Raw genomic sequence first — 112,099 nt, 5'->3', positions numbered from 1 at the left:
TCTGCGGATGCGCCTGGAGGAGACCCCGGCGTTCGCGGCCGAGGTCGAGAAGGCCGAGACGAACCGGCCCAAGGTGCCGCTGCGCGAGATGGTCACCGGCCAGTGGCGCGCGCTGCTGCTCTGCGTCGGCCTGGTACTGGTCTTCAACGTCACCGACTACATGCTGCTGTCGTACATGCCGAGCTACCTGACCAGCGAGCTCCACTACGACGAGACGCACGGTCTGCTCGTCATCCTCGGCGTGATGGCGCTGATGATGATCGCCCAGCCGTTCATGGGCGCGCTGACCGACCGCGTCGGCCGCCGCCCGGTGATCGCCGCCGGCTGTGCGGGCTTCCTGCTGCTGTCCGTCCCGGCCCTGCTGCTGATCCGCGAGGGCAGCCTGCTCGCGGTCGGGCTCGGCTTGGGCGCGCTGGGCATGCTGCTGGTGTGCTTCACGGCGGCGATGCCCTCGGCGCTGCCGGCGCTGTTCCCGACCCGGGTCCGCTACGGCTCGCTCTCCATCGGCTTCAACGTCTCCGTGTCGCTGTTCGGCGGCACGACCCCGCTGGTGGTGACGGCCCTGATCGGCGCGACCGGGAACATGATGATGCCCGCGTACTACATGATGGCCGCGGCCGTGATCGGCGGTTTCGCGGTGTGGCGCATGACGGAGTCGGCGGGACGCCCGCTGCCGGGCTCGGCACCGTCCGTCACCAAATGAGACACGCCGGGTGAAATCCCCCTGGCAGCGGACCGCCGCACCAACTATCTTCGACAGCGCCAGTAGTTAGGGAATCTAACTATGCGTACGAAAGGTAGAGGTGCATGAGCGAGTCGCACGTCTGGGACGAGGTCGACGCCTACTTCACCGCCCACCTCGCACCGGACGACGAAGACCTGGCGGCGGCGCTGCGCGACAGCGACGCCGCCGGGCTTCCGCACATCAACGTCGCGGGGAACCAGGGCAAGCTCCTCCAGCTTCTCGCCCAGATCCAGGGCGCCCGCCACATCCTGGAGATCGGCACGCTGGGCGGCTACAGCACCATCTGGCTGGGCCGCGCCCTGCCCGCCGACGGACGGCTGGTCTCCCTGGAGTACGACCCCGTGCACGCCGAGGTCGCCGTCCGCAACATCGCCCGCGCCGGTCTGGACAAGCTGGTCGAGGTGCGGGTCGGCCCGGCCCTGGAGTCGCTGCCCAAGCTGGCCGACGAGAACCCGCCCCCGTTCGACCTGGTCTTCATCGACGCCGACAAGGCCAACAACCCGCACTACGTCGAGTGGGCCGTGAAGCTCACCAGCACGGGCAGCCTGATCGTCCTCGACAACGTCGTACGCGGCGGCCGCGTGACCGACGCCGGCAGCACGGCCTCGGACGTGGTGGGCACCCGCGCCGCGATCGAACTGATCGGCAGCCATCCGAGGCTGAGCGGGACGGCGATCCAGACGGTCGGCACGAAGGGCTACGACGGGTTCGCGGTGGCGCGGGTGCTGGCCTGAGCCGGCCTGAGACCGGCGGCTGTGGTCAGACCTCGTGGTAGAAGCCCACGTTGACGCTGCGCGGGGCGGTGCGGTCCTGGATGATGACCTCGCCGCTGCCGCCCCGGGGGAGCGGGACGGTGCCGCCGTAGGCGAGGGGCTGGGCGTACTCCCCGACCGTCAGCCGGACTTCGGAGGACGGGTCGGGCTGGGAGCCGCGCAGCCAGGTGAGCTGCCAGGTCCCCTCGGGCCCGCACAGGAACTCCAGGTGGACGCGGGAGACGAACAGCCAGTCGTCCGGTGTCGAGAGCCGGCACACCGACTTGTCGCGGCCCACCCGCAGCACGGCACCCGGCTCGCTGGGCGCGTCGGCCATGAGCATGCCGGCCGTGGCACCCTCCTCCGCCGGGGACACGGCGGCCATGGTGAGTTCGAGCACGTGCGCTCCTCCTGAGACGTCCTGGTGGGTCTGTCAGGCCTGTGTGTCAGACAGGTCCTGAGCCCGCCGCATGATAGAACGCCCGACTGCACGCTGTCCGGCACAATGGCCTCATGACCGAGCGAAAGCCACCCGGCGTCGACTTCGAGTCCTGGGTCGACAAGCAGATCCGTGAGGCTGAGGCCCGCGGCGAGTTCGAACGGTTGCCGGGGGCGGGCAAGCCGCTGCCGGCCGACGTGGACACCGCCTACGACGAACTGTGGTGGATCAAGCGGAAGATGGCCCGCGAGGGCTTCTCCGTCCTGCCGCCCGCACTGGCGCTGCGCAAGGAGGCCGAGGACGCGCTGCCCGCGGCCCTCGCGGCGCCCTCGGAACGGATCGCGCGGAAGATCATCACGGAGATCAACGACAAGATCCGCGAGATGATGTTCAAGCCGCCGCCCGGCCCCCCGCTGGGCAGGAAGCCGTACGACGTCGAGGACGTCGTACGGCAGTGGCGGGAGCGCCGGGCGGATCGGTGAACGCCTCTCACACGTGCAGGAGCCGCTCCGCCAGCTCGCGGTAGTCCTTCAGGGCCAGCCGGAGCTGCTCGGTGTCGGAACTCGACACCGGCTTGCCCTCGCCGCTCTCGACGGACTGCCAGGAATGACGCAGAGTGCGGCGCCGCTGTGCCACGGCCTCGGTGAACCGGGCCGCGATCTCCTCCAGCACATGGTCGGCCTCCTCGACGGAGGCCCGGGGCCCGTCGACGAACCCGGCGACGGCGTGCTGCAACTGCAGGCCGAGCTTGTCGGACTCGTCGTGGGGGAAGAGGTGGGCGTGCGTGCCTTCCCGGGGGGTGCCGGGGGTGCTGGTGCCCTTGGGGGCGGTGATTTTGCCTGTGGCGCTTGTGCCGGTCGCACGCTCGGTGGCGGTGCCGGTCGCACGCTCGGTGGCGGTGCCGGGCGCGTCACCGCGGTCTGTTTCGATGCGGTCCGTTTCGATGCGGTCCGTTTCGATGCGGTCCGTTTCGATGCGGTCCGTGCGCGGGGTCGTGCCGTGGCCGGTGCCCAGGGCGCTCTCGCCTCGGGCGTCGGGGGCGGCGGGGGTGTTCTCGCCGGGCGGTCGGGTCACGTCGGACATATCCTCAACTCTCCTTGGCCTGGCGTCGATTGACGGCCCACGGCATGTGCCCGCCGCGGGTGGTCGCGGCCTTGCGGCCGCCGTTCAGTCCGGCACGACGGTGTCCGTCCTCGTGACGTCCGTGGCGTCCGTCCTCGTGCCGTCCGGCGCCGCCGTCGTGGCGGGCCGGCCGTACCAGTTCCTCGAACAGGGCGCGGGCCGCCACCATGGCCTCCCGCATGTCTTCCGTACCGGTGCCGCCGTCGCGGGCGTCCTCCGCGCGCAGATGTGCCGCACGGTGCACGCGCCGGTAGCCGTCCACGTGATGGGCGTGGTGCACGGACAGCGCGGCGAGCTGTTCCTCGTACTGGCCGCCGTCCGGGAACCCCCGGGCGCCGGCGAGTTCGGCGAGCAGCCGGTCCGCCTCGGCGACCGCCTCCCTCGGTGAGTCGACGAACCGCTCCTGGGCGGCCGTCCAGCGCGCCTCGTACCGCTCGCGCTGCGCCGGCTCCAACGACCGCTCGCGCAGGTCGCCGTGGCGGTGCACCCGCTCGGTGAGTTCGCGCTCGGCGGCCTTGGCGTCGCCGTCGTGGCGGGCGACGGCCCGGTCGTACTCGGGTCCGAAGCGCCGCTTCAGGCTCGGGCCGCGACGAGGCCCGCGGGCGCGCAGGGTCATGGCTGCCGCGATGATGACGACGACCGCCGCGATCACGATCAGAGCAATGATCAGGCCAGTGGACATGGATGCCTTCCGGGTTCTCGGCCCAACCGGCCCTCTTCGCGGGCCGGTTCGCCGACCGGGTAGCCCGGAAATCCGCCCCCAAACGGCACACGGTGGTCACACATATCCGGTTGCGGGCACGGTGCGGCACCGGCCGAGAATGCGCTCATGAACTGGACCGTGGCCCCGGAACCGTACGACTCCCCCGTCGCCGCCGCTCTGTGGCGGGCGTACTACACCGAGGTCAGCGACCGCTGGTACCTGCTGCACGAGGGCCGCCGGACCGACCCGGAGGAGCTGGAGCGGGAGATCGCCGCCCAGCCGGGTGCCGACCTCGCGCCACCGCGCGGGCAGTTGCTGGTCGCCCGGTACGGCGGTGAGCCGGCCGGCACCGCGGGCGTACGGCTGTACGACGGCACGACCGCCGAGCTCAAGCGGGTGTTCCTGCACCGGTCGACGCGCGGCAGAGGCGGTGCCCCGCTCCTGGTCCGGGCCGCCGAGGACGCCGCCCGCGCGCTCGGCGCCGCACGGCTGATCCTCGACACCCGCGGCGACCTCGTCGAGGCCCGCGCCCTGTACGCCCGGCTCGGCTACACGGAGACCGAGCCGCACAACGACGACAAGTACGCCGAGCACTGGTTCACCAAGTCCCTCATCTGAACCACCGCGCACGTACGCCCCCCGTTCAGGCCATCCGCTCCGCCCGCCGCTCCTCGTAGGGCCGGTCGTCGTACGGCCGCTCGCGCCGCGACCCGCACAGTTCGCCGTTCAACTCCCGCACGAGTCGGACCAGATCGGTCGGCCGGTCGGGACCCCACCAGTCACCGAGCAGTTCGGCCAGGGAGTCCTCGCGGGCCCGGGCCAGCCGCTCGGCGACCTCGCGCCCTCGGTCGGTCAGGACCAGGCCGAGGCCCTCGCGCACGGCGAGCCGCCGCTCCTCGACCTGGCGGGCGGCCTCGATGATCACGGTCAGCGGCACGGGCATGCTGTCAGCCAGCACGGCCGGCTCCACCTCGCCGTATCTCCGGATCCGCAGCAGCAGCCAGCTCGCCGCGGGCAGCAGGTCGTAGCCCGCCCGGTCGGTGATCTTCCGGTAGATCTCGCGCCGCCCCGCGCGGCTGCCGAGCACCGACAGCGCGCGGCACACCTCGTCGTACGAGGTCCGCTCGACGGGGTTGCTGGCCAGGGTCTCGGTGACGTCGGGCGCGGTGACCGAGCCGCGCAGCCGGTCCTCCTTGAGGAACCAGGCCAGCACGAAGCCGAGGAACGCGACCGGGGCGGCGTAGAGGAAGACGTCCGTGATGGAGACGGCGTAGGCGTGCAGGGCCGGTGGGCGCAGGCCGGGCGGCAGGGCGGCGATGCCGCGCGGGTCGGCCTCCAGCGCGTCGACAGAGACGCCGGGCGGCAGCCGCGCGCCCCGGAAGGCGTCGGTGAGCTGGTCGCCGAGCCGGCTCGCGAAGATCGTGCCGAAGACGGCGACGCCGAACGAGGCGCCGATCGAGCGGAAGAAGGTCGCGCCGGAGGTGGCGACGCCCAGGTCCTCGTACGGGACGGCGTTCTGCACGATGAGCACGAGGACCTGCATCACCAGGCCGAGACCCAGCCCGAAGACGAGGAAGAAGCCGCTCAGCTCGACGGTGGAGCTGTCCTCGTCGAGCTGGTGGAGCAGGAGCAGCCCGAGCGTGGTGACGCCGGTGCCGGCGATCGGGAACACCTTCCAGCGGCCGGTACGGCTGACGATCTGCCCGGAGGCCGTCGAGGCCAGCAGCAGGCCCGCCACCATGGGCAGCATGTGCACGCCGGACATGGTCGGGCTGACGCCCTGCACGACCTGGAGGAAGGTCGGCAGGTAGGTCATCGCGCCGAACATGGCGAAGCCCACGACGAAACTGATCACGGCGGCGAGGGTGAAGGTGCGGACGCGGAACAGTTTCAGCGGCAGCACGGGCTCGGCGGCGCGCCGTTCGACGACGACGACGGCGACGGCGAGGACCACACCCAGCACGGCGAGCCCGATGATCTGCGCGGACCCCCATCCCCAGGTCGTGCCGCCGAGGGAGGCGACCAGTACCAGGCAGGTGGCGACGGCCGCGATGAGGAAGGTGCCGAGGTAGTCGATGACGTGCCGTCGCGACCGGCGCGGGATGTGCAGGACGGTCGCGATCACGGCGAGCGCGACGACGCCGACGGGCAGGTTGACGTAGAACACCCAACGCCAGCTCAGATGCTGCGTGAACAGCCCGCCGAGCAGCGGCCCGAGCACACTGGTCGCGCCGAAGACGGCCCCGAACAGTCCCTGATATCGCCCGCGTTCCCTCGGCGGCACGAGATCCCCGACGATCGCCATCGACAGCACTATCAGCCCGCCTCCGCCGAGCCCCTGCAAGGCCCGGAAGGCGATGAGCTGGGTCATGTCCTGCGCGGTGCCGCACAGCGCGGAGCCGATGAGGAAGATCACGATCGCCGTCTGGAACAGCCTCTTGCGGCCGTACTGGTCGCCGAGCTTGCCCCACAGGGGGGTCGCGGCGGTGGCGGCCAGCAGGTAGGCGGTGACGACCCAGGACAGATGGTCCATGCCGCCGAGGTCGCTGACGATGGTGGGCAGCGCGGTCGACACGATGGTCTGGTCCAGTGCGGCGAGCAGCATGCCGAGGAGCAGGGCGCCGATGGAGACCAGCACATTCCCCGGCACCTGTTCCGGGGCGAGGGTTTCCGCAGGTGACGGTGCGGGTGACGGTGTCGTGTCGTGCACATCCCCGGCCATGAGACCTCCCGAGGGTCCTGTGACATTTTCCATCGTGACCGGTGTGACGGGGTATGGCCTGCCGAGTCCTTTTGGAAGCGTTCATTCCGGGGGCTCCTCGACCGCACTGTGGAGAAGATCTGGATAATCTCTGGAGTTCGCGAGGGGAGGGAGGAACGCGTGGAACCGCCTAATGGCCACCCGTGCCCGGAGTGCGGCGCGCCCAGACAGCAGGACAAGTCCCCTTCCTGCACCTGCACCCACCGAGCCGCCGAGGCCCTGCGCGACATTCGCACGGCCCAGGCAGCGGCAGCGGAGGACTTCGACCCGTTACGGATCCGCCCGTACGTCGAACTCGACGGCGGGGCGGGTAGGTCGGGGCCGGAGGGCCCAGCCGCGCAGGACACGCCGACGACTACTCCCCGGCCAGGGGGCACCCCGCGAGGGGCTCTGACGGATGCTGCGGGAGTTCCGGGCGTGGGGGCTTCACGGACGGGGGTTCCGGGCACGGAGGTTGCGGGCTCGGAGGCTTCGCACACGGGAGTCCCGGGCACGGAGGCTGCCGGCTCGGAGGCTTCGCACACGCGAGTCCTTGGCACGGAGGTTCCGGGCACGCAGGTTGCCGGCTCGGAGGCTTCGCGCACGGGAGTCCCGGGCACGAAGGTTCCGGGCACGCAGGTTGTCGGCTCGGAGGCTTCGCGCACCGCGGGAGCGGCGCAACCGCCCTTGCCGGACACCTCGCCCACGCAGGCCCCGCACGCCGGAAACCCCGCGCAGGCGCCCGACGGAGCCAAGCGGCACGCCCGGACGGACCCGGCGAAGGCCCCACACACCGCGGGAGCCGCGCAACCACCCCCGGCGATCACCCCGACCGTCCGCCCGCTCGCCCAGGCCTCGCACCCGGGAGGCCCGGCGCAGGCGCCCCACGACGGCACGCGACGGCCACACACGGACCCTGCGGGAGACGGGCAACCGCACACGGCGAACACCCCGACCACACACCCACACACCCAGCCCCAGCACCCCGAAGGCCCCACGCAGGCGCCCGACGCCCCGCGACGGCAGCTCACGGACCCTGCGGGAGCTACGCAACCGCCCTCCCCTGACATCCCGACCGCGACACCGCACGCCATCGGCAACCCCGCTCAGGCGAGCGGCAGGACCCCGCGCCGGCCCCGGACGCACCCGGCGGAGGCCTCGCGCACGGCAGGCGCCGCGCAGCCGCCCTCGCCCGACACCCCGACCGCGCCCCCGCACGCCGGAGCCTCCACCCAGGCACCCGACGGCACCCCGCGACAGCAGCTCATGGACCCCGCGGGAGCCTCGCAGCCGCCCGCGCCCAACACCCCGACCGCGCACTCGCACGCCCAGGCCGCGCGCCCCGGAAGCCCCGCGCAGGCGCCCGACAGGAGCCCGCGCCGACCCCGATCGGAGTCGGCGGAGGCCTCGCGCGCCAAGGGTCCTGCGCAGCCGCCCTCGGCGAACACCCCGACCACGCCCCCGCACGCCGGAGCCTCCACCCAGGCACCCGGCGGGACCCCGCGACAGCAGCTCACGGACCATGCGCGAGCCACCTCGCGACCGCCCGCGCCCAACACCCCGAGCGCCCGCACACACGCCCAGGCCCCGCGCCCCGGGAGCGTCGCGCCGCCGCCCTCCCCCGCCGACACGACCATGCCCCTGCGCCCGGTGGACCCGGACGCGACCACCGTGCTGCCGGTCACCCCGGCCTCGGACGCGACCACCGTGCTGCCCGCCGTCCCAGCCACCCACGCCCCGGATGCCACCTCCGTGCTCCCGACACCTCTGACCCCCGACGGGGCCGAGCCGAGTGTCACCGATCTGCGGTTGTTCGACAGTGCCGGGACGGCGGCGGCGCCGGGCAGGCCGGAGCCGGCCGAGTTCGATTCCGGGTCCGGCGGAAGGACCCGGCGGCGTCGTATCGCCCTGCTCGCCGCGGCCGGGGCATGTGTCGCCGTGGTGACGGCGGCGGGGTACGCGAGCGGGCTGTTCTTCTACGAGGGGCCCTCCCGGAACACCGCGCTGCCGGACGACATCAGGGCGAGCGTGCCGGACGCCCCGTCGAGCAGCGCGGCGTCCTCGTCGCCGGGCAAGAGCGCACCGGCCACGCCGTCGACCCCCGCGGCACCACCACCGGCCCCGTCCCCCACCAGCAGTCCGTCGGCCTCCCCTTCACCGTCCGGGACGAGTGCCTCACCGAGCCCGTCCCAGACGGCCTCCCCGTCGGCGCCCGAGACGTCCGCGACGGCGTCCAGCTCCGAGAAGAAGCCGCCGGACAGCTCCCGCCAGAACGGCAACCCCACCGTCCTGCGCCTCGGCGACCGCGGCCCGGAGGTCACGGAACTCCAGTCGCGCCTGCGCCAGTTGTTCCTCTACGACGACGACACCGACGGCACCTTCGACAACCGGCTCCAAGACGCGGTCCGCAACTACCAGTACTCACGCGGCATCCAGGCCGACGACCTCGGCGTCTACGACCGGGACACCCGGACGAAGCTGGAGTCGGAAACGCAGGAGCCGTAGCCCACCCCCGCACCGTACGGTGACGCCGTGACTACTCAGGTGATCGTTCTCAACGGCGGCTCCAGCTCCGGCAAGTCCGGACTCGTGCGGTGCCTGCAAGAGGTGCTGCCCGATCCATGGCCGGCCTTCGGCGTCGACTCGTTCGTCGAGGCGCTGCCCGCGAGGATGAAGGGCTCGGACGGCGGCATCACCTTCGCCCCCGACGGCGGCGTGAACGTGGGCGCGGATTTCCGGGCCCTGGACGCCGCCTGGACCGAGGGCATCGCCGCCATGGCCCGCGCCGGCGCCAAGGTCATCGTCGACGACGTCTTCCTCGGCGGACCGGCGTCCCAGCAGCGATGGCAGAAGGCCCTGGCCGGACTCGACGTGCTGTGGGTCGGCGTCCGGTGTGACGGCGCGGTCGCCGCGGCCCGCGAGATCGCCCGGGGAGACCGGGTCAAGGGCATGGCCGCGGCACAGGCCCAGCTCGTCCACGAGGGCGTGAGCTACGACCTGGAGGTGGACACGACCCACACCGAGTCCCTGGAGTGCGCGCGCGCCATCGCCGCCCACGTCGTCTGACCCACCGACCGGACGGTCAGAACCAGTGCAGGCAGTGCGGGGAGCGCTCGGCGCGGAAGAGGGCGTCGGCGAGGGCGGCCGCGCCCGGGCGGTGGGCCCGGATGTGTCCGGCACGCACGAGCGTGCTCGGGGCGGTGCCGCCGAGGTAGACCGAGCCCAGGTCGCGCACGTCCAGGGACAGGTCGGGCTCCCGGTCCGTCGGGACGCAGTCGGCCTTGCCGTCCCGGACGGTCAGCAGATAGCGGCCGTGCTCGCCGAGGAACGGGTCCTCGACGTCGAGGACCAGCTCACCGTCCATGAACCAGCCGCGCGCGGTCAGCGCACCGGGGACGTCCAGCAGCCGCACCCAGAGCCAGTCCATGTCGCCGCCCACCTCGCCGGCGCGGAAGTCCGCGAGCTGCCAGCGCAGCGGGTGCCCGGGCGGGACGTGCTTGAACACGACCTTGGAGACCAGGTCGTGTCCGAGTACGAACCGGGCCAGGGCCGTGAAGACGGCGTCGTCGGTGGCGATGGTCTCGTCGACCGTCAGGGTGCCGGACTCGATCGAGTAGCTGGCGTACCCGTCCGGGACGCCGTCGGTGTCACGGTGCACGGCGACGTAGCGCGGCGCCGGCGAGATCGGGGGCTGCCCCGCGCGCAAGGCCCACCAGCGGTGCGGCCTGGACAGCGCGCCGGGCTGGGCGCGGCGATACCGGTCGTAGGCCTCTTCCAGGATCTCGCCGCACTCGGCACGCCTCAGCACCTCGACCGAGCCGGTCGCCGGGGCGTCGGCCGTTCCGCGCGCCCGGGGGACTGCGAGGGCGGCCCGGTGGCGCTCCACCGTCAGCTGCGCCGTGCGTGTCGCCGGTCCGTAGCCGAATCTGCCGTAGATCGTGGCCTCGGAGGCCAGCAGCACGGAGAGGACATTCCCGCCCGCCCGCAACTCGGTGAGCTGGTGCCGCATCATCGCGCTGAGCACGCCCTGGCGCCGGTGCGAGGGCAGGACGCCGACGGCGGTCACCCCGGGGGCCGGGACGAGGGTCTCACCGGGCAGGGTCAGCTCGAACGAGTGCGTGCCGGCGGTGCCGACGGGCCGCCCGTCCGCCGTCAGGGCGAGCAGGCAGCGGTCCATTTCGAGCGCCGACCACCAGAGCCCGCCGCCCTCGACCGGGGTTTCCGGGAAAAGCCCGAAGGCGGCATGGAGGGTGTCGACGAAGACGTCGAGATCCTTGTCGGTCAGGGGACGGATCTCCATCGCTGCCGCTGCCTCCTCGGGAACCGGCACCACGACGCGTGGTGTCCGGCCCCAGTGCAGCGTCGACCCGTGACAAGGGCAAGCGAATTACGGCCGCGGCCCTGTGGGGTCAGGGCGCACCTACCCGACGTACAGGCGGACCGTCCCGTCCCCGACCGCCTCCACACGCACCCGCGTGAGGTCCTCCACCACGACATCCGGCTCATGGACCGCGGCCCGGGGTCCCACCCCCACCACGGTCATCCCGGCCGCGCGTCCCGCCGCGATCCCGGCCCCGGAGTCCTCGAACACCACACAGTCCGCGGGCGCCACGCCCAGCTCGGCGGCGCCCTTCAGGAAGCCCTCGGGGTCGGGCTTGCTCGCCCCGACGGACTCCGCCGTCACCCGCACCTCGGGCTGCTCAAGCCCGGCCGCGGCCATCCGCGCCGTCGAGAGCGGCACATCGGCCGAGGTCACGAGCGCGTGCGGCAGCCCGCTCAGCGAGGCGAGGAACTCGGGCGCCCCGGGGATCGCGACCACGCCGTCGGTGTCCGCCGTCTCGTCGGCGAGCATCCGCGCGTTGTCGGCGTAGTTCTGCTCCATCGGCCGGGCGGGCAGCAGCAGCGCCATCGACGCGTAGCCCTGCCGCCCGTGGACGACCTTCATGACCTCGTCCCCGTCGAGCCCGTGCCGCTCGGCCCAGCGCCGCCAGACGCGTTCGACCGAGGCGTCGGAGTTGACGAGGGTGCCGTCCATGTCCAGCAGGAGGGCGCGGGCGGTGAGCACGGCGGTGGCCGTCATCGGCTGCTCCAAGGCTCGGGGCGCGGTTCCAGCGCGGGAGGGGGCGGACGGCGGGTTCGCCTCACGCCCCGGAGGGACAAGGCGGCCCCGCCCGCCGGTCAGGGAAAACGGGCGAGGGCCACTTTGTTCCCCCACGGTACAAAACAAACCCCGCTTCGCGCCAGACCCCCCTGCGGACGTTCACCCGCCGTTCAGCTCACGCCGGCCCACCGAGCCCCGGCCCACCGAGCCCCGGCTCACGGAACCCACCGAGCCCCGGCCCATCGAGCCCCGGCTCACGGAACCCACCGAGCCCCGGCCCATCGAGCCCCGGCTCACGGAACCCACCGAGCCCCGGCCCACCGAGCCCCCGCTCACCCCGTCACGGCCTCCCACAGGCTCCACACCCCGAGCGCCAGCATCACCAGCGCCGCGATCTGCGTGATCAGCCGCAGCGGCACCTTCTTCATCAGCGCCTTTCCGCCGACGATGCCGATCCCGGCCACCGCCCACAGCGCGAGCACCGCGCCCAGGCCGACGGAGAGCGGGTCGTCGTAGCGGGCGGCCAGGTTCGCCGTCATGATCTGGGTGAGATCGCCGAACTCGGCGACCAGGATGAGCATGAAGCCCGCGCCCGAGACCTTCCAGAAGGACTGGTTCTCCGGCTTGCGGACCTCTTCCTCGTCCTCCCCCTTCCTCAGGAGCAGCACGGCGGCCCCGCCCAGGAAGAGCACGCCCGTCAGCGCCTGCACGATCTGCTGCGGCAGCAGCGTCAGCACACTGCCCGCCGCGACGGCGAGCACGACGTGCAGCGCGAAGGCGGCGGCGACACCGGCGAAGACGTAGGAGGCGCGGTAGCGGGTGCCGAGGACGAGGCCGGCGAGGGCCGTCTTGTCCGGCAGTTCGGCGAGGAAGACGACGCCGAAGACGACGGCCGTCACGGTCAGGCTGATCAAGGGTTCCTCAATCGGTCGGGACTGCCCCACCGAGAGTGCTGAACCTTCACACGACACACCTCGGCACGGCAGCACACACGGCACCCGTGCCGGAAGGCACGGGCGTGCACTGCTTGCCGAAGGTCTCGCTGGCGGGTCCGTGAAAGGACCGCCTCCGGGCGCCGGCTCAGGCGAGCTGAGCAGTATGTCGACGGTCCGGCGAAGAGCTACTCCCCTTCTGCGCCGCCCATCGTACGCGACGTCCCCGAACCGACAGTTCCGCCTCGAACACTTGTCATGTCATGGACTCGTCACTACCTTCTCACCTCACGCACATCTCCCCGCAACACGGCGCGGCGAGCATTCTCCCGCTCGCCGCCCAACACCCCCACCCCACAAGGGAGTTCGTATGCCGAAGTTCTACGCGCGTCGACGGCTCAGCGTACTCGCGGGCCTCACCGGCCTCATAGCCTCGGCCGGACTGATCAACGGTCCGGCCGCGTCCGCCGCCCTCCCCACGCCCGTCAGCGCGGCCACCGCCCGCACCTACCTGGCCTCGCTCACCGTGGCCACCGAGGACCGCACCGGCTACGACCGCGACCTCTTCCCGCACTGGATCACGCAGTCCGGCGCCTGCAACACCCGTGAGGTCGTCCTCAAGCGCGACGGCTCGAACGTCCAGCAGGACTCCTCCTGCGCCGCCACCAGCGGCAGCTGGTACTCCGTCTACGACGGCGCCACCTGGTCCGCCGCCTCCGACGTCGACATCGACCACCTGGTCCCGCTGGCCGAGGCCTGGGACTCCGGCGCCGACTCCTGGACGACGTCCCGCCGCCAGTCCTTCGCCAACGACCTGACCCGCCCGCAGCTCATCGCGGTCACCGACAACGTCAACCAGGCCAAGGGCGACCAGGACCCGGCCACCTGGATGCCCTCCCGGACGGCGTACCGCTGCACCTACGTCCGCGCCTGGGTCCAGGTGAAGTACTACTACGGCCTCTCGGTCGACTCCGCCGAGAAGTCCGCGCTGACGAACTATCTCGCGAGCTGCTGACACCCAGGTATTTCCGGCCGGGATCTCCCCGCTGACCTCAGTCGTTCCGTACCGTACGGGGCGACGGAGAGGGGACCACCATGGCCGGACTGCGCCTCGGACCACTGCTGAGGTACACCGACGGCTCGTCCGCGACCGTATGGGTCGAGACGAGCCGTCCGTGCTCCACCGAGGTGCGCTGCGCCGACGGTGCCGGAGGCTCGGCCCCCACCTTCCAGATCGCGGGCCACCACTACGCGCTGATCCCGGTGACCGGCCTCACCGCCGGTACGACCACGACGTACGAGGTCCTTCTCGACGGCACCCGCGTGTGGCCGCTGCCCGGCTCCCCCTTCCCGCCCTCGGCGATCCACGCGCCGGCCCCGGAGGACGGCCTGCGCGTCGCCTTCGGCTCCTGCCGCTGGGCCGCGCCGCCCGCGGGCGGGCACGACCCCGTCGGCCCGGACGCCCTGGACGCGCTCGCCACCCGCCTCGCGGCCGACCCGGAGCATGAGCGGCCCGACGTATTGCTGCTGCTCGGCGACCAGGTGTACGCCGACGAGACCTCCGACGGCACCCAGCGCTGGCTGGCGGCCCGCCGCGACCTGAGCGACCCGCCGGGCGACGGGGTCGCGGACTACGAGGAATACACGCACCTCTACTACGAGTCGTGGCTCGACCCGCGCATCCGCTGGCTGCTGTCCACCGTGCCCAGTTTCATGATCTTCGACGATCACGACGTGATCGACGATTGGAACACCTCCGCCGCCTGGCTCACCGACATGCGGGCCACCGACTGGTGGCAGGAGCGGCTGCTGAGCGGCCTGATGTCGTACTGGGTCCACCAGCACCTGGGCAACCTCTCCCTGGAGGAACTGGCGGCCGACCCGGTGTACGAGGGCGTACGCGACGTCCCCGACGGCACCGACGTGCTGCGCGCCTTCGCCGCCCGGGCCGACGAGGACGCGGCCACGGCCCGCTGGAGCTACCGGCGCGACTTCGGGCGCGTACGCCTGCTGATGGTGGACAGCCGGGCGGCCCGCGTCCTCGCCGAGGACAGCCGCGCGATGCTCGACCCGGGCGAGGAGGCCTGGCTGCGCGAGCAGGTACGGGACACACCCGAGGCCTACGACCACCTCCTCATCGGCACCTCGCTGCCCTGGCTGCTGCCGCATCTGGTGCACGACGCCGAGGGGTGGAACGCGGCGCTGTGCCGGGGTGAACGGGGCGAGCGCTGGGCGCGGTTCGGGGAGAAGGTGCGGCGGGCCGCCGACCTGGAGCACTGGTCGGCGTTCCCCGAGTCCTTCGCCGGGCTGGCGGAGCTGATCGCCGAGGCCGGCTCGGGGCGGGACGCGCCCGCGACGGTGTGCGTGCTGTCCGGGGACGTGCACCACGCCTACATCGCCGAGCCCTCGTGGCCCGGCCCGGGGCCCGACGCCCGGGTGGTGCAGCTCGTCTGCTCCCCCGTCCACAACTCCGTCCCGCTGTCGATCCGGATGGGCTTCCGCATCGGCTGGACGGCGGTGGCGCGCACCCTCGGACGCTGCCTGGCCCGGCACGGCCGGCTCCCCCGTCCGCCGGTCACCTGGCGCAAGACGGGCGGCCCCTGGTTCGGCAACCAGCTCATGACCCTGACCCTGCGTGGCCGTTCGGCCCGGCTGCGCCTGGAGCAGGCCAAGGCACGGCAGGGGGCGGGCCCCCGTCTGACGACGCTCCAGGACTCCGAACTTGCCCCGTAACACACCCGTTCCACCCCTTTGCGACCGGCGTGTCCCGTGATGCTTGTGACGCATCCCACAGCGGGCGCCAATCCTTCCCCACGAACATCGGTTCCCGCTCCCGGCGACGGCATGATGAGGCGGACCGTCCGCTTCCCGACCGGCGGACCGCCGACACGCGCCCCACACGCCCGGGAGTACCACCCTTGTCTGCGTCGACCGAGGAACCCGTACCGGCCGAGACACCCCCACCGGTCTCCGTCGCCCTGGTCGGCGCCGGGCCACGGGGCACCAGCGTCCTGGAACGCCTCTGCGCCTCCGCCCCGGAACTCCTCCCTGCCGGTGCCCGGCTGACGGTCCACGTGATCGACCCGGACCCGCCAGGACCCGGACGCGTCTGGCGCACCACCCAGTCGCCCGAGCTGCTGATGAACACCGTGGCCTGCCAGGTGACCCTGTTCACCGACGACAGCGTGGACTGCTCGGGCCCCATCCGCCCGGGGCCCAGCCTGTACGAGTGGGCGCACGGCACGCTGGACCCGGACGAGTACCCGAGCCGGGCCGACTACGGCCGCTATCTGGAGTGGGTGTTCGCCAGGGCCGTACGGGACGCGCCGCCGAACGTGCGTGTCGAGACGCACCGGGCCCGCGCGGTCCGGCTCGACGACACCCCGGGCGGCCATCAGGCCCTCACCCTCGACGACGGCCGCACCCTGACCGGCCTCTCCGCGGTGGTCCTGGCGCAGGGCCACCTCCCGGCGACCGCGGACCCGGCCGGGCGGCGCCTCGCGTCCCACGCCGCCCGGCACGGCCTGCGCCACATCCCGCCCGCCAACCCGGCCGACGTCGACCTGTCCTCCGTCCCCGCCGGCGAGCCCGTCCTGCTGCGCGGCCTCGGCCTCAACTTCTTCGATCACACGGCCCTGCTGACGACCGGCCGCGGCGGCCGTTTCGCCCGGGACACCAAAGGCGGGCTGCGCTATCTCCCCTCCGGCCGGGAACCGCGGCTGTACGCCGGTTCGCGGCGCGGCATCCCGTACCAGGCGCGCGGCGACAACGCGAAGGGGCCGTACGGCCGGCACGTCCCGCTCGTCCTCACGCCGGAGACGATCGCGGGCTTCCGCAAGCGCGCGGACTCCGGGGAGGCGCCCGACTTCCTCGCGGAGATATGGCCGTTGGTGGCGAAGGAGGTCGAGACGGTCTACTACTCCGCGCTGCTCCAGCGGTCCGGTGCCGCCGCGCGTCAGTGCCAGGAGTTCACCGATCGCTTCCTGGCCGTACCGCACGGCGACTCCCGAGAGGCCGTACTGCTGGACGAGTTCGGCGTGCCCGGCGCCGACCGCTGGAGCTGGGAGCGGGTGTCCCGCCCGCACGCGGGACGGGACTTCGCGCACCTCGGCGCGTGGCGCGACTGGCTGCTGTCGTATCTGCGCGAGGACGCCGCGCAGGCCGCCCTGGGCAACGTCCGGGGCCCGCTGAAGGCGGCCCTCGACGTGCTGCGCGACCTGCGCAACGAACTCCGGCTGATCGTCGACCACGGGGGCCTCGCCGGCGCCTCCCGCCGGGACCACCTGGACCGCTGGTACACCCCGCTCAACGCCTTTCTGTCCATCGGCCCGCCCCGGCGCCGTATCGAGGAGCTCGCGGCCCTGATGGAGGCGGGTGTGGTGCAGGTGCTCGGGCCGCGTCTGGAGGTGGCGGAGGAGGACGGGGCCTGGGCGGCGCGCTCACCCGATGTGCCGGGCTCGGCAGTCCGTGTGACAACCCTCATAGAGGCCCGCCTGCCGGAAGCCGACGTGCGGAGTACGGCCGACGGGCTCCTCGCCGGGCTGCTGCGGACGGGCCAGTGCCGCCCGCACACCGCCGATGGTTACGAGACAGGTGGGTTGGACGTCACGGAACGCCCTTACCATCTGATCGACCGTCAAGGAGTTGCACACACAAGGCGGTTCGCGTTCGGAGTGCCGACAGAAGGCGTGCACTGGGTGACCGCGGCCGGGGCCCGGCCAGGTGTGGATTCGGTCACGCTTTCGGACGCGGATGCGGTGGCGAGAGCCGCTCTACGTGCGGTTGTGACCGAAAGCGACACCCAAACGGAGGTAAACCAGTGGCCAAATGTTGAACTTGCAAGCATCAATTAGGCGCACCTAACGTGGGTTACTCATCGGTTCTGTCCCCCGACCGGCCTTCCCCTGGCCGGCCGCCCGAAGGAGTCCCCCACATGACCGCACGCCTCAACGGCGCTCAGCCGTACGCTCTCGGACTGTTCCGGATCGTCATAGGCCTGCTGTTCGCCTGCCACGGCGCCGTCGCGCTCTTCGGTGTCCTCGGAGGCGTGGACGGCAAGGGCGGCACCGCGGCGACCGGCGCCTGGCCGAACTGGTACGCGGCCGTCATCGAACTCGTCGGCGGCGTCCTGGTGCTGCTGGGCCTGGGCACCCGCGCCGCGGCCTTCATATCCTCCGGCGCGATGGCCTACGCGTACTTCAAGGTCCACCAGCCCGAGGGCCTGTGGCCGATCGAGAACAACGGCGAGGGCGCGGCCATGTACTGCTGGGCCATGTTCCTGCTGATCTTCACGGGCTCCGGCGCGTTCGGCGTGGACCGGCTGCTGGCGCGGCGCACCTCCACGCAGGGCCGGCGGTCCACGGAGCAGACGCCGGTCGCTGCCTGAGCCGCCCGGACACCACCAAGGAGAACGGCGCCTTCCCCGCTTCGGGAAGGCGCCGTTCCGCTGCCCGGCGCATGGCGCGCGCCTACTCGTCCCTGTCCACCGGCTCGAACGGCACCGTGAAACAGGCCGCCCGCGTCCCCGCCCCGCCCGGCGCGTCGTGGATCACGACCGAGGACGCCTCGCCCGGCCGGAAGCCCCAGTCGTGCCGGGCACTCGCCTCGCCCGCGCCGCGCCGGTCGGCCGTGAAGTCCAGCCAGACCTCGTTGTCCGGGCCGACATGGTGCGGATCGCTCGACGGCCGGTGCTGGTAGTGCCCGCCGGCGGCCTCCGGGTCGGCACCGCAGGGCTTCTGGTGCACATGGACGCCGTAGGCGTGGCCCGGCTTCATGCCGGCCACCTTCAGCCGTACGGTCGTCGGGCCGCCGGGCGCGGTGTGCTGACGAACCTCGATCCACGAGGCCACCGGAACGAGATTCCTGTCGTACGTCAGCGCCGCCGACCGGTCCGCCGCCCCGGGCAGGTCGAACCGGGCCTCCGCCCGCACCGAGTAGCTCTCGACAGCCTCGACACCGCCCGGACCACCGGCGAACAAAGCGGTCGCGACGGCGCTCGCGCACATTCCTGCCAGCATGGTGTGTACCGTTCCTCACCTTGTGTCTGATACAGCCCCTTCTGTTGCTACGGGACACCCGCGCCCGGCGCCCTCCGGGACACGGCAGCCGGGTGACGACTCGGGACGAGCTGAGACACGACGTGAACAGTCGGTACCGAACATACGAGCCCCCCGTGAACCGCCCGTCACACCCCAGGCGTACGCTGTATGGCTGTCATGGCCACTCCTGCCGCTCCCCGCGCGCCATCGCGGCACGGTCTGGCCCACGGGGGATTCACGGGGAGTCGCGGTGCTGGAGCAGGTGGGGTCGCTGATCGGCAGCCCATGGATCTACGCGGTGGTGGCCCTGTCCATCCTGCTCGACGTGTTTCTGCCGGTGCTGCCCAGCGGCGTCCTGGTGATCACGGTGGCCACGGCGGCGGCCGCGGGCACGGCGACCGATGTGCCCGACATCCTGGCACTGACCCTCTGCGCGGCCACCGCCTCCGTCCTGGGTGACCTGGTCGCCTACCGTCTCGCCTGGCGCGGCGGCGCCCGTCTGGACCGGGCGATCTCCCGCTCCCGGCGCCTGACCGCCGCGCAGGAACGTCTCGGCGCGGCGCTGGCCCGGGGCGGCGGTGCGCTCGTCGTCCTCGCCCGCTTCGCTCCCGCCGGCCGCTCGGTCGTCTCCCTCGGCGCGGGCGCCGCCCACCGCCGCGCCCGCGACTTCCTCCCCTGGTCGGCCCTGGCCGGCCTGACCTGGGCCACGTACAGCGTCGCCCTCGGCTGGTTCGGCGCCCACTGGCTGGGCGCGAGCTGGCTGGCGACGGCGGTGTCGGTGGGGGCGTTGTTCGGGGCGGGGGCGGGGGCGGCGTACGTCATGCGCAGGGAGCCGCGGGCGTCGTAGGAGCCATGTCGTAGGAGCTGTGGAGCCTCAGCTCGCGCGGCGAGGGGCGGATCCCCGGATCTCCAGTCCGTCGAGCAACTCCTCCGTAGCCTGGGCGATGGCCTCCACGGCGCGGTCGAACACCTCCTGGTTGTGAGCGGCGGGGGCACGGAATCCCGAAACCTTCCGCACGTACTGCAACGCGGCAGCCCGAATGTCGTCCGCCGTGGCCTCCTCGGCCATCGCGGGGGGACGAAGCGTCTTGATACTCCGGCACATGCCCCCAGTCTCACCCTTTCGGCCCCCGCACGACAGCGACCACTGTCATGATCTCCGCGAGGCGGCCACCACTGTGGGGCCGACCGACGAGAGGAACCCGACATGGGGAACGAACTCAGCGTGGCCGTCCTGGGCCCCGGCGGCGTGGGCGGCCTGCTCGCCGCGCTGCTCTCCCGCTCCGGCCACCGAGTGATCTGCCTGTCCGGCGAGGAGACGGCCCGGACCCTGCGCACGGACGGCATCCGGATCCGCAGCCCGCACTTCGGCGACTTCACGGTCCCGGTCGAGGCCGACACGGAGCTGCGCGAACCGGTCGACGCGTGCCTGGTGGCCGTCAAGCACACCGCCCTCGACGCCGCCCTGACGCGCGTCCCCGCACCTACGCTGGCCGACGGCCTCCTCGTACCGTTCCTCAACGGCGTCGAACACCCGGCGACCCTGCGCGCCCGCTACCGCCCCGACCGCGTCGCCCCGGGCGTCATCCGCGTCGAGTCGACCCGCGTCACCCCGGGCGTCATCGAACACGGCAGCCCCTTCGCGGAGATCGACCTGACCGGTACGGCGGTGCCCCGCGCCCGCCTCGACGCCCTCGCCGAGGCCCTCACCGCCGCCGGACCGGCCACCCGCGTCCAGGACGACGAGGCGGCGACCCTGTGGGCGAAGATGTCGTTCCTGGCCCCCTTCGCCCTGCTCACCACGCACTACTCCCTCCCCCTCGGCGAGGTCCGCACCCGCCACCGCGACGAACTGACGGCCCTGGTGGAGGAGACGGCCGCGATCAGCCGCGCGTGCGGCGGCCCGGCCGACCCGGCCCAGGCCCTCGCCCGCTACGACACCTTCCCGCCGTCGACGAAGTCGTCGATGCAACGCGACGCCGAGGCGGGCCGCCCCCTCGAACTGGACGCCATCGGAGGCGCGTTGCTCCGCGCGGCCGAGCGGCACGGCGTTCCGGCTCCGGTGACGGCCCGGGTGGTGGGCGATCTGGAGAGGGAACACGCGTTCGCGTGAACCACGGGAAGGGACTCGCCACTCAAATTCGAACAGGCGTATCATTGGGTCGTGGCTACGACCTATGACTTTCCGAGTGACCTCCTCGCCGGTCAGGAGGAACTCCATCAGGTCCGGGCCGAGCTGTCGGTCCTGCTGAAGCGGCTGCCCTGGTCGGTGGAGCCGGTGGACGGCTTCAGCGACGACAACGGCTGGCGCAAGGTCGAGCGCCCCGCCTCCCCCGGCTGGAGCGCCGACGAACAGGCCGAAGTGGAGAAGCTCCGCCGGCGGGAGCACGAACTCGCGGTGTTCGTCAGCACCCACCGCTACTGGTCCGAACTCACCGGCCCCGAGCGGGTGACGGCCCGCTCCCGGCTGAAGCACGCGCACGAGGCTCCGCCGGAGGAGACCGACGGAGCCTCGTAGCCGCGGGGGCGTCAGCCGCGGCTCTTGCCCAGGAGCTTGTTCATCTCGCCGATCTCGGCGTTCTGCGCGGTGACGATGTCATCGGCCATGGCCTTGGCAGGACCGTAACGGCCCTTGCTCTTCTCGACGGCGGCCATCTTCACGGCACCCTCGTGATGCTCGACCATCAGGGCCAGGAACTTCGTGTCGAAGGCCTTGCCCTCGGACTTCTCCAGCTCGGCCATCTCCTCGCCGCCCATCATCCCGGGCATACCGGAGTGGCCCGCGGCGGAGTGATCCATGCCGTCCCCCGACTCGGGGGCGTCCTCACCCCACTTCTCCAGCCAGCCGGTCATGGTCCTGATCTCCGGGTCCTGCGCCTTCTCGACCCGCGCCGCCAGGCCCTTGACCGCACCGGACGCGGCCCGACCATCGGCCAGCCGCGCCATCTCCAGCGCCTGCCGGTGGTGCGGGATCATGCCCTGCGCGAAGGAGACGTCCTGGGCGTTGTGCGCACTGCCGCCGCTGCCGCCGCTGTCGCCGCCGCACGCGGCGAGGAGAAACGTGCCGGCTCCGGCAGCCACCACGAGGGCGGCCCGGCGCGTGAGGGTACGGATGCTGTTCGTGCTGTTCATACGTGAACTCCTGCTTCTGCAAGGAGGGAAAGGGGGTTCCGGACACGTCGACGCACCACACCGGCAAGGGCGTCGGCCCCCGGCGCGATGCGTACGCGGTGTCTAGATCCGCAGAAGCTGAAGCTCGGCGAGGGACGGCGGGGCACGCGCACTCTCCGCCTCCGCGACCGCCAACCCCCGTACGACGCCCTCCCCTACGCCCGCAGGCACCGGGTCGGGAACAAGTGGGGGCAACACCGGCCCCCCACTCAGGGCACCCGAAGCACAGGTCGCGTCGGCATGCTGAACGTCCCCACCACCACAGTGCCCGTACGGCATGACCTGGGAGTGCGTCTGGGTTACGTGGCTGCGGGATGAGTGCGACTGCTGCCCGTGCATCCCCTGCGGGACACCACCACCGGGCGCCAGCCCGTGCATCCCCAGCAAACCCGCCAACAGCCCCAGCACACACCACACACGCCACCGCCGAACGGCTGGTCGCGGGGCGCGCTGGAGGGGGCTGTTCACGGTGCCCATCGTAGAGAAGGCGTTCGACTACTCGTGCCCCGACCGGGCGAACTCGTTCAGCCGCCTACAACTGCGCTGCCCCTCCCCAGGTCATGCACCCGCACGACTCGAATGCCCCCGAGGGGAAACCATGAGCCAGCAGTACCCGCAGCAGCCTATGGGCCGAACGCCAGCAGTTCAGCACTACGCCAGTAGTTGCATCTGGCATGCCCGGAAGCAGCTGCAAAGGGCACTCATTCGTGTCACAGGAACGTCACTTGGTGTCCACATATCGTTCACGCGACGCATGATGCTCCCTCAGCACCTGCACCACCCAGGGGGGACACCATGATCAAGCACACTACCGCCGCCGCACTCATCGCGGCCGCCCTGCTCACGCTCACCGCCTGCGAAGGCACCGACACCAGCAGCGGCAGTTCCAAGAGCAGCCAGGGCACCAACGACAAGGCCGACACCGGCAGCAACACCGGTGCCGGCACGACGAAGGCCGAGATGGCGTCGCTGCCCGACATGACCGGCAAGGGCCTCCAGTCCGCGCAAGACCAGGCCCAAGACGCAGGGTTCTACAGCCTCACCTCGCACGACGCACTCGGCCGCGACCGCATGCAGGCGTTCGACCGGAACTGGAAGGTGTGCTCCCAGAGCCCCAAGGCCGGCGAGCACTCGACCGACACGAAGGTCGACTTCGCGACGGTCAAGCTCGAAGAGGACTGCCCGGCCAAGGACGAAGGCGCAGCCCCGGAGGCCGCCGACGGCACGATGCCCGACTTCAGGGGCAAGGCCGTCAACGTCGCCCGCCAGGCCCTCGACTCCTCGACGAGCATCACCGTAAACGATGCCTCCGGCCAGGACCGCATGGTCCTCATGGAGTCGAACTGGCAAGTGTGCAGCCAGGAGCCCGCGGCCGGGACAAAGTTGGATGGCCGGCCAGTGACCCTCACTGCGGTGAAGTTCGAGGAGTCCTGCTGATCTGACTCGCCGAACGACCCGGCCGCCCTGTTCCCGCGGCCGGGTCTGGCCGACATCACCCGCATGGCGTTCCTCGCCTGCGCCGTCGCGGTCGCCGAGGCGGTCGTCCTGAAGACCGGCGCCGCCTTCGCCGCGCTCGTCAACCTCGGCCACGGTGCCCTCTCCCTGTTCCTCGGCTTCGGTCTGGAGATGGACGCGCAAACGCAGGCGCTGTGGATGCTGCTCATCGAGGGCGGCCTCGCCCTGGTCGTGATCCGCCCCCAGGTGACGGCCCCCATCGCGGCGATGAAGCTGGAGCAGTCCAGCGTCGTCAAGGCCGCGTAGATAGGAGCGGCACGTGCCCGACGAGCTGAGCGTCGGCGAACTCGGGCGCACCGTCGACGCCCTCCGCCGGGAGGTCCAGGCCATGGGCCAGGGCATCAACTCACGCCTGGACAAGGTCGTCTCCACTGAGGTCTACGCCCTTCAGTCCGCCTACACCGATCAACGGATCAACGCTCTCGGTCAGGAACTCCAGAAGGAACGCGACGCCAACGCCGCGCTGGAGAATGCGGCCCGGGACGCTCTGGCACGGCAGGTGGAGGACCTGGGCGGGACACCGGTGGTGGGCCCGCCCGGGTCGCGGGGGGGGAGCCTGGCGATTCGGTCACGGGCCCGCCTGGGCCGACCGGCGAGCAGGGCGACGACGGCGAGTCAGGCCCGACGGGACCGCCGGGCCCGAGCGGTTCGGCCGGGCGGTCAGGCGGTCAGGCGGTCAGGCGGTCAGGCGGTCAGGCGGTCAGGCGGTCAGGCGGTCAGGCGACGATGGCGCTGACGGGACTTCGGCGACCGGCGCTCCTGGCGCTCCCGGTGGACCGGGGCCGGCCGGGAGCCCGGGTGCGCCTGGCCCGGCTGGAGACTCTGGAGCCGCTGGCCCTCCGGGGGCGCAGGGTGAGCCGGGCCTGCAGGGTGAGCGTGGCGAGAAGGGCGAGCAGGGGCCCGCGGGTTCGCCGCCGTCGAGCTGGACGTTCACCTACCGCGGTGTGACGTACACGTGCACCCCCACCGGCAGCGGATCGACCTCCTACTCCTGCGAGCCGACCGGAGGCTCTGACCCGGATCCTGACTTGCCTGGCCCGCTCCCGGCCGGGCTGGACCCGACCCGCCGCCAGTACCCCTGAAGTCTTGTGCCCCCTCTCGCCTTCGGGCGGGAGGGGGCCACTTCGTCATGTCCCGAGAACGTTGAGCGCGTGCTCCGTATCGGCCAGGTCGTCCAGCACGGCGTCCGCGCCAGCATCCAGCAGACCACCCGCAGGCGTCTTCCCCGTGGCAACCGCAACCACCCGCACACGGGCCTCCCGGCCACCCGCAACGTCCGCGCGGGTGTCCCCGAGAAACACCGCCTTCTCCGCGGGCGCGCCCGCGCGCTCCAGCGCCAAGCGCAGCAGCTCCGTGCGCCCCTCCCCGTCCTCTCCGTACGCACCCTCGTCAAGTCGCAGGTAGCTGTCCAAACCGAACACGGCCAGCTTCACCTCGGCGGCCTGACGCACGTTGCCGGTCACCACCGACTGCCGCACGCCCCGCTCCTCGAGGGCCGCAAGTACCCCTGCGGCACCAGGCAGTGCGTGCCCGCGCTCGCGCAGCTCGGCCGCCCGCCGGACGTGCACGGCACCGAGCGCGTCAGCGAACCGGGTGAACAAGTCCTCGTCGTAGTCGACGTCGTGCAGTCGGGCGGTCTCTCGCAGGATCACCCGCTCCGTCGACCCGGTCACGGACGCCTGCTCTCGCAGCGCCACACCTGTCACCTGCTCGAACGCGGCGGACCACAGCTCGCGGCCGAATCCTCGCGTCGCCATCAGCGTGTGGTCGATGTCCCACAGCACCAGTTCTGGCACCTACGCCTCCCCTCTCCACGAACTCCCGGTCCCCACGCAGCGGGCACCCTACGCTCACATCAAGGAGCGAGGAGTAGGCGCATGGTTGCAGCAGACCTTCCCATCGGGGACCGGATCAGGCACTACCGCGGCGGGCGCCGACAGGATGCGGTCGCCGGGCTGGTCGGTATCTCGCCCGACTACCTGTCGCAGATCGAGCGGGGACTGAAGGTGCCGTCTTTGCCGATCCTGTACGCCTTGGCTCAGGAGCTGGGCGTGCCAGCCGCGGCGCTGCTCTCCGAGCAGCCGCCCGCCGAGGAGGAGTCGGCTGACACCACTGAGGCCGCGGTGGGGCGCGCCCTGCTCGGCTACGGACCGGCCCGCAGTACCGAGCCGGTAGCGGCCGCCGAGCTGAGGGACCGGGTGGAGGCCGCGTGGCAGAGCTGGCAGACCGCGGGTGACCGCTTCACCAAGGCGGCCGAGACCCTGCCTGGCCTTGTCGCTGATGTCGAGCACGCCGTACGCGTCGCACGGGCTGGCACAGACCCAGTGCAGCGCCGAGCCGTGCACCGGGCCTCCGCCGATCTGTACTGCCTGCTCCGCTCGTATCTGCGTCGTACCGGCCGCGTGGACCTCGCGACACTCGCCGCCGACCGGGCCATGCGGGCCGCCGAAGATGCCGACGACCCGCTCCGTATCGCTGCCGCCCAGTGGAACCTCGGCCATGTTCTGCTCGCCGCGGGCCAGCCCGCCGAGGCGGAGGAACTTGCGCTTCGGGCGGCCGAGCAGGTGGCTGCCGCGCGGATGCCGGAGGTCGAGCGGGCCGCGATGGGTGGTGCCCTCCAGCTCGTCGCTGTGTTGGGAGCCGCCCGCCGGCGCCGGTGGTGGGAGGCGCGAGACCGGTTGACCCGGCATGCGGCGCCCGCGGCCCGCCAGGTGCCCGACGCGAGCAACGTCAGTTGGACGGTGTTCGGACCAACGAACATCGCGTTGCACGCCTTGAGTATCGAGATGGAAGCAGGCGAGACGGGCGAAGCCCTTCACACAGCGGACGCCATCGACACCAGCGGACTGCCCTCGCTGGAGCGCGAGTTCACCTTCGGTCTCGAAGTGGCGGCCTGCCACAGCCAGCGCCGGGACGACGCCGCCGCGCTGCTCGCCCTCCTCGGCCTGGAGGCGATGGCCCCTGAGGATCTTGCGCGGACACCGCTTGCGCGGCAGCTGGTGCTGACGGTGATCCGGCGGGCCCGGGCCATGCACGCCCGTCAGGCCGAGCAGCTGGCGGTGCGGATCGGTCTCGTGTAGGCCGCCGAGCCTGTGGTTCACCCGAGCTGTCAGCTCGGGTCAGCTTGTCGGCCCTCCCTACGGTCAGTGGTGTGAGACGGATCACCGCGACCGTGGAGGCCCTCGTGGTAGGGGATACGCGCACCAGCAGCAGCGCTGAGGCTGACGCTCTCGCCCTGCTACCGCTCCCCAGGGTGTCCGCCCTGACGGCGTTACAGGCCCGTGGCGCGGCCTGCGTCTGGTGTAAGAGCCGCCTCACGATCGAGACGGCCGTCGACCTTGGCGAGCGGCCCGGGCCCGGGCCCGGCGGGGTGACCCTGTTCCCCCGTGGCTGTGACTCGTGCGCCCGGAAGCTGGCGACCCGCCTGTACCGGATCCACGTCGCGAACTGCCGCGCCTGCCTCAGCAACAAGCCGTGCACCGATCGCACAAGGCCTGCGCCGCCTCGCGTCGGAGGGCACGCCATGACCGGCCAGCCGACACCGCTGCCGACGCCTCCGCCGCCCCGCGAGTTGTCGTACGGGCAGTACGCGGGCTGGAACTGCGTCTGGTGCAACGCCTCCCTCAAGACCGGCGGTGGGGTCAGCGCTGGTATCTCGCGCGGCAGTGAGGGCGCTTACGACCTCGACGCCGAGGTGTACGCCTGCCAGCCGTGCATTGCCCTACGACGTCCCCAAGGAGCCGACCAGTGATGTGCGCCCGCTGCAACAAGCCGCTCAAGGGCTCGTACGACACCATCAGCAACCCGGGAGCCTCCAACGCCGGCGGCGACATCCCCGTGTGCCCGGTGTACTGCAAGAGCGCGGCCCGCCAGACCGCGCCCAGCGAATCCCGAGCCCCCGCTATCGGCCGACGCCGATAGCGGGACGAGCGGCCACCCCGACGCCCCGTTACGGGCGGCCGCAGGCCCGCCGCCGGAACGTCCCAGTCACCGGCGGCGGGCCCCCTACGCTGCACGGTCGTTGAAACAACCGCAGCGACCAGCGATCGGAGACCCATGGCAGGCATCGAGTTCGAAGCGAAAGCCCTCGACATCGACCCGGCGAAAATCGCCTTGCTCATCACGGACGCCGGCGGCACCCGCACAACCGGGACCCGTCTCATGCGGCGGTACGTGTACGACACCATTCCGGCCGTCTCCGGCCGATGGGTGCGGCTACGCGACACCGGAACCCACGTCACCCTGTGCGTGAAGCAGATCGTCACGGACGCCGTCGACGGGACCCACGAGACCGAGGTGACCGTCGACAGCTTCGAGGAAGCGGCCGCACTGCTGCAGCTCACCGGCCTGACGCCACGCAGCTACCAGGAGAACCGGCGCACCTCCTACACCCTCGGCGCCGTCCGCCTCGAAGTCGACGAGTGGCCCCGCATCCCGCCGTACCTGGAGATCGAGGCCGACGACGAAGCGCAGGTGTGGACGGCCGCCACCGCGCTGGGCATCGACCACACCCAGCTCACATCGATCAACACCACGAAGGTCTACGGCCTGTACGGCATCGACCTGGACTCCATCGCCGACCTGCGATTCCAGTAGGCCGGCGCCTGCTACTCCGGCCGGGGCACCGCGCCCCGGCCCGCCCGCAGAGGGGGGCACCATGCACGACCTGAGCGACGTGCCGGTGGAAGTGAAACCGGACCGCACCCTACGCGTGAAAATCATCGACGCGTGCGGCCTCGCCTGCTCGTTCTGCCACAACGAGGGAACACCCGTCGCCGCACCGGGCAACACCGGACGCGTCTCCATCTACCTCCGCACCAACGGCGCCGACTTCCTCCCCGCCCGGATCGCCGCCGACGCCGACTTCGCCCTGGCCCTCGCCGCCGTGCGCGGCAGCCTCCCGACGAACGAAGTGCACTTCACCGGCGGCGAGCCCACCCTGCACCCCGACCTGCCCGGCCTGATCACCATCGCCCGGCGCCTCGGACTCACGGTCGGACTCACCTCGAACGGCGAAAACGGCGCCGCGGTTCTGCCCGCCGCCGCGGCAGCCGGCCTCGACCGCATCAACCTGTCCGTGTTCGGCACCACCCCGGCCGAACTCGCCGCCGTACAGGCTCCGCGCCTCGCCTCGCCGAAGCTCGCCGAGCGCAAGCTGGCCGCCCTCGACGCGACGATCGAGACCGCGACCGCGCACGGCATCAAGGTCTCCGCAAACATCGTGATCCCCGACCGCGGCCACGTCGACCGCGTGCTCCGCATCATCGAGCGGCACGGCCGCTCCGTCGTGGTCCGCATGCTCGTCTCCCTGGAGGAAGGGGGCGCGTCCCTCGATGCGATGCGGGATGTCGTCGACCACCTGGGCGCCGTGCCGGTCCGCCGCATCATCACAGCAGGGGCCTCCGATCAGCGGATGCGGTACCGCCTGCCGGACGGACGCACGCTGTACGCGAAGAGCATCCGGCCCGTGCGCCTGCCCGAGACCTGCGCCGACTGCCGGTTCAACAACCCGGACGACTGCCAGGAGGGGTACTACGGAGTCCGGTTGTACCGCGCCGCGGACGGCCCGTTCATGGTCGGCGTCTGCATCCAGCGCATGGACCTGTGCCTGCCGCTCGGCGAGTTCGTGATGAGCCAGCGCTGTCACGAGGTAGCGACCTTCCGCGACGACGAGGCTGCGCGACTGACCCGGCTGCACGCCGCGGCGGCAGCGACCGACCCGGGCTGAATATCGGCTGGCGCCTCCCCGACATCGGCCGGGCCGCCCCGTCATTCTCCGCCGGGGCGGCGGGCCGCTCAACGCACGAGGTCGGCGAGCGGCACGCTGAGGACGTCGGCGATGAGGAGCAACTCGGTAAGGCTGGGGGCGCGCTGAGCCGTCTCGTACCGGTGGATCGTCTTGTGGTCGAGGCCGACGCGCTCAGCTAACGGAACCTGCGAGAGGCCCGCGCGCCGGCGGACTTCTCTTATGCGGTCCCCGATGACCCGGCGGCGGGCGAGTACCCAGTCGGGCAGGGGGTCGAGAGGCACCCGATAAAGCTGCGCTGTGGGCACATGCCACCCCCCAGTGCATACGCCCGCACCGGCATGTCCGGAGTGGGCGGGATGACGCGCGGGTGTGCCTGTGTCCGCCTGCGGCCGGTCATCCTCTGCTCTGACACGGTCAGAGCAAGCCGCCCCACCCCCTGCACGGGGTGGGGCGGTCTAGGTTTGTACGCACGACCCCCGCCGATGAGTTCGGCGGGGGTCGCCGCCTACGGGCCGATCCGCCCCAGGCCGGTTCCCGCAGGTGACGACAAGCCTGTGTCTGGCGCGCGGTGGGGAGCCGCGCCGTCCTCGTCTTGTCTGGAAAGCGTAAGAGCCACGCCCCGACGATCAAGTCCCCCGAATGAGTGATGAAGAAACATGATCGTTTGGGGATGTGGACTCTTTGTGGACTTCGATCACAGGAGAGGCCCCCAGGGTGATCCCTGGAGGGCCTCTGACCTGCTACTTAATCCGGTGGGCGCGGACGGTTTCGAACCGCCGACATCCTGCTTGTAAGGCAGGCGCTCTACCCCTGAGCTACGCACCCGGCTTCCCAGGCCACGTGCCCAGGACGAGTCGACAGCCTACATTGCCCGGGGCACCGTCTCGCAAACCCTTGCTCGCGGGTCAGCCCCGGGGGATAACCCCACCCTTGATCCGGGAGTGGCCCGGATCCCCCGGCGGGCCCCGGATCCATACGGTCGTAGAGCGCTCAGAGAGCGCCCGTCGTCCGCCCAGGGGGAGATTGTCATGGCCCGCACCATCCGCACCGCCGGCACCACCCGCACCGCTTCCGTCCGCGCGATCGCCGTCGCCGGTGCCGTGGCCGTTCTCGTCGGCGGGCTCAGTGCCTGTGGGGCGTCCGCCGGGGACGACACCGAGCCCGAGCAGCGGTCCTTCGGCCTCCAGGGGCGCGTCCTGACCGTCGACTCCGACGACTCGGCCCTGGAGATCGTCGCGGCCGACCGGAACCCGGCGGGCAAGGTCGAGGTCACCCGGTGGTTCCAGGGCTCGGTCGTCATCGGCAAGGAGCCCGAGGTCACCTGGTCGATGCGGGACGACCGGCTGGTGCTGCGGCTGAAGTGCTCCGGCGTCGTCGCCGACTGCGCGGCCAAGCACCGCATCGAGGTCCCCCGGGGCATCACCGTGAAGGTCCAGGACGACGACGGCAGCGTGCGCGCCCGGGGCTTCCGGGACCCTCTGAGCATTCGTACGGGCGACGGCTCCGTCCGCGTCACCGACACCACCGGGCCCCTGGACCTGCGCACCAGCGACGGATCCATCCGCGCGCAGGTCTCCTCACGTGACATCCGCACCCACACCGGCGACGGCTCGGCCCGCCTCGAACTGGGCGTCGTACCGGACCGTGTGGAGTCCCGCGGAGGCGACGGTTCCGTGACCATCGCGCTGCCCGAGGCGAAGTACCGCGTGACCACCAAGACCGGCGACGGCGGGGCGGATGTGTCCGTGCCCCGGGACGAGAGCAGCTCCCATGTGGTGTCCGCCCGGACCGGCGACGGCAATGTGACGGTCCGGACAGCGAACTGACCGGCCCGTGTGTTCGTCCCCAACCGGTGGGAGAATGACACCGGGCAGGGTGGACAACAGCACGGGAGAGGGATGTGACGGCGACACCAAGGCAGCCGGATTCGCCGTCGGTGCCGCGTGCGCACAGCCCGCGCCGCCCCCTCCCCCGCACCCCGGGCCGTCCCCTGCGGGACGCGCTCACCCTGATGGCGCTGCCTCTGGTGGCCGCGCTGGCGCTGCCCGCCACCTTCGCGGGCGGCGGCACCCGGCGCTGGTTCGGCGGCCGCGCCGAGAGCCAGCGGGCGGAGGCCCAGGCCGCGAAGGACGCCGCGGCGGCCGCCTTCTACGAGCTGGACACCGCCCAGCGCGACCTGCGTATCTCGATAGAGACGATCAACGCGGTCGACGACTCCCCCGCCGCCCGGCGCGCCGTCGCCGATTTCGAGGCCCTGGGCAGCCGTATCGACGAGGTCAGCCACCGGTACATCAACGCCGTCGACGCCCACGACCTCGACCGCGACGACCTGGAGGCCTCGACCGCCTCCCGTGCCCGCACCGAGCTGACCGCCGCCAAGGAGGAGCTGGGCCGGGTCAAGCAGGAGCTGGACCGGTTCGCCGACGGCCTCGGCCCGCTGCTCGGCAAGGCCGAGACCCAGCTGGCCCGCCTCGCACCCGCCGTCGAGCGCGCCCGCCAGGCCCTGCTCGGCGCCTCCAACGCCCTCGACGCCGTCCGAGCGTCGAACCTGAAGGCGGACGACCTCGCCGCCCGGCTCGCCGTCCTCTCCCCGGAGCTGACCAAGCTGAACCAGGGCGCCGGCCGGCACGGCGTGCCGGAGACCCTGGAGCGGGCCGAGCGGGTCACCCGCGAGGCCGAGGCGATCCGTGTGGAGGCCGAGCGGCTGCCGGACCGCGCCGCCGAGATCGACCACCGGCTCGTCTCCCTGCGCACCCGCGCGCAGGCCCTGACCACCCGCTCCGAGCAGGTGGACCCGATCCTGAGCGAACTCCGCCGCCGCTTCACCGCGGCCTGCTGGCAGGACCTCCAGCGTGTCCCGGACGACGCCGCCGCGCACGTCCGCCAGGCCGAGAGCAGGCTGGCCGAGGCCCGGTCCGCCCGCGCCGAGCAGCGCTGGGCCGACGCGACGGCCCTGCTGTCGACCGTGCGGGCCCTGCTGAACAGCACCGACGAGGCCGTCTCGGCCGCCGGCGACCGCCTGCACCGCCTGAACGCGGTGCAGAAGGACCCCCAGCGGGAGATCGAGCGCACCCGCTTCGCCATCCGCGACGCCCAGCGCCTCGCCATGGCCGGCCGCAACACCCCCGACCCGCAGCACGCCCGCCCCCTGGACGACGCCGTGTCCCGCCTGGAACGCGCCATCGCCACCCTCGACGGCCGCCACCCCGACTACTGGCACTTCCTCACGGAGACGGAGGGGATCCGGCAGAGGGTGGCCCGTGTGGTGGACGGGATCCGCGAGGAGCGAGGGGCCGGACACTGAGCCCGGCCCCCGTCCGGTCTCAGGTGCGGTAGGCGTAGTAGTACGCGTTCGGATCCGACGCGACGAGGCTCGCCACCGACCTGCGGAGGGTGTTGGTGGAGTGGTAGGTCACGTACGGCACGCCGCCGCTCTTGGACGTGACGATCATCGTGTGGTCCTTGGACCCGTCCTTGTCGAAGTCCATCTGGAGGACGTCACCGACCTCGAGCTGGTAGACGTTGGCGAGCGGCTTGGTCCGCTTGGAGTTCTGGGCGAACCAGGACCACTCGTTGACGCCGACGAACGAGTGCGACTGGATCTCGGCGTTGCCGAACCACTTGGTGTAGTCGTACACATAGCCGGGGGCGTGCTTCCAGCCGCCCGCCTTCAGGGACTGGCTGACGAAGTTGGTGCAGTCACCGCCTGCGCCGCGGCCGCTGAAGTCCGGGTAGTCCTTGTTGTAGACGTTCCAGTGCTTCTCGGCGTAGGCCGCCATGGCCTTGTAGTCGTACGTCGTGCCGGTCTTCGGGACGGCGGCCGGGTTGCGGGTGGTCGCCGCGCGCGGGGCGTTCGGCATGGTGTCGTCGGCGGCGGTCGCCTTGACGGGGGCCGGCTTGGAGAGCGTGTTCACCGCGAGACCGCCCTGGTCGGTGTCGCGGATGCCGGTCAGCTGCCAGTCGCCCTGCCGATCGGCCTTGAAGGTCAGCTCGTGCCGGGCCTGGAAGCCGGTGGTCCTCGGCGCGTCGCCACGGGTCCCGGCATAGGTCAGGGTCGTGGTCTCGGTGACCGTCGCCTTGGCCGTACGGCCCGTCACCCGCGTGGCGTCCAGGGTGACGGTGGTGCCGGCCTTGCGGTACGTCTCACCGGCCCGCGCCAGCCGCTCCTTGCGCTGCCCCAGCGCGGACAGGGTGGCGTCCTCGGTGCGGGCCGTGCCGGAGGACAGGGCGACGTCGCCGGAGAAGCCGTCGGTCAGCGGCTTGTCCCGGCCGGCCTGTCCGCCGTCGACCAGGGCGTTGGTGCGGTCGGTGAAGACCGCGTCCGCCAGCCGCTGGAAGGTGGCCTTGGTCCGCGCGTCCACCGTCGGGTCGTCAAGGACCGCCGCGTCGGCGCTCCAGTTGGGCAGCAGGGCGACTCCGGCGACGACCGAGGTCGCTGCCGCCCCGATTATCGTGGCGCGGCGTCGCGTCCCGTTCAACTTCCTTGATTTCACTGGTGTGTTTTCCCCTCTTGCCCCGGCCAAGGGTTGCCGGGGTAGGAGATCTTTGCATGAAGTGTGTGGCTGTTGTGAAGAGGGCTGCTCTTGTTACTTCACGACGGTCGACCAGTCGGGCGACTGCGCCGGGTCCAGGCCGCGCAGCCTCTGCAGCGTCCCGGGCTTCTGCGCGTCGAGCCAGTCGGCCAGCTCCCTGAAGGACACGCACTTGACGTCCTTCTTCGTGCACACGTCCTTGATGACCTGGTCGACGGCCCTCATGTAGATGCCGCCGTTCCAGTCCTCGAAGTGGTTGCCGATGAACAGCGGGGCGCGGCTGCCGTAGTACACGCGGTTGAAGCCGGACATGTAGGAGGCGACGGTCTCCTGTTCCCACTGGGGGTAGTTCGCCGGGTCGCCCTCGGTCTGGCCCTCGGACTGGTTGTAGAGGAAGTTGAAGTCCATCGAGAGGCCCTGGTACTTGCCGCCCTCGTACGGGAGCATCTGCAGCGGGAAGTCCCAGATGCCGTTCTTCTTGCGGGGCCATATCTGGAAGTCGCCCGCGGAGCTGGCGTCGTAGCGCCACTCGTAGTCCTTGGCGGCCTTCAGCAGGTTCTTCTGGCCCTCCAGGCAGGGGGCACGGCCGCCGGTGACCTCCTTCCTGATGTCGAACGGCAGCGGGTCGGCTTCCTGGAAGCCGGTGTTGGTCTTCCACTTCTCGACGAACGCGTAGAACTGGTCGATCTCGCTCCGCCACTCCGCGACGCTCCAGTCGCCGCCGCCCTTCTTGCCGCAGAAGTGGCCGTTGAAGTGGGTGCCGATCTCGTTCCCGCCCTGCCACGCCTTGCCGAGCTGCTCCAGCGTGGTGCGGATGTGCTCGTCGGTGGCGAAGCTGATCGCCGCCGAGCCCTTCGAGTGCTGGGGCGGGGAGTAGAGGCTCTTCTTGCTCTTGGGCAGCAGGTAGATGCCCGTGAGGAAGAAGGTCATGTGGGCGTCGTACTCCTCGGCCAGCTCCCGGTAGTGCGAGAAGAGCCCGTCGTCGCCCTGCAGCGCGCCGTCCCAGGAGAAGACCACGAACTGGGGCGGCTTCTCGCCCGGTTTGAGCGGCACCGGCTTCAACTGCCCCTTCTGCGGGCCGGTGTAGGAGGTGGAGCCGTCCCCGAGGACCTTCGTCCTGCCGTCCCACCGGGGTTCCTGGTCCGGCTTCGTGACGCCTCCCTTGCGGGGCCCTGAGGAGGCGGTCGGGGTGGTGGTGTCCGAGCGGGTCAGGGCCAGATAGCCCGCGACCAGGGACGCGACGACCAGAAGGGCCGCCAGGGTCAGTATCCCGGGGGGTGTGGCGCGGCGGGGTGCGCGGGGTCTGCGGCGGCGGCCGGAGGGTGACTTCATGCGCGGCTCATTCTGCGAGGGGGGTGGGGGTGTTGCGGTGGTGCCGGGCACAGGGGGTCAGCCGATGCCCCGGGCACCGGACCAGATGCGGTACGGAACGCTGTCACCCGGGGAGCCCGCGATCCCGTCCAGCGGCAGTGGTTCGAGGCTCTTGGTGAGGTCGATGCGATAGGCCACGACGGCCGTCGACACGGAGTTGGCCGTGCCGACGTACCAGGCCGCGGTGTCGTCCTGTGAGGTGCCGGCCTTCCCGGCCACCGTGGCGGTGGCGCCCGCCCCGGGGTGGGCGGTGCGGAAGGCGTCCGTGAGGGCGGACTGGACGGCCTCGGCCACGCCGGCCCTCACCGCACGGCGGGAGGCGGGCTTCGCCAGCGTGACCTCGGAGCCGTTGCGGGTGATCCGGGCCACCGAGTACGGCTCGACATGCGTGCCGGCCGCGGCGAACGTGGCGTATCCGCTCGCCATACGGATCGCGCTGGGCGTGGCGCTGCCCAGGGACATCGCGGGCACCTGCGGGCCGAAGCTGGAGGAGAGCAGGCCCGCCGCCTGAGCGGTCTCCCGCACCTCGTCCAGGCCGGTGTCCATGCCGAGCTGCATGAACGGCGTGTTCACCGACAGGGCGAGCGCCCGGCTCAGACTGATCCGCCCGTAGGACTTCCCGCCGTGGTTGCGGGAGGTGACCTTCTTGCCGCCGCGGTCCCAGTAGGGGCCCTCGGGTGTCGTGACGGCGATGCCGTCGTCACCGTCGTACAGCGTCTGCGGGGTGACCTCGGCCGTGGCGCCGTCACGGGTCTTGCGCACTCCGTTCTCCAGGGCGGCGGCGTAGACGAACGGCAGGAAGGCCGAACCGGCGGGCACGGTGGTCGCATTCGACTCGTTGTAACCCTGCGTACGGTGGTCGGGGCCGCCGTGGACGGCGAGGATCCGCCCGTCGGTGGCCACCGACGCGGCGCCGAAGTGCAGGGCCTTGGCCTTGGCCGTGTCGTCCTTCCGTGCCTGCTTGCGGGCTTTGTTCACGGCGTCGGTGAGCGCGGTCTCCTGTTTGCGGTCGAAGGTCGTGTAGATCTGGTAGCCGCCGAGGTCGAACTCCTTGGCCGACAGGCGCGCGGCCTTCTTCGCGTACTGGGCGGCCAGCTCCACGAGGTAGTCGCTCTGCTTGCCGGTGTCGAACCCGGGCGCCCGCTTCAGCGGCTCGGGGAACTTCTTGTACTCGGCCCGCTCGGACTTCGACAGGGTGCCGACCTCGACCATGCGGTCGAGGGTCCAGGACCAGCGCTCCACCGCCCGCGCGTGGTTGGCCTCGCTCAGGACCGGGTCGTAGAGCCCCGCGCCCTTGAGGAGGGAGGCGAGGAAGGCGGCCTCGCCGGCGTCGAGTTCGCCGACGTCCTTGCCGTAGTAGGCCTGGGAGGCGCGCTGGATGCCGTAGGTGCCCCGCCCGAACCAGCTGGTGTTGAGGTAGCCCTCGAGGATGTCGTCCTTGCTCATCCCGTTGTCGAGCTTGAGGGCGAGCATGGCCTCGGTGAACTTGCGTCCGACCGAGCGGTCCTGGTTGAGGTAGACGTTCTTGACGTACTGCTGGGTGATGGTGGAGCCGCCCTGGGTGTCTCCCTGGCCGACGGTGCGCCACAGGGCGCGGGTGAGGCCGCTGAGGGAGATGCCGGGGTCGCTGTAGAAGCTCGCGTTCTCCGCCGCCAGCACCGCGTCGCGGACGTCCTCGGGGATGTCCTTCAACGGCATCGCCTGCCGCCGCACCCAGCCGGTGCGTGCCATGGGTGTCCCGTCGGACCAGTAGTAGACGTTGTCCTGCTGGGTGGCGTACGAGTTGAGGTTCTCCGGGATGTCGGTGGCTGCGTAGGCGACTCCCAGAAAGCCGACGGCCAGGCCGGTGAGGGTCAGCGCGGCGCCGAGCCACTGCCGCCAGGAGGGCACCCAGCGACGCCAGCCGGTGCGGTCGGTGCGCGGGAAGCGGGGCCGGACGCGGACGAGCGGGACCAGCAGGGGGCCCACGGCTGCGCGGAGACGGGACAGGGGGGTGCGCCGGGGGGCCCGGCGCCGGCGGCGCGGCCTGCCGGATCCGCTCTCGCCCGAGACCGCGCGCGATTGCCTGGTCTCGTCCACATGTTCCGGACACTCCGCACGTATGGAAGCGGGAGCCTTCAATTGCATGGTCTCTTCCGGTTCCCACCCAGCCCTGGTCACGGCTGCGTCTCCCTCCCCGCTTCATGTGGTACTCGCGTGGAAGGGCATGGCCGCCGCTATCAACGGCAGCGCGCCCCACATCCCCCCGGGCCTCACGGCTCGTCGCGACGATCGAAAGTTACCAGCGGCCTTTACAGCTTCTCCACACTGGTACGGCAGAAATGGCCCAAAGAAATCCTGAAGGGCGGTACTTCCGTTGCCGCCGACTAATCTGTCCCCATGCCTCGCTACGAGTACCGCTGCCGGACCTGCGGCGACACCTTCGAACTGAGCCGTCCCATGGCGGAGTCCTCCGCTCCCGCGGCGTGCCCGTCGGGTCACGACGACACGGTGAAGCTCCTCTCCACGGTCGCGGTGGCCGGCTCGGCCTCCGCACCGGCACCGGCACCCCGCGCGGGCGGTGGCGGCGGCGGTTGCTGCGGGGGCGGCTGCTGCGGCTGACGCCTTTCCTCAGGAGCCCTTCAGCTTCGTTTCTCTAGCGTGGTCGGCATGACAGTCATCGCGGCGGACGCCGGACCGCAGTGGGTCAACGACCTCATGGACGCGCTGGGCGCCCCGGGTGCCGGTCTCGCCATCGCCCTGGAGAACCTGTTCCCGCCGCTGCCCAGCGAGGTGATCCTGCCTCTCGCCGGGTTCGCCGCGAGCAGCGGGCGGATGAGCCTGCTCGCCGTCCTGCTGTGGACGACGGCCGGCTCGGTGACCGGCGCGCTCGCGCTGTACGGGATCGGTGCGCTGCTCGGCCGTGACCGGACGGTGGCGATGGCGGGCCGGCTGCCGCTGGTGAAGATCTCGGACATCGAGCGGACCGAGGCGTGGTTCCTGCGGCACGGCACGAAGGCCGTGTTCTTCGGCCGGATGATCCCGATCTTCCGCAGCCTGATCTCCGTACCGGCGGGTGTCGAGCGCATGCGGCTGCCGGTGTTCCTGGGCCTGACCACCCTGGGCAGCGCGATCTGGAACACGGTGTTCGTGCTCGCGGGTTACCTGCTGGGGGCGAACTGGCACCAGGTCACGGACGTCGTCTCCACTTACTCGAAGGTGGTCCTCGCCGTGGCGGCCGTGGCGGCGGCGGCGTTCATCGGCGTACGGCTCCTACGACGCCCCCAAGGGGCGCGGGGAACTGCGCGAACGGCCACGACAACGCCGCACCCGCACGACGACCAGCCCACCCGAGCTCTCAGGCGCCCCGCACTGCCCCCAGAAACTCCCGCAGGATCCGCTCCCCGGCGAGGACACCCCGGTCGGGAAGCACCCTGATCGAGGGAGCCGTGAAGCCGGTGTCGGCCAGTTCCCCGTGGCCGGGCCGCCAGCCCTGGTCCGCCGCGAGCAGCAGGTCGGTATCGAGCAGGGAGTCGCCCGCGGCGAGCGTGAGATCGGCGCCGGTCCGGCGGGCGACCTCGCGCATCGCGGCGCTCTTGGTGAGCGGCTTGGGGACCGCGTAGATCTTGCGGCCCTGGAGGGACACGGTCCAGCCGCGGTTCTCCGCCCAGACCGCGAGTTCCTTCACCCATTCCTCGTCGAGCAGTTCCCGCTCGACGACGAGGTAGGCGAACAGGTCGTCGGCGACGCGGTGCTTGCGCACCCAGGCCGGGTCGGCGGCCCTCAGCAGGTGTTCCTGCACCTCGGCGAGGGGCGCGCACTGGTCGGCCAGCCGCGCGGTGACCTGCGCGTGCCAGTCGGCGTCGGAGACGCCGTCCACCAGGAGGTGGCCGCCGTTCGCGCAGATCGCGTACGTGGGCTCCGGGCCCGGCAGGTTGATGCGCTGGTACTGCTTGCGCGTCCGGGTCGTCGTCGGCACGAACACGGCCGCGTCGCCCAGGTCGGTGAGGAGCTGGGCCGCCGTCTCCGTCATGTACGACAGCGGCTTGCTCTCGTGCACCTCCACGCACAGCAGCCGGGGCGCCCGGGCGTCCGGCATGGTCAGCGCCAGGGCGGCGGCGGAGTAGATCAGGGTGCGATCGAGGTCGCTCGCGACGAGTACGGGCATCAGACCGACACCGCCTTGCCGTCGGCGCCGGTCGCGCCCCGGGTGTACTTGGGGTGGATCAACCCGACGCAGGTGTAGGGCAGTTCGGCGACCTCCTCGACGGGCACGCCGCGTTGCTCGGCCAGCAGCCGTACATGGTCGAGGTCGCTGCCCGCTCCGGCACGGGCCAGGACCTTCCAGGGCACGCGGCGCAGCATTACCCGGGTGGTCTCGCCGACGCCGGGCTTGACGAGGTTCACGTCGTGGATGCCGTACTCCTCACAGATGCGCTCGACGGCGGCCCAGCCCTCCCAGGTGGGCGAACGGTCGGCGGCGAGCAGTTCCTTGGCCTGGGCGCAGGCCGCGTCCTCGACCTCGGGGAAGCGGGCGGACACGGCGTCCAGGAAGGTCACCGAGACGTCGGTGCCGGCGAGTTCGCGGTAGAACTTCGCGCCGTGGAAGTCGTGCGGACCGACCAGGTCCGCCCGCAGCACGGTCCGCGAGATCAGGCCGGACACCGTGGAGTTGAGGCACGCGGAGGGGATGAGGAAGTCCTCTCGGGTGCCGTAGGTCCGTACGCAGGAGCCCGGGTCGGCCAGGACCGCGATCTCGGGGCTGAAGCCGGTGATGCCGTCGGACTTCTCGAACTCCTCCAGGGCCTGGGCGAGTTCGCGGGTGATGGCGCCCTTGCCGGTCCAGCCGTCGACGAAGACGACGTCCCGGGGGTCGTGGTGCGCGGCGAGCCAGCGCAGCGCGTTGGCGTCGATACCCCGGCCGCGGACGATCGACACGGCGTAGTGCGGCAGGTCGATGCCGTGCCGGTGCTGGGCCCAGCGGCGCATGAGGATGCCGACGGGGGTTCCCGCGCGGGCCAGGGAGACCAGGACCGGGCGCGGACCGCTTTCGGCGAGGACCGTTTCCGTGACCACGCCGGTCGCCTGGGCGATACGGGCCGCCGAGTCGTCCAGCGCGGCGTGGAACAGCTCCTGGTACCGCTCGCTCGGCTGGTACTCCACGGGCAGCGACTCCGCGTAGTGCGCGCCGCCGCTCTGGATGGCCTCCTCGCGCTCCTCGGTCGGCGCCTCCAGTGTCACGTCCGAGAGGTCCTGGAGCAGCCAGCCGACCTCCTCGGGCGCGTACGAGGAGAAGTCGGGGCCGCGCAGGGGCTCGGGCAGCATGGAGGGCCTTTCGGGGGCGTACGACGGTATGACGGCGAGCAGGACCCGCGGCGTGTGCGCGGCGAGCCGGGCCAGCAGACCGTCGGGCGCGTGCAGCGCGGGGGTGTCCCCGGCCGAGTCGACCACCGCGACGACGGCGTCGAATCCGGCGCCGGCGACGTTGTAGGCGTACCGCTCGCCCGGGCCGTCCGCGGGGTCGTCGTGGGCGGGGAAGGCGAGGCGGGTGCGTATCGCGTAGCCCGGGTCGTCGACGGCCAGGACGGGTGAGCGGGTGGTGGTCGAGTAACGGACCTCGACGTCCGTCACACGTTCCAGCTCTCGGGCCAGCCTCAGCGGCGCGTACATCAGCTCCTCGAAGCCGAGGATGTGCACGCGGCGTGCGTCGACGGGCAGCGCGTCGGCGATGCGGGCCACCATGCCGGGCAGGGCGGCCTCCAGACGCTCCCGATGGGCTGGGGTGAACCCGTGCCGTCCGCCGTCCGGCAGGTCGGAGGGCCAGTGCAGGTCTACGCGGGTGATGTGGGGGCGGGTGCGGTTGTCATCCGAGTCCGGGCCGGTGGGGGCTGGTCGCGCGGTTCCCCGCGTCCCTAGGGGGGTGGACTCCTGGACGGCCTCGACGGCGACGCCGTTGTCCGGGGGCGCGGGGAACCGCGCGACCAGCCCCGACGGCGCCGCGGGCGACATACCGCCCGCCGCGGCACTCGCCTCGTACCGCGCCACCAGCTCCTGCCCCTTCTCCAACACCCCCTCGGGCAGCCGCACAGTCCCCGACGCCGCCGCGACAAGATCCACCCGCGCCCCGATCTCCCGCGCGAACCCCTCCAGCCGCCCCGCGTCCTCCGCCGACCGCATGTCCACGAGCGCCACCACGACATACCTCCGCCGCGGATACCGCTCATGAAGATCACGGACAGTGTTCAGCACCGTGTTCCCGGTAGAGAACTCGTCGTCGACCAGGACCAGCGGCCCGTCCCCGGTCAGCAGCGCGGGATCCTCCGGCAGCAGCAGATGCGAGGTCGCGTGGGAGTGGGCCTCCTCGAAGCCGCCGGCCGCCGCGAGACCGGCGACGGGGCGGCGCGTGGAGTGCAGGTAGGGCGCGAGGCCCAGCCCGTCGGCGACGGAGTGGCCGAGGCCGGTCGCGGTCTCCGCGTAGCCGAGGACGACCGCCCGGCCCGCCTCCTCCTCGCCCAGCAGCTCCCGCACCCGGCGGCCGAGCTCGACGCCGTGGCCGTAGACGACGGACGGCGACTGCGGCACATGCTTGCCCAGCACGTTCGACACCAGCAGGTGGGCCCGCTTGGGGTTGCGCCGCAGCGCCAGCCCCAGCAGGTCGGTCAGCCGGTCCTCGCCGACGAGCTCGACGCCGAGCCGCTCCGCGACCCAGCTGCCGGACCAGACTCCGCCGGCTTCGTCGCGCACCTCGCCGCGCACCCCCTCGTTCACTGCCTTCTCCACCAACCGTTCGAATTCTTCGGATGTCACGCGGTCAGCCGGGCAGGCCGGCGGCGAGCAGTTCCACGAAGCCGATGTCCTCGTTCGCCACGCCGAAAACCTCGGCACGCAGCAGGGTCCGCTCGGCCCAGGCCCGATGCGGCTTCACCTCGTTCATCTTGTTCGTGTACGCCGATCGAAGCACACCGCCGCCGCCGCGCTCGGGGCGCAGGATGTCCTGGGCGTCCGAGAACTCCTCGTGGCTGACGACCGACAGGGCGTGCACCGGAAGCACGTGGGAGGGATGGATGCAGGTCTTGCCCAGCAGGCCGTTGGCGTGGTCCAGGGAGATCTCCCTCAGCAGGCCGTCCATGGCGTGCTCAATCAGCTTCTCGCGCAGTTCCGCGGCCTGCACCTCAAGGAAGGGGCTCTGCCGCAGCAGCGGCTTGAACATGCGCTCCTGGACCCGGAAGTACTCCCACACCGGCCCGGTCACGGTGAAGCCGGTGCCGTCGGCGCGGCCCAGCATGTTCACCACGTCGGCGATGACGGAGGCGACGATCTGCACGTCGTACGCCGTCATGTCGGGGCCTCGGCGCAGCCCGTAGGAGGAGCAGAAGTCCGTCACGCCGAGGCGCAGGGCGAGCACGCGGTCGCGGTACTTGTCGACGGCCCGGGAGATGCCCTCCAGGGTCTCCACGCGGGACTCGCGGTAGAGCAGCTCCGGCGACTCCAGCACCGGCATGGCGAAAAGGCGACGGCCGCTTTCGGCCTCGGCGGTCGCCAGCGCCTCGAGGAAGGGGATGCCCCGCTCCTCGGTGAACTTCGGCAGTACGAATCCGGACAGCAGCCGGGCGGACGGGCCGAGCCGTCGTACGAGGTCGGGGATCTGCTCGGGGACGCGGATCCGGATGAACAGCAGGGGCAGGTCCGCGTCCGGGAGCTCGGCGAGAGCTCTGAACTGGCGGACGAGGTTCTCCTCGCCCGGGCCGACGTCCGCGTCGTCGATCGAGTCCTCGAGGCAGATCACCATCGAGACGACACCGCGCCCGGCCTGCTTGAGGACGTCGTCGGCGAGGCGCGGCCGGGTGGCCGGACTGTAGAGCGTGGCGCCCAGGGCCGCCGCGAGCAGCCGGGCCGGAGAGCCCGTCGTGAACACACACGGCTCGCGGTGGAAGAGACGCTTCCGCGTCTCAGGGGCGATGTGCCCGAAATGACGCATGGAACTCCCCCGTGGTGGTCGTGCGGCCTGCGAATCGTCGAAAGGTGGCCGGTAATAGTACGTAGAAGTCCATGTCAAAGGTTCCCATCAGGCATGAATTTCAGGTAACGCGGGCAAGCACAGCCAGGCCCGGCCATGACGACGGTAGTCCGCGACGGCCGTCGGCGCCGCTCGTGGCGCCCGGCCCCCGCGTTGTCGTGAGCAGGACCGAGAAGGCAGGATGACCGCATGACGCACGCGATGCTGAAGGGGTCGAACGTCCCGCTGGAAGCCACCACGGTGCGCGCCGTGCTGCGCTGGACAACCGGACAGGGGGTTCCGGACGTCGATGCCTCCGCGCTGCTCCTCGGCCCCGACGGTCGTGTGCGCTCCGACGAGGACTTCGTCTTCTACAACCAGCCCCGACACCCCTCGGGGAAGGTGTGGCGGCTCGGCAAGAAGCGGGTCGCCGAGGGCCTGACCGACACGATCCAGACAGAACTCACCGGTGTCGAGTCGGGAGTCAGCCGGATTCTGCTGGTCGCATCGGCGGACGGCGTCCCGTTCGACCGCGTACAGGCACTGCGCATCCTGCTGTACGACGCGGCGGGCACCGAGGCGGAAGCTCTGGCGTACTTCGACGTCAAGCCGGAGACGGGCGAGGAGACCGCCCTGATCTGCGGCGAGCTGTACCGGCGCGGCGAGGGCTGGAAGTTCCGGGCCCTGGGCGAGGGCTATTCGAACGGTCTGCAGGGGCTCGCGACCGACTACGGCATCTCGGTGGACGAGTCGGAGGCCGCGCAGGAGACGACGGGCCTGCCCACCACGGCGGCGACCACACAGCAGCCCGCCCCCGAGGTGTCGCGGCCGCTGCCTCCGGAGCAGCCGACCGTCGTCCCCGCGCAGCCCGCGTACGGCTATCCGCCCCAGCAGCCCGCGACGACCCAGCCGGCGTACGGCTACCCGCAGCCCGCGGGTCAGCCCGCGTACGGCTATCCCCAGGCACCGGCCGCGGCGGGCGTCACGGGGGCGCAGACCGGCTACGGCTACCCGCCGCCGGTCACCGCGGCTCCCGACCCGGACTTCCGCCTGCCCCCGCAAGGCCCGCAGTTCATCGGACGCTGAGGGGGGCCCGGGCCGAGGACCGGGCCCGCGCCCGCCAGGGCCCTCAGCGCTCGACCTTCGTCTTGTAGCCCCGGCCCCACTGCAGGCCCCACCCGTACAGCCGGTCCAGCTCGGCCTGGAAGCCGTAGACGAATTTCGCCTCGCGGCGCACGATGATCTCGTCGTTCTTGATCTTTTCGATCATGACGACGGCGCAGGAGCGCGCCTGCGGCTGGCGTTCGTCGAGGTGGATCTCGATGCGCGGGCCGCTGCTCGGGTAGAGGGTGACGCTGGCGTGGGTGCGGTCGAAGGCGGGTGTCTGGTCGTAGATGTAGACGAAGACCAGGAGCCGCTTGATGTTCTCGCGGTGGTCGAGGTTGATGTACATCGTCTCGCCGGACCCGGAGCCGAAGCGGTCGTCGCCGCTGAGTTTGACGTACGGCGGGGCGTTGACGTCGCCGAAGTAGCCGCCGAGGGGCTGGACGACGCCCTTGGTGCCGTCCTGGAGCTCGTAGAGGCAGCCCAGGTCGAGGTCGACGTTGACCATGCTCTGGCTGTGGCCGACGACCTCCGGTGGCTTGAGGGCCCGGAAGGGGTGCCGCAGCAGGCTCTCGCGCTGCGGGCCGCCGATGTCGGACGTGCGCATCCGCCAGCTCAGGTTGACGCGCAGATGGCCGTTGGCCGCGTCCTGCTTGGTGAGTGATATCTGTGCGCGCCGCTTGGTCAGTTCGATCGCGTTCGTTGCCGCGTGGCCCGAGTCGAACTGCACATCGCGCCCGCGCCGAAGTCCGTCGAACAGGCCCATTCCGCCCCCCACGTTCACTTGGAGACCGCAGGTCATCGCACGACCCACGGCCTTGACGGCCGACGGGGCGGCGCCGAGGACTCGCCTCGGCAGCCGCCCCGCACAGAGCGTTCCTCACCCCGAGGGGTGTCACACCCCGGACGAGACCTCAGTCTTCTCGTCCGAGCCGGCTTTTCCCTCGGCCGCCGCGATGGCGCGGTTGCGGCGCACGGAGGACCAGAAGGAGGCGCCGATCAGGACGACGCCGATGGAGCCGGTGATGAACTCGTTGATCTCGTACTGGATGGTGACGAGGAGGACCATGGCGAGCGCGCCGATGGCGTAGTGGGCGCCGTGCTCCAGGTAGACGTAGTCGTCGAGGGTGCCCTCGCGGACCAGGTAGACGGTCAGCGACCGGACGTACATGGCGCCGATGCCGAGGCCGAGGGCCATCAGGACGATGTCGTTGGTGATGGCGAAGGCGCCGATCACGCCGTCGAAGGAGAAGGACGCGTCCAGGACCTCGAGGTAGAGGAACATGAAGAACGCGGCCTTGCCGGCCAGTTTCACCGCCGACTTGGGCTTGCCCTCACGGGCGGCCTTCTCCTCGGCCTCGTGCTCGCGCTCCTCCTCCTCTTCGAGCTTGTCCTCGAAGTAGCCGGAGAGGCCGCCGACGATCATGTAGGTGATCAGACCCGCGACACCGGAGAGCAGGACGGTCTCCGCCTTGTCGGCGTGGGTGCCACCGTGCTGGTGGGCGTTGGCGCCGAAGGTGATCGAGGAGATCAGCAGGACGATCAGGGCGATGCAGACCGACAGCATGTCGACCTTGCCGAGCTTGGCCAGCGGACGCTCCAGCCAGCCGAGCCACTTGATGTCCCGGTCCTCGAAGATGAAGTCCAGGAAGATCATCAGCAGGAACATGCCACCGAAGGCGGCGATCGACGGGTGGGCGTCGGTGACGTACTGCTGGTACTGGTCCTTGTCGGTGAGCGCGAGGTCGACGGCCTCGATCGGTCCGAGCTGGGCGCTGAGCGCGACGATCACGACGGGGAAAACCAGTCGCATGCCGAAGACGGCGATCAGGATGCCGATCGTGAGGAAGATCTTCTGCCAGAAGGCATTCATCTTCTTCAGGATCCCGGCGTTGACCACCGCGTTGTCGAAGGACAGCGAGATCTCGAGGACGGACAGGATCGCTACGACGCCGAACGCGGCCCACCCTCCGTAGAGAACCGCCGCGACCAGGCCGAGCGCGGTGACCGCGAACGACCACCCGAAGGTTTTCAGAACCACTGGCTACCCAATCGTGTGTGTACGGGGCTCCCCCGCGCCGTACCCGGCTTTACGAACTTTTGAAGCCGAAGTCTAGTCCGGCCCCCTCCATACCCCACCGGGCCCCTGATTTTGCTCATATCGCGTTATGAGATGTTGACTCCGAAGTCCAGCGCGATCCCCCGCAGCCCCGACGCGTACCCCTGCCCCACCGCCCTGAACTTCCATTCGCCCTGGTAGCGATAGACCTCGCCGAAGATCATCGCGGTCTCCGTGGAGGCGTCCTCGCTCAGGTCGTAGCGGGCGAGTTCCTGGCCGTCCGCCTGGTTCACGACACGGATGAAGGCGTTGCTGACCTGGCCGAAGGCCTGGCCGCGCTCGTCGGCCATGTGGATGGAGACGGGGAACACGATCTTGTCGCACCGCGGCGGCACCTTGGAGAGGTCGATCAGGAGCGACTCGTCGTCGCCGTCGCCCTCACCGGTGAGGTTGTCACCGGTGTGCTCCACCGAGCCGTCCGGGCTCTTGAGCTGGTTGTAGAACACGAACCACTCGTCCCCGAGCACCCGCCCGTCGCTGCACACCAGGGCGCTGGCGTCGAGGTCGAAGGGGGCTCCGGTGGTGGAGCGCGCGTCCCAGCCGAGCCCGATCATCACCTGGGTGAGGTTCGGTGCGGCTTTGGACAGGGAGACATTGCCTCCCTTGGCGAGCGTGACGCCCATGGTTCCCTCCCCTGTTGTTTCTCAGGTGGTCCTGCACGTCCGGCGCCGCACGTAAACCGTGCGGCGCCGGATGGTGAGACCTTGAGCTCGTCGGCTCAGACGTTCACGCCGAAGTCCTGCGCGATGCCGCGCAGGCCCGAGGCGTAGCCCTGGCCGATGGCGCGGAACTTCCACTCCGCACCGTGCCGGTAGAGCTCACCGAAGACCATGGCGGTCTCGGTGGAGGCGTCCTCGCTCAGGTCGTACCGGGCGATCTCGGTGCCGCCGGCCTGGTTCACGACGCGGATGAACGCGTTGCGGACCTGGCCGAAGGACTGCTGGCGGGTCTCGGCGTCGTAGATCGAGACCGGGAAGACGATCTTCTCGACGTCGGCCGGGACGGTGGCGAGGTCGACCTTGATCTGCTCGTCGTCGCCCTCGCCCTCACCGGTGAGGTTGTCGCCGGTGTGCTCGACCGAGCCGTCCGGGGTCTTGAGGTTGTTGAAGAAGATGAAGTGCTGGTCGTTGCCGACCTTGCCGGAGTTGTTCAGCAGCAGCGCACTGGCGTCCAGGTCGAAGTCGGTGCCGGTCGTGGTGCGGATGTCCCACCCCAGACCGATGATGACCGCGGTCAGGCCCGGCGCCTCCTTGCTAAGCGATACGTTGCCGCCCTTGCTGAGGCTGACTCCCACGAGTCCTCCATTGGTGTTCTGGGGCGGGATGCCCCGTTGTGCTCGGATGTCGGATCAACGAGTCGATCCTAGTGACGGGTTCCCGCCCCACCCAGGCCCTGAAGCAGGGAATTCAGCGGGTGTCGGGCGTATGCCGCCCGACCGGCGTCACAGGGAGTCGAGCGCCTTCACGTAGTCGTTCAGGTCGCGCGCGTCCGGCAGGCCGTTGACGACGGTCCACCGCACGACGCCCTCCTTGTCGATGACGAAGGTGCCGCGTACGGCGCAGCCCTTGTCCTCGTCGAAGACGCCGTAGGCCCGCGAGACGTTGCCGTGCGGCCAGAAGTCCGACAGCAGCGGGTACTCCAGGCCCTCCTGCTCGGCGAAGACCCGCAGGGTGTGGATGGAGTCGTTGGAGACGGCGAGCAGCTGGGTGTCGCGGTCGGAGAACTGCGGCAGGTTGTCGCGCAGCTCGCACAGCTCGCCGGTGCACACGCCGGTGAAGGCGAAGGGGTAGAAGAGCAGCACGACGTTCTTCTCGCCGCGGAAGTCGGACAGCTTCACGCTCGCGCCGTGGTTGTCCTTGAGCTCGAAGTCGGGGGCCTTCTCGCCGGCCTGGATCGCCATCGTGGTGGGTGTCCCTTCGTGCGGCTTCTCGGGTGGAACCACCCTACGCAGGCACCGGGACAGGCCGATGGGCGGGCCGACAGCGTCGACCCGCCCCGTCCGAACGACTAACGCTTGGACTTGGCGGCCTTCGGCGTGGCCAGCCGGCTGCCGCTCCAGTCCTTTCCGACGCTGACGCTCTTGGACGCCGTCAGACCCGCCGTGGTGGCGGCCTCCGAGATGTCGCTCGGCTCCACATAGCCCGAACGGCCGGTCTTCGGCGTGAGGAGCAGGATCGCGCCGCCCTCTTCGATGTACGTGGTGGCATCGACCAGCGAGTCCGTCAGGTCGCCGTCGTCGTCACGGAACCACAGCACAACGGCGTCGGCCACGTCGTCGTAGTCCTCGTCCACCAGGTCGCTCTCCACAATGCCTTCGATGGCCTCGCGGAGTTCCTGGTCCACGTCGTCGTCGTAGCCGATCTCCTGGACCACCTGCCCGGGCTGGAACCCCAGCCTGGCGGCAGGGTTCGTCCGCTCCTCCGCGTGGTCCGCGGTCGCGCTCACGGGTTGCCTCCTGATCATGTTTTGGGAATGTCTCAGCCACGCGCGTGCGCGAAGCATTGGCCGTAGTCCACACGGGCGGGGCGGATCGCGCAAGTACCCGGCCGTTCAGACCGCCGAAACGGTGACGATCCTGGCCGTGTCACCGCAACTCCAGGCACACCATCATGGTCCGAGGTGACGCACACCACACCTTTCTGCCCTGTTTGGGCGTTTGGGAATCGTCTGTGGGTACGAGACTCGAATGTATTCGCCCCATACGTCACAGAGTCGACGCAGAGCCGAGCTCACGCCCGGGTTACCGATCGGTAGAGATGACGTTTACGGCCCCGAGGTAGACCATGGGTGGCGGCGCAGCCCAGCGACATCGCCCAGCGACCCCAGCGAAGCAGCGGCCCCGGCACGGCCCTCCGACAGGTAAGGAACAGCGTGGCTTCCGCATCCGATCGCAACCCGATCATCATTGGCGGCCTTCCGAGTCAGGTTCCTGACTTCGACCCCGAAGAGACGCAGGAGTGGCTCGACTCCCTCGACGCCGCTGTCGACGAGCGCGGCCGGGAACGCGCCCGCTATCTGATGCTGCGGCTGATCGAGCGGGCCCGCGAGAAGCGCGTGGCCGTGCCGGAGATGCGCAGCACGGACTACGTGAACACCATCCCGACCAAGAGTGAGCCGTTCTTCCCGGGCAACGAGGAGATCGAGCGGAAGATCCTCAACGCGACCCGCTGGAACGCGGCCGTCATGGTGTCCAGGGCCCAGCGCCCTGGTATCGGCGTCGGCGGCCACATCGCCACGTTCGCGTCCTCCGCCTCCCTCTACGACGTCGGCTTCAACCACTTCTTCCGCGGCAAGGACGAGGGCGACGGCGGCGACCAGGTCTTCTTCCAGGGCCACGCCTCGCCGGGCATCTACGCCCGCGCCTTCATGCTGGACCGGCTCAGCGAGGAGCACCTGGACGGCTTCCGCCAGGAGAAGTCCAAGGCGCCCTACGGCCTGTCGTCGTACCCGCACCCGCGCCTGATGCCGGACTTCTGGGAGTTCCCGACGGTGTCGATGGGCCTCGGCCCGATCGGCGCGATCTACCAGGCGCGGATGAACCGCTACATGCACGCGCGCGGGATCGCCGACACCTCGAAGTCGCAGGTGTGGGCGTTCCTCGGCGACGGCGAGATGGACGAGCCGGAGTCGCTGGGCCAGCTGTCCATCGCCGCCCGCGAGGGCCTGGACAACCTCACGTTCGTCGTCAACTGCAACCTGCAGCGCCTCGACGGCCCGGTGCGCGGCAACGGCAAGATCATCCAGGAACTGGAGTCGATCTTCCGCGGCGCCGGCTGGAACGTGATCAAGCTGGTGTGGGACCGCAGCTGGGACCCGCTGCTCGCCCAGGACCGCGACGGCGTGCTGGTCAACCGGATGAACACCACGCCCGACGGACAGTTCCAGACGTACGCCACGGAGACCGGCGCGTACATCCGCGACCACTTCTTCGGCGACGACCACCGGCTGCGGGCGATGGTCGAGGGCATGACCGACGACCAGGTCCTGCACCTGGGGCGCGGCGGTCACGACCACAAGAAGATCTTCGCGGCGTACAAGGCGGCGGCGGAGCACAAGGGCCAGCCGACGGTGATCCTCGCCAAGACGATCAAGGGCTGGACGCTGGGCCCGAACTTCGAGGGCCGCAACGCCACGCACCAGATGAAGAAGCTCACGGTCGACGACCTCAAGCGCTTCCGCGACCGCCTCCACCTGCCGATCTCGGACAAGGAGCTGGAGTCCGGCGCCCCGCCGTACTACCACCCGGGCCGGGACTCGGAGGAGATCCAGTACATGCACGACCGCCGCAAGGGACTCGGCGGTTACGTCCCGACGCGTGTCGTGCGGTCCAAGCCTCTGCCTCTCCCCGAGGACAAGACGTACGCGACCGTGAAGAAGGGCTCGGGCCAGCAGTCCATCGCGACGACGATGGCCTTTGTCCGGCTCCTCAAGGACCTCATGCGGGACAAGGAGATCGGCAAGCGGTTCGTGCTGATCGCGCCGGACGAGTACCGCACGTTCGGCATGGACTCGTTCTTCCCGAGTGCGAAGATCTACAACCCGCTCGGCCAGCAGTACGAGTCGGTCGACCGTGACCTGCTGCTCGCCTACAAGGAGTCGCCGAACGGCCAGATGCTGCACGACGGCATCTCGGAGGCGGGCTGCACGGCCTCGCTGATCGCGGCCGGTTCGGCCTACGCCACCCACGGCGAGCCGCTGATCCCGGTCTACGTCTTCTACTCGATGTTCGGTTTCCAGCGCACCGGCGACCAGTTCTGGCAGATGGCCGACCAGCTGGCGCGCGGTTTCGTCCTGGGCGCGACCGCGGGCCGTACGACCCTGACCGGTGAGGGCCTCCAGCACGCCGACGGCCACTCCCAGCTGCTGGCCTCCACGAACCCCGGCTGTGTGGCGTACGACCCGGCGTTCGGCTTCGAGATCGCCCACATCGTGCAGGACGGCCTGCGCCGGATGTACGGCGGCTCCGAGGAGCACCCGCACGGCGAGGACGTCTTCTACTACCTGACCGTCTACAACGAGCCGATCCAGCACCCGGCCGAGCCGGCGAACGTGGACGTCGAGGGCATCCTCAAGGGCGTCCACCGCTTCAGCGAGGGCACGGAGGGCTCGATCCCGGCGCAGATCATGGCGTCCGGTGTCGCGGTGCCGTGGGCGGTCGAGGCGCAGAAGATCCTGGCCGCGGACTGGAACGTCAAGGCCGACGTCTGGTCGGCGACCTCCTGGAACGAGCTGCGGCGCGAGGCCGTGGACTGCGAGCGGCACAACCTGCTGCACCCCGAGGAGGAGCAGCGGGTGCCGTACGTGACGCGGAAGCTGGCCGACGCGCAGGGGCCGGTCGTGGCCGTGTCCGACTGGATGCGGTCGGTTCCGGACCAGATCGCGCGCTGGGTGCCGCAGACGTACCAGTCGCTCGGCGCGGACGGCTTCGGCTTCGCCGACACGCGGGGCGCGGCCCGCCGGTTCTTCCACATCGACGCGCAGTCGATCGTGGTGGCGGTGCTGACCGAGCTGGCCCGCGCGGGCAAGGTCGACCGGTCGGTGCTCAAGCAGGCCATCGACCGGTACCAGCTGCTCGACGTGGCGGCGGCCGACCCGGGGGCCGCGGGCGGCGACGCGTAGCACCCGGAAACCTGTCGCACCCTGTCAAGGGGTGGTGCGCATCACGGGTACACCGTGGGCACACCACCCCTTCACGTTTCCTACGATGCGGCCATGCAGCATCAGTCGGCCCAACTCCGTTGGGAACAGCACACCCAGCGGCCCCTCTTCGGCCTGGCCCTGGCCTTCGCCGTCGCCTACGCCGTGCCGATCGTCCGGCCGGACGCGAGCCGGGACGTGGTGGAGGTGTGCACCACGGTGGAGTGGGTGGTGTGGGGCGCCTTCGCGCTCGACTACGTGATCCGGCTGGCGCTCGCGGAGCAACGGCTGAGGTTCGTACGGACGCACTGGCTCGATCTGTGCGCGGTGCTGCTGCCGGTGCTCCAGCCGATGCGGCTGCTGCGGCTGGTGTCGACACTGCTGCTGGTCGGGCAGCGGGCGCGGATGGCCTCGCAGATAAGGCTCACCACGTATGTCGCCGGCGCGGTGGTCGGGCTGCTGATGTTCGGGTCGCTGGCGGTGCTGTCCGTGGAGCGGGACTCGCCGGACGGGAACATCAGGACGCTGGGTGACGCGGTGTGGTGGTCCTTCACGACGATGACAACCGTCGGATACGGGGATCACGCGCCGACCACGGGCATGGGGCGGATGCTGGCGGTGGGGCTGATGCTCTCCGGGATCGCGCTGCTGGGTGTGGTGACGGCGAACATCGCGGCGTGGTTCATAGCGCGGTTCGAGAAGGACGACGTGGAGGAGCGCCGGCAGACGGAGGCGATACGGGAACTCACCGAGGAGGTGCGGGCGCTAAGGGGGGAGTTGGCGGCGCTCAAGGGGACGCCGGTGGAGTGAGACCCGAAAGGGCCGCCGGCTCGGCGCCGGAGGCCCTTTTCGCTTTCCCGTCGCTTCCCCGGGTCAGAACAGCAAGCCGTTGCCCGGAGTCGCCGTTCCGGCCAGCCAGATGATGGCCAGGAGGGTGTCGATGGCACCCAGGACCAGGGCGACCACGGCCGTGGCCGGGCGGGAGCCCGACCAGGCGCGGCCCATGGCGAGCCAGCCGCAGACGATCGCCGCGGGGCCGAGGATGATCCCCAGCACGAAGAAACCGGCGACCGCGCAGATGACTCCGATGATGCCGAGCGTCGCGCGATCCGGCCCGGTCCGTGACCACGTCCGACCACGTGAGCGGGGGTGCCTGCGCGTACCGTGTCCGAAGCTCGCCATCATCAACTCCCGAAAACCTTGGGTGGGTTGGGGTTGGTCCGAGTACGGCGTGGCGAGTACCCACGGTACGGATTTCAATCGCGCTGCCGCGCGCTGCCCCCCTCCGGCAGCGCGCCGCAGCGACCGTCCCCCGTGCCCTGCGGAGGACTTGACCCACTGTGACCTGCGGCGCGTACCGGAGGGGAGAGATCAAGGGGTTTCTCCACCCTGATGGGCGAAATTGGAGAAGAACCCCCCGAGAGGCCGTCAGATGTGCGCGGCGCCCGCGCCGGCCTCCGCGTTCTCACCGCGCTTGGTGAGGAACGCCACCAGCACCGCGACCACGGCGACCCCGGCGGCCACGAGGGACGCCGCGCTCATGCCGGAGATGAACGTGTCGTGCGCGACGCCCGTGATCTTCGCGGCGATCGCGTCCGGCGTACCCGGCGCCAGCGGCGGGACACCGACCTGGACCGCCTCGGACGCCTGGTGCTCCTGCTCCGGCGTCAGCGGCGGAAGGCCCGCCTTCGTCCAGTTGTCCGGGAGGTCGCTGTTGACCTTGGAGGCCATCACCGCACCCAGCACGGCCGTACCGAGGCTGCCACCGATCTGCATGGCGGCCTGCTGAAGACCGCCCGCCACGCCCGAGAGCTCCATCGGGGCGTTGCCGACGATGACCTCCGTGGCGCCGACCATGACCGGCGCGAGGCCGAAGCCCAGCAGGGCGAACCAGAGCGACATGATGCCGCTGCCGGTGTCCGTCTCCAGGGTCGACATCCCGTACATGGCGATCGCGGTGAACGCCATACCGCCGGCGAGCGGGACACGGGGACCGAACTTGGTGATCATCGCGCCGGCGAGCGGCGAGCCGACGATCATCATGCCGGTGAGCGGCAGCAGATGCAGGCCCGCGTCGATCGGGCTCATGCCGTGCACGTTCTGGAGGTAGAACGTCACGAAGAACAGGCCGCCCATGAAGGCGATGGCCATCAGGACCATCAGCACGACACCCGCGGACAGCGCCACGGAACGGAACAGCGCGAGCGGGATCAGCGGCTCCTTCACCTTCGTCTCCCAGAAGGCGAAGAGCACGAAGCACAGCACGGAGGCACCGAGGAACGACAGCGTCTTGACGTCGCCCCAGCCCCACTCGGACGGCGGGGCCTTGATGAGCGCCCACACCAGGCAGAACACGGCCGTCGACAGCAGGGCGATGCCCAGGATGTCGAAGGAGCGCGGGGCGTTCTCGGCGCGGTGGTCGAGCAGGATCACCACGCCGAGGACGACGGCGAGGACACCGACCGGCACGTTGATGAAGAACACCGACTGCCAGTTGACGTGCTCGACGAGCACACCGCCGAGGATCGGGCCGCCCGCGGTGGACGCGCCGATGACCATGCCCCAGATGCCGATCGCCATGTTCAGCTTCTCGGCCGGGAAGGAGGCCCGCAGCAGGCCGAGCGCGGCCGGCATCAGCAGCGCGCCGAACAGGCCCTGAAGGACGCGGAAGACGACGACGAACGCGATGCTGTCGGACAGGCCGATGGCGCCCGAGGCGGCGGCGAAGCCGACGACGCCGATGAGGAAGGTCTGCCGGTGGCCGAAGCGGTCACCGAGCTTGCCCGCGGTGATCAGGGAGACCGCGAGGGCGAGGAAGTATCCGTTGGTGATCCACTGGACCTCGGCGAAGGTGGCGCCGAGGTCCTTCTGTATGGCCGGGTTGGCTATGGCCACGATGGTGCCGTCGAGGGCCACCATCATGACCCCCACAGCGACGGTGATGAGGGTGAGCCAGGGGTGTCCCCGCAGCCCCTTGCCCGGCGTCGCGTCCGACGGCGCCGCCGGCGCCTTGCCCCCCGACCCCGTCGTGTCGATGGTGGTCTGACTAGTCATGCGTCGAGGCTAATGACAGCCGCTGACAATTGACAAACCAATTCACAAGTCGGTAACTGACAGGACACCCTCATATAGCCTGAACTGCGGAAACAGTTCGGAGGAGAGTCGGAGGAGAGAGAGCCGCTTGAACCTGCGTGAACGCAAGAAGCAGCGCACCCGGGACGCGCTGCTGCGCGCCGCCCTCGAACTGTTCGCCACGCGCGGGTACGACGAGACCACCGTCGACGACATCGCCGCCGCCGTCGACGTCTCGCAGCGCACCTTCTTCCGCTACTTCGCCGGCAAGGAGGAGACGGCGTTCTTCGTGCCGCGGCTCGCGGAGGGTCTCGTCGTCCAGGCCCTGCAGGTGCGCCCGCCGGACGAGGCCCCGCTGGAGGCGCTGCGCCGGGCCGTGCTGGAGAGCTGGGACACGATCAGCGAGGCCGTCGAGGAGATCGTGCCGATCGACCTCCATCTGCGCGTCTACCGGGTGATCGAGTCGACGCCCGCGCTGTTCGCCGCCCATCTGCGACGGTCGGCGGAACTGGAGGAGCAGCTCGCGCGCATCATCGCCGAACGCGAGGGGCTGGACGTGGACGCGGATCCGCGGCCGAGGATCGTCGTGGCCCTCTTCGGCGGCGTGATTCGTGTCACCGAGCGACTGTGGTCCGCGGGGGACGAACTCAGCCTCGCGGGAATGCGCCAACTGACCACGACATACCTGGATCAGGTGGGTCCGGCGCTGGCCGGGAACTGGCGTACAGGACAGTCCCCTTAGCGCATTCACCGAAACGTGATCCCGGTCACTTGGTTAACGCGAGACCCTCTCGTTCTCCTAGTGTGTCCTTTCAGTGACTTCCTTCGACACCTCCCCGCAATTGAACGTCTGGCGCGCACTGCTCGCTCTGGCCGTCGTGTTCGTGATGCTGGCGACCACCGGCTGGACGGCCCTGCGCAACCAGCGGGGCGACACGCCGCTCCAGGCCTCGCTCTCCGCTTGGGAGCACGGCCGGATCGGCGGTCACGGACTGCCGGACCCCGAGGCCCAGCCGAAGAAGCTGGCCCGCTTCTTCGCCTCCCTCACCGCGCAGGACCGCGCGCGCCTGGTCCGCAAGTATCCGCTCGCGGTCGGCAACATGAACGGCGCCCCGGTCGAGCTGCGCTATCGCGCCAACCGCGTCGCGCTCGACCAGGCACGCGAGGTCGAGCGGGAACGCATGCACGACAGCCGCCTCACCGCGGTCGGGAAGCAAGAGGCCGGCCGAAGGATGCACCGCTTCGAGGACCTCATGGAGCCGGGCCGCCACATCCTCGCCTTCGACCCGGAGGGCTCGGGCCGGGTGGCGGAGGTCTTCGGCGATCTGCGCAGGGCGGACCGGGTCTCGGTCGTCGTGCCCGGCGTGGACACCGACCTGCTCACCTTCCAGCGCACCCGGCGCAAGTACTCGGCGCCCGTCGGCATGGCCGAGTCCCTGCACACGGCCGAACGGAAGGCGAGCCCCTCGACCCGTACGGCCGTGATCGCCTGGGCCGACTACACGGCCCCCAGCGGACTCGGCATCGACTCGGCCACGGCGATGCGCGCCGCGGAGGGTTCCGTACGACTGAACGCGCTGGTGCGGGCGCTGCCCGGCGACAAGCCGGTCTCGCTGTTCTGCCACAGCTACGGCTCCGTGGTGTGCGGGGTCGCGGCGCGATCGCTGCCGGCCCGGGTGTCCGACATCGCGGTGGCCGGCAGCCCCGGCATGCGCGTCGAGAAGGCCGCCCAACTGCACACCACCGCCCGGGTGTGGGCCATGCGGGACGCCGACGACTGGATCCAGGACGTGCCGCACCTGGAGGTCGGCGGGCTCGGCCACGGGGCCGACCCGGTGTCCGCGGGGTTCGGTGCGCGGGTGCTGTCGGCGCAGGGCGCGAAGGGTCACGCCGGCTACTTCGAGCCGGGCACGGCAAGTCTGATGAATTTCGCAGAGATCGGCGTTGGCGCATACCGCTCGGTGCACTGCGCGCACGAAGACGGCGTCTGCCGGACCGGTTTGTCCGGCACGGCGGCCGCCTGACGCGCGTAGAGACGAAGAAATTGCGGTCTGCTCGGGAGGGGGACGGAGGAGCGTGTGCCGCATACGATGAGCCGCATGGGTGACGTACTGGCCGGATTTCATGCCGCCTGGGAGTTCGAGTCCGACTCCGTGCTCATCCGCTACGAACGGGGGATTCGAACACCCAAGCTCTTTCAGGCGCTCGGGGAACGCCGTGTCCCCCTGGACGCGATCGCCGGGGTGACGCTGACGCGCGGGAAACGCGGCACGGTCGTGCTGCGCGTCGAACCGCGGCCCGGTGCGGACCCTCTGATGGAGGCGGCCGCCGGGCAGCTGAAGGAGAGCGGCGATCCCTACCGGCTGGTGATGCCCGCCGACCGCGAGGTTCTCGCGGAGTACTACGCCGACGAACTGCGGGCGCTGCTGACGGAGTCCGGGCCCGCTGAGCGGTTCCTCGTGGAGCCGCCGAAGGGGCCGCTGTCGTTCAAGGCGTACGACGGCAAGGCCTCGTTCGACGGGCGGACCGTCAACTTCCGTTGGTTCTGGACGGGGGCGTCGTCGGCGAAGTGGAAGGCCGGGGACCAGAACTTCCCCGTCGGGGAGCTGAACGGGGTCGAGTGGCGCTCGCCCGAGGTGTTCGAAGGACATCTGCGGTTGCTGCACCGGGACACGGGCGGGTCGGCCGCGCAGGCCGACCAGGATCCGGCCGCGGTGGTGTTCGGGCTGGGGTACGGGCCGGTGCACGAGTCACTGCCGTTCGCTGCGGCGGTGCTGGCCGCGGTGCGGACGTCCAGTCCGGTGGCGGCGGCCGTGTCGGCGGCTGGGCCGCGTCGGGATCCTGCGGATATCGCCGAGCGGATTCGGCACCTCGGGGAGTTGCATCAGGCCGGGCTGGTGACAGATGAGGAGTTTTCGGTCAAAAAGGCGGAGTTGCTGGCGGAGCTTTAGCGTCTGCCAGGTTCGGTGCGTTGGTGGGCGCGGGTTGTGCGTGGTTGTTCGCGCAGTTCCCCGCGCCCCTGAGAGCAGGTCCCTCTACTCGCGGCCTGCTGACGTGAACGCCATGTCCGCGTAGCGGTTGCCTGCCACCTTGGCCGCGATCGGGTCCAGGAGGGCCAGCTCGTCGTCGGTGAGGACGATCCTGGTCGCCGCCGTGTTCTCCTCCACCCTGGACGGCTTGCGGGTGCCCGGGATCGGGATGACCGGCAGGCGGTGGAGGGACGACTGCTGGTGGGCCCAGGCCAGGGCGATCTGGCCGACGGACGCGCCGTGGGCCTCGGCGACCGTGCGGATGGGCTCCAGCAGGGCCCCGTTGGCGGCGGCGTTGTCCCCGGTGAAGCGGGGCTGCTGGCGTCGGAAGTCGCCCGACGACAGGTCCTCGGCGCTGGCGAAGGAGCCCGTGAGGAAGCCTCGGCCCAGCGGCGAGTACGCGACGAGGGTCACACCGAGGTCGCGGGCCGCCGGGACGACGTTCGTCTCGATGTCGCGGCTGAAGAGCGACCACTCCGACTGCACGGCGGCGATGGGGTGGACGGCGTGGGCGGCGTGGAGTTCGCCGGCCGTGACCTCGCTCAGGCCGAGGTGCTTGACCTTGCCCTCGCGGACCAGTTCGGCCATGGTGCCGACGCTCTCCTCGATCGGCACGTTCACATCGCGCCGGTGCATGTAGTAGAGGTCGATGACATCGACGTCCAGGCGCTTCAGACTCGCCTCGACGGCCTCACGGATGTAGGGCGGGTCGTTGCGGATGACGCGGCGCGTCGGGTCGTCCGGGGGGATCGACAGGGCGAACTTGGTCGCGATGACGAGCTCGTCGCGGTGGGCCTTGAAGAACGGCGACAGGAACCGCTCGTTCTCGCCGGCCCCGTAGGCGTCGGCCGTGTCGTAGAGGGTGACGCCGAGTTCGAGTGCCCGTTCCAGGGTCGCCCGGGAGGCGTCCGTGTCCGAGGGGCCGTAGCCGAAGTTCATGCCCATGCAGCCGAGGCCCTGGACGCCCACCTCGGGGCCGTCGTCGCCCAGCTTCGCCGTCGTGATCCTGCCGTCCGTCATCGGGACCTCTCCGACGCCAGGGCACGCCCGGCGTCCGCGTAGAAACTGATCTTCCGGTCGAGCACGGCGAGCGTGTCGCGGAGTTCGTCGATCCTGGCCAGGACGTCCTCGCGGGTCGTCTTGAGCAGTTCGAAGCGCTCGCCGTAGGTGTGGTCGCCCTCGCGCACCAGTTCCGCGTACCTGACCATGTCGGCGACCGGCATGCCCGTCAGGCGGAGCTTGCCGACGAGGTCGAGCCAGTCGAGGTCGCGGTTGGTGTAGCGGCGCTGGCCGGTGTGGGACCGGTCGATGTGCGGCATCAGGCCGATGCGCTCATACCAGCGCAGGGTGTGCGCGGTCAGGCCGGTGAAGGCGACGACCTCGCTGATCGTGTACCTGTCCTCACCGTCCGGGCGCCGGTCGTACTGCGGAGGGCCGGCGCAGGTGTCGGTCCTGGTCCCCGTGGTTTCCATCACCGTCATGGCCCCCACGCTAGAACCTTGGAGTGCACTCCAAGCAAGCGCGGACGGTAAGAAATGGGCAGGACGTTTCTTGATCCGTCTGGTTAGCGTACGGAGTCATGAGTTCTGTACGTCGTGCCCTGCCCGAGGACGCCGAGGAAGTCCTGCGGCTGCGCCAAATCATGATCGACTCGATGTTCGCGAGCGACCCGTCCACCCGCTGGCACGGGGAGTCCCTCCCCACACTCAAGGCCGAACTGGGCAAGCCGGAGTCGGACTTCGTGGCGTTCGTCGTGGACCACCCTGAGCGGCCCGGGGCGCTGGCCTCGCTGGTGGCCGGGACGATCGACTACCGCATCGGGAAGTCGGGCGACCCGCAGGGCAAGGTGGGCTTCGTCTTCAGCGTCGCCACCGACCCGGACACCCGGCGCCGCGGGTACGCACGCGCGTGCATGCGGACCCTGCTGGAGTGGTTCCGCACACGCGGCGCCCGGCGCGTACAACTCACCGCCTCACCGGAGGCCGAGCCGCTGTACGTCTCCCTGGGCTTCAGGCCCAAGCCCGACCCCTTGCTGGAGCTGACGTTGTGAGCGCTTAGGCTCGAACGCATGTCGCTCAAGAGCCTCGCGTTGATCGAGAACTGGCCGGTTCCCACTGCCGCGGCGGGTGTCGTCCGGGCGGACGGCAGCGTCCTCGGCACTCACGGGCCGGCCGGGCAGCGGTTCCCGCTCGCGTCGGTGACCAAGCCGCTCGCGGCGTACGCGGTGCTCGTCGCGTACGAGGAGGGGGCGGTCGAGCTCGACGAGCCGGCCGGTCCGGCCGGGTCGACGGTGCGGCATCTGCTCGCTCACACCTCGGGCCTCGCCTTCGACGAGCACAAGGTCATGGCGCCGCCCGGGGAGCGGCGGCTGTACTCGAACGCCGGTTTCGAGCAGTTGGGCGACCACCTCGCGAAGGCGACCGACATCCCCTTCGGGGAGTACCTGCGGCAGGCCGTGCTGGAGCCGCTGGGGATGACCTCGACGGCCCTGGAGGGCTCCCCGGCCAAGGACGGGGTGTCCACGGTCGAGGACCTGCTGCGGTTCGCGGCCGAGGTGCAGGCACCGCGCCTGCTGGATCCCCGTACGGTCGCCGAGGCGATGACCGTGCACTACCCGGGCACGAAGGGCGTCCTGCCGGGGTACGGCCACCAGAACCCCAACGACTGGGGGCTCGGCTTCGAGATCCGCGACTCCAAGTCGGCGCACTGGACGGGGTCCTCGTCCTCACCGCGCACGTTCGGGCATTTCGGGCAGTCCGGTACGTTCCTGTGGATCGACCCCGACGCGCGTGCCGCGTGCGTCGCGCTGACGGACCGTGCGTTCGGGCCGTGGGCGGTGGAGGCGTGGCCGGCGTTCACGGACGCCGTGCTCGCGGAGCTCTAGGCCATCTCCCAGATCAGCAGCTCCGCCTCGGTCACGCCTTCCGCCTCAAGGCCCTTGGCGTCCGTGACGCGGGCCGCGTCGCCCACGCCCAGTTCCTCGCCGTCGAGGCGTACGTCACCCCGTACGACATGCACGTACGCGTGCGCCCCGTCCGGCACCGCCGTCCGCTCCCCCGCCCCGAGGCGCCGCACGTGCAGCATCGCGCCGGCCTCCGGGACGGCGTAGGGCGTCGAGTCGGCGATGCCGTGGACGACCTCGTAGTACGGGTCGCCGCCGGGCCGGAGCGGGGCCAGCCACATCTGCACGAAGGTCAGCGGGCCGGGGCCGTCGTTGCGCTCCACGTGACGTACCCCACCCGCCGAGCTGAGCCGCTGCACGTCCCCGTGGCGCACCACCGACTCGTGCCCGGTGGAGTCCCGGTGCGTCAGCTCGCCCTCCACGACCCAGGTGACGATCTCGGTGTGGCTGTGCGGATGCTCGTCGAAGCCGGCCCCCGGGGCCAACCGCTCCTCGTTGCAGGCGATCACCGCGCCGAAGCGGAGGTTGTCCGGGTCGTAGTGGGGCCCGAAGGAGAAGGCGTGCCAGGTCTCGATCCCCGCGGCGGGTTCCCCACCGGGGTAGCGCTCGTGAGCGCGCCGTACGTCCATCACGCTGTCCACCGTAGGCCCTGCCCGGCGGGTCAGGTCACAGTGAAGACGCAGCGGCCGATCGACGCAGGTGAGCGGGGTCCGGCGCGTCCAGCTGCAAGGCGGAGGAGGGAGTCGACGCGATGGGGCACCGCCCGCGCGAGCGAAGCCGGGCGTGGGGGAGTCGGGGACTGACGACAACGCGGCAGATGGGCGTGCCAGACCCCGCGTCTGCGACCTGACCCGCCGGGTAGGGCCTGACCCGCCGACGCACCCTCCCGTCCGGATAAGGCAGTCTTGTCCCCGTGCCCGAACCCGAAACCAGCAAGAACGCAGCCCCAGCACACGACGCCCACCCGCATGCCGCGACGCTGAAGCGGCTGGTGGAGTCCTCCGGATCGCTCGCCGCGCAGGCCATCGCGCGGATGGACGAGACGCTGCCCTGGTACCGGGCCATGCCACCGGAGAACCGTTCCTGGATCGGTCTGGTCGCACAGGCGGGTATCGCCGCCTTCACCGAGTGGTTCCGGCATCCGGACGCCCCGCAGGCCATCTCCACCGACGTGTTCGGAACCGCGCCGCGCGAGCTGACCCGGGCGATCACCCTGCGGCAGACCGTGGAGATGGTGCGCACCACCATCGAGGTCATGGAGAGCGCGATCGACGAGGTCGCGGCCCCCGGCGACGAGAACGTGCTGCGCGAGGCGCTGCTCGTCTACGCCCGGGAGATCGCCTTCGCCACCGCCCAGGTGTACGCGCAGGCGGCCGAGGCACGCGGTGCCTGGGACGCCCGGCTGGAGTCCCTGGTCGTGAACGCCGTGCTCAGCGGCGAGGCCGACGAGGGCGCCGTGTCCCGCGCAGCCGCCCTCGGCTGGAACTCGCCCGAACACGTGTGCGTGGTGCTCGGCACCGCTCCCGACGGCGACTCCGAACTGACCGTGGAGGCGATCCGGCGCGCCGCCCGGCACGCCAAGCTCCAGGTGCTGACCGGTGTGCTCGGGGACCGCCTCGTCGTCATCGCGGGCGGCAGCGACAACCCGCTGGCCGTCGCCAAGTCGCTCATCGGCCCGTACGCGGCCGGCCCGGTCGTGGCGGGCCCGGTGGTGCCGGACCTGCTGGCCGCGACCCGGTCCGCGCAGGCCGCGGCGGCGGGGCTGAAGGCGGGTTCCGCCTGGCAGGACGCCCCGCGCCCGGTACTGGCGGACGACCTGCTCCCGGAGCGCGCGATCGCCGGTGACCCCTCGGCCCGTGAGCAACTGGTGGAGGAGATCTACAGACCACTGGAGGAGGCCGGGGCCGCGCTCCTGGAGACCCTCAGTGTGTATCTCGAACAGGCGAGCAGTCTCGAGGGCGCGGCCCGCATGCTGTTCGTCCATCCCAACACCGTCCGCTACCGGCTTCGACGTGTGACTGACGTCACCGGCTGGTCACCCTCCGATGTACGCTCTGCCTTCACGCTGCGGATCGCTCTGATCCTGGGGCGTCTGGTCGATGGAGATCTCCAGCCCTAAGGTTTTGTCGGAGCCCGACAAAACCCCCTCGTGTTCTTCGTCCCTGTCCCCACGGGCGGCCATGCCCGTCCCCAAGAGAGAGTGTGAGAGTGCTCGTACTCGTCGCTCCCGGCCAGGGCGCCCAGACGCCCGGCTTCCTGTCCGCATGGCTCGACTTCCCCGGTGTCCGCGGTGCCCTCGAGGCATGGTCCGACGCCGCGGGCCTCGACCTGATCCGTTACGGCACCGAGGCAGACGCGGACGAGATCCGCGACACCGCGGTGGCGCAGCCGCTGCTGGTCGCGGCCGGACTGGCGTCCACCTACACGCTGTTCGACGACCCGGCCGAGCTGCCGCGCAAGGTCGGCGCCATCGCCGGGCACAGCGTCGGCGAGTTCACCGCGGCCTCGCTGGCCGGTGTGCTCCCGCACGAGGAGGCCGTCCGCCTCGTGCGCACTCGCGGGCTCGCCATGGCCGAGGCCGCCGCCGTCACGGAGACCGGCATGGCGGCCCTGCTCGGCGGTGACCCGGAAGTGACGGTTCCGCACCTGGAGAAGCTGGGCCTGACCCCGGCGAACATCAACGGCGCGGGCCAGATCGTCGCGGCCGGTACGAAGGAGCAGCTCGCCGCTCTGGAGGCGGACAAGCCCGAGGGCGTGCGCAAGGTCGTCGCGCTGAAGGTCGCCGGCGCCTTCCACACCCACCACATGGCCCCCGCGGTCGACACGCTGGCGAAGGCCGCCGAGGCCCTGACGCCCGGCGACCCGCAGGTCACCTACGTCTCGAACAAGGACGGGCGGTCCGTCGCCGCCGGCACCGAGGTGCTGGACCGTCTGGTCGGTCAGGTCGCCAACCCGGTCCGCTGGGACCTGTGCATGGAGACCTTCAAGGAGCTCGGCGTCACGGCCCTGATCGAGGTGTGCCCCGGCGGTACCCTCACCGGTCTCGCCAAGCGTGCTCTGCCCGGTGTGAAGACGCTGGCCCTGAAGTCCCCCGCCGACCTCGACGCGGCTCGCGAGCTCATCGCCGAGCACGCCTGACCGCCGCCCCCAAGGAGCCGTCCGCATGGCGAAGATCAAGCCCAGCAAGGGCGCCCCGTACGCGCGCATCCTCGGCGTCGGCGGGTACCGCCCGACCCGGGTCGTGCCGAACGAGGTGATCCTCGAGACGATCGACTCGTCCGACGAGTGGATCCGCTCGCGCTCCGGCATCGAGACCCGGCACTGGGCCAACGACGAGGAGACCGTCGCCGCGATGTCGGTCGAGGCCTCCGGCAAGGCGATCGCCGACGCCGGGATCTCCGCCGAGCAGATCGGCGGCGTGGTCGTCTCGACCGTCTCGCACTTCAAGCAGACCCCGGCCGTCGCCACCGAGATCGCCGACAAGCTCGGCACGAACAAGGCCGCCGCCTTCGACATCTCGGCCGGCTGCGCGGGCTTCGGCTACGGCCTCACGCTCGCCAAGGGCATGATCGTCGAGGGCTCCGCCGAGTACGTCCTGGTGATCGGCGTGGAGCGGCTGAGCGACCTGACCGACCTGGAGGACCGCGCGACGGCCTTCCTGTTCGGCGACGGCGCCGGCGCGGTCGTCGTGGGCCCGGCCCAGGAGCCCGCCATCGGCCCCACGGTCTGGGGCTCCGAGGGCGACAAGTCCGAGACGATCAAGCAGACCGTGCCGTGGACGGACTACCGTTCCGGCGAGGTCGCCAAGTTCCCCGCCATCACGCAGGAGGGCCAGGCGGTGTTCCGCTGGGCCGTGTTCGAGATGGCGAAGGTCGCCAAGGAGGCGCTGGACGCCGCCGGCATCTCCGCGGACGACCTGGACGTCTTCATTCCGCACCAGGCCAACGAGCGGATCATCGACTCGATGGTGAAGACACTCAAGCTGCCGGAGTCCGTCACGGTCGCACGTGACGTACGCACCACCGGCAACACCTCGGCCGCCTCGATCCCGCTCGCTATGGAGCGGCTCCTGGCGACCGGTGAGGCGAAGAGCGGCGACACCGCGCTCGTCATCGGCTTCGGGGCGGGTCTCGTCTACGCCGCGACTGTCGTTACCCTCCCCTAGGCACTCCGTGCCGGATCATGCGGTCCGGTGCGGGAAGAAACCCTGCCACACCCTCTGGATATCTACGAAGGAGCGCCAACATGGCCGCCACTCAGGAAGAGATCGTCGCCGGTCTCGCCGAGATCGTGAACGAGATCGCCGGCATCCCGGTTGAGGACGTCCAGCTGGACAAGTCCTTCACCGACGACCTGGACGTCGACTCGCTGTCCATGGTCGAGGTCGTCGTCGCCGCCGAAGAGCGCTTCGACGTCAAGATCCCGGACGAGGACGTCAAGAACCTCAAGACCGTCGGCGACGCGACCGACTACATCCTCAAGCACCAGGGCTGATCGACCGACCAGGTCCTGGGCCGACTGCCCCGCCACCCGGCGGTGGCGCCGCTTAATCCTCGTATCCGTTGGAGAAAGAATTCCCGTGAGCCCGACCAATCGCACCGTGGTCGTCACCGGTATCGGCGCAACCACACCGCTGGGTGGCGACGCAGCCTCTACCTGGGAGGGCCTGATCGCCGGACGTTCCGGCGTCAAGCCCCTGGAGCAGGAGTGGGCCGCCGAGCAGGCGGTCCGTATCGCGGCCCCGGTCGCCGTTGAGCCGACCGAGGTCATCCCCCGGCCGCAGGCCCGCCGCCTGGACCGCTCGGCGCAGTTCGCGCTGATCGCGGCCAAGGAGGCCTGGGCCGACGCCGGTTTCGAAGCGAGCGCCGACGAGGACCCGAACGTCGACCCGGACCGGCTCGGCGCTGTCATCGCCTCCGGCATCGGCGGCGTGACGACTCTGCTCGACCAGTACGACGTGCTCAAGGAGAAGGGCGTTCGCCGCGTCTCCCCGCACACCGTGCCCATGCTGATGCCCAACAGCCCGTCGGCCAACGTGGGGTTGGCCGTGGGTGCCCGGGCGGGCGTGCACACGCCGGTCTCCGCCTGCGCCTCGGGCGCCGAGGCCATCGGCTACGCCATCGAGATGATCCGCACGGGCCGCGCCGACGTCGTCGTCGCGGGCGGCACGGAGGCGGCGATCCACCCGCTGCCGATCGCCGCGTTCGGCAACATGATGGCGATGTCCAAGAACAACGACGACCCGCAGGGCGCGTCGCGTCCCTACGACGTGGCCCGTGACGGCTTCGTCCTCGGTGAGGGCGCCGGTGTCGTCGTCCTGGAGTCCGCCGAGCACGCCGCCAAGCGCGGTGCCCGGGTGTACGCCGAGGCGGTCGGCCAGGGCATCTCGGCCGACAGCCACGACATCGTGCAGCCGGAGCCGGAGGGGCGTGGCATTTCGCAGGCCCTGCAGCACCTGCTGGAGCGCAACGACCTGGACCCGGCGGAGATCGTGCATGTCAACGCGCATGCCACGTCGACGCCGGCCGGTGACATCGCCGAGTTGAAGGCGCTGCGGAAGGTGTTCGGTGACGACGCCGACCACTTCGCGGTGTCCGCGACGAAGTCGATGACCGGGCATCTGCTCGGTGGCGCGGGTGGTGTCGAGACGGTGGCGACCGTGCTCGCGCTGTACCACCGGGTGGCTCCGCCGACCATCAACGTCGAGAACCTGGACCCGGAGGCCGAGGCGAATGCCGATGTCGTCCGTGGTGAGGCTCGGAAGCTGCCGGTCGATGGGCGTATCGCCGCGCTGAACGACTCGTTCGGGTTCGGTGGGCACAACGTGGTGCTGGCGTTCCGGACGGTTTGATCGCTGAGTGTTGGATGGCCCGGCCTCCCGGAAGGGGGGTCGGGCCATTCGCCGTTCTGTGGAGCGTTGTGAGCCGGGTGCGGGCCGGTGGGGGTTGTTCGCGCAGTTCCCCGCGCCCCTAAAAGAATGGCGTCATACCACCTGGTGGAGCCAGCGGACCGGGGCGCCTTCGCCGGCGTACCGGAACGGCTCCAACTCGTCGTCCCAGGGCTTGCCGAGGAGTTTGTTGAGCTCGGCTTCCAGGTCGGTCTCGCCGCGCTGCGCGCGCTGCAGGGCTGCTCTGAGGCGGTCCTCGGGGATGAGGATGTCGCCGTGGATGCCGGTGACGGCGTGGAAGATGCCCAGGTCGGGGGTGCAGCTGTAGCGCTCGCCCTCGGCGGTGGAGCAGGGCTCGGCCGTCACCTCGAAGCGCAGCAGCCGCCAGCCCCGCAGGGCCGACGCCAGTTTCGACGCCGTGCCGGGCTGGCCCTGCCAGGAGAACTCGGAGCGCCAGGTGCCCGGTGCGGCCGGCTGGCGGATCCAGTCCAGGCTGACGCGTGTGCCGAGCACCCCGGCGATGGCCCACTCGACGTGCGGGCACAGCGCGCGCGGCGCGGAGTGCATGTACAGAACTCCACGTGTCGTCACCGGAACCTCCGGGCAGAGCGGACCATCTTTGAACGGGCGGAACGGCTGTGACCGGGCGGGTCACGTTGATGGCGAGGCTACCGTGCGGTGGGGCGAGGAGTGTGACGTACGGTCGGTCCCGGTGCCGGGAATCGCTCGTCATTCACCCAAGGGGACGCTTGTACGGGTGTGAGCCGTTGCACCTGATCGGTCGGGAACCCTCGTGCGTTGTTATGGGGTGGGGAGACAGTCACGGCGCGGCGAGGGGATGGAATCAGGCATGCGGAAGCGAAGCCACCGCTCACGGATCGTTGTCGCCGTGGCCGTGGCGACTGCCCTGGGCGTCGCCGGATGTGATGCCGTGGGGGACAACTCCCCCGCCCCGTCCGCCAGTGCCGAGCCGTCGCCCAGGCCCACGCCGCTGTGGGATCGCAGCCCGAACTCCGTCGCCGCCGTGGGTGACTCCATCACGCGTGGCTTTGACGCCTGTGACGTGCTGTCGGACTGTCCGGAGGCGTCCTGGGCGACCGGCGCCAGTCCCGAGGTCGACTCGCTGGCCGTCCGGTTGCTGGGGCGGACCAAGGCCGCCGGGCGGAGCTGGAACTACGCCGTGACCGGGGCCCGGATGGCCGATCTGCCCGGGCAGATGACCCAGGCTGTGCGGCGGAAACCGCAGCTGGTGACGGTGATGGCCGGGGCGAACGACGCCTGTCGGGCCTCTACGGCGGCGATGACCCCGGTCTCCGGTTTCCGCAGCGACTTCGAGGACGCGCTGCGCACCCTGCGCGAGGCCCTGCCCAAGGCACAGGTGTTCGTGGCGAGCGTGCCGAACCTGAAGCGGCTGTGGTCGCAGGGCCGTAACAGCCCGTTGGGCAAGCAGGTGTGGCAGCTGGGCATCTGCCCGTCGATGCTGGGCGACGCGGACGCCCTGGATTCGGCGGCGACCCTGCGGCGGGACACGGTGCAGAAGCGGGTGGAGGACTACAACAAGGTCCTGAAGGAGGTCTGCGCCAAGGACAAGCGGTGCCGGTACGACGGGGGCGCGGTGTACGACTACCGCTTCGGCACGACCCAGTTGAGCCGCTGGGACTACTTCCACCCCAGCGTGAACGGACAGGCCCGGTTGGCGGAGATCGCGTACCGCACCGTCACCGCGAAGGCCCCCTGACTTAGAGTTCCGCACATGAACGAACTCTTCGGCACACTTTCCGACGGCACGCCGGTGCATCGCTGGACCCTGGAGCGAGCGGGCGTACGGGTGCGGGTGCTGTCGTACGGCGGGATCGTGCAGTCCGTCGAGGTGCCGGACCGGGCGGGCCGGGCCGGAAATGTGGTGCTGGGGTTCCCGGATCTCAAGGGCTATCTCGCCCACCCTGGGCCCTACCTGGGGGCTTTGGTCGGGCGGTACGCCAACCGGATCGCCGGCGGCCGTTTCCCACTGGACGGTCGGACGTACGCCCTGGAACCGAACAACGCGCCGAACTCGCTGCACGGCGGGGTGCGCGGCTTCGACAAGCGGGTGTGGGACGCGGCCCCGGTCGAGCACGGAGTGCGGCTCACCCGGGTCAGCCCGCACGGCGAGGAGGGGTTCCCCGGGCGGCTGGAGGTCTCGGCGACGTACACGCTCCAGGAGAGCGGCGCGCTGCGGATCGCCTACGAGGCCGTGACGGACGCGCCGACCGTGGTCAACCTGACGAACCACAGCTACTTCAACCTGGGCGGTTCCGGCGACGCGGGCGGCCACGAACTGCGGCTGGCCGCCTCCCGGTACACACCGGTCGACGCGGACCTGATCCCGACCGGCGGCCCGGAGGACGTGACCGGCACGCGCTTCGACTTCCGCGAGGCCCGCAAGGTCGGTTCCGGCTACGACCACAACTTCGTGCTCGACAAGGGCGTGGCGGACGTCCCGGTGGAGGTCGCCGAGCTGCACGACCCGGCGTCCGGGCGGGTGCTGACGGTGGCGACGACCGAGCCCGGACTCCAGCTGTACACCGCCGACCACCTGGGCGAGCCCTTCGCGCCCGGCGACGGCATCGCGCTGGAGACCCAGCACTTCCCCGACTCCCCGAACCGGCCGGACTTCCCAACCACGGTGCTGCGCCCGGGCGAGGTGTTCCGCTCGGAGACGGTGTACGGGTTCGGCACCCGCTGAGCCGGGGGCCCGGAAACCCACGAGCCCCGGTCCAGGGGTCAGGTCCCGGACCGGGGCTGCTCAGTGGGGAACTTGTCCCGGTCAGACGTTAATCGTCGCGGTGATCCTGCGGTCGGTGATCGAGCGCGCCACCTGGATCTCGTACGAACCCTTCACAAACGACCACGAGGCGTTCGTCTCGTCCCAGCTCTCGAAGGCGCGGCGCGGCAGTTCGACGGTCGCCTCGGCGGTCTCGCCGGGGGCGGCCTCGACGCTCGCGAAGCCGGCCAGCCAGCGCGCCGGGCGGGTGGGGTCGGGCTCGCTCGGGGCGAGGTAGAGCTGGACGACCTCGCGGCCGGGGCGGTCGCCGGTGTTGCGGAGGCGGACCTTCGCGGTGGTCCCTTCGGCGCTCCCGGCGACCTCGACCGACTCGTAGGTCCAGTCGGTGTAGCCGAGGCCGTGGCCGAAGGGGTAGGCGGGGGTGCGGCCCTGCTGCTCCCAGGCGCGGTAGCCGATGAAGACGCCCTCCTCGTAGGGGAGTTCGCCGCCCTCCGGGACGACCTGGGTGACCGGGGCGTCGGTCAGGGAGCCCCAGGTGGTGGGCAGGCGGCCGCCGGGCTCCTGGGCGCCGGTGAGCACGTCCGCGAGGGCCGCGCCGCCCTCCTGGCCGGGGAACCAGCTCAGGAGCACGGCGGCGACGTCGTCGCGCCACGGCAGTTCCACCGGGGAGCCGGAGTTGACGACCACGACCGTGCGGGGGTTGGCGGCGGCGACGGCGCGGACCAGGTCGTCCTGGCGTCCGGGCAGGCGCAGGTCGGTGCGGTCGAAGCCCTCGGACTCGACGCGGTCGGTGGTGGCGACCACGACGACGGCCGTGTCGGCGGCGCGGGCGGCCGCGGCGGCCTCGGCGATCAGCTCGTCGGGGTCGCGCTGCGGGTCCTGGTGGGCGAGGGTGAAGCCGATGACCCGCATGGGGTGGCCGTCGGGCGGCGGGACGGTGTAGGTGAGGGAGACCTCGACCGGTTCGCCCGCGGTGAGTGCGACGCGGGCGTGGGGCACCGGGGCGCCGAAGAAGGCGGCGAAGGGGTCGCCGTCCTCGGCGGGGCGCTGGACGTCGTCGAAGTACGTGGTGCCCGCGACGGTCAGCTTGAAGGGCCCGAGGCCCTTGAAGCCGAAGGTGTGCGTGCCGGTCTCGCGCGGGGTGAAGGTGCCGGTCAGTTCGACGCTGTGCAGGGTGTCGTGGGTGACGCCGTCGGGCAGGTCGTCGCCCATCCACTGGATGTGGCCGCTGGGGGCCGAGCGGGTGCCGAGGACCTGGTCCGCGCTGTCGCGGCAGACCGCGCGCAGTTCGAAGCCCGGGTCGGCGACGGGGAGTTCGGTGTTGGGGTCGGCGCCCAGGGCGTAGGTGAGGCTTCCGTCGGGGAGGGCGGCGGTGAGGCCGTCGAGCGGGGAGACGGTCCGGGCGGGGAAGACCGTGGCGGAGCCGCCGCCGAGGACGCGGGCGTCGCGGGCGGCGGCGCCGATCAGCGCGACACTGCCGGGCTTCAGCGGCAGCGCGCCTGACTCGTTGCGGACGAGGACGAAGGAGCGGTGGGCGATCTCGCGGGCGAGTGCCTCGCCGTCGACGACCGCGGGCGGTTCGGCGACGACCGGTTCGGCGCCGTCCAGGATGCCGACCCGGGCGGCGAGGCGCAGGACACGGCGGACGGCCTCGTCGACCTGGGCCTCGTCCGCCTCGCCGTCCCGGACCGCCTGCGCGAGGGCCTCGCCGTAGACGGTCCGCGGGCCGGGCATCGCGATGTCCAGGCCGCCGGCGAGGGCGCCGGTGGTGGAGCGGGCGGCCGTCCAGTCGGAGACGTTGATCCCGTCGAAGCCCCACTCGCCGCGCAGGACCTCGTTGACCAGGTGGTGGTGCTCGGTCATCGTCGTGCCGTTGACCGTGTTGTAGGCGGTCATGATGCCCCAGGGACGGGCGTTCTCGACGATCGCCTCGAAGGGGGCCAGGTACAGCTCGCGCAGGGCGCGTTCGCTCACCAGGTTGTTCACCGTGAGGCGGTCGGTCTCGGCGTCGTTGGCGACGAAGTGCTTGACGGTGGTGCCGACGCCGCCGGACTGGACGCCCCGGACGTACTCCGTGCCGATCCGGCCCGTGAGGTACGGGTCCTCGCTGTAGGCCTCGAAGTGGCGGCCGCCGAGCGGGGAGCGGTGCAGGTTGACCGTGGGGGCGAGCAGGACGTGGACGCCCTTGCGGCGGGCCTCCTGGGCCAGCAGCACGCCTGCCCGGCGGGCCAGTCCGGGGTCCCAGGTGGCGGCGAGGGCGGTCGGTGAGGGCAGGGCGACGGACGGGTCGTCGGCGCTCCACTGCACCCCGCGGACACCGATCGGGCCGTCGGACATGACCAGCGAGGCCAGTCCGGCCTGCGGCAGCGCGGGCAGGCTCCACAAGTCCTGCCCGGCCAGCAGCCGTGCCTTGGCGTCCAGGTCGAGCTTGCCGAGGGCGGCCTCGACCGCCGCCTCACGCCGTACTTCCGCTGTCTCCGTCACGTCGGCACCTCCACGTCGAAAGCCGTTGGATGCCGACATCGTGCCCGCGATACCTGTAGTGCGGTAGGTTTTGTTATCTTCTCGAAATAATCGGTCGTTCGTCATGTCGTACGGTGACGCCATGACGGCCAGGGCGAGAAGCGAGGAACGGCGCGCGGAGATCGTGCGGGCCGCGCTGGAGGTGATCGCCGAGCGCGGCTACCGGGGAGCGAGCCTGACCTCGGTCGCCGAGCGGGTCGGGCTCACCCAGCAGGGGCTGCTGCACCACTTCCCGACGAAGGAGGCGCTGCTGGTCGCGGTGCTCCAGGAGCGGGACCGCTGGGACGCCATGCCCGCCGGGCGGCTGCGGCTGGACCTGCTGGCCTCGCTGGTCGAGTACAACGCGATGCGGCCCGCCATCATCCAGACCTTCTCGGCGCTGCTCGGCGAGAGCGTCACGGAGGACCATCCGGCCCGCGCGTACTTCACGGAGCGCTACGTCGGGGTCCGCGCCGGCATGGCCGAGGTGCTGCGCGCCGAGTACGGCGACCGCCTGCCGAGCGGCCTCACCCCCGAGCGGGCCGCGCCCCTGCTGGTGGCGATCCTGGACGGGCTGCAGTACCAGTGGCTGCTGGACCCGGAGTCGGTGGACATGCCGTCGGCGTTCCGGGACTTCCTGACGCTGCTGGGCGAGAGCGCCGACTGAGCACCCATGGCGTAGATCACTCCTGTCACGCGATACTGCGGCCGTCCGGCACCACGCCACCGCAGCACCCCCACCGTGACGGAAGGCCTGAACCTCCTTGAACTCCCTACGCGTTCGCCTCGGCGTCCTCGGTCTCGCCCTGCTGACCGGCCTCACCACCCCCACGACCGCGAGCGCCGCGAGCGCCGCCGAGCAGGCCCCCTCCCCCACCGTCGAGGAACAGCGGCTCGGCAAGGCGGTCCCGCAGGAGATCCTGCGCCGCTCCGGGTTCGACACCGTGGCCCCGCGGCTGGCGCGGGCGCTGGACGCGGCCCGTTCCTACGGGGAGGCCCGCCGGGCCGTCGCGCAGGAGGGCGCGCGGTTGTGGAGGCGTGCGGTGGACCGGGCGCAGGGGCGTGGACCGGCGGTCGGTGATCTGAGCCGGGACGACGACCGGCCGCTGTACTGGGCCCGGCTCGGTATGACGCGTGAAGTGCGCACCTGGGAGCCGGAGTTCGGCCTGACGGACGGGCAGCGAGCCGCGCTGCTGGACGAACTGGAGCGCACCTCGCGCGGCCAGAGCGCCATCGGCTACCCGCACGGCAAGGGCCTGAAGCGGATCCTGCTCACCGGCTTCGACCCGTTCACCCTGGACCGGGACATCCGCATCTCCAACCCGTCCGGCGCCACCGCGCTCGCCCTCGACGGCACGGTGATCGAGACGGCGGACGGCCCGGCCCGGATCGAGACGGCCGTGTTCCCGGTGCGCTGGCAGGACTTCACGGAGGGCACGGTGGAGCGCGCGCTCCGGCCGAATCTGCCGAAGGTCGACCTGTTCACCACGGTCAGCCAGGGCCGGGTCGGGCGGTTCGACATCGAGCGGACCAACGGGGCCTGGCGGGGCGGCTTCGGGGACAACGACAACATCGGCCGCACCGAGACCGTCCCCGTCGCCGACCCGGCCTCCCAGCCGCAGTGGACGACGACCACGCTGCCGTACCGGGCGATCGTGGACGCGGAGACCGGCCGTTTCCCCGTGTACGACAACACCAGCGTCACCGAGATCCCGGCGGGCGGCACCGAGCCCGTCGTGCGCCCTGACGGGCCGACCCCCGGCTCGACCGCTCGCGCGGGCGGCGGCGGGGACTACCTCTCGAACGAGATCGCCTACCGGGCGACGCTGCTGCGGGACCGGCTGGGGCTGCACGACCGGCTGCCGGGCGGGCATGTGCACACGCCCGTGCTCCAGTTCGGCGCCGGGAACACCACCGAGGTCACCGACCCGGAGTTCGTGCGGAACCGGCTGGACATCATCGCCCAGGTGCGGGCGATCCTGAAGGCGGCTGCGGAAGAGAGCTGACGCCCCCGTCGCCCTCCACGGCGGAGCCACCCTCCTGAATCTCCTCACCGAGCAGTTCACGCGCCATGAGGGTGGCGCCCGCGACCGCGCCCGGCATCAGGAACACCGCGACGAACGGGACCAGGAAGGCCACGGCCAGCGGCGTGCCGAAGCCCCACACCAGGGTCTTGCGGGAGCGGAGCAGGCCCAGGCGGGTGCGCAGGTCCACGCCGCGACGCTGGAGGGCGACGGCGGTCAGCTCCTCGGTCAGGAAGAACCCGGTGACGAAGAAGCCGAGCACCGGGACGGCCGTCTGGCCGACCACCGGGATGAAGCCGCACGCGAACAGCAGCACACCCCACAGGGCGGCGCGCACCACGATGCGGAGGCTGTCGCGGGCGGAGATCCACAGTTCTCGCCAGAGCGGCAGGCCCGACTCGGGGGCGTGGCCGTCCGGGGACACGTCCCGGTCGACCTTCTCGGAGAGGTTCTCGTAGAAGGGCTGCCCGATCAGCAGCGTCACCGCGGTGAACGTCACGACGGCGAGGAGCAGGGCGAGGGCGAACAGCACGACGGTCAGAAAACCGCGGAAGAGCCCCAGCCACGGGCTCGACCAGTCGTCGGCGAACGGCGTCGCCCAGGTGACGGCGTCCTGGCCCCACAGCGCCAGCGCGACCAGCGCCGCCGCGTACAGGACCAGGGTGATCAGGCCCGGGACCAGCCCGAAGCCGTACTGCTTGCCGTGCCTGGCCACCCACCGCTGGCCCTTCAGCAGGTACTGGAAGCCCACCCCGAGATCGCGCATGGGAAAACCCTATCGGTGCAGGCCCGGACGTACTCCGCAGGGGCCATCCGGGTCACCGGTGACACCAACGCGCACTTGTTGCCGTTGAGTCGAACCGGTACACCTCGCCGTACCGATCTCAGTAAGCCCCGGAGGAGGTACACGTGCGCACCACGAGAACCGTTCCTGCGAGACCTGTACTGATCGTCACCCTCGGCCTCGCGACGGCAGGCTTACCCCTGCTCACCCCCCACACCGCCGGAGCGGACCCGAAGCCCGTCACCCGCGAGGGCGCCGCCGTCGACGAGCGCGCGGCCCGGGCACCCGCGAGCGCGGCCAGACGCGCCCTGACCGCCGAGACCTCCACCGGTCCCGCGACCACCAGCCGCGGCTACCCCCGCCGCCAGGTCCTCTCCCCCGACCCGCGCAACCCCGGCGACAAGTCCCTGAAGCTGGGTCTCACCCCGTACCACGCGATCGCCCCGAAGCTGAACGCCCTGCAACGCCTCGGCGACCGGGTCAGTGTGGAGGTGACCGGCCGCTCGGCCGGCGGCCACCGCCTCTACCTGGTCACCGTCACCGCCCCGGAGACCACCCGCCAGGCCCGCGCCCAGGAGCGGATGCGCGCACTGATCGAGAACGCGCCCGCGTCCGCCGCGAAGTCCCGGGAGATCAAGCAGACGTACAAGGCCCCGGTCTTCGTCAACAACAACATCCACGGCAACGAGTGGGAGGGCACGGACGCCTCCCTGAAGGTCATCGAGCAGCTCGCGACGGCCAAGGACTCCAAGACCAGGGATCTCCTCGCGCACAGCCGCCTGTACTTCAACATCACGGCCAACCCGGACGGCCGTATCGCCGGCACCCGCGCCAACGCGAACGGCTTCGACCTGAACCGCGACTTCGTCACGGCCTCCCAGCCCGAGAGCCGCGCGATGCGGCAGATCGAGCTGGACAAGCAGCCGGCCGTCCTGCTCGACGTGCACGGCTACGTCAACGGCACGCTCATCGAGCCCACCACTCCCCCGCACGGCGAGAACTACGAGTACGACCTCTTCCTGAAGAACTCCTACGCCAACGCCCTCGGCATGGAGTCCGCCGTCAACGCCCTCGGCTACACGCCCGCGAAGGACGGCGTGGAACCGGCGCAGATCCCGTTCCGCGACCAGGAGGAGGGCTGGGACGACTGGCCGCCGATCTTCACCCCGCAGTACGCGGCCTTCCACGGCACGGTGGCCGCCCACACGGTGGAGATCCCGCTGGCGGTGAACAACGAGGAGTACGACACGCTCCCCGTCCCGGAGCTGCGCCGCCGCTCGGCCATCAACACGGCCGTGGCGGGCGCCGCCGTCCGCGCGACCCTGAACCACGTCCGCGAGCACCGCACCACCCTCGTCGCCGACCAGATCGAGACCTTCCGCCGCGGTGCGGCCGGCGCCCCGCAGGTGCCGGTCTCACCGAAGACGGTCCCCGGCGTCCCCGGCATCGGCCCGGAGGACGTCTACACGACCGACTTCCCGCGCGCCTACGTCATCCCGCCCGGCGACTCCCGCACCCAGCGCTCGGCACCGGCCGCCGCCCGCCTCGTCGACCACCTCCTCGCCAACGACGTCCGCGTCACCCGCGCCACCCGCCCCTTCCGCCTCGGCGGACGGACCTACCCCCAGGGTTCGTACGTCGTCGACCTGCACCAGCCCAAGCGCGGCATGGCGAACGTCCTGCTGGCCGACGGCCGGGACATCAGCGACAAGGTGTCGGTGATGTACGACATCTCCGGCTGGAGCCTGGGCCGGCTGTGGGGCGCCACCGTCGAGCGGGTGACCTCGGGCAGCCTGCGGGGCGCGCCCCTGCGCCCGGTCACCGAGGCCGCGCCCGTCGCCCACGTGCCCGCCCACGGCACCCTGCGCCTGCGCCTGACCGACCCGCGCGAGATCGCGGCCCTCAACTCCCTCCTCCGGCGGGGAGTCCCGGTCCGGCAGGCACCCGACGGCAGCGCGATCGTCCCGGCGTCGGCACGCCGCGAGGCGCTCACCGCCGCCCGCACGCACGACGTCTCCTTCACGGCCACGCGGCTCAAGGGCGAGACGCCCCTGCACCGCCTGCGCGTCGCCGCCGCCGTCACCCCGGGTGAGCTGTTCGCCCTGCGGGAGATGGGCTTCGACGTCACACCGGTCTCGACGGCCGTCCTGAACGCGGGCTTCGACTGGTCCGGCACGGACGCGCTGTTCGTCTCCGCCGGCCTGGACCACGCCTTGCTCACCGCCCCCGCCCGCAAGGCACTGGACGCCTTCCTCGACGGTCACGGCCTGGTCGGCCGGGGCGCGACGGGAGCGGCCCTGAACGCGGCGGCGGATCTGCTGGCCGTCAAGCCGGTGGAGGGCAACCCGGACGCCAACGGCGTCGTACGCACCGTGAACTCGGGCCGCCTCACGCACGACGCCCCCGCGCACGCCTTCGTCTACGCCCCGCTGTGGTTCACCGACCTCGGACCCGGTGTGCGCGAGGAGCAGTCGTACGCGATCGGGAACCCGCTCGTCTCCGGACACTGGCGCCCGCTCCCGGACGGCACCGGCGGCCCCGCGGCGGCAGCGGGACAGGCCTCGGTGGTCAGCGGCGGCAGGACGGTCCTGTTCGGCACCGAACCCCTCTTCAGGGACCACCCGAAGGGGGAATTCCCGCAGGTGGCGAGGGCATTGTTCACAGTGGCACACAGCGGTTCAGATGAGGAGAACGGATGACGCAAGAGATCCACGGCACCGTAGCCGACGGCTTCGAGGGGGTGCGCGAGGAGTTCGCCGCGTTCGTGGCCGGGGAACAGCCCGACTACGAGGGCCAGCTGTGCGCCTACGTGCGGGGCCGGAAGGTCGTGGACCTGTGGGCGGGGACCGAGGCGGACGCCCTCTACGGCGTGTTCTCGTCCACCAAGGGCGCCGCCTACCTGGTCGTGGCTCTCCTCGTCCAGGACGGCACGCTCGATCTGGACCGCAAAGTGACGTACTACTGGCCGGAGTTCGGGGCCGAGGGCAAGGGAGAGCTGACCCTGCGCGATCTGCTCGCGCACCGGGCGGGCGTGGTCGGCACGGACACCGGCTTCAGCCTGGCGGAGCTGGCCGACGACCGGCAGCTCGCGGAACGTCTCGCCGACCAGCGGCCGTTCTGGCGCCCCGGCACGGCGTTCGGCTATCACGCGCTGGTCGCCGGCGCCCTGGCCGGCGAGGTGGTACGCCGTGCCACGGGCCGCACGCTCCAGGAGATCTACCAGGAGCGCGTCCGGACCCCGTACGGCCTGGACTTCCACCTCGGCCTGCCGGCGCCCCAGGAACCCCGCTTCCGCACCACCCAGCCGATGATCCCGACCCCGGAACAGCAGGCCCTCCTCGACGCCACGCCCACGGGCCCGCACACACTCGCCTCGATCGCCTTCAACCGCAACGCGAGCGAACCGACCGACCTGGCCTCGCTCCCCAACATGCCGCTGATCCGCGCCAAGGGCCCGGCGTCGGTGGGCGGAGTGGCGTCCGCGCGGGGCCTGGCCGGGATGTACGCGGCGGCGATCAGCGGGGTGGGCGAGCAGGCGGCGCTGCTGAAGCCGGACACGGTGGCGGAGTTCGGCCAGTTCCACTCGGTCGGCTACGACCTGGTGGCACGTGCCCACAAGTCGTTCGGCCTCGGCTTCCAGACGACGGCTGACACGTGGCACCCGTTCCTCGGCGCCGGGACGATCGGGCACGGCGGCGCGAGCGGCTCGCAGTCCTTCGCGGACCCGTGGAGCGGCCTCGCCTACGGCTACACACGCCGCCGGTTCGCCTTCCCCGGCGGGGTGGCCCCGGAGAACGACCGCCTGGCGAGGGCGATCCACCGGGCGGCGCTCGCCCACTGACCCCGGGCACAAGCGGAGGCCGCACCCCACGTCCAAGGGTGCGGCCTCCGCGTACGCAACGACTGTGGTCAGACCAGAGTCACGGTGATGTTCCCGCGGGTCGCCTTCGAGTACGGGCACACCTCGTGCGCCTTCTCCACGAGCGAGCGCGCGGCACCCCGGTCCACCTTCGGCAGGTCGGCCGAGATCTCGACGATGATCCCGAACCCGTCCCCGTTCTTCCCGAGGCCGACCTTGGCGGTGACGGCCGACCCGGTGAGGTCGGCGCCCGTCTCCCGGGCGACGACACCCAGGGCCCCCTGGAAGCAGGCGCTGTAGCCGGCGGCGAACAACTGCTCGGGATTGGTTCCGGCGCCACTGCCACCCATGGCCTGCGGCGGATTGACGACGACGTCGAGCCGGCCGTCATCGGTGGCCACGCGCCCGTCGCGCCCATTCTCGGCGGTGGCGACGGCGGTGTACAGGACGTCGGACTGCTGGATCGGCATGAGGTTGTGTTCCTTCATTTCGTCCGCCGCGGCTCGCGCCCGGGCCGAGCGGATTCGGAAAAAACTTACCGCATGCCGAAAACCAACAGAAGGCGTCAGAGCTTGACGATCATCTTCCCGGTGTTGTCACCGCGCAGCACGCCCAGGAACGCCTCGAGGTTGTTCTCGATGCCCTCGACGACGGTCTCGCGGTACTTCAGCTCACCGGAGGCGACCCAGGGGGCGACCTCGCGCACGAACTCCGGCTGCAGGTCGTAGTGGTCCCCGACCAGGAAGCCCTCGATACGGCCGCGGGTCGCGATCAGCCGGGCGAGGTTCCTCGGGCCCGGGGCGGGCTCGGTGTTGTTGTAGACGGAGATCATGCCGCAGACGGCGATCCGGCCGCCCTGGTTGAGGGACCCGATGGCGGCCTCCAGGTGGTCACCGCCCACGTTGTCGAAGTACACGTCGATCCCGTCCGGGGCGGCCTCGCGCAGCTGCCGGCCCACGGGCCCGTCCTTGTAGTTGAAGGCGGCGTCGAAGCCGTACTCCTCGACGAGCAGCTTCACCTTCTCGTCGGACCCGGCGGAGCCGATGACCCGCGAGGCGCCCTTCAGCTTGGCGATCTGCCCGACCTGGCCGCCCACGGCACCGGCGGCGCCGGACACGAAGACGGTGTCGCCCTCCTTGAAGGAGGCGGTGCGCAGCAGGCCCGCGTAGGCGGTGAGACCGGTCATGCCCAGCACACCGAGGTACGTCGACAGCGGCGCGGCGTCCGGGTCCACCTTGACGGCGTTCTTCGCGGCCACGACGGCGTACTCACGCCACCCGAGGAAGTGCAGTACGTGATCCCCGACGGCCAGCCCCTCGACATTGGAGGCCACGACCTCACCGACGGCACCGCCCTGCATGACCTTGCCCAGCTCGAACGGGGCGACGTAGGACTTCGCGTCACTCATGCGGCCACGCATGTACGGGTCCACGGAGAGGTACTTGTTCCGCACGAGGACCTGTCCCTCGCCCGGCTGCGGAACCTCCGCCTCGACGAAGGCGAAGTCCTCGGGCTTCGGCCAGCCGACGGGGCGGCTCGCCAGGTGCCACTCGCGGCTGACGGCGGGGAGGGTGGGGGTGTCGGTCATGATGCGCCTGTCCTCACTGGCTCGAGCGGATGTTTCAGTAACTGAAACAACCATGCTCCTGAATATTTCAGGTTGTCAAACAACCGGGTACCCTCGACGTCATGGTTTCCACCACATCGACCCCGGACTCCCACCACCCCGACGCGCTGACCCTCGAGGTCGTCGAGCTCATCGGGGAGGTCGTGGCCCGGTTCCACGAGGACTACGAGGAGGCGGCGGCGGAACACTCCCTCACCGGTGCGCAGGCTCGACTGCTGAGCCTGCTGTGCCTCGAACCGCTGCCCATGCGGAGGCTTGCCCAGCGGTTGAAGTGCGAGCCGTCCAATGTCACGGGGATCGTGGACCGGCTGGAGGCGCGGGGGCTGGTGGAACGACAGCCGGATCCCGCGGACCGGCGAGTGAAGGTGGCGGCGGCGACGGGTGAGGGGCGGGCGGTGGCCCGGAGCCTGCGGGAGTCCCTGCGGTTCGCCCGGGAGCCGTTGGCCGGGCTCTCCGAGGGGGAGAGGGTGGCGTTGCGGGATGCACTGAGGGGGATGCTGGGGGCCGTGTGACGGCTGGCCGGAGATCAGTACTCGGCGTGGCAACTGGGGCCGGGTGGGTGCGCAGCTCGGCGCGACGAGGTGCCGCTGCGCCCACCCGTGCCGCCCCTAGCGGCACGCATGCCCGCAGCTGGGGGGGACTACGCAAGGGGACGTGTCGGGGGGTGTCCGCCCGCAGCGGTTGGCGCGTCAACGAACAGTCAGTCGGCGTGAGACCCCATCGCGCCGTTCCGAGGACGGACACCCCCCGACGCGGCCCCGACCCACCACCACCGCGCAGACGGCTACGCGCACCACCACAGGAAGCGGTTGCACGTCTTCGTCGGCGACGGTTCCGGCGTCGGCGCCGGGGTCGTCGGATCCGCGGTTCGTGTCGGTGCCGGTTCCGGTGCCGGAGGGGCGGCCGTAGGGGCCGAGGCCGGGCGGCTCGGGGAAGCCTCCGCCGCGGCAGACCGGGTCGGCTCAGGGGCCTTCGACTTCTCGCCCTTCGGGGAGGTGGAAGCCGACGGCGAGTCAGACGCCCCCGAGGAAGGGGACCTCGACGCTCCCTCGACCCCAGGCGTGTCGCCCGCAGGGCGGACCGTCTCACCCGCCTCCGCCGGCTCACCCTCGGCCTCCGCCGGCTTCGACGTCGACTTCGGTGCGTCCATGCCCAGCTCCGCGAGGCTCAGCCCACCCGCCGCGAGCACGAACCCCGCCGCGACGAACAGGGCCCGGCGCCGCCGCCGGCGATGCGCGGCCGCCTTCCGGTCCCGCCTGCTCGACCCACCCGGACCATCAGCGCCCGGCCCGTGCTCACGCCCACGCCGACGAGCAGCACGCCCCACCGGCTCATCATCGCCGTAGTCGTCACGCTCACCGCCGGACACACCCGGCCCACCCGAGTCGCCCGACTCGCCCGACTCGCCCGACTCGCCCGAGTCATCGTGATCGCCGTACTCACGCTCACGCCAGCGCAGCGCATCCGCCGAGGTGCCACACCCCGGGCACGTCAGCGCGCCGTTGAGGTGCCGTCGGCACGGGTCGCAGTAGTCCATGACGCGGGAAGATTAAGTTCCCCGCCGGTCACGTTCCTAGATCCAGCTGTGAAGGTTCTGCACGGACACACCTCTCCCCTGGTTTCGAAACTGTCGAAACCGTTATGCGCGCGACCCATTGACACTCCCACCACCCCGTCCTTACTGTCACGCCAGCATTTCGAACGTGTGCCGAAATCTCGAACACGTCGAACTGAACTGAATGACTGACGGAACTGAGCCGACGAAGCTGCGAGGGACAACCGCCGTGCGCATCACCGGAATCAGCACACACGTGGTCGGGACGCCGTGGCGCAACCTGACCTACGTCCAGGTGCACACCGACGAGGGAATCACCGGAGTCGGCGAGACCCGGATGCTGGGACACACCGACGCCCTTCTCGGCTACCTGAGGGAGGCCGAGGCCAACCACATTCTCGGCTCCGACCCCTTCGCTGTCGAGGACCTCGTCAAGCGCATGAAGTACGGCGACTACGGCCGCGCGGGCGAGATCGTGATGTCCGGTATCGCCGTGATCGAGATGGCGTGCTGGGACATCAAGGGCAAGGCCCTCGGCGTCCCCGTCTGGCAGCTGCTGGGCGGCAAGGTCACCGACAAGGTCAAGGCGTACGCCAACGGCTGGTACACCACGGAGCGGACACCCGAGGCGTACCACAAGGCCGCCCAGGGCGTGATGGAGCGCGGCTACCGCGCCCTCAAGATCGACCCCTTCGGCACGGGCCACTTCGAGCTGGACCACCAGCAGACCCTGTACGCCGTCTCCCTCATCGAGGCCGTCCGGGACGCCATCGGCCCCGAGGCCGAGCTGATGCTGGAGATGCACGGCCGCTTCTCCCCCGCCACGGCCGTACGCCTGGCCAAGGAGCTGGCACCCTTCAACCCGGCGTGGCTGGAGGAGCCGGTCCCGCCGGAGAACCTCAAGGCGCTGGAGAAGGTCGCGGCCAAGGTCGACATGCCCGTCGCCACCGGTGAGCGCATCCACGACCGGATCGAGTTCCGCGAGCTGTTCGAGAGCCAGGCCGTGGACATCATCCAGCCGGACGTCGGCCATATCGGTGGAATCTGGGAGACCAGGAAGCTCGCGGCGACGGCCGAGACCCACTACATGCTGGTGGCCCCGCACAACGTCGGCGGCCCGGTCCTGACCGCCGCCTCCCTCCAGGTCGGCTTCACCTCCCCGAACTTCAAGATCCTGGAGCACTTCAACGACTTCGCGGACGCGGAGATCAAGAAGGTCGTCAAGGGCGCCCCGCAGGTGAACCCGGAGGACGGCTGCTTCCACCTCTCCGACGCCCCCGGACTGGGTGTCGAGCTGGACGTGGACGCGGCGGCGGAGTTCCCGCAGCAGCAGGCCCGTTTCGACCTGTGGGCGGAAGGCTGGGAGCAGCGCAAGCCCAAGGACAGCAAGTGACCGTCCGGCTCCCGGAAACCCGGCACCGGGAACCGAAAGCTTCGAAAACCTCAGGAGCGACGTGAGCACCGCCGTAGTGATCGACGCCCCGGGCGAGCACCGTCTCGTCCCGCACGAGCCCCGGCGGCCCGAGGCCGGCGAGGCGCTGGTCCGGGTCCACGCGTCCGGCATCTGCGGCAGCGACCGCGAGGTCTACCAGGGCAACCGCCCCGAGGGCTACGTCCGCTACCCGCTCACCCCGGGCCACGAGTGGTCCGGGACGGTGGAGGCGGTGGGCGCGGGCGTCCCCGCGTCGCTCGTCGGCCGCAAGGTCGTAGGCGAGGGCTTCCGCAACTGCCAGGTCTGCGACCGCTGCCACGCGGGCGACACGACGCTGTGCACGGCCGGTTACGAGGAGACAGGGTTCACCCAGCCGGGCGCGATGGCGACGACGCTGACGCTCCCCGCCCGTCTGCTCCACACCCTCCCCGACGACTGCGACCTCACCGCCGCGGCCCTTCTGGAGCCCGCCGCCTGCATCGCGGCCGCCGCGCTGAAGGCGAACGCCCAGCCGGGCGAGCGGGTCGCCGTGGTCGGCACCGGCACGCTCGGCATGTTCGCCGTGCAGTTCCTGAAGGCGAACTCGCCCGCCGAGCTGCTGGTGGTCGGCACCCGCCGGGACCGGGAGGCGCTGTCGCGGCAGTACGGCGCGACGGACTTCCGGACGAAGGACCAGGAACTCCCGGACGACATCGACGTGGTGATCGAGACGGCCGGGTCCGCGGACGCCGCCCGGATCTCCGCCGCCCTGCTCCGGCGGGGCGGCCGGCTGGTCCTGACGGGTATCCCGGCGTCGGGTGCCGACGGCCTCGACCCGACCGACCTCGTCGTGAAGCAGCTGGAGGTGCACACCGTCTTCGGTGCCGCGCCGGACGCCTGGGCGCACACGGTGCGGGTGTTCGCCGCCGGTCTGCTCGATCCGCTGCCGCTGGTGACGCACGAGCTGCCACTCACCGAGTTCTCGCAGGCCATCGAGCTGGTGGGGGCCGGCGATCCGAAGGTGGGCAAGGTGTTGCTCCGCCCGTAGACGTACGCCGGTACGGGGGCAACCTGACGGCTCCCGTACCGGCGTACCCCACCTCGGCCTCGCCTTGCCGTACCCAGAGCCGCGAACCTCGTCCGAAATATCGAACCGAAGGACTCTCCTGTGACCGACGCTCCCGCCACGGCAGCCCGCAGGCCCGGTGAGCAGGCGCTCGCCGATCTCGGCCTGAAGGCCCCCGCCCTCGACCCCGCCGACACCTCACCGCACTCCTTCCCCGGTGGCGGCCGCTGGCGCACCGAGATCCCCTCCTGCGAGGGTCCCGAGGCGCTGGCGGTGGTCCTGAAGGAGGCCTCGCGGCTGGATGTGCCGATCCACCGGATCAGCCAGGGCAGCGGCGTCTGGATGCTGACCGACGCCGAGATCACCGAGATGGTCGAGTCGACGGCCGAACGCGACATCGAGCTCTGCCTGTTCACCGGCCCGCGCGGCACCTGGGACATCGGCGGCTCGACCCGGACCGATTCGCGCGGCGGCGGCCTCAGAGCCCGCGGCCACGACGCCGTCGCCGGATGTGTCGAAGACGCCGTCCGGGCCACGGAGTTGGGCGTCAAGTGCCTGCTCGTCGCCGACGAGGGCGTGCTGTGGACCCTGCACCGGGCGCGCGCGGCCGGCATCATCCCGGCCGACACAACCCTCAAGGTGAGTGCGCTCATCGGGCCGGTCAACCCGGCGGCGTACGCGGTGTACGAGAACCTGGGCGCCGACTCGGTCAACGTGCCCAGCGACCTGACGCTCGATCACCTCACCGAGATCCGGCGGGTGTCCGGCGCTCCGATGGACATGTACATCGAGGCCCCCGACGACCTCGGCGGCTACGTCCGGATGTACGAGGTCGCCGAACTCATCCGGCGCGGCGCCCCGTTGTACCTGAAGTTCGGCCTCTCGAAGGCGCCCGGGATCTACCCCTACGGGCACCACATGCGGGAGTTGACCCTGGCCACCGCCAAGGAACGCGTGCGGCGCGGCCGGCTCGCCCTGGACCTCCTGGCGCGCCACGGGGCGGACGGCGACATGGCGCCGCTCGGCTCCCGACTGCCGGGCGATCTACAACGGTTCGAAATCTCGGCATAACGTTCCGGAAACTCGGCTTCACAAAAGAAGACACAGCCGACCACAATCCGACACATCTCTTCTCGGTCTTTCCGGCACGACCACCCGGAGCGACTTCGCGCCTCCCAGACCGAGCCCTGCACACAGATCAAGGATGATCAATATGCGTAACCGCAGAGCCGCTCTCGCCGCCATAGCCGGAGCCGCGTCCCTCGCCCTGACCCTGTCCGCCTGCGGCCAGAACAGCGAGGGCGGCAGCAACGAGAGCGATGGGGACGCCAAGGGAGGCACCATCGGCATCGCGATGCCGACCAAGTCCTCCGAGCGCTGGATCGCCGACGGCAAGAACGTCGTGACGGAGCTGGAGTCCAAGGGCTACAAGACCAAGCTGGTCTACGGCGAGGACGACCCGGACCAGCAGGTCTCACAGGTCGAGAACCTGATCACGCAGGGCGTCAAGGCGCTGATCATCGCCGCGATCGACAACAAGTCGATGAACAACGTGCTCCAGCAGGCCAAGGACGCGAACATCCCGGTCATCTCCTACGACCGCCTGATCCTCGGCACGCAGAACGTCGACTACTACGCCTCGTTCGACAACGAGAAGGTCGGCGAGCTCCAGGGCACCTACATCGTCGAGAAGCTCGGCCTGAAGGACGGCTCCAAGAAGGGCCCGTTCAACATCGAGCTGTTCGCCGGCTCCAACGACGACAACAACACCCGCTACTTCTTCGGCGGCGCGATGAAGGTCCTGCAGCCCTACATCGACAAGAAGCAGCTCGTCGTCGGCTCCAAGCAGACCAAGCTCAACCAGGTCACCACCCTGCGCTGGGACGGCGGCACCGCCCAGAAGCGCATGGACGACATCCTCACCTCTGCCTACAAGCGCGAGCGCGTCGACGCCGTCCTCTCCCCCTACGACGGCATCTCCATCGGCATCCTGTCGGCGCTGAAGTCGGACGACTACGGCTCCAAGAGCAAGCCGCTGCCGATCGTCACCGGCCAGGACGCCGAGGTCGCCTCGGTGAAGTCGATCATCTCCGGCCAGCAGTCCATGAGCGTCTTCAAGGACCTCCGAAAGCTCGCCAAGGTGTCCTCGAACATGGTCGACGCGCTGCTCAACAAGAAGAAGCCCGAGGTCAACGACACCAAGACCTACGACAACGGCGCGAAGGTCGTCCCGGCCTACCTGCTGGAGCCGGTCGCCGTCGACAAGAGCAACTACCAGAAGGAGCTCATCGACTCCGGCTACCTCAAGGAGAGCGACGTCAAGTAGTCCCCGCCACCGACCGACGATTCACCACTGATTGGAAGGCACGACCATGGCGGGACCCGTCCTGGAAATGCGCTCGATCGTCAAGACCTTTCCCGGCGTCAAGGCGCTCTCGGACGTCACGCTGAACGTCCGGCAGGGCGAGGTCCACGCCATCTGCGGGGAGAACGGCGCCGGCAAGTCGACCCTGATGAAGGTCCTCTCCGGCGTCCACCCGCACGGCACCTACGAGGGCGACATCCTCTTCGAGGGAGAGGTCTGCCAGTTCAAGGACATCCGGGCCAGCGAAGAGCGCGGCATCGTGATCATCCACCAGGAACTGGCCCTGGTGCCCTACCTCTCCCTCGCGGAGAACATCTTCCTCGGCAACGAGCACGCCACCCGCGGGATCATCAGCTGGACCGAGACCCTGCGGCACGCCACCGAACTGCTGCGCCGGGTCGGTCTCACCGACCACCCGGACACCCGCGTCGCCGACATCGGCGTGGGCAAGCAGCAGCTCGTGGAGATCGCGAAGGCCCTGTCGAAGAAGGTGAAGCTGCTCATCCTGGATGAGCCGACCGCCGCGCTGAACGACGAGGACAGCGGCAAACTCCTGGATCTCATCCTGGAGTTGAAGAAGCAGGGCATCACCTCGATCATCATCTCCCACAAGCTCAACGAGATCCGCAAGGTCGCCGACTCGGTGACGATCATCCGCGACGGCCAGACCATCGAGACCCTCGATGTGAAGGCGGCGGAGACCACCGAGGACCGGATCATCAGCGGCATGGTCGGGCGCGACCTGGAGAACCGCTTCCCGGAGCGGTCGCCGCACCAGCCCGAGGAGGGCGTGGCGCCCGCCCTGGAGATCCGGGACTGGACCGTGCACCACCCGATCGACCAGCAGCGCAAGGTCGTCGACGACGTGTCGCTCCAGGTGCGGCGCGGCGAGATCGTCGGCATCGCGGGCCTGATGGGAGCCGGCCGCACCGAACTGGCGATGAGCGTCTTCGGGCGGACGTACGGCCGGTACGCGGCGGGCACGGTCCTCAAGGACGGCACCGAGATCCGTACGAAGACCGTGCCCCAGGCGATCAAGCACGGCATCGCGTATGTCACCGAGGACCGCAAGCACTACGGCCTCAACCTCATCGACACCATCAACCGGAACATCTCGCTCAGCGCCCTGGGCAAGGTCGCCAAGCGCGGTGTGGTCGACGAGCACGAGGAGCGGCAGGTCGCCGAGGGCTTCCGCAAGTCCATGAACATCAAGGCGCCGACCGTCTTCGAGCCGGTGGGCAAGCTGTCCGGCGGCAACCAGCAGAAGGTCGTCCTCAGCAAGTGGATCTTCTCGGGTCCGGACGTGCTGATCCTTGACGAGCCGACCCGCGGTATCGACGTCGGTGCCAAGTACGAGATCTACACGGTCATCGACCAGCTGGCCGCCCAGGGCAAGGCGGTCGTCTTCATCTCCTCCGAGCTGCCCGAACTGCTCGGCATGTGCGACCGCATCTACACGATGGCCGCGGGGCGGCTGACCGGTGAGTTCTCAAGGGCCGAGGCCTCCCAGGAATCGCTGATGCGTCAGATGACGAAGGACAAAGAGGTATCCCGATGAGCACGGACGTGACCGCCAAGACGCCGGCCCCGGCGCCGACCGGCAAGGGAGGGGAGGCCACGGGCACCGGACTGCTGCAGCTGATGCTGGACGGTATGCGCCGCAACATGCGGCAGTACGGCATGCTGTTCGCCCTCGGCCTGATCGTGGTCCTGTTCGCCGTGTGGACCGACGGCGACCTGCTGCTGCCGCGCAACGTCTCCAACCTGGTGCTGCAGAACAGCTACATCCTGATCCTCGCGATCGGCATGATGCTGGTCATCATCGCTGGCCACATCGACCTGTCGGTCGGATCGCTGACGGCGTTCGTCGGGTCGATGGCCGCCGTGTTCATGGTCAAACAGGACTTGCCCTGGCCCCTCGCCGTGGTGCTGTGCCTGGCCGTGGGCGCGGTCGCGGGCGCCGTCCAAGGGTTCTTCATCGCGTACGGCGGCATACCGTCGTTCATCGTGACCCTGGCGGGCATGCTGATCTTCCGCGGTCTGACCGAGATCTTCCTGGAGGGCCAGACGCTCGGCCCGTTCCCGGAGGGCCTGCAGAAGGTCGCCAACGGGTTCCTGCCCGAGGTCGGTCCGACGACCAACTACCACAACCTGACCCTGCTGCTGGGCTTCGCGATGATCGCCTTCGTGATCTTCCAGGAGGTCCGTGACCGCAAGCGGCAGCAGGAGTTCAACCTGGACGTCCCGCCCGCCAAGCTGTTCCTGCTGAAGCTGGTCGCGATCGGCGCCGCCATCCTCACGCTGACGATGCTGCTGGCCAGCTACAAGGGCGCCCCGATCGTGCTGCTCATCCTGGGTGTGCTGCTCGTCGGCTTCGGCTACGTGATGCGCAACGCGATCATCGGCCGTCACATCTACGCGATCGGCGGCAACCTGCCCGCGGCCAAGCTGTCGGGTGTGAAGGACAAGAAGGTCACCTTCCTGGTCTTCCTGAACATGGGCATGCTCGCGGCCCTGGCGGGTCTGGTCTTCGCCGCCCGCTTCAACGCGGCCTCTCCCAAGGCCGGCCTCAACTTCGAGCTGGAGGCGATCGCGGCCTCGTTCATCGGCGGTGCGTCGATGAGCGGCGGTGTCGGCACCGTGCTCGGCGCGATCATCGGCGGCCTGGTCCTGGGCGTGCTGAACAACGGTATGAACCTCGTCGGCATCGGCACCGACTGGCAGCAGGTCATCAAGGGCCTGGTCCTGCTGGCGGCGGTCGGGTTCGACGTGTGGAACAAGCGCAAGGTCGGTTCGTAAGTCAGATCGGGGCCCCGCCGGGAAGGCGGGGCCCTCTCCTTATACGGGAGCCGCACGCATGGAACTGAACAGACGCACGGTCATCGCCGGAGCAGCGGCGGCGGGCATAGCCGCCACCACCCTCGGCGGCACGGCGCACGCCACGGGAGGCAGGAAGCCGGTGAAGACGCTCTTCGGCAAGCTCGCCGACGGCACCAAGATCTACAGCTGGTCCCTGGAGAACGGCGGCACCCGCCTGAAGGTCCTCTCCTACGGCGGCATCGTCCAGTCGCTGGAGATCCCCGACCGCCGCGGCCGCTACGCCAACGTCTCCGCGGGCTTCGACAACGTCGAGGACTACGTCGCCAAGAGCCCGTACTTCGGCGCGCTGATCGGCCGCTACGGCAACCGCATCGGCAAGGGCAAGTTCACCCTCGACGGCAAGGACTACCAGCTTTCCGTCAACGACGGCGAGCAGAGCCTGCACGGCGGCGCCAAGGGCTTCGACAAGCGCGTGTGGGACATCGAGCCGTTCACCAAGGGCTCCGACGTCGGTCTGCACCTGTACTACACGAGCGTCGACGGCGAGATGGGCTACCCGGGCACGCTCAAGACGAAGGTGACGTACACGCTCACCCGGCACGGCGACTGGCGCATCGACTACGAGGCCACCACCGACAAGGCCACCGTCGTCAACCTCACCAGCCACGTCTACTGGAACCTCGCCGGCGAGGGCAGCGGCACGATCGAGGACCACGAGCTCCAGATCGCCGCCTCCCGCTACACGCCCACCGACGCGGGCCTGATCCCCACGGGCGAGCTGGCCAAGGTCGCGGGCACGCCCTTCGACTTCGGCCGTGCCAAGCCGATCGGCCGGGACATCCGCGTCGCGCACCCCCAGCTGGTGACCGCCAAGGGCTTCGACCACAACTGGGTCCTCGACAAGGGCCTCACCGCCCGGCCCGAGCATGTCGCCACCCTGCGCGACCCGGCCTCCGGCCGCACCCTGAAGATCGCCACGAACGAGCCGGGCCTGCAGTTCTACTCCGGCAACTTCCTCGACGGCACGCTGACCGGCCCGTCCGGCCGCACCTACCGGCAGGGCGACGCGCTCTGCCTGGAGACGCAGCACTTCCCGGACTCGCCGAACAAGCCGAAGTTCCCGTCGACGGTGCTGCGGCCCGGGCAGACGTACCGGACGACGACGGTCCACACGTTCGGCTGCTGATGTCTGTGGCGCCACTGACAAGCCTTCACAGGTAGGACACAAGTTCTGGCCGTATTCCCAACGGTTGAACAGTGTCACCACAGCCTCCGTATCTATGGGCGGCCCGCGCTCCCCCGCGCGGGCCGCCCTTAAACGTCGGGTCCGGCCGTCCCCAACGGACCCGCCTCATACGGAGGTTCCATGGCCGACAACGTCACGTCGCTGTTCCGCAGTACCGCGGCGCACAGCCCGTCGATGGCGGCGTTGACACGTGAGGGCGGCGAAGGCGCCGGGCCGGTGGACTTCTGTATCCCCTGCAACCCGTACTTCCCCACCCCGGCCATGTTCGACGACATGTCGGCCAGACTCCGCGACATCATCACGTACTACCCGAGCGGCGCCGACACCATCACGGCCGAACTGTGCAGCCTGCTCCAGCTGCCGCCGCAGTGCGTGGCCATGGGTAACGGCTCCACCGAGCTCATCACCTGGATCGACCACCTGCTGGTCCGCGAGTCCCTCGCCATCCCCGTCCCCACCTTCGGCCGCTGGACCGACCAGCCCATGGAGACCGGCAAGCGGGTCGACATGTTCCCACTCCAGGAGTCCAGCGGCTTCGCCCTCGACCTCGCGCAGTACGCCGAGTTCATCCGCGCCCGGGGCACGCGTGTCGCGGTGATCTGCAACCCCAACAACCCCGACGGCGGCTTCCTCCACAAGCACGCCATCGTGCAGTTCATGGACGCCATGGCCGATCTCGACCTGGTCGTCATCGACGAGTCGTTCCTGGAGTTCGCGGACGCCGAGGCCGAGCCGTCCGTCGTCCAGGAGGCCATGCTGCGGCCCAACGTCATCGTGCTGCGCAGCCTCGGCAAGAACTTCGGCCTGCACGGCATCCGCTTCGGCTACCTCGTCGCCAACCCGGCGCTCGCGGGCCGGGTTCGCTCGATGCTGCCGAAGTGGAACCTCAACTCCTTCGCCGAGCATGTGGTGTTCATGCTCAAGGAGCACGGCGCCGAGTACGCGCAGAGCCTCCAGCAGGTGCGCCGCGACCGGCTCGACATGGCCAGCCAGCTCTCCTCCCTGCCCGGGCTGACGGTCTACCCGTCGCAGGGCAACTTCCTCTTCGTGCGCCTCCCCGTGGGCGCCGAGGGCACCGTGGTCCGGGACAGGATGCTCACCGAGCACCGGATCCTGGTCCGCGAGTGCGGCAACAAGATCGGCTCGTCCAGCCGCTTCCTGCGTCTCGTCGTGCGCCCCCAGGTGGACGTGCGTCGCCTGGTGTCCGGCCTGGAACAGGTGCTCTACGGGACGTCCAGGAGGGGAGCCGCCGTACCGGAGCTGGGCAACGGGACCAGCTACAGCTCGGGTACGGCGGCCGTGGACCGCCTGGTGAGCGAGACCAACGGGTCGGGCATGCGCGGGCTCGCCGCTCAGGCCACCGGTTTCGGTGGTCCGGGGCCCGCCGCGGCCCCGGCTGCCGCCGGCACCGGCATGCCGCTCCCCGCCGCCGCGTCCGCCATGCCGGCGGGCGCGGGCGGCGGGATGCCGATGCCGGCGGCGGCACAGATGGGCCAGATGACGCAGCTGGGTCAGATGGGCCAGCAGCAGATGCCACAAGCTGTGCCGCAGCCCGTACCCCAGCAGGTGCCGCAGCCCGCTCCGCAGCCCATGGCCGCACCGGTCCAGCAGCCGCTGGCACCCGTGGCCCAGGCCCCGGCACCGGCACCGGTTCCCACCCCAGCCCCGGCGCCGGCCCCTGCTCCGGCGCCGGCTCCCCTGCCCACACCGGCGCCCGCACCGGCCGCTGCTGGGCCCACCCCGCCGGGCGTTCCCGCCCGGGGCGGGCTGACGGCCGCTCAGGTCAGGGGCACGAACGGCTTGTCCCCCGCACCGGCCACAGGCTGGCCGGGCACCCAGGCCTGGCCCAACGCGGCGGGGATGGGGGCTGCGGGGTAGGACCGTCTCGCCGTAGCGACATCAATAGGCGACCGGCCATCCGCTGCTCCAGTTCAGGAGGTTGATGCCCAGCTTGGGTGTGCCGTTGTCGTTGCCGTCGTAGTAGTGGTAGACGATCAGGTCGCCGTCGACGTCCTTCATGATCGACTGTCCGCCGGGTCCGATGACGTTGCCGTGTGACTCCAGGACGGGCGTGCCGCCGTTGTTCATCATCGAGACGCCGTTCCTGTCGACGTACGGTCCCGTGATGCTGGAGGCGCGGCCGACCTTGACCTTGTACGTCGAGCCGGTGCCGGCGCAGCAGGTGTCGTACGAGGCGAAGAGGTAGTAGTAGCCGCCCCGTTTGACGATGAAGGGCGCCTCGACGGCCTTGGTCCCGGTGGGGCGGGAGGCCAGCGAGTGGCGGGTGGTGTTGGAGGAGAGCTGCTTCCCGGTGGACGGGTTGATCTGGATCATCTTGATCCCGGTCCACCAACTGCCGAAGGACAGCCACCACTTGCCGTCGTCGTTGACGAAGAGGTTCGGGTCGATGGCGTTGAAGTCGCTGGAGGAGTTCGACGTGTAGACGGTGCCCTGGTCGGTCCAGCTTCCGGGCTGGCCGGTGCTGGAGGTCGCGAGGCCGATGGCGGACGTGTTCGAGCCGAACTTCGAGACGGAGTAGTACATCAGGTACTTGCCGCCGTGGTACGAGATGTCCGGCGCCCAGGCCTCCGGCACGGAGGAGTAGTTCCGCCACCAACTCGGCCGGCTGGAGAAGGCGTCCGCGCCGTTCCGGAAGGCGGTGCGGTCGGTGGACGTCTTGTTGGCGATGCCGCCGCCGGTGGCATAGAGCAGGTACTGGCCGGACGAGGTGCGGATCATCGACGGGTCGTAGGTGACGATGTCACCGGTGACGCGGCCCGGGTTGGGGTACGCGGACGCCGTGCCCGGGACGAGGGCGAGCAGGAACGCGGCGGGGAGGGCGAACAGGGCGGTTCTCTTGCGCAGGACGGAGCGGCTCATGCGGGTCCTCCTTGCGGTGGGGGTGCTTGCGGTGGGGGTGACAGCACTGACCGATATTTCGAACAGCGATCGCAAGTTCGAACGGGACCGTAGAATCGAACCTCTTGCGCGTCAATGGTCCGCGCAGCAACAGGTGTGACCGGCCTGGGAGATCCGTTGAAGATCCGTCGAGAGGCCGTTTAGGGCCGCGCTGAACGATCGAGGCTGGACAGGGGGGTCGTGCTCGCCAGCGCGGAGAAGGCGTACGCGGCGGGCTCCGGAGGCTCCAGGAACTTCCGCGGCCGCGAGGCCAGTTTCAGATACACCTCGTGGACGGCATCCTCACCTCCCTGCGCGGCGCCGGAGAGGGCAGGGCCCCCAGCTCACCCTCTCCCCCACCACTTGGGCGGCTTTCCTCACACACGCCACCAAGTAACTGTCGAGACCGCCCGCTTCTTTGGCAGTGTCGTGCTTCCACGGCCACTCGGCACCTGCGCAGACGCGGGATCAAGGCGACCATCCCAGTCCCCGCCGACCGCGTCCGCAACCGCCAGAAGCTCGGCTCCCGAGGCGGTCGGCCGCCGAAGTTCGACGAAACCGACTACCGCGAGCGGCATGCCGTCGAGTGCGGGATCAACCGCCTCAAGCGCCACCGGGCCGTGGCCACGAGATACGGCAAGCTCGCCGCCCGCTACGAGGCGACCCTGTTGGTCGCAGTCCTCAACGAGTGGCTGTGACCAGCACCTTCCCAACAAACCCTAGTCGACCCTGACCACGTACTTGCCCCGCACCCCGCCCGCCTCCAGCGCCCGGTGTGCCGCCGCTGTCTCTTCCAGCGGGAAGACCGTGTCCACCGCCGGCCGCAGCTTCCCCTCTGCCACCTGGCGGGCGAGGTCGTCGAAGAGCGCACGTTCGGGGTTGCCGCTGAAGAAGCGCACCCGGCCGCGTCCGTGCACGGCGCTGGCCGCGATGTAGCCCAGCGAGGCGACGGGCCGCGTCAGGTCGAAGGCGATGGTGACCATGCGTCCGCCCGGCTTCAGCATCCGCCGTACGGTACGCAGGTCGGTGCCCGCCGTGTCGAGGACCACGTCGAACAGTCCCAGTTGCGCAGGGGACACGGCCCGGTGGTCGACGGCGTGGTGGGCGCCGAGCGTGCGGACGAAGTCGAGGTTGGCAGCGCGGGCCAGGGCCGTGACCTCGGCGCCGTACGCCTGTCCGAGCTGGACGGCGGCGTTGCCGACGCCGCCCGCCGCGCCCCGTACGAGCAGCCGTTCGCCGGGGCGCAGTGCTGCCTTGTCGCGGAGGGCCGTGATGGCCGTGGTGGCCACCGGCAGCGCGGCGGCGGCCACGAGGTCCAGTCCGTCCGGGACCCGGCCGAGCCGCTCGGGCCGTACCGTCACGTACTCGGCAGCGCTGCCGAATCCGGAGCTGCGGCCCAGGACGCCCCACACCTGGTCGCCGACCGCTACGCCGGTCGCGCCGGTGCCGAGTGCGGCGATCTCGCCAGTGAAGTCCAGCCCGATGCGCTGCGGGAACTTCCGGCCGGTGAGGAGGCGGGCCCGACCGGAACGGGCCGCCAGTTCGCCGCCGTTCACGCTGAACGCGCGCACGCGCACGAGGACCTCGCCGGGTGCCGGTCCGGGACGTGGCACCCGGCCCACATACAGCACCTCGGGGCCGCCGAAGCGGTCGAACAGTACGGCTTTCATCGTGCGGTCGTCCATCGTTGGGTTCTCACCTTCGCCACCAGTGGCCGTGCGGGGGATCGTGGCGCCGAGCGTAGGCTGGCAAGCGGACGAGATCGTCCATTTGACCGGAGGTGAGAGAGAGCGGTGGGGGAATCCTCTCGGATCGCGGGGCAGGACAGTCTGCGGGCGGACGCCCGGCGCAACCGGCGGCGCATCCTCTCGGCTGCCCGCGTGGTCTTCGCCGAGCACGGCATCGACGCGCCCATGGCGACCGTGGCCCGACGGGCGGGGGTCGGCGTGGCGACGCTGTACCGGCGTTTCCCGACGCGGGACGCCCTGGTGCGGGCCGCGTTCGCGCACCAGATGGACATCTGTGCTCGGGCGCTCACCGAGGCGCTGGCCGACCCCGATCCGTGGCAGGGCTTCCAGCGGCTGGTCGAGACAGTCTGCGAACTACAACGGGAGGAAAGGGGCTTCCCGGCCGCGTTCGTCGCGGCCTTTCCGGACAGCACGCGAGAACACGCGCGGCTACGGGAACAGGCCGAGCGGGACTTCATGACCCTGGTCCGCAGGGCTCAGGCGGCGGGCGCGCTGCGGGCCGACTTCCACCCCTCCGACTTTGCCGTAGCCCTGTTGTCCCACTGCGGCCTGGTCACCGCACTGCCAGGTGACCGTGCGGCGTCCCGGCGCCTGGTGGCGTACTTGCTCCAGTCGTTCCGCGCCGAGGCGGCCCACGGAGCGCTGCCGGCGCCGAGCGCACTGTCGCTGCGCAGTCTTCCGCTCGCGGCCGACGGCTCCCAGGGACAGCGGCCCTCCAGAGCCTGATGCGAAGCGGCGCCTGCCCGCGTGGCCCGCCCTTTGCGACAGCGCCACTTTCGCAACAGGCCCTAGTCGTCCCCGCCACTCTGCTGTGAGCGGGAACTCCGGCTCGCACTGCGGGTCAGTTCGCTGCCGAGCAGCGTCGCTTTGGCCACACCCCGTGCCCAGCGCGGGGCGTCACCCCGGGCCGCCCAGAAGACGCATACGCAGCCGCCGATGACGAGCAGAACGACGACCGACAGTATGAGCACGAGCATGCTCGACCCCTATTTCTCGTGATGGTCCGCGCCATCCTCTCAGGCGGCTCACCCGGCGTCGGCAGAAAGGCCCGGCAAGCGGGCACCGGCACCGCTGCCAGGAACGCCGTTGCCGGGTACGCCGCTGCCATAGGAGCGTTTGGGCTTCCACCGCCTCCACCTCAAGGCACCTGACCTGGCCATTGCTCCTCACAGGCGGCCCAAACGCTCCGACCGCTGCTCGCCCCGCAGCCGCCCGCCGGTCGACGGCCGCCAAGTCCGCGCGGCGTGCCCGCACACCCACCGGTCGACAGCCGCTATGCCCGCCCGGCGTGCCGCCACCCCCCTCACGCGCCCCGCAAAGCCGAGCGACCACACCGCCGGCCGAGGGGCCCGACCGCCCGGGCAACCCGCTCCTCCCCCGGCCGCCCGCTCGCTTCTCTCCCTCGCGGAAGCACGACACTGCCGAGAAGCGGGCGGCCTCACCAGCACCTCACAAACCCCCTGTCCGACAAGGCACTTGACGGTACATCACTTTGCCGAACTCACAGCTCCTCGACAGCTGACCTCCCTATGGTGCCGTGTTCATGACAGACGCCTCAGAGACACCCGAACCCAACCCCATCGGCCGCCGTACCGTGCTCCTGGCCACGGGTGCCACCGCAGCTGCCCTGGCCGTAGGCGCAGCTGCCTCCAACACACCGACCGCCGCAACCCCCGTGGCCGCCACCGCCGTCTGCACCCTCACCAAGGAGATGACCGAAGGCCCGTACTACCTCGACGGGCAGTACGTCCGCTCGGACATCAGCGAGGACAAGACGGGCATCCCCCTGAACCTGACGCTCACGGTCGTGGACGACGACACCTGCGTCCCGCTCAAGAACGCCCTGGTCGAGATCTGGCACTCGGACGCGCTCGGCGAGTACTCCGGCTTCGTGGGCAACAACGGCCACGACGAGCCGGACAACGGCACGTTCCTGCGCGGTGGCGTCCTCACCGACTCAGGCGGCGTCGCGAAGATCACCACGATCTACCCGGGCTGGTACCGGGGCCGCTGCGTGCACATCCACATCAAGGTCCACACGGACGTCACCCTGACCCCCGACGGCTCCTTCACCGGCGGCGAGGAACTCCACACCGGCCAGCTCTTCTTCAGCGAAACGATCACGACCAGGGTCGCGGCCCTCGCCGCGTACAAGGTCAACACGGTCCCCCGCACCACCCTGGCCCAGGACTCCATCTACGACGAGGGCGGCGCGGCATCGGGCCTGCTCACCCTCACGCCCCTCGGCAGCACGACGTCGGCGGGGTACGCGGGTGCGCTGACATTGGGCGTTGAGCAGGGCTGACCAACAGGCACGGCAGGGGCCGCTCGCACAGCGGGCGGCCCCCATGTGAGCCCGACATCTTATTCGGTGCGCAGGGCCGTGGCGGTTCGGGCCCTGGCGGCCCAGCCGGCCGGCAGGAGCGCACCCAGGGTGGCGATGACCAGGCCGCCGATTGTGAGCGGGAGCAGTTCGGCCCCGTGGTAGACGGCGATGACGGAATCGGGGAGGCGGAGCCCCACGCTGTCGCCCATCGCCGGCAGGACCCAGCCGTGCAGGGTCACGCCGAGCGGCACGCCCAGTGCGCCCGCGGCCAGTCCGGTCACGACGACCGAGGTGAGGACCATCGCGATGGTCTGCCGGGGAGTCATGCCGAGCGCCTTGTGGACACCGATCTCGCGGACGCGCTCACGGGTGTCGAGCAGTACGCCGTTGAGCACGCCGAGCGCGGCGACGGCGACGAGCATCAACGTGAGTAGCACGGACAGCGCGTTGAGGGTGACGACCATGTCGCCGCCGGCGCCGAGCCCGCCGGCCTGGGCGGTGGCCCCCAGCGGTGCCAGGTCCTTGTTCAGCGCGTCCACGTAGCCGCTCACGTCGGTGCCTGAGGTGAGCGCGATGTGATGGCTCGTCTCCGTCAGGTCGGGACGTGCGGCCGTGAGGGTCGAGGCGTCGGTGAAGACCTGCCTGCCGTCGTTGCGGGGGTCCAGGACTTCGCCGACGATCCGGACCGTGACCGGCTCGGCCAGGCCGGTCAGGGTGACGGTGTCGCCGACGCGGGTGCCGGTGGTGGCCAGGAAGGGGGTGGGGACCACGGCCTCGCCGGGCTTGTCGATCCAGCGGCCCGAGACCATCGTGTAGCCGCCCCAGGAGGCGTCGCCGGTGAAGGCGATCACGTCGACCGTGCCGGTCAGGCCGGACACGGTCGCCCGTACCGTCGCGGCGCGGTAGTACTTCCCGGTTCCGGCTTCGGCCTTGACGGCCGCGGCGACCGCGGCGGGATCGGCCCTGGGCTGCTGCTCGCGGCCAGGGACTTGGGGTCCGAAGTCCGGCAAGGGCGCGGGCACGGTGACATCGGCGGTGTCGTGGGCCTTGGCCTTCATCACCTGGCCGAGCGAGGCGACCATCCCCACGGTGAACGTGACGGCGATGGTGCCGAACAGGATCGCCGTGCCCATGGCCAGCGCACGGCCGGGCCGCGCGAAGGGCCGGGCCAGGCCCAGGGCGACCGGCCGCGGCAACGGCAGCCGTCCGGCCAGGCGGGCCGCCCACCGGCCGCGCCCCGCCGAAGCGGTACGACCGACGGCGAGCGCGTCGACCGTACGCAGCCGGCCGGCCCGCCAGGCACTGGCCCACGCGGTCGCCGCCACCAGGCCGAGCACCCCGGCGATCACCGCCAGGTCGACCCAGGGGGCGATGGCCAGGGACGAGGTGCCGTAGACCTCCTCGGTCTCGGCCAGTACGGGGACGGCGAGCAGGTGGCCCGCGAGGACACCGAGGGCGGTGCCGACGGCCGCCGGGATCAGCGCCTGGCCCACGTAGGCCCGTACGACCTGGGACGGAGTGAAGCCGATGGCCTTGAGGATCCCGATGCGGCGCGTCCCCGTGCCCACGGCCGACGCGACGACGTTGCCGACGATGAGCACCGACATGACCAGGCCCAGGGCGCCGAACGCGACGAGGAACGGGACGTAGACGGCGGTGTCGCGCTCGGCGGACTTCTTGACGGTGAGCCATGACTGTTGGCCGACGGCCGTTCCCGGTGGCAGGGATTCCGTCACGGCCTTGCCGCCCGCGGTGATCTGCGCGGCGGTGCCCGCGTCGGTGAAGCGGTAGAGCATCTGGTAGCCGCCGCTGCCGGGCACGGTGAGCGCCGGCATCTGGGACGGAACCACCCAGGCGTCAGCGGTCTGCGTGACCGAGCGGGCCACACCGACCACCGTCAGCGTCGGCCCGCCGGGCAGATCGGGGAAGGCGATCCTCATACCCGGGGTCGGAATGAGCGAGGAGCCGGCGGACAGCACGATCTCACCGGCGCGCGTGGGCCACCGCCCGTCGAGCAGCGTCACCTCGTCCACGTCCCGGCCGGGGTCGCCCCGGCCGACCACGGTCATCGGCCACCCCGGGTTCGGCCCATCCGGCCGCGGGGTGACCGTCGCCGTACGGAACGGCCCGGCCGCACTGCTCACCCCTTCGGCGTCCTTGGACTCCGACAGGCGCCCGGCGCTCACCTTGCCCGCGTCGAACTGCACGGACAGATGCGCGCCGTGCTGCCCCGCGAAGGCGTCGTCGAAGGGCGCGCCGGAGACCACGAGCAACGATCCGCCGAGAACGGAGGCGGCCACCGCCATCATCGTGGCGAGCCCGATCACCAGCGTCTGCACCCGGCGTCGTGCCACCCCCGAGCGCACCACCTTGCCGAGCGCACTCATCGGACGGCCTCCGGGGCTACGGCCCGCGACCGGACGTCGTCGGTGATCCGGCCATCGGCAATCCGGACCGTGCGGTTCGTGCAGGACCGGGCCAGAGCCAGGTCGTGGGTGACCACGACGATGGTCTGGCCCTCGGCGTTGAGGCCGGTGAGCAGCCTGCTGACGTCCTGTCCGGCGGCCGTGTCCAGGGCCCCGGTCGGTTCGTCGGCCAGGAGCAGCGCCGGCCGGTTCATCAACGCCCGGGCCACCGCGACGCGCTGCCGCTCGCCGCCGGACAGCCGCCCCGGACAGGCGCGGGCGTGCCGGTCGATGCCCAGCAGTTCCAGGAGTTCCGCCGCCCGGCGGTCTGCCGCGCCACGTGCCATACCCGCGAGGCGCGCGGGCAGAGCGACATTGTCGGTGACAGTCAGATCGTCGAGCAGGTTGAAGAACTGGAAGACCATGCCGATCTTCGACCGCCGGTAGAGCGCCAGTCCGGCTTCGCCCAGCCGGTCCACCCGCGACCCGTCCACGGTGACGGTCCCCGTGTCGGGCCGGTCCAGGCCCGCGATCAGATTGAGCAGCGTGGACTTGCCGCTGCCGGAAGGGCCGACGATCGCGACGGCCTCGCCGGGCTGCACGGTCAGCGATGCCGCGTGCAGAGCGGGCGGGCCGTCGTCGTATCGGCGGCTCACCTCGCGCAGTTCGATCGCCGGCACGGTCATGAGAGGGCTCCTTCGACGCGGGCATCAGACCCCTGGGACGCTAGGAGCGCACCCGCCCCGTGCGCGTCGGCCGCCCGAACCCCTTGCCGTACCGCGTCGGATTGATCCGCCGGAACGTCATCCTTGCGATGTAGGCGCACGATGTACGCGAGGTGCCGGGAATTGACCACTGAGGCGGATTCCGAGGGTTCAGGCAGCGGCGACAATGAACCGGTGATGACCGTGCGTACGACGCTCGAGCGGCTGGGGGTGGTGGCCCGCGAGGCGGTCCGCGACGGCAGAGCCCCGACCGGTCCGCCGCTGCGACTCAGCCGTCGCGCCTGGCAGTTCGACGTTCTGCTGGCGCTGACGCTCGGCATCACCACGGTCTACTACGGCATCGACAACACGAACAACGTCGTGGTGCGGGAGATCGCACCCGGGGTGGAGTACTCCGTGCCACGCCCGTCCGGCCCCGGAGGCATGGCTTTCATGGTGACCCTCGCGGTCATCGCCTCAGGTGCCCTGGCGCTGCGCCGCCGCTACCCGCTCACCGTGCTGTTCGTCGTCACGGCCGCGACGCTGGCGACACCGCAGAGCGTCCTGCGGCTGACCTTCTACGCGTTCGTCATCGCCGTGTACAGCGCCGCCGTGTACAGCCCGCGCCGAGTGGCGGCCCTGGCGGCGCTGCCGGTGTCGGTCGTCCTGGTCGGCACCTCGGGGAACTCGGTGACACCGGTCATCCCCAACGAATACGTCGTCTTGCTGATCCTGGTCCCGATGGCCGTGGCCGCTCTCGGGTTGCGCACCTGGAAACTGCGGACCGACGAAGGCCGGATCCGGCTCTCCGCCCTGGAACGTGAACAGGCCGAGGCGCTCCGCCTGGCGGTCGAGCACGAGCGCGCGAGAATCGCTCGCGAACTGCACGACGTCGTCACGCACAACGTCAGCGTGATGGTCATTCAGGCGGGCGCGGCCCGCAAGATCATGAAGTCCGCCCCCGAACAGGCCGACGAGGCCCTGCTCGCCGTCGAGGCGGGCGGGCGGGCAGCCATGACCGAACTGCGGCACGTCATGGGCCTGCTCACCATGGCCGACGAGGACGAGCGGACGGGCGGGGGCGGGGAACTGGGCGATGCAGGCGCGGAGTTGGCACCGCAGCCCGGTCTGGACCAGCTGGACACGCTCGTCGGACGAGTACGGGACGCGGGACTGCCGGTCGACCTGACCGTGACCGGCCGGCCCGGCGAGATCCCGTCCGGCATCGAGCTCGCCGTCTACCGCGTGGTCCAGGAAGCACTGACCAACACCGTGAAGCACGCGTCCGGCGCCTCCGCCTCCGTGACGGTCGAGTACGGACCGGAGCGGCTTCGGGTGGAAGTCACCGACACGGGTGGACGCCCGGGCACGGGCGCGGCAACCGGAAACGGACGGGGCCTGATCGGCCTGCGTGAGCGCCTCGCCGTCTACGACGGATCCCTGAGCAGCGGCCGGCGCCTGACCGGCGGCTACCGTGTCGAAGCCCTGATCCCCCTGGAGGCACCGTGACCGAGCAGCCGCTGCGTGTGCTCCTGGCCGACGACCAGACCCTGGTCCGTACCGGCTTCCGGATGATCCTCGGCGCCGACGGCATCGACACTGTCGCCGAGGCGACCAACGGGGCCGAAGCGGTCGAAGCGGTCCGCCGCACACGTCCCGACGTGGTTCTGATGGACATCCGGATGCCGGAGATGGACGGCCTGGAGGCCACCCGCCGCATCCTCACCGGTGCCCCCGGCGAACCCCGTGTCATCATCCTGACCACCTTCGACCTCGATCGGTACGTCTACGCGGCCCTGTCCGCCGGGGCCAGCGGCTTCCTCCTCAAGGACGTCACCCCCGAGCACCTGGCCTCGGCCGTCCGCACGGTCCGTACCGGTGACGCTCTCCTCGCGCCGGCCATCACCCGCCGCCTCGTGCGTCGGTTCGCCCAGCACGGCAGCGACACCGCCGCTCTCCATCGCGACCTCGCCTCGCTCACCCCGCGCGAACTGGAGGTCTTCGGCCTGCTGGCCCGAGGACTGAGCAACGCCGAACTCGCCACCCGCCTCCACCTGGCCGAGGCGACCGTCAAAACCCACGTCACCCGCATCCTCGCCAAACTCGGACTCCGTGATCGCGTCCAGGCGGTCATCGTCGCCTACGAGACGGGACTGGTCAGCGCAGGCGAACACGAGCCCGCCCAGGGGCCTTCGAAGACGGTGCCGTAGGGACGGGAAGGCGATCGGCATCAGCCTCGGCGGCGCGACCACTCCGACGCCGCCCAGGCCTGCCTCAGCCAGGAGACGGAGCCCAGCGAACCCGGCGTCACCGCCGCCCGCCGGGTTCCCAGGCATGCACCTCGATGTCCGCGTACCGGCCCTCCGTCAGCACCCCACGCGCCGCCTCCACACCCGGCGCCCGCACCAGCGCCGCCGTGCCCAGCCAGGCCTTGCCGTCGTCGGACAGGAGCGGACCGTACGCGATCAGCTCGTCCCGCTCAGCGGGAACTTGAAGATCCGCCTCCGGGTCCGGGCCAAGGCCGATCACGAGGTAGCGGTTGCCGGTGACCAGGCCGCCGGGAAACTCCCACATGGTCCGCCCCAGCAGATTGCGCCACCGCCGCAGCAGCACGTCCCGATACACCCCGGCCTGGTAGTTGGGCTCGTCGAAGGCGAACGCGCGGGCGGCGGCGGAGTCCGGCAGATCGACGATGTGCACACTGCCGGTGGGCGTCTCCCCGTCATCGGCGAACGTCGGCCCACGGGCGATCAGCTCCGCCTCGTACTGGTCCATATAGGCCCAGTGGGCTTCCCCCAACTCCTCACGCAAGGGCAGCGATCCGACCCGGTCACGGTGATAGCAGAAGAACTCCATGACCCAAGACCCTGCCATCCCCACGGCTGACTACCCTCATCTCCCGACCAACTCGCGACCGCAGGAGATACAGACAGTGCGCAGCGCCGCCGTAACGCCCGAGGGCGACCGAATCCGCTGGGTCGAACTGCCGGGGCAGGAGCCGCCGCGTGTCTACGTGCACGGGCTGGGCGCCACATCACCGGCCTACTTCACGGAAGTCGCGGTCGATCCTCGCCTGGCCGGCCGCCGCTCCCTGCTCCTGGACCTCATGGGCCACGGCCTCAGCGACCGCCCTACGCACTTCGACTACACGCTGGAATCACACGCCGACGCGCTCGCCAACGCCCTGACGGCCGCGGGCGTCTCCGCCGCCGAAGTGATCGCCCACAGCATGGGCGGCTCGGTGGCCATCGTCATGGCGGCCCGCCACCCCCACCTGGTCTCCCGGCTGGTCCTGATCGACGCCAACCTCGACCCGATCCGGCGCGCACCCGGCTCATCGGGCAGCAGCGGCATCGCCTCCTACTCGGAGGAGGAGTTCCTGGTGGGCGGCTGGGCGGAGGTCCGCGACCGGGTAGGCCCCCACTGGTGGTCCACGATGCGCCTGACCGGCCGAGAGGCCCTGCACCGCAGCGCGCTCCACCTCACCCGCGGCACGACCCCCACGATGCGCGAGTTCCTCCTGAACCTGAAGATCCCCCGCACGTTCCTGCTCCCCGAGACGGACGCCCCTCTGCCGGGCACCGAGGCCCTCACGGAAGCCGGCGTATCCGTCGTCGCGATCCCCGACTGCGGCCACAACATCATGCTGGACAATCCGGAGGCGTTCGTGGCGGCCACGGCGAATGCCCTCACGTCCTGAGACGGGAACTGACCCCTCGAACGCCAGTCAACAACGGTTGACGCCCATACATGACACACCGTAGAAGCCCTGCCAAACATAGCGTGGCAGGGCCTCTACTCGCGGGCGAGACGTCAAGCCGACGAGATGCCGACCGACTGTTGCCTCTCCCAGATCTCAGGTGGAACCAACAATGGCCCCACTATGGATCGGGCACCGCTGAGGTAGCAGATCCATCTCAACTCGTCACACGCGAACACGGGCTCTCCGCGGGAATCCACCCAGACCTGGATCACATTCCCGCCAGCCTGGGTCGCATCCCACCATTCCCAACTTCTCTGCCTCGGGTCAAACGAGAAGAGGAGATCCTGCATGGTCCACTCCTCTGATCCGCGATGCAGTGCATATCGGAGCTCTGCGTAACGTCGCCGCTCCGAGGTACCTTCCTCGTTCACCCAAGAAGGGACATTGCTTTCTGGGAGCTCATCCGCATCGAAGTCACACCTCACTGAGACTTCAACCCCTGACCGGACGAGGCTTCTGACTCGTCGGGCGAACTCGCTCGTCTCATCCCATCGCTCCACCTCGACGTAGAAGGCTGCCAACGGACCTCGCGGCTCCCTCTCGGGACGCATGGTCGTCCGTGCAAGCTCACCTTCGGGAATCACAGCACCCTCCCCGAGCCGGGAACGATGGCCTTCAAGAGACCAGGGAACATCTCGGACGGGATTCCATACAGATCAGGGGCCCTTTCTTGGATAGGGCCGCCCCCCGCCAGTTCATAGAACTTATGCGCGTCCGTAACGGTCAGGTTGTGAACCGTCGCCCCCGCGGCAGTCCTACCCTCTATTTCCCTGACCTGCGTTCTGGGCCTGGCCCTTGGCGGCTTCCTTGGCCTCGCACCTCCCGCGCGACCTTCTTCACCGCCCGCTTCACCCGCGACGGCTTCGGACAAGCCATTGCCTGCTCGCCGACTGGGGCGGTCTCAGACGATTCCAAACTCACGATGCGCATCATCGGCCTGAGTACCCGTTCTGCTCAAGTGCCACGGACTGTCGCAGGGCCTGCAGGTACGTTTTGTTCCGTGTGGTGACAGCCAACTTCCGGTCGATCAGAACTCCGTTCGACGCATCGAAGCCATCGAACTTGACCTGCGAAAGGCTGCTGCGGCCTGGCATGTAGTACTGCAGCGCGGGCGCGAGTCCTGCCCTTGAACCTGCCGCTCCGTCATCGTAGGCGCGGGCTGCCGGGCTCATATGCGCATTTTCGTCTACCCAGTGAACAGTGCCATCGCAGTTGTGCGTGAGAAGGGGTTCTGCTCCCGCCAGCGCATAGAACGTATGCGCCTCCGTGACGGTCAGGTTGTGGACCGTGGCCTTGCCGGCAGTCCAAGCCTCCACCGCCCCGACCTGCACCCACGTCCCCGACGACGTCCGCAGCCACTGCCCCGGCTTCAGTTCGCCGGCGTCGATCCACTCGCGGAGGGAAGGGACCCAGAAGGGGTGGCCCGCAGTGGCTGTGATCGTGGTCGTGTTGGTGGTGGACTTCGATGAGCCGTCGTGGATCGACAGCGTCACCTTCACCAGCCGCTTGGTGCCCTTGCCGACAATCGTCGCCGCAGCCGTCTGGACCGACGTGCGGCCGGTCTTCGGGCCCGTGGCGACGACCTTGTCACCGACCTTGACCTTCTCGATCGGCTTGGTCGAACCGTCGGCCATCAGGACCCGGGTGCCGGGGCTCTATCACGGCCGCAGCACCGGGGACGCCGACGCGGACGGGATCCCGGACGGCGGCACCGACCCGGCCTCCCTGGGCACGGGCGCCAACCGCACGGCGTACGCCACCGGCTGGACTCCGGCCGCGCGCCCCCTGCTCACGGCGTCGGGCGACTCCGACGGTGACGGCGTCCCCGACCTGTGGACGACGACGTCGAACAGCGCGGCGGGCCTGGAGTTCGTGCCGGGCCGCAGGAGCGGGCCGACCGGCCCGACCGTCGTGGTCGGCGGGGGAGGATGGCAGGCGATCAAGACGATCTCCTGAAAGCGGCACCAGGGGCGGCCCACCGGGCCCGCGGTCACGCGAGGCCGGTGGGCCGCTCCGTTCACACCGTCAGGACTTCGCCGGGCACTCCTTCCACGCCAGGTGGTACACCGTGCTGATGTCCCCGTCCGTCGAGTCCATCGTCATGAAGCTGACCTTGTCGGCCGACTGGGTGCCGGCGTTGACCCGGATCTCGGTGTTGATGTTGAAGTTGCGCTGGACTCCGCAGGGTGCGTAGACCAGTTGGGCCCAGTCCGTCTCGTCGGTGGCCTGCCAGTTGTCGTTGAGGGGGCCGCTGAAGGGGTGGTTCTTGTACACCGTGCTGGGCGAGCCCTGGAAGTAGTACGAGGCCCTCTGGGACGCGCTCGCGCCGCGCTGCAGGGAGGCGAAGCCTCGGTAGTCCGCGCTCGCGATGGCGTAGGTGAAGCCGCCAGGGACGTGGACCTTCAGGTTGAGCTGGCAGTTCCTGCGGAACGCGGTCGGGTCGGAGTTCCCGCCGGCCTGGGCGAGGTAGTCGCTGTAGGTCACCGTGAAGGCGGTGTTGTCCTCGGAGACGGCGACCGCCGCCGTGCCCTGCGGACAGCCGGAGCCGTTCACCGTGGCGACCTGGATGATGATCTTGTCCGGGGGCGGGTCGTCGAACCCGGAGGACGGGGATGTCGCGGGGAGTGCGCTGGTGAGGAGCGCGGCTACCGCGCCGCTCAGGAGCAGGCCACCGGCCATGGTTCTCCCATCGGTTCGTGGGGGGTGGATCATGAAATGGGCATGCGCATGTCAAGATCACAACGGACGACCGCGCACGCACCCCCGGCCTGTGACCATTCCATGAAGGAGCTGTGAAGGCCGGGAGCGGTCGCATCGTACGCAGGGCGGGAGGGGTCGGCCAGGGCGCACTCCGGCCATTCACAGTGGCGGGATTTCGCACGGGGCACCGACGGGCGCATAGGGTGCCTTATCCAGCATCCAGTGCGTCAGCCCCAGGACTCCCCGAGGACGCGATGAGGATCATCCAGGGACTCCCCCACCGGACCACCCGCGGACGCGGCCCGTCAGGGGTTCTCCCAGGCCGCCGGTTCCGCCGCCAGCCGCTCCACCTGCTCGGGCAGCGCGCCGGCCGCGAGGTCCGCGACCGTCACGCCCTCCAGGATCCTGCGCACATTGGCCCGCAGGGCGATCCACAGCGGCAGCAGCGGCTCGGCGGTGCCGCTGTAGGCGAGGCCGGTCGGCCGCTCGCCGCGCACCGAGACGATCGGCCCGTCCACCGCCCGGATCACGTCCGCGACGGTGATCTCCGAGGCCTCCCGGGCCAGCCGGTAGCCGCCGCCCCCGCCCCGCCTGCTGTCGACGACACCCCCACGCCGCAGATCGCCGAGGATCCCCTCCAGGAACTTGTGGGGGATGTCCTGCGCGGTGGCGACGGCCTCCGCCTTGACCGGCCCTTCCTCCTGCCGGGCGGCCAGCTCCACGACCGCTCGTACCGCGTAGTCCGCACGTGCCGAGATCCTCATAGGACCATTGTCGCGGTCGGGCTGTGGACAATGACGCACAGGCACCGCCCAGGCACCACGTAAGCACCACGCACACGTAAGCACCACGCACGGCACGGCAGCACAACAGGAGGCGCTCCCTTGGAGCTCAGCAGGCGTACCTTCCACGCTCTCGCCGGCACGGCGGCGCTCGGCTTCGCGCTGACCGGCAGCGGGTCGCCGACCTCCGCCAACCCGGGACGGACCGCGCCCACGGGCCCGCCGCCGCCGGTGCCGAGCGCGGACGGCCAGCGGCACCGGATCGGCTTCGACCGGTACTCGCTGCTGGTCGACGGCCGCCGCCTGGTGCTCTGGTCGGGCGAGATGCACCCGTTCCGGCTGCCGAGCCCGTCCCTGTGGCGGGACGTGCTGCAGAAGATGCGTGCTCACGGCTACAACGCCGTCAGCGTGTACGTCGCCTGGAACTACCATTCCGCAGCGCCCGGCCGGTACGACTTCACCGGGGTGCGCGATCTGGACCTGTTCCTGCGCATGGCCGCCGAGACCGGGCTGTACGTGATCCTGCGGCCCGGCCCGTACATCAACGCCGAGGTCGACGCCGGCGGCTTCCCCGGCTGGCTGACCGCCACCGAGGGCACGGCCCGGACCTCCGACCCGACGTATCTGAAGTACGTCGACGAGTGGCTGACCGCCGTCAACGCCATCGTCGCGAAGCGGCTGTTCACGCGGGGCACGGGCACGGTCCTGCTGTACCAGATCGAGAACGAGTACGACGCGCACGTCGACGACCCGGCCGGGCGCGCCTACATGGCGTACCTGTACGAGAAGGTCCGCGCCGACGGCATCGACGTACCGCTGTTCCACAACGACAAGGGCCGCAACGGCCACTGGGCGCCCGGGTCGTTCGGCACCGGCGGTGAGAAGGGCCGCTGGCTCTACGGGTTTGACGGGTATCCGGAGCCGGACGAAGTGCCGCCCGACTGGGGGCACTTCGGTTCCGGCGGGGCGAAGGGAGGGACCACGGCCAGTCCGCGCACGCCCGGGTTCGTGCCCGAGTTCGGCGGGGGCTGGTTCGACCCGTGGGGCGGGTCCTGGTTCGACGGGAAGGGCTACGCCGAGGCGCGGCGGACCCGGGACGCGGCGTACGAGCGGCGCTTCTACCTGACCAACCTCGCCAACGGCATCACGCTGCACAACGTCTACATGACGTTCGGCGGCACCTCCTGGGGCTGGCTGCCCGCGCCGGCCGTCTACACGTCGTACGACTACGGCGCGGCCATCGACGAGGCACGCAACGCCACCCCCAAGCTCGCCCCGATGCACCAGATCGGGCAGTCGGTGCGCCACCTGCCCGACCTCGCCAAGCTGGACCGGGCGAAGGCCGTGCGCGCCACCGACAAGCGGATCAAGGTCTACCACCTGACCAACCCGGACACCGGCGCCCACTTCTACGTCCTGCGCAACGACTCCGCCGAGGCGGTCTCGGTGACGCTGCCGGACGCCGGGATCGATGTGCCGGTCATGGTCCCGGCGCGGGACGCCAAGCTGATCGCCGCCGATCTGAGGCTCGGGAAGCGGACGCTGGTGCACGCCACCGTGCAGCCGATGCTGAGCCTGACCGCCGGGCGGCAGGACATCGCCGTGTTCACGGGCCGGCGCGGCGATCTCGCGCAGGTCGTACTGGACTGCGTCGACGAGCCGACACCCATGCGGCTTGACGCCGAGCCCGCATGGTCCTGGAACCTCAACAAGCTGAACATCACCGCTCCGCTCGGCGCCGGCGGGCTGAGCCGGGTGCGGGTCGAGGGCGACGGCGTGGACACGCCGATGCTGGTGCTGTTCGCCGACGACGCGACCGCCCTGCGGCTGTGGCCGTACGAGACACCCTCCGGCGCGCTCCTCGTCTACGGTCCCGCCCTGCTGCGGTCGGCGACCCTGCGCGGCTCCACGGTCCATCTCACCGGCGACACCACCGGCGCGACCGGCCTTGAGGTGTGGGGGCCGCGCGGGATCACCCATGTCACCTGGAACGGGCGCCCGGTGCCCGTCCGGATCAGCGCCTCCGGCAGCCTGCTGGCACTGCGGCCGCTCCCCGGCGTGACCCGGCCGGTCCTGCCCGCGCTCGACGGCTGGCGGCGGCGGACCGAGAACCCGGAGGCCGAGCCCGGTTTCGACGACTCGGACTGGACGGTGGCCGACAAGACGACGTCCTTCAGCACGACGCCCGTCCCCGACGGGCAGCCCGTCCTCTTCGCCGACGACTACGGCTTCCACTACGGCGACGTCTGGTACCGGGGCGAGTGGAGCGACGAGAACGGCCTGGAGTCCGTCTCCCTCGCCTACAGCACGGGCGCGCAGGGCCTGCTCATGGCCTGGCTGGACGGCGAGCCGCTGGGCACGCACCGGATGCCCGTACCGGACAAGAGCCGGGCGCGGCAGGGGACGTGGACCGCGAAGGCCACCTTCGCCCTGCCGGAGGAACTGCGGGAGAGGTTCCGTGAGGCGCGGGACGGAAAGCGCGACCGGCATGTGTTGTCCGTGCTCGTCCGGCCCATGCCACACGACATGGACGGCAAGGCGCTCGACACGCACAAGGCGGCGCGCGGACTGACCGCCGTCACCTTCGAGGGCGCCTCCCCCGACGTGAAGTGGCGTATCCAGGGCGCGTCCACGCCCGATCACGTGCGCGGGCCGATGAACAACGGCGGGCTGTACGGGGAGCGCGAGGGCTGGCATCTGCCCGAGCACGACGACGGGGACTGGAAGGACGCCGAGCTGCCCCGGGCCGACCGACGGCAGGGCGTCACCTGGTACCGGACGGACTTCCGGCTGGACGTCGCCCCGGACGTCGACGCCTCGATCGGGCTCGTCCTCGACGACGACCCGGGTCGCGCCTACCGCGTTCAGATCTTCCTCAACGGCTGGAACATGGGCCAGTACATCAACGACGTAGGGCCGCAGCACACCTTCGTGCTGCCGAACGGGATCCTCCGCACACGGGGGTCCAACACACTGACGCTGGCGGTGCTGTCGGACGGCACCACACCTGCCGGGCCGAAGGACGTACGGCTGACCCTGCTGGGCGCGGCGGCGGGAGGGGTACCGGTCAAGCCCGTGTGACCGGAGCGGCCGGCGTGACCGGATCGAGCCGTCCTCGTGCATTGCCTTCTGCGGCACGCTGGTTCACCGTGTTGGCCTTTCAAGGGCTTTTGACCGGGAGGGGAACTCGTGCGAAGACGGCGTTTCATCAGCGGGTTAGGTGCGGTGGTCGGGGCCGGGCTCGTTCCGGCGAGCGGGGGGACGGCCTGGGCGGCGGCTGAGGGTCCCCTCGGTGAGGCGCGCGAGTGGCAGGCCGTCACCGCCCCGGGGGCCACCGGCGCCGCGCAGTTGATCGACGTGGCGGCCGCGGGGCCGTCCCTCGCCTGGGCCGTGGGTGAGGAAGGCCGCAGCGGCAGCGTCCGGGGGACGGCACTGGCCCTGGCGTGGGACGGCACGGCCTGGCGGCGCACCGGCCCCGGCTTCGGCGGTCACCTCAACTCCGTCGCCGCCGCACCCGACGGCTCCGCCTGGACGGTCGGCACCGACAGCTCCGGCACCGCCCGGCTCCTCGCCTGGGACGGCACGGCCTGGAAGGAGGCCGAGTTCCCGGGGCGCGGGGCGGCCGGGACCTCCCTCACCGGAGTCACGACCGGGCCCACCGGCCACGTCTGGATCTCCGGCCGGAACAGCGACGGCCAAGTGCTGCTGCACGGCCACAACGGCAGCTGGACCTGGCTGGCGGCACCCCCGGTCACGACCACCGTCGCCCCTTCGGGCGTCCACCGCTCGCCGTGCGGCGACATCTACGTCTACGGCAGTGAGCTCGTCGCCCGCTGGGACGGTGCCGCCTGGGCCGTGCTGCCGGCGCCCGGCGGCATCCGTGCCTCCTTCACCGGGCTGCTCCCGGTCACCCCCGACGACATCTGGCTGACGGGCTACGACTACGGCGTCGGCGGCCCGCCCGGCAAGCCGCCGGGTGTCCGCCTGCTGCATGGGGACGGCAGCGCCTGGGAGAGCGTCACGGCACCGTTCGGCGTCGGCATGCTGACCGGCATCGTGGGCGACGCACGGGGCCGCCCCGACCGCATCGCGGGCTGGGACTTCTGGGACCAGAC

The 112,099-nt window shown here is 70.7% G+C and carries 106 protein-coding genes, 1 tRNA gene and 1 pseudogene (2 of these 108 cut by a window edge); 61 read left to right on the top strand and 47 right to left on the bottom strand.

Going from position 1 to position 112,099, the window contains the following annotated elements:
* Both proP and ACZ58V_RS16740 read left to right on the top strand, forming a co-directional pair.
* Positions 1–703, top strand: the 3' portion of a protein-coding gene (gene proP, locus ACZ58V_RS16745) for a glycine betaine/L-proline transporter ProP (protein WP_468191039.1). It extends 692 nt beyond the left edge of the window; only the last 703 of its 1,395 coding nucleotides appear in the window; its start codon lies off the left edge, out of view; it ends in the stop codon at positions 701–703.
* 104 nt (positions 704–807) lie between these two features.
* Positions 808–1,479: an O-methyltransferase gene (locus tag ACZ58V_RS16740; protein ID WP_468191042.1), complete on the top strand. Its 672-nt coding sequence runs from the start codon at positions 808–810 to the stop codon at positions 1,477–1,479.
* A gap of 25 nt (positions 1,480–1,504) precedes the next feature.
* Here the strand turns inward: ACZ58V_RS16740 and ACZ58V_RS16735 are convergent, their stop codons facing one another.
* Entirely contained in the window at positions 1,505–1,897 is a 393-nt protein-coding gene (locus tag ACZ58V_RS16735) for a hypothetical protein (protein WP_468191045.1), read from the bottom strand.
* A gap of 113 nt (positions 1,898–2,010) precedes the next feature.
* Here ACZ58V_RS16735 and ACZ58V_RS16730 point away from each other — a divergent pair, with 113 nt between their 5' ends.
* Entirely contained in the window at positions 2,011–2,418 is a 408-nt protein-coding gene (locus ACZ58V_RS16730; RefSeq protein ID WP_468191047.1) for a DnaJ family domain-containing protein, read from the top strand.
* A 7-nt stretch (positions 2,419–2,425) separates the two neighbouring features.
* Here ACZ58V_RS16730 and ACZ58V_RS16725 read toward each other — a convergent pair whose 3' ends face one another.
* Positions 2,426–3,019 (bottom strand): hypothetical protein, encoded by a 594-nt coding sequence (locus ACZ58V_RS16725; protein ID WP_471290572.1) that lies wholly within the window; start codon positions 3,017–3,019, stop codon positions 2,426–2,428.
* 4 nt (positions 3,020–3,023) lie between these two features.
* Complete coding sequence (locus tag ACZ58V_RS16720) at positions 3,024–3,740, bottom strand: hypothetical protein (RefSeq protein WP_468191053.1); 717 nt, start codon at positions 3,738–3,740, stop codon at positions 3,024–3,026.
* A gap of 147 nt (positions 3,741–3,887) precedes the next feature.
* Here ACZ58V_RS16720 and ACZ58V_RS16715 point away from each other — a divergent pair, with 147 nt between their 5' ends.
* Positions 3,888–4,379: a GNAT family N-acetyltransferase gene (locus ACZ58V_RS16715; protein WP_471290571.1), complete on the top strand. Its 492-nt coding sequence runs from the start codon at positions 3,888–3,890 to the stop codon at positions 4,377–4,379.
* Positions 4,380–4,404: 25 nt separating this feature from the next.
* On the opposite strand, the gene ACZ58V_RS16710 is transcribed toward ACZ58V_RS16715, so the two are convergent.
* Positions 4,405–6,483, bottom strand: a complete 2,079-nt coding sequence (locus ACZ58V_RS16710; protein WP_471290570.1) for an MDR family MFS transporter — start codon at positions 6,481–6,483, stop codon at positions 4,405–4,407.
* Positions 6,484–8,136: 1,653 nt separating this feature from the next.
* On the opposite strand from ACZ58V_RS16710, the gene ACZ58V_RS16705 reads away from it, so the two are divergent.
* The gene (locus tag ACZ58V_RS16705; protein ID WP_471290569.1) at positions 8,137–9,006 is read left to right on the top strand and encodes a peptidoglycan-binding domain-containing protein; all 870 of its coding nucleotides are present in this window, start codon (positions 8,137–8,139) and stop codon (positions 9,004–9,006) included.
* 27 nt (positions 9,007–9,033) lie between these two features.
* On the top strand, positions 9,034–9,567 hold the full coding sequence (gene cpt / locus ACZ58V_RS16700; protein WP_468191064.1) for a chloramphenicol phosphotransferase CPT: 534 nt from the start codon (positions 9,034–9,036) through the stop codon (positions 9,565–9,567).
* Between the two features lie 16 nt (positions 9,568–9,583).
* Here cpt and ACZ58V_RS16695 read toward each other — a convergent pair whose 3' ends face one another.
* The 3 genes from ACZ58V_RS16695 to ACZ58V_RS16685 all read right to left on the bottom strand — a co-directional run bounded on the left by ACZ58V_RS16695 (position 9,584) and on the right by ACZ58V_RS16685 (position 12,516).
* Complete coding sequence (locus ACZ58V_RS16695) at positions 9,584–10,801, bottom strand: GNAT family N-acetyltransferase (RefSeq protein ID WP_468191067.1); 1,218 nt, start codon at positions 10,799–10,801, stop codon at positions 9,584–9,586.
* Positions 10,802–10,921: 120 nt separating this feature from the next.
* Entirely contained in the window at positions 10,922–11,581 is a 660-nt protein-coding gene (locus tag ACZ58V_RS16690; RefSeq protein WP_468191070.1) for an HAD-IA family hydrolase, read from the bottom strand.
* Positions 11,582–11,934: 353 nt separating this feature from the next.
* Positions 11,935–12,516, bottom strand: coding sequence for a TMEM165/GDT1 family protein (locus ACZ58V_RS16685; RefSeq protein WP_382492897.1), 582 nt, complete (start codon positions 12,514–12,516; stop codon positions 11,935–11,937).
* A 388-nt stretch (positions 12,517–12,904) separates the two neighbouring features.
* Between ACZ58V_RS16685 and ACZ58V_RS16680 the strand changes: the two genes are divergently transcribed.
* The 4 genes from ACZ58V_RS16680 to ACZ58V_RS16665 all read left to right on the top strand — a co-directional run bounded on the left by ACZ58V_RS16680 (position 12,905) and on the right by ACZ58V_RS16665 (position 17,920).
* Entirely contained in the window at positions 12,905–13,549 is a 645-nt protein-coding gene (locus tag ACZ58V_RS16680) for an HNH endonuclease family protein (RefSeq protein ID WP_468191074.1), read from the top strand.
* Between the two features lie 80 nt (positions 13,550–13,629).
* Positions 13,630–15,267: an alkaline phosphatase D family protein gene (locus ACZ58V_RS16675; protein ID WP_471290568.1), complete on the top strand. Its 1,638-nt coding sequence runs from the start codon at positions 13,630–13,632 to the stop codon at positions 15,265–15,267.
* A 185-nt stretch (positions 15,268–15,452) separates the two neighbouring features.
* On the top strand, positions 15,453–17,387 hold the full coding sequence (locus ACZ58V_RS16670; RefSeq protein ID WP_471290567.1) for an FAD/NAD(P)-binding protein: 1,935 nt from the start codon (positions 15,453–15,455) through the stop codon (positions 17,385–17,387).
* Positions 17,388–17,467: 80 nt separating this feature from the next.
* Positions 17,468–17,920 carry a DoxX family protein gene (locus ACZ58V_RS16665; protein ID WP_468191083.1) on the top strand — a complete coding sequence of 151 codons (453 nt, stop codon included), beginning with the start codon at positions 17,468–17,470 and terminating at the stop codon, positions 17,918–17,920.
* An 82-nt stretch (positions 17,921–18,002) separates the two neighbouring features.
* On the opposite strand, the gene ACZ58V_RS16660 is transcribed toward ACZ58V_RS16665, so the two are convergent.
* Entirely contained in the window at positions 18,003–18,551 is a 549-nt protein-coding gene (locus ACZ58V_RS16660) for a superoxide dismutase family protein (RefSeq protein ID WP_471290566.1), read from the bottom strand.
* A gap of 271 nt (positions 18,552–18,822) precedes the next feature.
* On the opposite strand from ACZ58V_RS16660, the gene ACZ58V_RS16655 reads away from it, so the two are divergent.
* Positions 18,823–19,419, top strand: a complete 597-nt coding sequence (locus ACZ58V_RS16655; protein ID WP_468191089.1) for a DedA family protein — start codon at positions 18,823–18,825, stop codon at positions 19,417–19,419.
* A 27-nt stretch (positions 19,420–19,446) separates the two neighbouring features.
* On the opposite strand, the gene ACZ58V_RS16650 is transcribed toward ACZ58V_RS16655, so the two are convergent.
* Entirely contained in the window at positions 19,447–19,677 is a 231-nt protein-coding gene (locus ACZ58V_RS16650; RefSeq protein ID WP_468191092.1) for a DUF2277 domain-containing protein, read from the bottom strand.
* Positions 19,678–19,779: 102 nt separating this feature from the next.
* On the opposite strand from ACZ58V_RS16650, the gene ACZ58V_RS16645 reads away from it, so the two are divergent.
* A complete protein-coding gene (locus tag ACZ58V_RS16645) occupies positions 19,780–20,685 on the top strand; it encodes a ketopantoate reductase family protein (protein WP_471290565.1) in 906 nt (301 codons plus the stop codon).
* A gap of 51 nt (positions 20,686–20,736) precedes the next feature.
* Complete coding sequence (locus ACZ58V_RS16640; protein WP_468191098.1) at positions 20,737–21,090, top strand: hypothetical protein; 354 nt, start codon at positions 20,737–20,739, stop codon at positions 21,088–21,090.
* A gap of 11 nt (positions 21,091–21,101) precedes the next feature.
* On the opposite strand, the gene ACZ58V_RS16635 is transcribed toward ACZ58V_RS16640, so the two are convergent.
* Entirely contained in the window at positions 21,102–21,704 is a 603-nt protein-coding gene (locus tag ACZ58V_RS16635) for a DUF305 domain-containing protein (protein WP_468191101.1), read from the bottom strand.
* 102 nt (positions 21,705–21,806) lie between these two features.
* Positions 21,807–22,121, bottom strand: coding sequence for a DUF6153 family protein (locus ACZ58V_RS16630; RefSeq protein ID WP_471290701.1), 315 nt, complete (start codon positions 22,119–22,121; stop codon positions 21,807–21,809).
* A gap of 417 nt (positions 22,122–22,538) precedes the next feature.
* Here ACZ58V_RS16630 and ACZ58V_RS16625 point away from each other — a divergent pair, with 417 nt between their 5' ends.
* From ACZ58V_RS16625 to ACZ58V_RS16615, 3 genes are all read left to right on the top strand, one after another.
* Positions 22,539–23,180, top strand: coding sequence for a hypothetical protein (locus tag ACZ58V_RS16625; RefSeq protein ID WP_468191107.1), 642 nt, complete (start codon positions 22,539–22,541; stop codon positions 23,178–23,180).
* Positions 23,181–23,243: 63 nt separating this feature from the next.
* Positions 23,244–23,504, top strand: a complete 261-nt coding sequence (locus ACZ58V_RS16620; protein WP_468191110.1) for a hypothetical protein — start codon at positions 23,244–23,246, stop codon at positions 23,502–23,504.
* A gap of 13 nt (positions 23,505–23,517) precedes the next feature.
* Entirely contained in the window at positions 23,518–23,994 is a 477-nt protein-coding gene (locus ACZ58V_RS16615; RefSeq protein ID WP_471290564.1) for a hypothetical protein, read from the top strand.
* Between the two features lie 391 nt (positions 23,995–24,385).
* Here the strand turns inward: ACZ58V_RS16615 and ACZ58V_RS16610 are convergent, their stop codons facing one another.
* The gene (locus ACZ58V_RS16610; RefSeq protein ID WP_468191113.1) at positions 24,386–25,054 is read right to left on the bottom strand and encodes an HAD family hydrolase; all 669 of its coding nucleotides are present in this window, start codon (positions 25,052–25,054) and stop codon (positions 24,386–24,388) included.
* An 81-nt stretch (positions 25,055–25,135) separates the two neighbouring features.
* On the opposite strand from ACZ58V_RS16610, the gene ACZ58V_RS16605 reads away from it, so the two are divergent.
* The 5 genes from ACZ58V_RS16605 (at position 25,136) to ACZ58V_RS16585 (ending at position 28,986) form a co-directional block, all read left to right on the top strand.
* On the top strand, positions 25,136–26,338 hold the full coding sequence (locus tag ACZ58V_RS16605) for a helix-turn-helix domain-containing protein (RefSeq protein WP_471290563.1): 1,203 nt from the start codon (positions 25,136–25,138) through the stop codon (positions 26,336–26,338).
* Positions 26,339–26,781: 443 nt separating this feature from the next.
* Positions 26,782–27,009, top strand: coding sequence for a hypothetical protein (locus ACZ58V_RS16600; protein WP_471290561.1), 228 nt, complete (start codon positions 26,782–26,784; stop codon positions 27,007–27,009).
* A complete protein-coding gene (locus ACZ58V_RS16595) occupies positions 27,009–27,179 on the top strand; it encodes a hypothetical protein (protein WP_471290560.1) in 171 nt (56 codons plus the stop codon). Before ACZ58V_RS16600 ends, ACZ58V_RS16595 begins: the two co-directional genes overlap by 1 nt.
* 135 nt (positions 27,180–27,314) lie before the next feature.
* Positions 27,315–27,854 carry a class IV adenylate cyclase gene (locus ACZ58V_RS16590; protein ID WP_468191119.1) on the top strand — a complete coding sequence of 180 codons (540 nt, stop codon included), beginning with the start codon at positions 27,315–27,317 and terminating at the stop codon, positions 27,852–27,854.
* A 61-nt stretch (positions 27,855–27,915) separates the two neighbouring features.
* Entirely contained in the window at positions 27,916–28,986 is a 1,071-nt protein-coding gene (locus ACZ58V_RS16585; RefSeq protein WP_468191122.1) for a radical SAM protein, read from the top strand.
* Between the two features lie 68 nt (positions 28,987–29,054).
* Here ACZ58V_RS16585 and ACZ58V_RS16580 read toward each other — a convergent pair whose 3' ends face one another.
* The gene (locus ACZ58V_RS16580; protein ID WP_468191125.1) at positions 29,055–29,288 is read right to left on the bottom strand and encodes a helix-turn-helix domain-containing protein; all 234 of its coding nucleotides are present in this window, start codon (positions 29,286–29,288) and stop codon (positions 29,055–29,057) included.
* Positions 29,289–29,760: 472 nt separating this feature from the next.
* Positions 29,761–29,832, bottom strand: a tRNA-Val gene (locus ACZ58V_RS16575).
* 203 nt (positions 29,833–30,035) lie between these two features.
* Here ACZ58V_RS16575 and ACZ58V_RS16570 point away from each other — a divergent pair.
* Both ACZ58V_RS16570 and ACZ58V_RS16565 read left to right on the top strand, forming a co-directional pair.
* Positions 30,036–30,833, top strand: coding sequence for a DUF4097 family beta strand repeat-containing protein (locus ACZ58V_RS16570; protein ID WP_471290557.1), 798 nt, complete (start codon positions 30,036–30,038; stop codon positions 30,831–30,833).
* 74 nt (positions 30,834–30,907) lie between these two features.
* Positions 30,908–32,311, top strand: coding sequence for a hypothetical protein (locus ACZ58V_RS16565; protein ID WP_468191131.1), 1,404 nt, complete (start codon positions 30,908–30,910; stop codon positions 32,309–32,311).
* Positions 32,312–32,330: 19 nt separating this feature from the next.
* Here the strand turns inward: ACZ58V_RS16565 and ACZ58V_RS16560 are convergent, their stop codons facing one another.
* The 3 genes from ACZ58V_RS16560 to ACZ58V_RS16550 form a co-directional block, all read right to left on the bottom strand.
* Complete coding sequence (locus tag ACZ58V_RS16560) at positions 32,331–33,485, bottom strand: amidase domain-containing protein (RefSeq protein WP_471290555.1); 1,155 nt, start codon at positions 33,483–33,485, stop codon at positions 32,331–32,333.
* A gap of 108 nt (positions 33,486–33,593) precedes the next feature.
* Positions 33,594–34,871, bottom strand: coding sequence for a polysaccharide deacetylase family protein (locus ACZ58V_RS16555; RefSeq protein ID WP_471290553.1), 1,278 nt, complete (start codon positions 34,869–34,871; stop codon positions 33,594–33,596).
* A gap of 57 nt (positions 34,872–34,928) precedes the next feature.
* Complete coding sequence (locus ACZ58V_RS16550; RefSeq protein WP_471290551.1) at positions 34,929–37,037, bottom strand: transglycosylase domain-containing protein; 2,109 nt, start codon at positions 37,035–37,037, stop codon at positions 34,929–34,931.
* Positions 37,038–37,289: 252 nt separating this feature from the next.
* Between ACZ58V_RS16550 and ACZ58V_RS16545 the strand changes: the two genes are divergently transcribed.
* Positions 37,290–37,511 (top strand): FmdB family zinc ribbon protein, encoded by a 222-nt coding sequence (locus tag ACZ58V_RS16545; RefSeq protein ID WP_471290549.1) that lies wholly within the window; start codon positions 37,290–37,292, stop codon positions 37,509–37,511.
* Between the two features lie 48 nt (positions 37,512–37,559).
* Positions 37,560–38,327, top strand: a complete 768-nt coding sequence (locus ACZ58V_RS16540) for a DedA family protein (RefSeq protein WP_471290547.1) — start codon at positions 37,560–37,562, stop codon at positions 38,325–38,327.
* Here ACZ58V_RS16540 and ACZ58V_RS16535 read toward each other — a convergent pair.
* From ACZ58V_RS16535 to ACZ58V_RS16525, 3 genes are read right to left on the bottom strand one after another with little or no spacing between them, the layout of a single operon-like run.
* Positions 38,248–39,057 (bottom strand): HAD family hydrolase, encoded by an 810-nt coding sequence (locus ACZ58V_RS16535; RefSeq protein WP_468191145.1) that lies wholly within the window; start codon positions 39,055–39,057, stop codon positions 38,248–38,250. The genes ACZ58V_RS16540 and ACZ58V_RS16535 overlap by 80 nt on opposite strands.
* Positions 39,057–41,669 (bottom strand): phosphoribosyltransferase, encoded by a 2,613-nt coding sequence (locus tag ACZ58V_RS16530; RefSeq protein ID WP_471290699.1) that lies wholly within the window; start codon positions 41,667–41,669, stop codon positions 39,057–39,059. The genes ACZ58V_RS16535 and ACZ58V_RS16530 overlap by 1 nt, the downstream gene beginning before the upstream one ends.
* A 31-nt stretch (positions 41,670–41,700) precedes the next feature.
* Entirely contained in the window at positions 41,701–42,867 is a 1,167-nt protein-coding gene (locus tag ACZ58V_RS16525; RefSeq protein ID WP_471290545.1) for an HpcH/HpaI aldolase/citrate lyase family protein, read from the bottom strand.
* Between the two features lie 228 nt (positions 42,868–43,095).
* Between ACZ58V_RS16525 and ACZ58V_RS16520 the strand changes: the two genes are divergently transcribed.
* Positions 43,096–43,971 (top strand): TerD family protein, encoded by an 876-nt coding sequence (locus tag ACZ58V_RS16520; RefSeq protein ID WP_468191151.1) that lies wholly within the window; start codon positions 43,096–43,098, stop codon positions 43,969–43,971.
* A gap of 43 nt (positions 43,972–44,014) precedes the next feature.
* On the opposite strand, the gene ACZ58V_RS16515 is transcribed toward ACZ58V_RS16520, so the two are convergent.
* The 6 genes from ACZ58V_RS16515 to ACZ58V_RS16490 all read right to left on the bottom strand — a co-directional run bounded on the left by ACZ58V_RS16515 (position 44,015) and on the right by ACZ58V_RS16490 (position 48,553).
* The gene (locus tag ACZ58V_RS16515) at positions 44,015–44,755 is read right to left on the bottom strand and encodes a Tellurium resistance (protein ID WP_399019672.1); all 741 of its coding nucleotides are present in this window, start codon (positions 44,753–44,755) and stop codon (positions 44,015–44,017) included.
* Positions 44,756–44,884: 129 nt separating this feature from the next.
* Complete coding sequence (locus ACZ58V_RS16510) at positions 44,885–46,030, bottom strand: DUF475 domain-containing protein (protein ID WP_468191155.1); 1,146 nt, start codon at positions 46,028–46,030, stop codon at positions 44,885–44,887.
* 125 nt (positions 46,031–46,155) lie between these two features.
* On the bottom strand, positions 46,156–46,731 hold the full coding sequence (locus ACZ58V_RS16505) for a TerD family protein (protein WP_468191158.1): 576 nt from the start codon (positions 46,729–46,731) through the stop codon (positions 46,156–46,158).
* A gap of 95 nt (positions 46,732–46,826) precedes the next feature.
* On the bottom strand, positions 46,827–47,402 hold the full coding sequence (locus ACZ58V_RS16500) for a TerD family protein (protein WP_184592174.1): 576 nt from the start codon (positions 47,400–47,402) through the stop codon (positions 46,827–46,829).
* Positions 47,403–47,549: 147 nt separating this feature from the next.
* On the bottom strand, positions 47,550–48,008 hold the full coding sequence (locus ACZ58V_RS16495) for a peroxiredoxin (RefSeq protein ID WP_399019679.1): 459 nt from the start codon (positions 48,006–48,008) through the stop codon (positions 47,550–47,552).
* Between the two features lie 107 nt (positions 48,009–48,115).
* Positions 48,116–48,553 (bottom strand): DUF3052 domain-containing protein, encoded by a 438-nt coding sequence (locus ACZ58V_RS16490; RefSeq protein ID WP_039932421.1) that lies wholly within the window; start codon positions 48,551–48,553, stop codon positions 48,116–48,118.
* A 426-nt stretch (positions 48,554–48,979) separates the two neighbouring features.
* On the opposite strand from ACZ58V_RS16490, the gene aceE reads away from it, so the two are divergent.
* Together aceE and ACZ58V_RS16480 are read left to right on the top strand one after the other, a co-directional pair.
* Positions 48,980–51,727 (top strand): pyruvate dehydrogenase (acetyl-transferring), homodimeric type, encoded by a 2,748-nt coding sequence (gene aceE, locus ACZ58V_RS16485; protein WP_468191165.1) that lies wholly within the window; start codon positions 48,980–48,982, stop codon positions 51,725–51,727.
* A 93-nt stretch (positions 51,728–51,820) separates the two neighbouring features.
* Entirely contained in the window at positions 51,821–52,555 is a 735-nt protein-coding gene (locus ACZ58V_RS16480) for a potassium channel family protein (protein WP_471290540.1), read from the top strand.
* A 63-nt stretch (positions 52,556–52,618) separates the two neighbouring features.
* Here ACZ58V_RS16480 and ACZ58V_RS16475 read toward each other — a convergent pair whose 3' ends face one another.
* Complete coding sequence (locus tag ACZ58V_RS16475; RefSeq protein WP_468191170.1) at positions 52,619–52,930, bottom strand: small hydrophobic protein; 312 nt, start codon at positions 52,928–52,930, stop codon at positions 52,619–52,621.
* Between the two features lie 243 nt (positions 52,931–53,173).
* Positions 53,174–54,799, bottom strand: a complete 1,626-nt coding sequence (locus tag ACZ58V_RS16470) for an MFS transporter (protein WP_468191172.1) — start codon at positions 54,797–54,799, stop codon at positions 53,174–53,176.
* Positions 54,800–54,926: 127 nt separating this feature from the next.
* Between ACZ58V_RS16470 and ACZ58V_RS16465 the strand changes: the two genes are divergently transcribed.
* The 3 genes from ACZ58V_RS16465 to ACZ58V_RS16455 all read left to right on the top strand — a co-directional run bounded on the left by ACZ58V_RS16465 (position 54,927) and on the right by ACZ58V_RS16455 (position 57,768).
* Positions 54,927–55,559, top strand: a complete 633-nt coding sequence (locus ACZ58V_RS16465) for a TetR family transcriptional regulator (RefSeq protein ID WP_468191175.1) — start codon at positions 54,927–54,929, stop codon at positions 55,557–55,559.
* A gap of 73 nt (positions 55,560–55,632) precedes the next feature.
* The gene (locus tag ACZ58V_RS16460) at positions 55,633–56,841 is read left to right on the top strand and encodes an alpha/beta hydrolase (protein ID WP_468191177.1); all 1,209 of its coding nucleotides are present in this window, start codon (positions 55,633–55,635) and stop codon (positions 56,839–56,841) included.
* A 66-nt stretch (positions 56,842–56,907) separates the two neighbouring features.
* Positions 56,908–57,768 (top strand): DUF4429 domain-containing protein, encoded by an 861-nt coding sequence (locus tag ACZ58V_RS16455; protein ID WP_468191756.1) that lies wholly within the window; start codon positions 56,908–56,910, stop codon positions 57,766–57,768.
* An 84-nt stretch (positions 57,769–57,852) separates the two neighbouring features.
* On the opposite strand, the gene ACZ58V_RS16450 is transcribed toward ACZ58V_RS16455, so the two are convergent.
* Together ACZ58V_RS16450 and ACZ58V_RS16445 are read right to left on the bottom strand one after the other, a co-directional pair.
* Positions 57,853–58,866 (bottom strand): aldo/keto reductase, encoded by a 1,014-nt coding sequence (locus ACZ58V_RS16450; protein WP_468191180.1) that lies wholly within the window; start codon positions 58,864–58,866, stop codon positions 57,853–57,855.
* Positions 58,863–59,327 (bottom strand): MerR family transcriptional regulator, encoded by a 465-nt coding sequence (locus ACZ58V_RS16445; protein ID WP_184592190.1) that lies wholly within the window; start codon positions 59,325–59,327, stop codon positions 58,863–58,865. Before ACZ58V_RS16445 ends, ACZ58V_RS16450 begins: the two co-directional genes overlap by 4 nt.
* A 98-nt stretch (positions 59,328–59,425) precedes the next feature.
* On the opposite strand from ACZ58V_RS16445, the gene ACZ58V_RS16440 reads away from it, so the two are divergent.
* Both ACZ58V_RS16440 and ACZ58V_RS16435 read left to right on the top strand, forming a co-directional pair.
* Positions 59,426–59,896, top strand: coding sequence for a GNAT family N-acetyltransferase (locus ACZ58V_RS16440; RefSeq protein WP_471290535.1), 471 nt, complete (start codon positions 59,426–59,428; stop codon positions 59,894–59,896).
* Positions 59,897–59,914: 18 nt separating this feature from the next.
* Positions 59,915–60,730, top strand: a complete 816-nt coding sequence (locus ACZ58V_RS16435) for a serine hydrolase domain-containing protein (protein ID WP_471290533.1) — start codon at positions 59,915–59,917, stop codon at positions 60,728–60,730.
* Here ACZ58V_RS16435 and ACZ58V_RS16430 read toward each other — a convergent pair.
* A complete protein-coding gene (locus tag ACZ58V_RS16430; RefSeq protein ID WP_468191758.1) occupies positions 60,727–61,377 on the bottom strand; it encodes a pirin family protein in 651 nt (216 codons plus the stop codon). The two genes, ACZ58V_RS16435 and ACZ58V_RS16430, sit on opposite strands and share 4 nt — an antisense overlap.
* A gap of 284 nt (positions 61,378–61,661) precedes the next feature.
* Here ACZ58V_RS16430 and fasR point away from each other — a divergent pair, with 284 nt between their 5' ends.
* The 5 genes from fasR to fabF all read left to right on the top strand — a co-directional run bounded on the left by fasR (position 61,662) and on the right by fabF (position 66,599).
* On the top strand, positions 61,662–62,867 hold the full coding sequence (fasR, locus tag ACZ58V_RS16425) for a fatty acid biosynthesis transcriptional regulator FasR (RefSeq protein ID WP_468191190.1): 1,206 nt from the start codon (positions 61,662–61,664) through the stop codon (positions 62,865–62,867).
* Between the two features lie 89 nt (positions 62,868–62,956).
* Positions 62,957–63,886, top strand: a complete 930-nt coding sequence (locus ACZ58V_RS16420) for an ACP S-malonyltransferase (RefSeq protein ID WP_471290530.1) — start codon at positions 62,957–62,959, stop codon at positions 63,884–63,886.
* Between the two features lie 25 nt (positions 63,887–63,911).
* Complete coding sequence (locus tag ACZ58V_RS16415; RefSeq protein ID WP_468191195.1) at positions 63,912–64,913, top strand: beta-ketoacyl-ACP synthase 3; 1,002 nt, start codon at positions 63,912–63,914, stop codon at positions 64,911–64,913.
* Between the two features lie 80 nt (positions 64,914–64,993).
* Positions 64,994–65,242 carry an acyl carrier protein gene (locus ACZ58V_RS16410; protein ID WP_003989952.1) on the top strand — a complete coding sequence of 83 codons (249 nt, stop codon included), beginning with the start codon at positions 64,994–64,996 and terminating at the stop codon, positions 65,240–65,242.
* Positions 65,243–65,327: 85 nt separating this feature from the next.
* Positions 65,328–66,599, top strand: a complete 1,272-nt coding sequence (fabF, locus tag ACZ58V_RS16405; RefSeq protein ID WP_382830630.1) for a beta-ketoacyl-ACP synthase II — start codon at positions 65,328–65,330, stop codon at positions 66,597–66,599.
* Between the two features lie 132 nt (positions 66,600–66,731).
* Here the strand turns inward: fabF and ACZ58V_RS16400 are convergent, their stop codons facing one another.
* Complete coding sequence (locus ACZ58V_RS16400) at positions 66,732–67,226, bottom strand: DUF3145 domain-containing protein (RefSeq protein ID WP_468191199.1); 495 nt, start codon at positions 67,224–67,226, stop codon at positions 66,732–66,734.
* Between the two features lie 259 nt (positions 67,227–67,485).
* Here ACZ58V_RS16400 and ACZ58V_RS16395 point away from each other — a divergent pair, with 259 nt between their 5' ends.
* Positions 67,486–68,373: an SGNH/GDSL hydrolase family protein gene (locus tag ACZ58V_RS16395; RefSeq protein ID WP_468191201.1), complete on the top strand. Its 888-nt coding sequence runs from the start codon at positions 67,486–67,488 to the stop codon at positions 68,371–68,373.
* A 15-nt stretch (positions 68,374–68,388) separates the two neighbouring features.
* On the top strand, positions 68,389–69,360 hold the full coding sequence (locus ACZ58V_RS16390) for an aldose epimerase family protein (RefSeq protein WP_471290526.1): 972 nt from the start codon (positions 68,389–68,391) through the stop codon (positions 69,358–69,360).
* An 81-nt stretch (positions 69,361–69,441) separates the two neighbouring features.
* On the opposite strand, the gene ACZ58V_RS16385 is transcribed toward ACZ58V_RS16390, so the two are convergent.
* Entirely contained in the window at positions 69,442–71,922 is a 2,481-nt protein-coding gene (locus ACZ58V_RS16385) for a glycoside hydrolase family 3 protein (RefSeq protein ID WP_471290524.1), read from the bottom strand.
* A 64-nt stretch (positions 71,923–71,986) separates the two neighbouring features.
* Between ACZ58V_RS16385 and ACZ58V_RS16380 the strand changes: the two genes are divergently transcribed.
* Together ACZ58V_RS16380 and ACZ58V_RS16375 are read left to right on the top strand one after the other, a co-directional pair.
* A complete protein-coding gene (locus ACZ58V_RS16380) occupies positions 71,987–72,568 on the top strand; it encodes a TetR/AcrR family transcriptional regulator (protein WP_468191209.1) in 582 nt (193 codons plus the stop codon).
* A gap of 97 nt (positions 72,569–72,665) precedes the next feature.
* Positions 72,666–73,907, top strand: a complete 1,242-nt coding sequence (locus ACZ58V_RS16375; RefSeq protein WP_471290522.1) for a pyroglutamyl-peptidase I — start codon at positions 72,666–72,668, stop codon at positions 73,905–73,907.
* Here the strand turns inward: ACZ58V_RS16375 and ACZ58V_RS16370 are convergent.
* A complete protein-coding gene (locus ACZ58V_RS16370) occupies positions 73,858–74,691 on the bottom strand; it encodes an EI24 domain-containing protein (RefSeq protein WP_471290520.1) in 834 nt (277 codons plus the stop codon). The genes ACZ58V_RS16375 and ACZ58V_RS16370 overlap by 50 nt on opposite strands.
* Before the next feature lie 143 nt (positions 74,692–74,834).
* On the opposite strand from ACZ58V_RS16370, the gene ACZ58V_RS16365 reads away from it, so the two are divergent.
* Together ACZ58V_RS16365 and ACZ58V_RS16360 are read left to right on the top strand one after the other, a co-directional pair.
* Positions 74,835–77,408, top strand: coding sequence for a M14 family zinc carboxypeptidase (locus tag ACZ58V_RS16365; RefSeq protein ID WP_468191218.1), 2,574 nt, complete (start codon positions 74,835–74,837; stop codon positions 77,406–77,408).
* On the top strand, positions 77,405–78,550 hold the full coding sequence (locus ACZ58V_RS16360; protein ID WP_468191221.1) for a serine hydrolase domain-containing protein: 1,146 nt from the start codon (positions 77,405–77,407) through the stop codon (positions 78,548–78,550). The genes ACZ58V_RS16365 and ACZ58V_RS16360 overlap by 4 nt, the downstream gene beginning before the upstream one ends.
* Before the next feature lie 68 nt (positions 78,551–78,618).
* Here ACZ58V_RS16360 and ACZ58V_RS16355 read toward each other — a convergent pair whose 3' ends face one another.
* Together ACZ58V_RS16355 and ACZ58V_RS16350 are read right to left on the bottom strand one after the other, a co-directional pair.
* Complete coding sequence (locus ACZ58V_RS16355; protein ID WP_471290517.1) at positions 78,619–79,038, bottom strand: organic hydroperoxide resistance protein; 420 nt, start codon at positions 79,036–79,038, stop codon at positions 78,619–78,621.
* A gap of 95 nt (positions 79,039–79,133) precedes the next feature.
* Complete coding sequence (locus tag ACZ58V_RS16350) at positions 79,134–80,156, bottom strand: NADP-dependent oxidoreductase (RefSeq protein WP_468191226.1); 1,023 nt, start codon at positions 80,154–80,156, stop codon at positions 79,134–79,136.
* Between the two features lie 101 nt (positions 80,157–80,257).
* On the opposite strand from ACZ58V_RS16350, the gene ACZ58V_RS16345 reads away from it, so the two are divergent.
* Complete coding sequence (locus ACZ58V_RS16345; RefSeq protein ID WP_468191229.1) at positions 80,258–80,707, top strand: MarR family winged helix-turn-helix transcriptional regulator; 450 nt, start codon at positions 80,258–80,260, stop codon at positions 80,705–80,707.
* Positions 80,708–80,979: 272 nt separating this feature from the next.
* Here ACZ58V_RS16345 and ACZ58V_RS16340 read toward each other — a convergent pair whose 3' ends face one another.
* Positions 80,980–81,732: an SCO2400 family protein gene (locus tag ACZ58V_RS16340; protein ID WP_471290514.1), complete on the bottom strand. Its 753-nt coding sequence runs from the start codon at positions 81,730–81,732 to the stop codon at positions 80,980–80,982.
* A 247-nt stretch (positions 81,733–81,979) separates the two neighbouring features.
* Here ACZ58V_RS16340 and ACZ58V_RS16335 point away from each other — a divergent pair, with 247 nt between their 5' ends.
* The 8 genes from ACZ58V_RS16335 to ACZ58V_RS16300 all read left to right on the top strand — a co-directional run bounded on the left by ACZ58V_RS16335 (position 81,980) and on the right by ACZ58V_RS16300 (position 92,536).
* Positions 81,980–83,143, top strand: a complete 1,164-nt coding sequence (locus ACZ58V_RS16335) for a mandelate racemase/muconate lactonizing enzyme family protein (RefSeq protein WP_468191761.1) — start codon at positions 81,980–81,982, stop codon at positions 83,141–83,143.
* A gap of 61 nt (positions 83,144–83,204) precedes the next feature.
* A complete protein-coding gene (locus tag ACZ58V_RS16330; protein WP_471290512.1) occupies positions 83,205–84,209 on the top strand; it encodes a zinc-dependent alcohol dehydrogenase in 1,005 nt (334 codons plus the stop codon).
* A gap of 120 nt (positions 84,210–84,329) precedes the next feature.
* Positions 84,330–85,298, top strand: coding sequence for a hypothetical protein (locus ACZ58V_RS16325; protein WP_471290510.1), 969 nt, complete (start codon positions 84,330–84,332; stop codon positions 85,296–85,298).
* A 142-nt stretch (positions 85,299–85,440) separates the two neighbouring features.
* Positions 85,441–86,553: a multiple monosaccharide ABC transporter substrate-binding protein gene (chvE, locus tag ACZ58V_RS16320; protein WP_471290509.1), complete on the top strand. Its 1,113-nt coding sequence runs from the start codon at positions 85,441–85,443 to the stop codon at positions 86,551–86,553.
* A 46-nt stretch (positions 86,554–86,599) separates the two neighbouring features.
* Positions 86,600–88,150 (top strand): multiple monosaccharide ABC transporter ATP-binding protein, encoded by a 1,551-nt coding sequence (gene mmsA / locus ACZ58V_RS16315; RefSeq protein ID WP_471290507.1) that lies wholly within the window; start codon positions 86,600–86,602, stop codon positions 88,148–88,150.
* A complete protein-coding gene (gene mmsB / locus ACZ58V_RS16310; protein WP_468191246.1) occupies positions 88,147–89,391 on the top strand; it encodes a multiple monosaccharide ABC transporter permease in 1,245 nt (414 codons plus the stop codon). Before mmsA ends, mmsB begins: the two co-directional genes overlap by 4 nt.
* Before the next feature lie 58 nt (positions 89,392–89,449).
* Positions 89,450–90,598, top strand: a complete 1,149-nt coding sequence (locus ACZ58V_RS16305) for an aldose epimerase family protein (RefSeq protein ID WP_471290505.1) — start codon at positions 89,450–89,452, stop codon at positions 90,596–90,598.
* Between the two features lie 180 nt (positions 90,599–90,778).
* Positions 90,779–92,536: a pyridoxal phosphate-dependent aminotransferase gene (locus ACZ58V_RS16300; RefSeq protein WP_471290503.1), complete on the top strand. Its 1,758-nt coding sequence runs from the start codon at positions 90,779–90,781 to the stop codon at positions 92,534–92,536.
* Between the two features lie 21 nt (positions 92,537–92,557).
* Here the strand turns inward: ACZ58V_RS16300 and ACZ58V_RS16295 are convergent, their stop codons facing one another.
* Together ACZ58V_RS16295 and ACZ58V_RS16290 are read right to left on the bottom strand one after the other, a co-directional pair.
* Entirely contained in the window at positions 92,558–93,538 is a 981-nt protein-coding gene (locus ACZ58V_RS16295) for an arabinan endo-1,5-alpha-L-arabinosidase (RefSeq protein WP_471290501.1), read from the bottom strand.
* A 737-nt stretch (positions 93,539–94,275) separates the two neighbouring features.
* Positions 94,276–95,241, bottom strand: a complete 966-nt coding sequence (locus ACZ58V_RS16290) for an NAD(P)-dependent alcohol dehydrogenase (protein ID WP_471290499.1) — start codon at positions 95,239–95,241, stop codon at positions 94,276–94,278.
* A gap of 108 nt (positions 95,242–95,349) precedes the next feature.
* Here ACZ58V_RS16290 and ACZ58V_RS16285 point away from each other — a divergent pair, with 108 nt between their 5' ends.
* Positions 95,350–96,030 (top strand): TetR/AcrR family transcriptional regulator, encoded by a 681-nt coding sequence (locus ACZ58V_RS16285; RefSeq protein ID WP_471290497.1) that lies wholly within the window; start codon positions 95,350–95,352, stop codon positions 96,028–96,030.
* A gap of 62 nt (positions 96,031–96,092) precedes the next feature.
* Here ACZ58V_RS16285 and ACZ58V_RS16280 read toward each other — a convergent pair whose 3' ends face one another.
* Entirely contained in the window at positions 96,093–96,281 is a 189-nt protein-coding gene (locus ACZ58V_RS16280; RefSeq protein ID WP_471290495.1) for a hypothetical protein, read from the bottom strand.
* Between the two features lie 566 nt (positions 96,282–96,847).
* Between ACZ58V_RS16280 and ACZ58V_RS16275 the strand changes: the two genes are divergently transcribed.
* The gene (locus tag ACZ58V_RS16275; protein WP_471290493.1) at positions 96,848–97,609 is read left to right on the top strand and encodes an intradiol ring-cleavage dioxygenase; all 762 of its coding nucleotides are present in this window, start codon (positions 96,848–96,850) and stop codon (positions 97,607–97,609) included.
* 59 nt (positions 97,610–97,668) lie between these two features.
* Here ACZ58V_RS16275 and ACZ58V_RS16270 read toward each other — a convergent pair whose 3' ends face one another.
* Both ACZ58V_RS16270 and ACZ58V_RS16265 read right to left on the bottom strand, forming a co-directional pair.
* A complete protein-coding gene (locus ACZ58V_RS16270) occupies positions 97,669–100,017 on the bottom strand; it encodes an ABC transporter permease (RefSeq protein WP_471290491.1) in 2,349 nt (782 codons plus the stop codon).
* Complete coding sequence (locus ACZ58V_RS16265) at positions 100,014–100,721, bottom strand: ABC transporter ATP-binding protein (RefSeq protein ID WP_468191271.1); 708 nt, start codon at positions 100,719–100,721, stop codon at positions 100,014–100,016. Before ACZ58V_RS16265 ends, ACZ58V_RS16270 begins: the two co-directional genes overlap by 4 nt.
* A 216-nt stretch (positions 100,722–100,937) precedes the next feature.
* On the opposite strand from ACZ58V_RS16265, the gene ACZ58V_RS16260 reads away from it, so the two are divergent.
* Both ACZ58V_RS16260 and ACZ58V_RS16255 read left to right on the top strand, forming a co-directional pair.
* A complete protein-coding gene (locus ACZ58V_RS16260) occupies positions 100,938–102,248 on the top strand; it encodes a histidine kinase (RefSeq protein ID WP_471290489.1) in 1,311 nt (436 codons plus the stop codon).
* On the top strand, positions 102,245–102,949 hold the full coding sequence (locus tag ACZ58V_RS16255) for a response regulator (protein WP_471290487.1): 705 nt from the start codon (positions 102,245–102,247) through the stop codon (positions 102,947–102,949). The genes ACZ58V_RS16260 and ACZ58V_RS16255 overlap by 4 nt, the downstream gene beginning before the upstream one ends.
* Positions 102,950–103,046: 97 nt before the next feature.
* On the opposite strand, the gene ACZ58V_RS16250 is transcribed toward ACZ58V_RS16255, so the two are convergent.
* Entirely contained in the window at positions 103,047–103,595 is a 549-nt protein-coding gene (locus ACZ58V_RS16250) for a YciI family protein (RefSeq protein WP_471290696.1), read from the bottom strand.
* Between the two features lie 76 nt (positions 103,596–103,671).
* Here ACZ58V_RS16250 and ACZ58V_RS16245 point away from each other — a divergent pair, with 76 nt between their 5' ends.
* Positions 103,672–104,439 (top strand): alpha/beta fold hydrolase, encoded by a 768-nt coding sequence (locus tag ACZ58V_RS16245; protein ID WP_471290485.1) that lies wholly within the window; start codon positions 103,672–103,674, stop codon positions 104,437–104,439.
* A gap of 113 nt (positions 104,440–104,552) precedes the next feature.
* On the opposite strand, the gene ACZ58V_RS16240 is transcribed toward ACZ58V_RS16245, so the two are convergent.
* Together ACZ58V_RS16240 and ACZ58V_RS16235 are read right to left on the bottom strand one after the other, a co-directional pair.
* Positions 104,553–105,023 (bottom strand): hypothetical protein, encoded by a 471-nt coding sequence (locus tag ACZ58V_RS16240; RefSeq protein WP_468191282.1) that lies wholly within the window; start codon positions 105,021–105,023, stop codon positions 104,553–104,555.
* A 683-nt stretch (positions 105,024–105,706) separates the two neighbouring features.
* Positions 105,707–106,154: pseudogene (locus ACZ58V_RS16235) on the bottom strand (polymorphic toxin-type HINT domain-containing protein); the annotation flags it as partial.
* Between ACZ58V_RS16235 and ACZ58V_RS16230 the strand changes: the two are divergent.
* Positions 106,147–106,458, top strand: a complete 312-nt coding sequence (locus tag ACZ58V_RS16230) for a hypothetical protein (protein WP_471290483.1) — start codon at positions 106,147–106,149, stop codon at positions 106,456–106,458. The pseudogene ACZ58V_RS16235 and the gene ACZ58V_RS16230 sit on opposite strands and share 8 nt — an antisense overlap.
* Positions 106,459–106,527: 69 nt before the next feature.
* Here ACZ58V_RS16230 and ACZ58V_RS16225 read toward each other — a convergent pair whose 3' ends face one another.
* Together ACZ58V_RS16225 and ACZ58V_RS16220 are read right to left on the bottom strand one after the other, a co-directional pair.
* Complete coding sequence (locus tag ACZ58V_RS16225; protein ID WP_468191290.1) at positions 106,528–107,181, bottom strand: DUF4360 domain-containing protein; 654 nt, start codon at positions 107,179–107,181, stop codon at positions 106,528–106,530.
* A 326-nt stretch (positions 107,182–107,507) separates the two neighbouring features.
* The gene (locus ACZ58V_RS16220; protein ID WP_184592257.1) at positions 107,508–107,966 is read right to left on the bottom strand and encodes an RrF2 family transcriptional regulator; all 459 of its coding nucleotides are present in this window, start codon (positions 107,964–107,966) and stop codon (positions 107,508–107,510) included.
* Between the two features lie 120 nt (positions 107,967–108,086).
* On the opposite strand from ACZ58V_RS16220, the gene ACZ58V_RS16215 reads away from it, so the two are divergent.
* Together ACZ58V_RS16215 and ACZ58V_RS16210 are read left to right on the top strand one after the other, a co-directional pair.
* Positions 108,087–111,065 carry a glycoside hydrolase family 35 protein gene (locus ACZ58V_RS16215; protein ID WP_471290481.1) on the top strand — a complete coding sequence of 993 codons (2,979 nt, stop codon included), beginning with the start codon at positions 108,087–108,089 and terminating at the stop codon, positions 111,063–111,065.
* A 108-nt stretch (positions 111,066–111,173) separates the two neighbouring features.
* On the top strand, positions 111,174–112,099 hold the 5' portion of the coding sequence (locus ACZ58V_RS16210; RefSeq protein ID WP_471290479.1) for an NHL repeat-containing protein. The gene runs 178 nt beyond the window's last position; only the first 926 of its 1,104 coding nucleotides appear in the window; the start codon lies at positions 111,174–111,176; the stop codon falls past the right edge of the window.

It is taken from the genome of Streptomyces sp. NPDC040589 (assembly GCF_055594445.1).
This window is presented reverse-complemented; position numbering and strand designations above follow the sequence as displayed.

Excerpts from the sequence above, each read along its gene's own strand:
- ACZ58V_RS16675 (WP_471290568.1), top strand. The coding sequence starts at position 13,630 with ATGGCCGGACTGCGCCTCGGACCACTGCTGAGGTACACCGACGGCTCG.
- ACZ58V_RS16290 (WP_471290499.1), bottom strand. The coding sequence starts at position 95,241 with ATGGACGACCGCACGATGAAAGCCGTACTGTTCGACCGCTTCGGCGGC.
- ACZ58V_RS16495 (WP_399019679.1), bottom strand. The coding sequence starts at position 48,008 with ATGGCGATCCAGGCCGGCGAGAAGGCCCCCGACTTCGAGCTCAAGGAC.
- ACZ58V_RS16445 (WP_184592190.1), bottom strand. The coding sequence starts at position 59,327 with ATGACGGTGATGGAAACCACGGGGACCAGGACCGACACCTGCGCCGGC.
- ACZ58V_RS16380 (WP_468191209.1), top strand. The coding sequence starts at position 71,987 with ATGTCGTACGGTGACGCCATGACGGCCAGGGCGAGAAGCGAGGAACGG.
- ACZ58V_RS16355 (WP_471290517.1), bottom strand. The coding sequence starts at position 79,038 with ATGCCGATCCAGCAGTCCGACGTCCTGTACACCGCCGTCGCCACCGCC.
- ACZ58V_RS16585 (WP_468191122.1), top strand. The coding sequence starts at position 27,916 with ATGCACGACCTGAGCGACGTGCCGGTGGAAGTGAAACCGGACCGCACC.
- mmsA (WP_471290507.1), top strand. The coding sequence starts at position 86,600 with ATGGCGGGACCCGTCCTGGAAATGCGCTCGATCGTCAAGACCTTTCCC.
- ACZ58V_RS16520 (WP_468191151.1), top strand. The coding sequence starts at position 43,096 with ATGACGCACGCGATGCTGAAGGGGTCGAACGTCCCGCTGGAAGCCACC.
- ACZ58V_RS16545 (WP_471290549.1), top strand. The coding sequence starts at position 37,290 with ATGCCTCGCTACGAGTACCGCTGCCGGACCTGCGGCGACACCTTCGAA.
- ACZ58V_RS16275 (WP_471290493.1), top strand. The coding sequence starts at position 96,848 with ATGACAGACGCCTCAGAGACACCCGAACCCAACCCCATCGGCCGCCGT.
- ACZ58V_RS16385 (WP_471290524.1), bottom strand. The coding sequence starts at position 71,922 with ATGTCGGCATCCAACGGCTTTCGACGTGGAGGTGCCGACGTGACGGAG.
- ACZ58V_RS16390 (WP_471290526.1), top strand. The coding sequence starts at position 68,389 with ATGAACGAACTCTTCGGCACACTTTCCGACGGCACGCCGGTGCATCGC.
- ACZ58V_RS16280 (WP_471290495.1), bottom strand. The coding sequence starts at position 96,281 with ATGCTCGTGCTCATACTGTCGGTCGTCGTTCTGCTCGTCATCGGCGGC.
- ACZ58V_RS16705 (WP_471290569.1), top strand. The coding sequence starts at position 8,137 with ATGCCCCTGCGCCCGGTGGACCCGGACGCGACCACCGTGCTGCCGGTC.
- ACZ58V_RS16695 (WP_468191067.1), bottom strand. The coding sequence starts at position 10,801 with ATGGAGATCCGTCCCCTGACCGACAAGGATCTCGACGTCTTCGTCGAC.
- ACZ58V_RS16300 (WP_471290503.1), top strand. The coding sequence starts at position 90,779 with ATGGCCGACAACGTCACGTCGCTGTTCCGCAGTACCGCGGCGCACAGC.
- ACZ58V_RS16740 (WP_468191042.1), top strand. The coding sequence starts at position 808 with ATGAGCGAGTCGCACGTCTGGGACGAGGTCGACGCCTACTTCACCGCC.
- ACZ58V_RS16455 (WP_468191756.1), top strand. The coding sequence starts at position 56,908 with ATGAGCCGCATGGGTGACGTACTGGCCGGATTTCATGCCGCCTGGGAG.
- ACZ58V_RS16600 (WP_471290561.1), top strand. The coding sequence starts at position 26,782 with ATGACCGGCCAGCCGACACCGCTGCCGACGCCTCCGCCGCCCCGCGAG.
- ACZ58V_RS16635 (WP_468191101.1), bottom strand. The coding sequence starts at position 21,704 with ATGAACAGCACGAACAGCATCCGTACCCTCACGCGCCGGGCCGCCCTC.
- ACZ58V_RS16415 (WP_468191195.1), top strand. The coding sequence starts at position 63,912 with ATGGCGAAGATCAAGCCCAGCAAGGGCGCCCCGTACGCGCGCATCCTC.
- ACZ58V_RS16680 (WP_468191074.1), top strand. The coding sequence starts at position 12,905 with ATGCCGAAGTTCTACGCGCGTCGACGGCTCAGCGTACTCGCGGGCCTC.
- ACZ58V_RS16650 (WP_468191092.1), bottom strand. The coding sequence starts at position 19,677 with ATGTGCCGGAGTATCAAGACGCTTCGTCCCCCCGCGATGGCCGAGGAG.
- ACZ58V_RS16270 (WP_471290491.1), bottom strand. The coding sequence starts at position 100,017 with ATGAGTGCGCTCGGCAAGGTGGTGCGCTCGGGGGTGGCACGACGCCGG.
- ACZ58V_RS16690 (WP_468191070.1), bottom strand. The coding sequence starts at position 11,581 with ATGACGGCCACCGCCGTGCTCACCGCCCGCGCCCTCCTGCTGGACATG.
- ACZ58V_RS16720 (WP_468191053.1), bottom strand. The coding sequence starts at position 3,740 with ATGTCCACTGGCCTGATCATTGCTCTGATCGTGATCGCGGCGGTCGTC.
- mmsB (WP_468191246.1), top strand. The coding sequence starts at position 88,147 with ATGAGCACGGACGTGACCGCCAAGACGCCGGCCCCGGCGCCGACCGGC.
- ACZ58V_RS16345 (WP_468191229.1), top strand. The coding sequence starts at position 80,258 with ATGGTTTCCACCACATCGACCCCGGACTCCCACCACCCCGACGCGCTG.
- ACZ58V_RS16725 (WP_471290572.1), bottom strand. The coding sequence starts at position 3,019 with ATGTCCGACGTGACCCGACCGCCCGGCGAGAACACCCCCGCCGCCCCC.
- ACZ58V_RS16440 (WP_471290535.1), top strand. The coding sequence starts at position 59,426 with ATGAGTTCTGTACGTCGTGCCCTGCCCGAGGACGCCGAGGAAGTCCTG.
- chvE (WP_471290509.1), top strand. The coding sequence starts at position 85,441 with ATGCGTAACCGCAGAGCCGCTCTCGCCGCCATAGCCGGAGCCGCGTCC.
- ACZ58V_RS16570 (WP_471290557.1), top strand. The coding sequence starts at position 30,036 with ATGGCCCGCACCATCCGCACCGCCGGCACCACCCGCACCGCTTCCGTC.
- ACZ58V_RS16225 (WP_468191290.1), bottom strand. The coding sequence starts at position 107,181 with ATGGCCGGTGGCCTGCTCCTGAGCGGCGCGGTAGCCGCGCTCCTCACC.
- ACZ58V_RS16435 (WP_471290533.1), top strand. The coding sequence starts at position 59,915 with ATGTCGCTCAAGAGCCTCGCGTTGATCGAGAACTGGCCGGTTCCCACT.
- ACZ58V_RS16430 (WP_468191758.1), bottom strand. The coding sequence starts at position 61,377 with ATGGACGTACGGCGCGCTCACGAGCGCTACCCCGGTGGGGAACCCGCC.
- ACZ58V_RS16590 (WP_468191119.1), top strand. The coding sequence starts at position 27,315 with ATGGCAGGCATCGAGTTCGAAGCGAAAGCCCTCGACATCGACCCGGCG.
- ACZ58V_RS16295 (WP_471290501.1), bottom strand. The coding sequence starts at position 93,538 with ATGAGCCGCTCCGTCCTGCGCAAGAGAACCGCCCTGTTCGCCCTCCCC.
- ACZ58V_RS16515 (WP_399019672.1), bottom strand. The coding sequence starts at position 44,755 with ATGGGCCTGTTCGACGGACTTCGGCGCGGGCGCGATGTGCAGTTCGAC.
- ACZ58V_RS16550 (WP_471290551.1), bottom strand. The coding sequence starts at position 37,037 with ATGCAATTGAAGGCTCCCGCTTCCATACGTGCGGAGTGTCCGGAACAT.
- ACZ58V_RS16665 (WP_468191083.1), top strand. The coding sequence starts at position 17,468 with ATGACCGCACGCCTCAACGGCGCTCAGCCGTACGCTCTCGGACTGTTC.
- ACZ58V_RS16715 (WP_471290571.1), top strand. The coding sequence starts at position 3,888 with ATGAACTGGACCGTGGCCCCGGAACCGTACGACTCCCCCGTCGCCGCC.
- ACZ58V_RS16595 (WP_471290560.1), top strand. The coding sequence starts at position 27,009 with ATGTGCGCCCGCTGCAACAAGCCGCTCAAGGGCTCGTACGACACCATC.
- ACZ58V_RS16620 (WP_468191110.1), top strand. The coding sequence starts at position 23,244 with ATGGCGTTCCTCGCCTGCGCCGTCGCGGTCGCCGAGGCGGTCGTCCTG.
- ACZ58V_RS16265 (WP_468191271.1), bottom strand. The coding sequence starts at position 100,721 with ATGACCGTGCCGGCGATCGAACTGCGCGAGGTGAGCCGCCGATACGAC.
- ACZ58V_RS16535 (WP_468191145.1), bottom strand. The coding sequence starts at position 39,057 with ATGCCCGTACTCGTCGCGAGCGACCTCGATCGCACCCTGATCTACTCC.
- ACZ58V_RS16730 (WP_468191047.1), top strand. The coding sequence starts at position 2,011 with ATGACCGAGCGAAAGCCACCCGGCGTCGACTTCGAGTCCTGGGTCGAC.
- ACZ58V_RS16475 (WP_468191170.1), bottom strand. The coding sequence starts at position 52,930 with ATGATGGCGAGCTTCGGACACGGTACGCGCAGGCACCCCCGCTCACGT.
- ACZ58V_RS16630 (WP_471290701.1), bottom strand. The coding sequence starts at position 22,121 with ATGCACGGGCTGGCGCCCGGTGGTGGTGTCCCGCAGGGGATGCACGGG.
- ACZ58V_RS16625 (WP_468191107.1), top strand. The coding sequence starts at position 22,539 with ATGATCAAGCACACTACCGCCGCCGCACTCATCGCGGCCGCCCTGCTC.
- ACZ58V_RS16340 (WP_471290514.1), bottom strand. The coding sequence starts at position 81,732 with ATGGACTACTGCGACCCGTGCCGACGGCACCTCAACGGCGCGCTGACG.
- ACZ58V_RS16540 (WP_471290547.1), top strand. The coding sequence starts at position 37,560 with ATGACAGTCATCGCGGCGGACGCCGGACCGCAGTGGGTCAACGACCTC.
- ACZ58V_RS16505 (WP_468191158.1), bottom strand. The coding sequence starts at position 46,731 with ATGGGCGTCACGCTCGCCAAGGGAGGCAATGTCTCCCTGTCCAAAGCC.
- ACZ58V_RS16470 (WP_468191172.1), bottom strand. The coding sequence starts at position 54,799 with ATGACTAGTCAGACCACCATCGACACGACGGGGTCGGGGGGCAAGGCG.
- ACZ58V_RS16305 (WP_471290505.1), top strand. The coding sequence starts at position 89,450 with ATGGAACTGAACAGACGCACGGTCATCGCCGGAGCAGCGGCGGCGGGC.
- ACZ58V_RS16410 (WP_003989952.1), top strand. The coding sequence starts at position 64,994 with ATGGCCGCCACTCAGGAAGAGATCGTCGCCGGTCTCGCCGAGATCGTG.
- ACZ58V_RS16260 (WP_471290489.1), top strand. The coding sequence starts at position 100,938 with ATGACCGTGCGTACGACGCTCGAGCGGCTGGGGGTGGTGGCCCGCGAG.
- ACZ58V_RS16450 (WP_468191180.1), bottom strand. The coding sequence starts at position 58,866 with ATGACGGACGGCAGGATCACGACGGCGAAGCTGGGCGACGACGGCCCC.
- ACZ58V_RS16220 (WP_184592257.1), bottom strand. The coding sequence starts at position 107,966 with ATGAGGATCTCGGCACGTGCGGACTACGCGGTACGAGCGGTCGTGGAG.
- ACZ58V_RS16250 (WP_471290696.1), bottom strand. The coding sequence starts at position 103,595 with ATGGAGTTCTTCTGCTATCACCGTGACCGGGTCGGATCGCTGCCCTTG.
- ACZ58V_RS16605 (WP_471290563.1), top strand. The coding sequence starts at position 25,136 with ATGGTTGCAGCAGACCTTCCCATCGGGGACCGGATCAGGCACTACCGC.
- ACZ58V_RS16370 (WP_471290520.1), bottom strand. The coding sequence starts at position 74,691 with ATGCGCGATCTCGGGGTGGGCTTCCAGTACCTGCTGAAGGGCCAGCGG.
- ACZ58V_RS16555 (WP_471290553.1), bottom strand. The coding sequence starts at position 34,871 with ATGAAGTCACCCTCCGGCCGCCGCCGCAGACCCCGCGCACCCCGCCGC.
- ACZ58V_RS16395 (WP_468191201.1), top strand. The coding sequence starts at position 67,486 with ATGCGGAAGCGAAGCCACCGCTCACGGATCGTTGTCGCCGTGGCCGTG.
- ACZ58V_RS16645 (WP_471290565.1), top strand. The coding sequence starts at position 19,780 with ATGGGGAACGAACTCAGCGTGGCCGTCCTGGGCCCCGGCGGCGTGGGC.
- ACZ58V_RS16525 (WP_471290545.1), bottom strand. The coding sequence starts at position 42,867 with ATGCGTCATTTCGGGCACATCGCCCCTGAGACGCGGAAGCGTCTCTTC.
- ACZ58V_RS16710 (WP_471290570.1), bottom strand. The coding sequence starts at position 6,483 with ATGGCCGGGGATGTGCACGACACGACACCGTCACCCGCACCGTCACCT.
- ACZ58V_RS16360 (WP_468191221.1), top strand. The coding sequence starts at position 77,405 with ATGACGCAAGAGATCCACGGCACCGTAGCCGACGGCTTCGAGGGGGTG.
- ACZ58V_RS16350 (WP_468191226.1), bottom strand. The coding sequence starts at position 80,156 with ATGACCGACACCCCCACCCTCCCCGCCGTCAGCCGCGAGTGGCACCTG.
- ACZ58V_RS16480 (WP_471290540.1), top strand. The coding sequence starts at position 51,821 with ATGCAGCATCAGTCGGCCCAACTCCGTTGGGAACAGCACACCCAGCGG.
- ACZ58V_RS16660 (WP_471290566.1), bottom strand. The coding sequence starts at position 18,551 with ATGCTGGCAGGAATGTGCGCGAGCGCCGTCGCGACCGCTTTGTTCGCC.